Annotated in this window: 108 protein-coding genes, 2 pseudogenes and 1 riboswitch (2 of these 111 running past the window's edge); of the genes and pseudogenes, 44 read left to right on the forward strand and 66 right to left on the reverse strand. The window is 45.9% G+C overall.

Annotation, left to right across the window (positions count from 1 at the left end; all coding sequences use genetic code 11):
* The 3 genes from EWA64_RS02265 to EWA64_RS02280 form a co-directional block, all read right to left on the reverse strand.
* Positions 1-532, reverse strand: the 5' portion of a protein-coding gene (locus EWA64_RS02265) for a pentapeptide repeat-containing protein (protein WP_061893146.1). Its footprint begins 80 nt before the window's first position; only the first 532 of its 612 coding nucleotides appear in the window; the start codon lies at positions 530-532; the stop codon falls past the left edge of the window.
* Between the two features lie 144 nt (positions 533-676).
* Entirely contained in the window at positions 677-943 is a 267-nt protein-coding gene (locus EWA64_RS02270) for a hypothetical protein (RefSeq protein ID WP_061893145.1), read from the reverse strand.
* Positions 944-1,244: 301 nt separating this feature from the next.
* On the reverse strand, positions 1,245-1,466 hold the full coding sequence (locus tag EWA64_RS02280) for a VF530 family protein (protein WP_017420735.1): 222 nt from the start codon (positions 1,464-1,466) through the stop codon (positions 1,245-1,247).
* 808 nt (positions 1,467-2,274) lie between these two features.
* On the opposite strand from EWA64_RS02280, the gene EWA64_RS02290 reads away from it, so the two are divergent.
* On the forward strand, positions 2,275-2,505 hold the full coding sequence (locus EWA64_RS02290) for a PAS factor family protein (RefSeq protein ID WP_061895182.1): 231 nt from the start codon (positions 2,275-2,277) through the stop codon (positions 2,503-2,505).
* 186 nt (positions 2,506-2,691) lie between these two features.
* On the opposite strand, the gene EWA64_RS02295 is transcribed toward EWA64_RS02290, so the two are convergent.
* From EWA64_RS02295 to EWA64_RS02405, 20 genes and pseudogenes are all read right to left on the reverse strand, one after another.
* Positions 2,692-3,084, reverse strand: a complete 393-nt coding sequence (locus EWA64_RS02295) for a hypothetical protein (protein WP_061895181.1) — start codon at positions 3,082-3,084, stop codon at positions 2,692-2,694.
* Between the two features lie 145 nt (positions 3,085-3,229).
* The gene (locus EWA64_RS02300; protein WP_039465016.1) at positions 3,230-3,568 is read right to left on the reverse strand and encodes a GFA family protein; all 339 of its coding nucleotides are present in this window, start codon (positions 3,566-3,568) and stop codon (positions 3,230-3,232) included.
* Positions 3,569-3,707: 139 nt separating this feature from the next.
* A complete protein-coding gene (locus tag EWA64_RS02310; RefSeq protein ID WP_017428770.1) occupies positions 3,708-4,016 on the reverse strand; it encodes a hypothetical protein in 309 nt (102 codons plus the stop codon).
* A 164-nt stretch (positions 4,017-4,180) separates the two neighbouring features.
* A complete protein-coding gene (locus tag EWA64_RS02315) occupies positions 4,181-4,624 on the reverse strand; it encodes a hypothetical protein (protein ID WP_061893796.1) in 444 nt (147 codons plus the stop codon).
* A 33-nt stretch (positions 4,625-4,657) separates the two neighbouring features.
* Positions 4,658-4,945 (reverse strand): annotated as a pseudogene (locus EWA64_RS02320) (GNAT family N-acetyltransferase); the annotation flags it as partial.
* Between the two features lie 610 nt (positions 4,946-5,555).
* A complete protein-coding gene (locus EWA64_RS02325) occupies positions 5,556-6,011 on the reverse strand; it encodes a GNAT family N-acetyltransferase (protein WP_170320313.1) in 456 nt (151 codons plus the stop codon).
* 147 nt (positions 6,012-6,158) lie between these two features.
* Positions 6,159-6,623: a TIR domain-containing protein gene (locus EWA64_RS02330; protein WP_061893172.1), complete on the reverse strand. Its 465-nt coding sequence runs from the start codon at positions 6,621-6,623 to the stop codon at positions 6,159-6,161.
* Positions 6,624-6,821: 198 nt separating this feature from the next.
* Positions 6,822-8,011 (reverse strand): IS3 family transposase gene (locus EWA64_RS02335; protein ID WP_439655067.1). Its coding sequence is split into 2 segments (ribosomal slippage): positions 6,822-7,744 and positions 7,744-8,011, totalling 1,191 coding nucleotides; the frame shifts between segments, so codons are not numbered across the junction.
* Between the two features lie 378 nt (positions 8,012-8,389).
* Positions 8,390-9,307 carry a hypothetical protein gene (locus EWA64_RS02340; protein WP_042987905.1) on the reverse strand — a complete coding sequence of 306 codons (918 nt, stop codon included), beginning with the start codon at positions 9,305-9,307 and terminating at the stop codon, positions 8,390-8,392.
* Between the two features lie 611 nt (positions 9,308-9,918).
* Positions 9,919-10,602 (reverse strand): DUF4238 domain-containing protein, encoded by a 684-nt coding sequence (locus EWA64_RS02345; RefSeq protein ID WP_045572547.1) that lies wholly within the window; start codon positions 10,600-10,602, stop codon positions 9,919-9,921.
* A gap of 748 nt (positions 10,603-11,350) precedes the next feature.
* The gene (locus EWA64_RS02355; protein ID WP_061893076.1) at positions 11,351-11,563 is read right to left on the reverse strand and encodes a hypothetical protein; all 213 of its coding nucleotides are present in this window, start codon (positions 11,561-11,563) and stop codon (positions 11,351-11,353) included.
* Between the two features lie 139 nt (positions 11,564-11,702).
* Positions 11,703-11,966: a Txe/YoeB family addiction module toxin gene (locus EWA64_RS02360; protein ID WP_000098716.1), complete on the reverse strand. Its 264-nt coding sequence runs from the start codon at positions 11,964-11,966 to the stop codon at positions 11,703-11,705.
* Complete coding sequence (locus tag EWA64_RS02365; RefSeq protein WP_001223794.1) at positions 11,959-12,213, reverse strand: type II toxin-antitoxin system Phd/YefM family antitoxin; 255 nt, start codon at positions 12,211-12,213, stop codon at positions 11,959-11,961. Before EWA64_RS02365 ends, EWA64_RS02360 begins: the two co-directional genes overlap by 8 nt.
* 812 nt (positions 12,214-13,025) lie before the next feature.
* The gene (locus EWA64_RS02370) at positions 13,026-13,244 is read right to left on the reverse strand and encodes a hypothetical protein (protein WP_061896016.1); all 219 of its coding nucleotides are present in this window, start codon (positions 13,242-13,244) and stop codon (positions 13,026-13,028) included.
* 117 nt (positions 13,245-13,361) lie between these two features.
* Positions 13,362-13,874, reverse strand: coding sequence for a hypothetical protein (locus tag EWA64_RS02375; RefSeq protein WP_061896015.1), 513 nt, complete (start codon positions 13,872-13,874; stop codon positions 13,362-13,364).
* 135 nt (positions 13,875-14,009) lie between these two features.
* Complete coding sequence (locus EWA64_RS02380; protein WP_000400717.1) at positions 14,010-14,468, reverse strand: hypothetical protein; 459 nt, start codon at positions 14,466-14,468, stop codon at positions 14,010-14,012.
* A gap of 618 nt (positions 14,469-15,086) precedes the next feature.
* Positions 15,087-15,791 (reverse strand): hypothetical protein, encoded by a 705-nt coding sequence (locus EWA64_RS02390; RefSeq protein WP_061896014.1) that lies wholly within the window; start codon positions 15,789-15,791, stop codon positions 15,087-15,089.
* A gap of 165 nt (positions 15,792-15,956) precedes the next feature.
* Complete coding sequence (locus tag EWA64_RS02395) at positions 15,957-16,571, reverse strand: hypothetical protein (RefSeq protein WP_061896013.1); 615 nt, start codon at positions 16,569-16,571, stop codon at positions 15,957-15,959.
* A 135-nt stretch (positions 16,572-16,706) separates the two neighbouring features.
* On the reverse strand, positions 16,707-17,186 hold the full coding sequence (locus tag EWA64_RS02400; protein ID WP_061896012.1) for a GNAT family N-acetyltransferase: 480 nt from the start codon (positions 17,184-17,186) through the stop codon (positions 16,707-16,709).
* A 153-nt stretch (positions 17,187-17,339) separates the two neighbouring features.
* Complete coding sequence (locus tag EWA64_RS02405; RefSeq protein ID WP_025640084.1) at positions 17,340-17,624, reverse strand: MazG nucleotide pyrophosphohydrolase domain-containing protein; 285 nt, start codon at positions 17,622-17,624, stop codon at positions 17,340-17,342.
* 235 nt (positions 17,625-17,859) lie between these two features.
* On the opposite strand from EWA64_RS02405, the gene EWA64_RS02410 reads away from it, so the two are divergent.
* The 3 genes from EWA64_RS02410 (at position 17,860) to EWA64_RS02420 (ending at position 19,363) form a co-directional block, all read left to right on the forward strand.
* Positions 17,860-18,090 carry a PAS factor family protein gene (locus EWA64_RS02410; RefSeq protein ID WP_039465662.1) on the forward strand — a complete coding sequence of 77 codons (231 nt, stop codon included), beginning with the start codon at positions 17,860-17,862 and terminating at the stop codon, positions 18,088-18,090.
* A gap of 710 nt (positions 18,091-18,800) precedes the next feature.
* Positions 18,801-19,046, forward strand: a complete 246-nt coding sequence (locus EWA64_RS02415) for a type II toxin-antitoxin system CcdA family antitoxin (protein WP_001260801.1) — start codon at positions 18,801-18,803, stop codon at positions 19,044-19,046.
* Complete coding sequence (locus EWA64_RS02420; protein ID WP_000077449.1) at positions 19,046-19,363, forward strand: CcdB family protein; 318 nt, start codon at positions 19,046-19,048, stop codon at positions 19,361-19,363. Before EWA64_RS02415 ends, EWA64_RS02420 begins: the two co-directional genes overlap by 1 nt.
* A 122-nt stretch (positions 19,364-19,485) precedes the next feature.
* Here the strand turns inward: EWA64_RS02420 and EWA64_RS02425 are convergent, their stop codons facing one another.
* From EWA64_RS02425 to EWA64_RS02480, 11 genes and pseudogenes are all read right to left on the reverse strand, one after another.
* Entirely contained in the window at positions 19,486-19,854 is a 369-nt protein-coding gene (locus EWA64_RS02425; RefSeq protein WP_055028398.1) for a hypothetical protein, read from the reverse strand.
* Between the two features lie 278 nt (positions 19,855-20,132).
* A complete protein-coding gene (locus tag EWA64_RS02430; protein WP_061895067.1) occupies positions 20,133-20,534 on the reverse strand; it encodes a hypothetical protein in 402 nt (133 codons plus the stop codon).
* 605 nt (positions 20,535-21,139) lie between these two features.
* Positions 21,140-21,562, reverse strand: a complete 423-nt coding sequence (locus EWA64_RS02435; RefSeq protein WP_061893795.1) for a DUF4259 domain-containing protein — start codon at positions 21,560-21,562, stop codon at positions 21,140-21,142.
* Between the two features lie 142 nt (positions 21,563-21,704).
* Positions 21,705-22,229 (reverse strand): hypothetical protein, encoded by a 525-nt coding sequence (locus EWA64_RS02440; protein WP_061893455.1) that lies wholly within the window; start codon positions 22,227-22,229, stop codon positions 21,705-21,707.
* A gap of 138 nt (positions 22,230-22,367) precedes the next feature.
* Positions 22,368-22,781, reverse strand: a complete 414-nt coding sequence (locus EWA64_RS02450) for a hypothetical protein (RefSeq protein WP_061893456.1) — start codon at positions 22,779-22,781, stop codon at positions 22,368-22,370.
* 261 nt (positions 22,782-23,042) lie between these two features.
* Positions 23,043-23,162: pseudogene (locus EWA64_RS02455) on the reverse strand (DUF645 family protein); the annotation flags it as partial.
* A 325-nt stretch (positions 23,163-23,487) separates the two neighbouring features.
* Positions 23,488-24,036 (reverse strand): hypothetical protein, encoded by a 549-nt coding sequence (locus tag EWA64_RS02460; protein ID WP_061893458.1) that lies wholly within the window; start codon positions 24,034-24,036, stop codon positions 23,488-23,490.
* Between the two features lie 525 nt (positions 24,037-24,561).
* Positions 24,562-25,287: a hypothetical protein gene (locus EWA64_RS02465; protein ID WP_061893144.1), complete on the reverse strand. Its 726-nt coding sequence runs from the start codon at positions 25,285-25,287 to the stop codon at positions 24,562-24,564.
* Positions 25,288-25,436: 149 nt separating this feature from the next.
* Entirely contained in the window at positions 25,437-26,252 is an 816-nt protein-coding gene (locus EWA64_RS02470) for a hypothetical protein (RefSeq protein WP_061893143.1), read from the reverse strand.
* Positions 26,253-26,391: 139 nt separating this feature from the next.
* Positions 26,392-27,123: a hypothetical protein gene (locus tag EWA64_RS02475; RefSeq protein ID WP_170320312.1), complete on the reverse strand. Its 732-nt coding sequence runs from the start codon at positions 27,121-27,123 to the stop codon at positions 26,392-26,394.
* 1,593 nt (positions 27,124-28,716) lie between these two features.
* On the reverse strand, positions 28,717-29,235 hold the full coding sequence (locus tag EWA64_RS02480; protein WP_061896041.1) for a GNAT family N-acetyltransferase: 519 nt from the start codon (positions 29,233-29,235) through the stop codon (positions 28,717-28,719).
* A 308-nt stretch (positions 29,236-29,543) separates the two neighbouring features.
* Between EWA64_RS02480 and EWA64_RS02485 the strand changes: the two genes are divergently transcribed.
* From EWA64_RS02485 to EWA64_RS02495, 3 genes are all read left to right on the forward strand, one after another.
* Complete coding sequence (locus tag EWA64_RS02485; RefSeq protein ID WP_061896040.1) at positions 29,544-30,080, forward strand: hypothetical protein; 537 nt, start codon at positions 29,544-29,546, stop codon at positions 30,078-30,080.
* Between the two features lie 148 nt (positions 30,081-30,228).
* A complete protein-coding gene (locus EWA64_RS02490) occupies positions 30,229-30,378 on the forward strand; it encodes a hypothetical protein (RefSeq protein WP_167410637.1) in 150 nt (49 codons plus the stop codon).
* 719 nt (positions 30,379-31,097) lie between these two features.
* On the forward strand, positions 31,098-31,373 hold the full coding sequence (locus EWA64_RS02495) for a hypothetical protein (RefSeq protein WP_061896039.1): 276 nt from the start codon (positions 31,098-31,100) through the stop codon (positions 31,371-31,373).
* Positions 31,374-35,283: 3,910 nt separating this feature from the next.
* Here EWA64_RS02495 and EWA64_RS02515 read toward each other — a convergent pair.
* From EWA64_RS02515 to EWA64_RS02545, 6 genes are all read right to left on the reverse strand, one after another.
* The gene (locus tag EWA64_RS02515; RefSeq protein WP_065860316.1) at positions 35,284-35,586 is read right to left on the reverse strand and encodes a hypothetical protein; all 303 of its coding nucleotides are present in this window, start codon (positions 35,584-35,586) and stop codon (positions 35,284-35,286) included.
* A gap of 1,553 nt (positions 35,587-37,139) precedes the next feature.
* Positions 37,140-37,727: a hypothetical protein gene (locus tag EWA64_RS02520; RefSeq protein WP_244881392.1), complete on the reverse strand. Its 588-nt coding sequence runs from the start codon at positions 37,725-37,727 to the stop codon at positions 37,140-37,142.
* Between the two features lie 133 nt (positions 37,728-37,860).
* The gene (locus EWA64_RS02525) at positions 37,861-38,598 is read right to left on the reverse strand and encodes a hypothetical protein (protein WP_061893036.1); all 738 of its coding nucleotides are present in this window, start codon (positions 38,596-38,598) and stop codon (positions 37,861-37,863) included.
* Between the two features lie 613 nt (positions 38,599-39,211).
* The gene (locus tag EWA64_RS02535) at positions 39,212-39,589 is read right to left on the reverse strand and encodes a hypothetical protein (RefSeq protein WP_061893459.1); all 378 of its coding nucleotides are present in this window, start codon (positions 39,587-39,589) and stop codon (positions 39,212-39,214) included.
* A gap of 312 nt (positions 39,590-39,901) precedes the next feature.
* Complete coding sequence (locus tag EWA64_RS02540; protein ID WP_212590085.1) at positions 39,902-40,672, reverse strand: DUF2971 domain-containing protein; 771 nt, start codon at positions 40,670-40,672, stop codon at positions 39,902-39,904.
* Between the two features lie 643 nt (positions 40,673-41,315).
* On the reverse strand, positions 41,316-41,606 hold the full coding sequence (locus tag EWA64_RS02545; protein ID WP_000509889.1) for a hypothetical protein: 291 nt from the start codon (positions 41,604-41,606) through the stop codon (positions 41,316-41,318).
* Between the two features lie 398 nt (positions 41,607-42,004).
* Here EWA64_RS02545 and EWA64_RS02550 point away from each other — a divergent pair.
* Positions 42,005-43,194, forward strand: a protein-coding gene (locus EWA64_RS02550) for an IS3 family transposase (RefSeq protein ID WP_439655067.1) whose coding sequence is annotated in 2 segments (ribosomal slippage) — positions 42,005-42,272 and positions 42,272-43,194 — 1,191 coding nt in all. Because the reading frame shifts where the segments join, the coding sequence is not laid out codon by codon here.
* A gap of 159 nt (positions 43,195-43,353) precedes the next feature.
* On the opposite strand, the gene EWA64_RS02555 is transcribed toward EWA64_RS02550, so the two are convergent.
* From EWA64_RS02555 to EWA64_RS02580, 6 genes are all read right to left on the reverse strand, one after another.
* Entirely contained in the window at positions 43,354-43,485 is a 132-nt protein-coding gene (locus EWA64_RS02555; protein WP_264299425.1) for a hypothetical protein, read from the reverse strand.
* A 242-nt stretch (positions 43,486-43,727) separates the two neighbouring features.
* A complete protein-coding gene (gnd, locus tag EWA64_RS02560) occupies positions 43,728-45,176 on the reverse strand; it encodes a decarboxylating NADP(+)-dependent phosphogluconate dehydrogenase (protein ID WP_061895664.1) in 1,449 nt (482 codons plus the stop codon).
* A gap of 36 nt (positions 45,177-45,212) precedes the next feature.
* Complete coding sequence (gene pgl, locus EWA64_RS02565) at positions 45,213-45,929, reverse strand: 6-phosphogluconolactonase (protein WP_061895663.1); 717 nt, start codon at positions 45,927-45,929, stop codon at positions 45,213-45,215.
* The gene (gene zwf / locus EWA64_RS02570; RefSeq protein ID WP_061895662.1) at positions 45,926-47,428 is read right to left on the reverse strand and encodes a glucose-6-phosphate dehydrogenase; all 1,503 of its coding nucleotides are present in this window, start codon (positions 47,426-47,428) and stop codon (positions 45,926-45,928) included. The genes pgl and zwf overlap by 4 nt, the downstream gene beginning before the upstream one ends.
* Positions 47,429-47,822: 394 nt before the next feature.
* The gene (locus tag EWA64_RS02575; protein WP_061895661.1) at positions 47,823-48,509 is read right to left on the reverse strand and encodes a response regulator; all 687 of its coding nucleotides are present in this window, start codon (positions 48,507-48,509) and stop codon (positions 47,823-47,825) included.
* Complete coding sequence (locus tag EWA64_RS02580; RefSeq protein WP_061895660.1) at positions 48,506-50,125, reverse strand: ATP-binding protein; 1,620 nt, start codon at positions 50,123-50,125, stop codon at positions 48,506-48,508. Before EWA64_RS02580 ends, EWA64_RS02575 begins: the two co-directional genes overlap by 4 nt.
* A 344-nt stretch (positions 50,126-50,469) precedes the next feature.
* On the opposite strand from EWA64_RS02580, the gene EWA64_RS02585 reads away from it, so the two are divergent.
* From EWA64_RS02585 to EWA64_RS02605, 5 genes are all read left to right on the forward strand, one after another.
* Entirely contained in the window at positions 50,470-50,697 is a 228-nt protein-coding gene (locus tag EWA64_RS02585; protein WP_061895659.1) for a hypothetical protein, read from the forward strand.
* 136 nt (positions 50,698-50,833) lie between these two features.
* Positions 50,834-52,252: a TolC family protein gene (locus tag EWA64_RS02590; RefSeq protein WP_061895658.1), complete on the forward strand. Its 1,419-nt coding sequence runs from the start codon at positions 50,834-50,836 to the stop codon at positions 52,250-52,252.
* A complete protein-coding gene (locus EWA64_RS02595) occupies positions 52,249-53,223 on the forward strand; it encodes an HlyD family secretion protein (RefSeq protein ID WP_061895657.1) in 975 nt (324 codons plus the stop codon). Before EWA64_RS02590 ends, EWA64_RS02595 begins: the two co-directional genes overlap by 4 nt.
* Before the next feature lie 8 nt (positions 53,224-53,231).
* A complete protein-coding gene (locus EWA64_RS02600; protein WP_425315140.1) occupies positions 53,232-54,392 on the forward strand; it encodes an ABC transporter permease in 1,161 nt (386 codons plus the stop codon).
* Complete coding sequence (locus EWA64_RS02605) at positions 54,389-55,516, forward strand: ABC transporter permease (protein WP_061895656.1); 1,128 nt, start codon at positions 54,389-54,391, stop codon at positions 55,514-55,516. The genes EWA64_RS02600 and EWA64_RS02605 overlap by 4 nt, the downstream gene beginning before the upstream one ends.
* A 336-nt stretch (positions 55,517-55,852) precedes the next feature.
* Here the strand turns inward: EWA64_RS02605 and EWA64_RS02610 are convergent, their stop codons facing one another.
* Both EWA64_RS02610 and EWA64_RS02615 read right to left on the reverse strand, forming a co-directional pair.
* Complete coding sequence (locus EWA64_RS02610) at positions 55,853-56,590, reverse strand: hypothetical protein (RefSeq protein WP_061895655.1); 738 nt, start codon at positions 56,588-56,590, stop codon at positions 55,853-55,855.
* A gap of 30 nt (positions 56,591-56,620) precedes the next feature.
* Positions 56,621-56,779 (reverse strand): hypothetical protein, encoded by a 159-nt coding sequence (locus EWA64_RS02615; RefSeq protein WP_039429357.1) that lies wholly within the window; start codon positions 56,777-56,779, stop codon positions 56,621-56,623.
* A 330-nt stretch (positions 56,780-57,109) separates the two neighbouring features.
* Positions 57,110-57,209, forward strand: a riboswitch (glycine riboswitch).
* A gap of 135 nt (positions 57,210-57,344) precedes the next feature.
* Between EWA64_RS02615 and EWA64_RS02620 the strand changes: the two genes are divergently transcribed.
* Positions 57,345-58,721, forward strand: coding sequence for an alanine/glycine:cation symporter family protein (locus EWA64_RS02620; protein WP_061895654.1), 1,377 nt, complete (start codon positions 57,345-57,347; stop codon positions 58,719-58,721).
* 64 nt (positions 58,722-58,785) lie between these two features.
* Here the strand turns inward: EWA64_RS02620 and EWA64_RS02625 are convergent, their stop codons facing one another.
* The gene (locus tag EWA64_RS02625) at positions 58,786-59,421 is read right to left on the reverse strand and encodes a LysE family translocator (protein ID WP_061895653.1); all 636 of its coding nucleotides are present in this window, start codon (positions 59,419-59,421) and stop codon (positions 58,786-58,788) included.
* A 237-nt stretch (positions 59,422-59,658) separates the two neighbouring features.
* Between EWA64_RS02625 and EWA64_RS02630 the strand changes: the two genes are divergently transcribed.
* From EWA64_RS02630 to EWA64_RS02640, 3 genes are all read left to right on the forward strand, one after another.
* Positions 59,659-61,206 carry a carboxypeptidase M32 gene (locus EWA64_RS02630; protein WP_061895651.1) on the forward strand — a complete coding sequence of 516 codons (1,548 nt, stop codon included), beginning with the start codon at positions 59,659-59,661 and terminating at the stop codon, positions 61,204-61,206.
* Between the two features lie 416 nt (positions 61,207-61,622).
* Entirely contained in the window at positions 61,623-62,195 is a 573-nt protein-coding gene (locus tag EWA64_RS02635) for a sugar O-acetyltransferase (protein WP_061895650.1), read from the forward strand.
* Between the two features lie 235 nt (positions 62,196-62,430).
* Entirely contained in the window at positions 62,431-63,393 is a 963-nt protein-coding gene (locus EWA64_RS02640; RefSeq protein WP_061895649.1) for an integron integrase, read from the forward strand.
* Between the two features lie 65 nt (positions 63,394-63,458).
* On the opposite strand, the gene rplT is transcribed toward EWA64_RS02640, so the two are convergent.
* The 5 genes from rplT to EWA64_RS02665 form a co-directional block, all read right to left on the reverse strand.
* Complete coding sequence (gene rplT, locus EWA64_RS02645) at positions 63,459-63,812, reverse strand: 50S ribosomal protein L20 (RefSeq protein ID WP_004727974.1); 354 nt, start codon at positions 63,810-63,812, stop codon at positions 63,459-63,461.
* Between the two features lie 42 nt (positions 63,813-63,854).
* Positions 63,855-64,049 carry a 50S ribosomal protein L35 gene (rpmI, locus tag EWA64_RS02650; protein ID WP_039429413.1) on the reverse strand — a complete coding sequence of 65 codons (195 nt, stop codon included), beginning with the start codon at positions 64,047-64,049 and terminating at the stop codon, positions 63,855-63,857.
* Positions 64,050-64,154: 105 nt separating this feature from the next.
* A complete protein-coding gene (infC, locus tag EWA64_RS02655; RefSeq protein ID WP_082069785.1) occupies positions 64,155-64,706 on the reverse strand; it encodes a translation initiation factor IF-3 in 552 nt (183 codons plus the stop codon).
* 3 nt (positions 64,707-64,709) lie between these two features.
* On the reverse strand, positions 64,710-66,638 hold the full coding sequence (gene thrS / locus EWA64_RS02660; protein ID WP_061895648.1) for a threonine--tRNA ligase: 1,929 nt from the start codon (positions 66,636-66,638) through the stop codon (positions 64,710-64,712).
* Between the two features lie 206 nt (positions 66,639-66,844).
* Positions 66,845-67,588, reverse strand: a complete 744-nt coding sequence (locus tag EWA64_RS02665; protein ID WP_061895647.1) for a sporulation protein — start codon at positions 67,586-67,588, stop codon at positions 66,845-66,847.
* Between the two features lie 182 nt (positions 67,589-67,770).
* Between EWA64_RS02665 and hutC the strand changes: the two genes are divergently transcribed.
* The 6 genes from hutC (at position 67,771) to EWA64_RS02695 (ending at position 75,044) form a co-directional block, all read left to right on the forward strand.
* Positions 67,771-68,478: a histidine utilization transcriptional repressor HutC gene (gene hutC, locus EWA64_RS02670; protein WP_061895646.1), complete on the forward strand. Its 708-nt coding sequence runs from the start codon at positions 67,771-67,773 to the stop codon at positions 68,476-68,478.
* 119 nt (positions 68,479-68,597) lie between these two features.
* Positions 68,598-69,812 carry an imidazolonepropionase gene (hutI, locus tag EWA64_RS02675; protein ID WP_061895645.1) on the forward strand — a complete coding sequence of 405 codons (1,215 nt, stop codon included), beginning with the start codon at positions 68,598-68,600 and terminating at the stop codon, positions 69,810-69,812.
* A complete protein-coding gene (gene hutG, locus EWA64_RS02680) occupies positions 69,812-70,813 on the forward strand; it encodes a formimidoylglutamase (protein WP_061895644.1) in 1,002 nt (333 codons plus the stop codon). Before hutI ends, hutG begins: the two co-directional genes overlap by 1 nt.
* Before the next feature lie 103 nt (positions 70,814-70,916).
* Entirely contained in the window at positions 70,917-72,608 is a 1,692-nt protein-coding gene (gene hutU, locus EWA64_RS02685) for a urocanate hydratase (protein ID WP_061895643.1), read from the forward strand.
* Between the two features lie 11 nt (positions 72,609-72,619).
* A complete protein-coding gene (hutH, locus tag EWA64_RS02690) occupies positions 72,620-74,155 on the forward strand; it encodes a histidine ammonia-lyase (RefSeq protein WP_061895642.1) in 1,536 nt (511 codons plus the stop codon).
* Positions 74,156-74,318: 163 nt separating this feature from the next.
* Complete coding sequence (locus EWA64_RS02695; protein ID WP_061895641.1) at positions 74,319-75,044, forward strand: DUF3581 domain-containing protein; 726 nt, start codon at positions 74,319-74,321, stop codon at positions 75,042-75,044.
* A gap of 72 nt (positions 75,045-75,116) precedes the next feature.
* On the opposite strand, the gene EWA64_RS02700 is transcribed toward EWA64_RS02695, so the two are convergent.
* From EWA64_RS02700 to ydiJ, 3 genes are all read right to left on the reverse strand, one after another.
* Positions 75,117-76,709: a S1 family serine peptidase gene (locus EWA64_RS02700; protein WP_061895640.1), complete on the reverse strand. Its 1,593-nt coding sequence runs from the start codon at positions 76,707-76,709 to the stop codon at positions 75,117-75,119.
* Positions 76,710-76,863: 154 nt separating this feature from the next.
* The gene (locus EWA64_RS02705; protein WP_061895639.1) at positions 76,864-77,325 is read right to left on the reverse strand and encodes a methyltransferase family protein; all 462 of its coding nucleotides are present in this window, start codon (positions 77,323-77,325) and stop codon (positions 76,864-76,866) included.
* Between the two features lie 43 nt (positions 77,326-77,368).
* Positions 77,369-80,398 (reverse strand): D-2-hydroxyglutarate dehydrogenase YdiJ, encoded by a 3,030-nt coding sequence (gene ydiJ, locus EWA64_RS02710; protein ID WP_061895638.1) that lies wholly within the window; start codon positions 80,396-80,398, stop codon positions 77,369-77,371.
* Between the two features lie 214 nt (positions 80,399-80,612).
* Between ydiJ and EWA64_RS02715 the strand changes: the two genes are divergently transcribed.
* On the forward strand, positions 80,613-81,302 hold the full coding sequence (locus EWA64_RS02715; protein WP_061895637.1) for a DUF3334 family protein: 690 nt from the start codon (positions 80,613-80,615) through the stop codon (positions 81,300-81,302).
* 145 nt (positions 81,303-81,447) lie between these two features.
* Here the strand turns inward: EWA64_RS02715 and EWA64_RS02720 are convergent, their stop codons facing one another.
* Entirely contained in the window at positions 81,448-82,044 is a 597-nt protein-coding gene (locus EWA64_RS02720; RefSeq protein WP_061895636.1) for a response regulator transcription factor, read from the reverse strand.
* Entirely contained in the window at positions 82,034-83,776 is a 1,743-nt protein-coding gene (locus EWA64_RS02725) for a sensor histidine kinase (RefSeq protein WP_425315141.1), read from the reverse strand. The genes EWA64_RS02720 and EWA64_RS02725 overlap by 11 nt, the downstream gene beginning before the upstream one ends.
* 360 nt (positions 83,777-84,136) lie before the next feature.
* On the opposite strand from EWA64_RS02725, the gene EWA64_RS02730 reads away from it, so the two are divergent.
* The 14 genes from EWA64_RS02730 (at position 84,137) to EWA64_RS02795 (ending at position 97,789) form a co-directional block, all read left to right on the forward strand.
* Positions 84,137-85,120: a sulfurtransferase gene (locus EWA64_RS02730; protein ID WP_061895635.1), complete on the forward strand. Its 984-nt coding sequence runs from the start codon at positions 84,137-84,139 to the stop codon at positions 85,118-85,120.
* 21 nt (positions 85,121-85,141) lie between these two features.
* A complete protein-coding gene (locus tag EWA64_RS02735) occupies positions 85,142-86,938 on the forward strand; it encodes an FAD-dependent oxidoreductase (RefSeq protein ID WP_061895634.1) in 1,797 nt (598 codons plus the stop codon).
* Positions 86,935-87,705, forward strand: coding sequence for a heterodisulfide reductase-related iron-sulfur binding cluster (locus tag EWA64_RS02740; RefSeq protein ID WP_025533649.1), 771 nt, complete (start codon positions 86,935-86,937; stop codon positions 87,703-87,705). The genes EWA64_RS02735 and EWA64_RS02740 overlap by 4 nt, the downstream gene beginning before the upstream one ends.
* A 69-nt stretch (positions 87,706-87,774) precedes the next feature.
* Positions 87,775-88,452, forward strand: coding sequence for a TVP38/TMEM64 family protein (locus EWA64_RS02745; RefSeq protein ID WP_061895633.1), 678 nt, complete (start codon positions 87,775-87,777; stop codon positions 88,450-88,452).
* Between the two features lie 223 nt (positions 88,453-88,675).
* The gene (locus tag EWA64_RS02750; protein WP_061895670.1) at positions 88,676-89,839 is read left to right on the forward strand and encodes an ABC transporter substrate-binding protein; all 1,164 of its coding nucleotides are present in this window, start codon (positions 88,676-88,678) and stop codon (positions 89,837-89,839) included.
* A 6-nt stretch (positions 89,840-89,845) separates the two neighbouring features.
* The gene (locus EWA64_RS02755; protein WP_061895632.1) at positions 89,846-91,555 is read left to right on the forward strand and encodes an ABC transporter permease; all 1,710 of its coding nucleotides are present in this window, start codon (positions 89,846-89,848) and stop codon (positions 91,553-91,555) included.
* A complete protein-coding gene (locus EWA64_RS02760; protein ID WP_061895631.1) occupies positions 91,521-92,168 on the forward strand; it encodes an ATP-binding cassette domain-containing protein in 648 nt (215 codons plus the stop codon). The genes EWA64_RS02755 and EWA64_RS02760 overlap by 35 nt, the downstream gene beginning before the upstream one ends.
* Complete coding sequence (locus EWA64_RS02765; protein WP_061895630.1) at positions 92,161-92,769, forward strand: CDP-alcohol phosphatidyltransferase family protein; 609 nt, start codon at positions 92,161-92,163, stop codon at positions 92,767-92,769. The genes EWA64_RS02760 and EWA64_RS02765 overlap by 8 nt, the downstream gene beginning before the upstream one ends.
* Before the next feature lie 90 nt (positions 92,770-92,859).
* On the forward strand, positions 92,860-93,549 hold the full coding sequence (locus tag EWA64_RS02770; protein ID WP_061895629.1) for a DUF2786 domain-containing protein: 690 nt from the start codon (positions 92,860-92,862) through the stop codon (positions 93,547-93,549).
* 88 nt (positions 93,550-93,637) lie between these two features.
* Positions 93,638-94,303, forward strand: coding sequence for a YiaD family glycine zipper/OmpA-like lipoprotein (locus tag EWA64_RS02775; protein WP_061895628.1), 666 nt, complete (start codon positions 93,638-93,640; stop codon positions 94,301-94,303).
* Positions 94,304-94,399: 96 nt separating this feature from the next.
* Positions 94,400-95,395 carry a tetratricopeptide repeat protein gene (locus tag EWA64_RS02780; protein WP_061895627.1) on the forward strand — a complete coding sequence of 332 codons (996 nt, stop codon included), beginning with the start codon at positions 94,400-94,402 and terminating at the stop codon, positions 95,393-95,395.
* Between the two features lie 175 nt (positions 95,396-95,570).
* Entirely contained in the window at positions 95,571-95,753 is a 183-nt protein-coding gene (locus EWA64_RS02785; RefSeq protein ID WP_039435389.1) for a hypothetical protein, read from the forward strand.
* Positions 95,754-96,093: 340 nt separating this feature from the next.
* Positions 96,094-96,486 carry a SulA-like leucine-rich domain-containing protein gene (locus EWA64_RS02790; RefSeq protein WP_061895626.1) on the forward strand — a complete coding sequence of 131 codons (393 nt, stop codon included), beginning with the start codon at positions 96,094-96,096 and terminating at the stop codon, positions 96,484-96,486.
* Between the two features lie 199 nt (positions 96,487-96,685).
* Complete coding sequence (locus tag EWA64_RS02795; RefSeq protein ID WP_061895625.1) at positions 96,686-97,789, forward strand: phosphoribosylaminoimidazolesuccinocarboxamide synthase; 1,104 nt, start codon at positions 96,686-96,688, stop codon at positions 97,787-97,789.
* A gap of 73 nt (positions 97,790-97,862) precedes the next feature.
* On the opposite strand, the gene EWA64_RS02800 is transcribed toward EWA64_RS02795, so the two are convergent.
* The 4 genes from EWA64_RS02800 to EWA64_RS02815 form a co-directional block, all read right to left on the reverse strand.
* A complete protein-coding gene (locus EWA64_RS02800; protein WP_061895624.1) occupies positions 97,863-99,539 on the reverse strand; it encodes an alkaline phosphatase D family protein in 1,677 nt (558 codons plus the stop codon).
* A gap of 301 nt (positions 99,540-99,840) precedes the next feature.
* Entirely contained in the window at positions 99,841-100,230 is a 390-nt protein-coding gene (locus EWA64_RS02805; RefSeq protein WP_061895623.1) for a hypothetical protein, read from the reverse strand.
* 226 nt (positions 100,231-100,456) lie between these two features.
* Complete coding sequence (locus tag EWA64_RS02810) at positions 100,457-101,218, reverse strand: phospholipase A (RefSeq protein ID WP_061895622.1); 762 nt, start codon at positions 101,216-101,218, stop codon at positions 100,457-100,459.
* A 107-nt stretch (positions 101,219-101,325) separates the two neighbouring features.
* Positions 101,326-103,674, reverse strand: a complete 2,349-nt coding sequence (locus tag EWA64_RS02815; RefSeq protein WP_061895621.1) for a helicase-related protein — start codon at positions 103,672-103,674, stop codon at positions 101,326-101,328.
* A gap of 240 nt (positions 103,675-103,914) precedes the next feature.
* Here EWA64_RS02815 and EWA64_RS02820 point away from each other — a divergent pair, with 240 nt between their 5' ends.
* From EWA64_RS02820 to EWA64_RS02830, 3 genes are all read left to right on the forward strand, one after another.
* The gene (locus tag EWA64_RS02820) at positions 103,915-105,603 is read left to right on the forward strand and encodes an NAD-dependent malic enzyme (RefSeq protein WP_039443825.1); all 1,689 of its coding nucleotides are present in this window, start codon (positions 103,915-103,917) and stop codon (positions 105,601-105,603) included.
* 187 nt (positions 105,604-105,790) lie between these two features.
* Entirely contained in the window at positions 105,791-106,468 is a 678-nt protein-coding gene (locus tag EWA64_RS02825) for a SanA/YdcF family protein (protein ID WP_082796184.1), read from the forward strand.
* 215 nt (positions 106,469-106,683) lie between these two features.
* Positions 106,684-108,054 (forward strand): SLC13 family permease, encoded by a 1,371-nt coding sequence (locus EWA64_RS02830; protein WP_061895619.1) that lies wholly within the window; start codon positions 106,684-106,686, stop codon positions 108,052-108,054.
* 132 nt (positions 108,055-108,186) lie between these two features.
* On the opposite strand, the gene EWA64_RS02835 is transcribed toward EWA64_RS02830, so the two are convergent.
* Positions 108,187-109,506: a CIA30 family protein gene (locus EWA64_RS02835; protein WP_061895618.1), complete on the reverse strand. Its 1,320-nt coding sequence runs from the start codon at positions 109,504-109,506 to the stop codon at positions 108,187-108,189.
* Between the two features lie 338 nt (positions 109,507-109,844).
* Here EWA64_RS02835 and EWA64_RS02840 point away from each other — a divergent pair, with 338 nt between their 5' ends.
* The gene (locus tag EWA64_RS02840; RefSeq protein ID WP_061895617.1) at positions 109,845-110,669 is read left to right on the forward strand and encodes a DUF2797 domain-containing protein; all 825 of its coding nucleotides are present in this window, start codon (positions 109,845-109,847) and stop codon (positions 110,667-110,669) included.
* A gap of 81 nt (positions 110,670-110,750) precedes the next feature.
* Here EWA64_RS02840 and EWA64_RS02845 read toward each other — a convergent pair whose 3' ends face one another.
* Together EWA64_RS02845 and EWA64_RS02850 are read right to left on the reverse strand one after the other, a co-directional pair.
* Positions 110,751-111,986, reverse strand: a complete 1,236-nt coding sequence (locus tag EWA64_RS02845; protein ID WP_061895616.1) for a cysteine desulfurase-like protein — start codon at positions 111,984-111,986, stop codon at positions 110,751-110,753.
* Positions 111,970-112,629 (reverse strand): 2OG-Fe dioxygenase family protein, encoded by a 660-nt coding sequence (locus EWA64_RS02850; RefSeq protein ID WP_039435417.1) that lies wholly within the window; start codon positions 112,627-112,629, stop codon positions 111,970-111,972. The genes EWA64_RS02845 and EWA64_RS02850 overlap by 17 nt, the downstream gene beginning before the upstream one ends.
* A gap of 434 nt (positions 112,630-113,063) precedes the next feature.
* On the opposite strand from EWA64_RS02850, the gene trxB reads away from it, so the two are divergent.
* The gene (gene trxB, locus EWA64_RS02855; RefSeq protein WP_061895615.1) at positions 113,064-114,023 is read left to right on the forward strand and encodes a thioredoxin-disulfide reductase; all 960 of its coding nucleotides are present in this window, start codon (positions 113,064-113,066) and stop codon (positions 114,021-114,023) included.
* 107 nt (positions 114,024-114,130) lie between these two features.
* Positions 114,131-115,343 carry the 5' portion of a heme ABC transporter permease/ATP-binding protein CydD gene (gene cydD, locus EWA64_RS02860; protein ID WP_061895614.1) on the forward strand. The gene runs 575 nt beyond the window's last position, so the window shows 1,213 of its 1,788 coding nt (coding positions 1-1,213); it begins with the start codon at positions 114,131-114,133; its stop codon lies beyond the right edge, outside the window.

The following is a 115,343-nucleotide window of genomic DNA, read 5'->3' on the forward strand; positions in this document are numbered from 1 at the left end:
CACCTGCTAATTTAGCTGACTTGAAAATAGCATTAGTTAAATTTGCACCAGAGAAGTTTGCCTTATCGAGTTTTGCTCCAGTAAAATCAGCACCCTCCAAATTTGCCCCAGTAAAACGAGCAAGCATCGCTTTACTGGCTCTAAAGTTAGTTTTTTTAAGCAAGCATTTATTGAAATTAGCTTGGAATAATTCTTTTTTATGAAAGTCCTTTCCAGATAAATCTTGGCACGCAAAATTTTCAGGCTTGATTTCTTTTGCCTTTCGTTTGTCTTTTTCTTTAGGCTGTAGCTGCCCTTTTTGCAACACACTGATTCTTTTACCACGTTCAGCGACAATAGATTCAAGCTCTATGACTTGTTCGATGTGCCAATACAAAACATTAAAAGCATCAGTATCTGATTCAGATAATCGTTCTAAAATTTTACTCACTTGAAGAAAATCACCTGAAAGTGATTTACCTTTCTTTTCACTGTATAAATCAGAATAACGACTCAGTGCCTGTCTGATTTTTTGTTCTTTCGATTTGGCCATTATTTCCTCCAAAATTCTAACGCCGCATTAAGGTGTGAGCAACGCTACCACGAAACTTAACAATGACACTGTAAACACGAGACCCAACGATGGAATGAAAAGTGCCAAGCGTTGGGAATCACTCTTAAATGCTTTGTTATAAGCCTAGCCTCTGTACAAAGTGACTATGTTTTGCTCTATAAAATCGATCACATCACCTCTTCTTAAACCATCAGCTTCAATGCGAGGGTCCGGGCCAATTTCAGTGACTTCACCTTCAAACGAGTCGTCTAATACATTAATTATTCGGACTTTAACTTCAATATCTCCAGCCTTAAGCTTAGCGTGCTCACCAACTTCTATGTCACTATCCATATCAACTGGAACTGTTCCAAAGTAAGTTAATGGCCCACCAACATCATCCCATTCCATTTGTATTTCCTTACAGTTATATATTTATTCATTTAAAAACCCATTCAGGTTACAACACCCAAAACTGTAATTCCGAGATCGTACTCACTTCCGACGGAATCAAGGCTAGGGACATACTTACTGGAAGTCACTTTAAAAAGTTAGCACTAAGCTATTGTAGAAATTGGCTTATAACGCCGCGTTAAGGGGTGAATGCCGCCTAAACCAACTTTCCGCAGACCACTTTCACCACCAAAACCACCGCAAACCAAAAATGCCACGCGGCATGAATCCCTCTTAAACGCTTTGTTATGCAAATGTTCTAACGGCAAAACGTATCTATATACAAAGCCTCAACCTTGTCTCTCGCCCACTGTGTGCGACGCAAAAACTTGAGAGAAGATTTGATTGATGGATTGCTGTAAAAACAGTTAATTTGAATTTCTCTGTCTAACCCTTCCCAACCATAGTGCTCTTGTAAGCGAACAAGGATTTTCTCTAACGTTAATCCATGTAAAGGGTTGTTTGGCTGATCTTGGCTCATTGCTTTGGTCCTAATAATACCGCTTAGTTTGGACGCAGTTTACCAGAATGCTTTGGCCAGTTAGCCAATTTATTTACATCTATAGCCTAAGACATAAGCATTGAGAAATGGGCTGATTTGAATATTTGCATAACGCCGCGTTAAGGGGTGCAGGCACGCACTACAAAAGCTACCGCACAGCGACTTAATCACCAAACCCAACGCAAACTGAAAATGCCACGCGTGCCAAATCCCACTTAAACGCTTTGTTATGCTTAAGCTTCAATGGGTTACGTTTTTCTGAAAACAAGATTAACTCGACTTTGATTCAGAAACAAAAGCCAAAACGTAGAAAACCGAAATGAATCATAGTTTTAATAATCAGACTTCGGATTTTGGCAAAACTGGCTTGGAGTTAAAAAACTAAAAATGGATTTCTGATTGAGCCAGCCGCACTAACCTCGCGCTTGCCCGTGAATAGAATGAGGTAACACTCAGAATTTTCAGCGCCAAAGAATTGATGTCCGAAAAACAGCGCTCAAAACAGCCAACTTGCCGACAAACACCAAACTGAAAAGCTGAGGGAGCAAAGAAAAACCATAAACCACTGACTTTTGGTGATTAAGCATAACGCCGCGTTAAGGGGTGAGTGCCGCATAAGCCAGCTTTCCGCAGACCAATTTCACCACAAAAATCGCTGCATACCAAAAATGCCACGCGGCACGAATCCCTCTTTAACGCCTTGTTATGTGATTGTTACGTTAGCATTACTGCCGCTTGACGAGTACAATCTTATGCACCCCGTTAACTATAATAAAATGGACATCACATGAAAGCCCTGATTTATGAAACTCTTGTAAGCCTTGCAAATCAAGACCCCGAACAACATGCGAAAATTCGGCAAAATCTTTACGAGCAGTTGGATTTACCCTTTGATAAACAGCTCGCTTTGTATGCTCGAGTACTTGGACCTGCCAGTTCAGGCAAGCTGGAAACTGAACAAGCAATGAGTAACGCCGTCGAAAGTGCTATTCACTTGCTAGAAACTCCTGAGCATTGAGTCGAGTTACAAATTATAACGGCCCACAACGCCAAAGGGCCGTTTTAGTTTTCTAATCACATAACGCCCAATTAAGGTGTGAAGCACGTTAGCGCGACTCTCAATTTGAGCGCCGTAATCACTAAAATTGACCCAAACCAAAAATGCCACGCGTGCTGAATCACTCTTAAATTGTTTGTTATATCGCTACTCACCATTAGCTTGAACATTCATTAACTGCTCATTAAGTTGACGTATACGAAACTCAGCCTCCAAGGCATTGAAATTTAAAGCATCCAGGGAAGGGAAAGCTACTTTATTATCTATGAATGCCATTTTTTCTTCCTCTGAAAACTTTACTGGCGATTTTGAATCTAAGACTCGGATGGCCCATGACCGAACAGCTTTATCTTCTTTTGTCATTTCTTTTTGGTTTCCATTAGATAATATATTAATCGCTATCTTCACATATTCCGAATCGACTTTTGTTGTTTCAATTGACGTCGATACAATAGAGCTTGATATCATTAAAGCTATTGGAACCCCCAAGCCAGATACCCATGCTATTAATTTCTCGTGTTTTGACAACCCCTGATTCATTTATTTCTCCGTGCGATATAACGCTGCGTTAAGGGGCACAGGCACGCAATACAAACGTGACCGCATCACACCTTAACCACTAAACTTACCGCAAACTGAAAATGCCACGCGTGCCAAGTCCCTCTTTAACGCTTTGTTAGGCAAATTAGTACGATGCGCCATTGATATTTCTCACTGCAATACCTGACAATACTTCTGCTTCAGCCATTCGCATGTTTACGGCCAAGATTTTATCCAGACATTTGGCTGTAGTTACATAATGAGTAATGCAACCACAAACTGAACACCGATGAAATTCGACTTCTTTGTCACCCCAACAGTAGATATCTGTTGGTTTTGTCATGGTGACTTCGACTTGTTCCGGAGAAAAATACGCCCAAGAAGCAGCATAACGTCGACAAATTGAACAATTACACTCACCAACTTCTGTTGGAATTTCACTCAAAATAAGAGTTACATTTTCACAATGGCATGTCAGTTTCATCTTAAACTCCTTGGATTTGCCTAACGCTGCGTTAAGGGGTGAATGCCGCCTAAACCAAGTTTCCGCACACCACTTTCACCACCAAAACTCATTGCAAACCAAAAATGCCACGCGGCATGAATCCCTCTTAAACGCTTTGTTAGCTGGTAATTTCACTGAAAATTTCGACCCACTGTTTCGGATTAGCCGTGATAAAAACAAACGTTGAATCATTTGATAAAGTGATTCGAATTGCCTCAGTTGTGATCGGAATGATTCCACCACCCTTACCCACATCTTGAATCACTGACTTTATTTCATCACGCTTGATATGGTAGGGACCGAGGCCAAGCTGCTCGTTAAATGGGACAAAAACAACCTCTGTATCCGTCAACGACAGCTTACCGTCCGCCTTTGCCACACCTATTTGTACCGTTGCAAATGATGACTTTATTGGTTCTTTAAACATAGACAATCCTTTTTCTGATGAATATTCCACTTACCAGCTAACGCCCTGCTAAGGGGTGAGCAATGCACTACAAAAGCTACTGTACACCACCTTAATCACGAAACTCACCGCATACTGAAAATGCCACGCATTGCGAATCCCGCTTAAGCAGTTTGTTAGGCTTATTATTTGCCGTTTATCTGCTTCGCAAAATTAGCGTGGAACCTGATTAGCTCGACACCATCTATTGCTTTTATACATGCATTATTTCCCTCTGCAGTGCAGAAAGGTGGATACGCAAATAATAGTTGACCAACCTTTAAATCCAAGTCATTTGGAATGCTCAACCTTTCAATTGGGTCCTCGTCAACCCAAGCCAAAAACTGTTCCCAAGTACAACTAAATTCATCAATATCACCAGTTTCGGCATTCAATTTAACTACCAAATTATCTCGAATAAAAAACTGGTCACCAAAGCAATCCTGAGCAATAGGAAAATCACTTGCTTTAACTTCTCGATATAAGTTGTGGAAAGCCAACTCACCATCTAAAAAAGTATTAACATTTAACAATCGCTCTTGTGCATCATTAGAGCGGATTTGTAGACCGCCTGAATATAATATTTTCATAGTTTCTCGCTCTATAAGCCTAACGCCGCGTTAAGAACCTCGAATTTCAGGCAACAAGTAAATCAAATGAACATAACCGGTATCTGGCTCGGGCGAAAAAGAACGAAACTCTAACTGCCCTGCCAGTTGTCCATCCAACCAAATATGGATGTAAAACCAACCTGCTTCAGATTGCCTTTCTTGGATTCGTTCTCGATAACCAGCTATGAAATCATCAAAACCCGAGTAGGTTTCGAAGCTGCAATAGTAAGCGTCCTTTCGAGCGGCTACGCAAAAATCATAATCTTGCGCCAAATTGATCACTTTAAACTCTACTTTCATCCCTAATCCTAAAGTGAATAGCGCCTAACGCCCTGTTAAGTAGTGAGGCATGCACTACAAGAGTCTCCGCAACACTACGTAATCACTAAAACCAATGCAAACCAAAAATGCCACGCATGCCGAATCTGCTTGAACAGTTTGTTAGCTTAAATTTCAGCACCTTAAATTTAACAAACCTGAGATTAACCCGATTTGGAAAACCAACAAACCACCTGAGATTTAAAACCCGAAATGACTCAAACTTTGTGGCCTTTCATGCGATTTGGAAACCCAAAAATTTTGATAAATCACTTTCGGAAAACTCAAAGCGAAAGCAAAACTTCCAAAGCGACTTTGCGCCAAACTTGCTAACCTCGCGCAATCCCAAAATTCAATTGAGGCAACAGCTCAAAACTCGTATTGGCAAACAATGCTGAGTTGCCGAAAAAACTGAACGAATGGCCAACGGAAGAAAGAAAAGACCACAACCGATTGATTTTCATTGTTTTAAGCTAACGCCGCGTTAAGGGGCGCAGGCACACAATACAAAAGTGACCGCATAACACCTTAACCACTAAACACAACGCAAATTGAAAATGCCACGCGTGCCAAGTCCCTCTTAAACGCTTTGTTATGCCGTTACTTTTTGTTTTAACTGAACTTCTACCGCTTTTGAACCGTCGGAAAGTATGAAAAAGTCTGAATCAAAACGTTGAACCACATTAAAGCCTAGTGCCTTAAAAACTGCGACATTACCTGTTTGCTCAACACACCAAACCGAGACTGAGTTAATAGACTTAAACTGTGTAACAACGAAATCTACGAGCTTTCTAGCTACACCTTTTTGGCGAAAACTTGATGCGACTGCTAACGAGCTAAGCTGTAATTCTGAGCCAACCTGTTTAGCTTCAACTACTCCAACTAAAACCTCATCAACATGGAAACCAAAGCAACTCCACTCACTTTTAGCACTGTTTTTATTGCTAACTGCGAGCTCAGTTGGCCTGTAAACTTGACGAAGTTCATCGAAGCAACGCTCTGACAGTTCAACCACTGATTTTTCATTAGCATCAAGCTGCCTTATCATCAATTTCACCTTAGGCATAACGCCCGCTTAAGTGGTGAGCAACGCAATACGATGTTTCCGCACACCACCTTAATCACTAAAATCAACGCATAGCAAAAATGCCACGCGTTGCGAATCCGTCTTAAAGCGTTTGTTATGTAACACTTGCTAGACGTTGTAGCCACAGGCCTGTAGCTCTTTTACGACTTCAGCTTTCCAAGCTCCGTAGCTATCCATACCAACGTATACGACACCACTTATATCATTAGGTGTTTCAATGTCACCTTTAACCAATGCTGTTACATTTCTGCGTCCCAGTTTTGCCATAAGATAGCCATGTTCAAATACTACGTTCTGACGTGCTCTTAGTTTCGGCGGTACATTATTTTCATGAACACCTCTACCTTTATCACAGGCGGTATAAAGCACTAAAGCAAAGTCAGCTTCACCTGAGTAATGCTCAATTTTTTCAATGATTGTCATGCCACTGCTAGCTTGTTCATGCAGTATAATAGCTTCTAAACCAAGGCTCTCAATGTGACGAGCAATTTCCTGCTTCGCTTCGTTATCGCGTCCATGGACGATAAAAACTTTATTCTTCTTTTTCGGTTGAACTTGAAATGATGAAGTCACATTTGAAACATTTACTACCTGTTTTGGGACTTGCTGAGTTTGAGTCGTAGGAACTGCTTGGGGAGCACTTGGCGCACCTAACTCTAAGAAATTTAGTAGATCGACAAACTCCTGATCTAAAAACGAACGACGTTCTTGGTATGAACGAAACTTCGGTTGAATGAAATCCCAGAATGATGAGAGATCTCTATGTAGTGGTCAAGTAAAACTGGCCACGGGTTTATAGTTAAGCCAGTATCTTCGCTCTGACTCGTTTGGACTCAAGCCACCGTTGTAATGGTGTGGCCTGACGTTGCTGTAATACCCCAGGATATAGTGGGTGATTGCCAGCTTGGCCTCGGCAAAGTTCCGATAGCCTGTTTCCGGTATCCATTCCGTTTTCAAACTCCTGAAAAATCGCTCCATTGGGCTGTTGTCCCAGCAATTCCCGCGGCGACTCAGGCTTTGGGTTATCTGGTAACGCCACAGCAATTGCCGGAAGGAGCGACTGGTATAGTGACTGCCCTGGTCACTGTGGAACATCACGCCTTTAGGCCTGCCTCGTTGCTCAAATGCCATGTTCAACGCCTGCTTGGTCAACTCGCTGTCCGGTGAGTGCGACATCGCCCAGCCCACGGGTTTACGGGCAAATAAATCCATTACCACGGCCAAATAGGCCCAGCGAGTACCTGTCCAGACATAGGTCACATCGCCGCACCACACTTGGTTAGGTGCCACCACGTCAAACTGGCGGTTCAACCGATTCGGGATGTCGACATGCTCCTGATTGGCTTTCTTATAAGCATGCTTCGGCAATTGGCAACTGACCAATTCCAGCGTCTTCATTAACCGTCCTGCACGGTAGCGGCTTAATGCAAAACCCCGGGCAGTAGCGATATCGGCGATGGTTCTTGCCCCGGCGGAGCCATTGCTCTCACGGTGGATTTGCCGGATTGTGCTGTGTAAACGCACCGCCTTTGGGCATATCCGCTTATCCCGGCTTAACCAATACCTGTAGCTGCTGCGCTGGACATCAAACACCTTGCACAGCCAGACGACCGGGTACTTTTCCCGGTGGCTCTTGTTGAGTTTCTCGATTAGCGAGAAGTGTTCATGGAGTCCGACATCAACAGAGCTGTAGCCTTTTTTAGGACTTCCTTTTCCAATTCCAGCCGTTCAATGCGCTTCTTTAATTCGCGGATTTCAACCTGCTCTGGGGTCATGGGCGAGGCCTTGGGAGACTTGCCTGAACGCTCTTCTCGCAGTTGACTGACCCATTTGCCAATCGTGGAATAGCCCACCCCCATTGCCTGGGCGGCCTCCTTCTGGGAGTAGCCTTGATCAACCACCAGTTGAGCCGTTTCCAGACGGAACTCAGGGCTAAAATTCGGTCCTTTTTTCTTTGCCATTTCGTCACCTACTGCTGCTACGGGTGTAATCATAACAGCTCTAATCAGGTGGCCAAATTCACTATGCCACTACAGAGCCAACCGCCCTAACCTCGCGCTTACCCGAAAATTGATTGAGGCAATACTCATAGTTTTCAGCGCCAAAGAATAAGTGTCCGAAAAACAGCGCTCAAAAAAGCCAACTTGCCGACAAACACCGAACTGAAAAGCCGAGGGAACATAGAAAAACCATAAACCACTGATTTTGTTTGATTAAGCATAACGCCCAATTAAGGGGTGAGCAACGCTACCACCCAACCTAAAGCATTGTGCCATAAACACTAAACTTGCAGTAGAACCAAAAATGCCGAGCGTTGGGAATCCCTCTTAAATTGTTTGTTAGCACTTGTAGCCATATGGGTTCTCAAAACTAAAGTCGCATTTAGAATGGAGACTCAAAGACAAATCAACTGTACAGTTTTTAATAAAATGTTCTTCATAGCAATCATCCCAATCCATTGAAGCGATATGATCATAATCATCATGCTGAAACCCATCGTTATACTTATGTAATAGCGCTTGTATGTACAATGCAGCAACTCGGCAAGCATGGAATAGTAAAGCAATGAGCTTAGTTCGACTTATTTCACTACTACCCCAGTATTCTGGATTATCTAAAATAGGGAAAACTCCATGTGCCACGTGATTTCGCAGATTACGAACCAAGTGTAAACCATAGCTATTGTCAGTAGTTTCGACACCCTTCATACCAGATAGAGATGTTTGAAATATGGAATGATAGTATTCGAATGTAAGCCTGAGGTTCGAAATCGCATGCTTAAAATTTAATGGCAACGCTGTTTCTTTGAGTTGATCTACTAAAAACGCAGCTCTCAAACTCGCATCCCTAAGTTTTTTTCGTTCGTCTAGTTTGACAACCGAAGGAAACATTAAGTAATGGCTATCAACAAAACGATAAGCTTCTTCTAGTGCATTCGATACAAAAATGAACCGGGTCAAAGCTGTAGAGTATGCTGTAAAATGCTTAGAATTTGATTCATACTCGTCCGCTACAGGTCGGCAATACATAGCAGCCGTATCATCACCAAACCTCCATGAGTTTATTTCCACCACTTCAAGTTCTGCGGCTAACTTCAACCAATCACTGATCACCTTGGTTTCTACTATTCGACTTTCACCACGCCTTTTATACTCATTGTGGTTGTTTAAAAACCGACAAAATTCTGACAACTCATATAAATGATGTGGCAATTCCCTGAAAGATGAACATATTGGGCATTTTTCGCCTGATTTCATTTGTTCTCCTAAGAGTGCTAACGCCCTGTTAAGTAGTGAGGCATGCACTACGAAAGCTTCCGCAACACTACGTAATCACTAAAACCAACGCAAACCAAAAATGCCACGCATGCCGAATCTGCTTGAACAGTTTGTTAGCTTAAATTTCAGCATCTTAGATTAACCAAATCCGAGATTAACCTGATTTGGGAAGCCGGCAAACTGCCTAAGTTTTAAAACCCGAATTGACTCAAACTTTGTGGCCGTTCATTTGCTTTGAAAACCAATAATTTTTGACAACACATGTTCGCCAAACTCAAAGCGAAAGCAAAACTTCCAAAGCGACTTTGCGCCAAACTGACTGACCTCGTGCAATCTCAAAGCTCAATTGAGGCAACAGCTCGAAACTCACGTTGACAAACAATGCTGATTTGCCGAAAAACCTGAACAAATTGCCAAAGGAAGAAAGAAAAGACCACAAACAACTGATTTTTATTGTTTTAAGCTAACGCCCGCTTAAGGGGCAGCCAACGCTACTACCAACTTACCGCATAACACCGTAACCACAAAAACCAACGCATAATAAAAATGCCGCGCGTTGGCTGTCCCTCTTGAAGCGTTTGTTAGGAATATTAGCCCACAAACCTTTGAGTTGTTAATGAACCTTTTAGCCTGAATTTCGTAGCATTAAGTTCGTAACTTTCCAGAGGCAAAACTCTCCTATTGCTAAACACATACTTATACCTATTAGCATATAGTGACGAGTTAACCATTTCTGGAAAACTAATGTCTGTTTTCAAAAGTTCGGGAATCGGTGACATCAACACCAAACAATCTGGTGACAAAGAAAAGATCCGTACCAAAAAACCATTAACAGAAAGATCCATTACTGGGTTATCTGATGTTATAAAATACTCTTCACCAGAACACCTATAAACAGATAAATAGCAAAAGTATCTACGAAACTTAGATTCAATTTCGGTCAGATAATGATAATTTTTAGAATAGTCCATTTCGTCATATGACCTAAACTTTTGATTCCTCAATAAATGAAGTTCAGACCACATAAATAGCTTTTCGGCCTTATCGTTGTCTATCGGTTCACCTTTTTGTAGAGCACGTATAACTTCAATTGCTGGCTTCTCAATATTTCGATTTTGAAAGTGCTCGGTATCGTGATTCTGAAAATCAACCTCCATAGTGCATTTTTTTGCTGGTATATGACGTGGAGGTTTTGTCGCCATTTCATGAGCCCAGATGCGGCCATTATCTTCAAAGGATTTTAAGTATGCTTCTTGTACACTATGTTGCTTCATTTCAATATTCCTAACGCTGCGTTAAGGGGTGAATGCCGCATAAACCAACCTTCCGCAAGCCACCTTCACCACCAAAACTCACCGCATACTAAAAATGCCACGCGGCATGAATCCCTCTTGAACGCCTTGTTATGCTTAAGCTTCAATGGGTTACGTTTTACTAGAACCAAGATTAACTCGACTTTGATTTACAAACAAAAGCCAAAACGTAGAAAACCGAAATGAATCATAGTTTTGATAATCAGGCTCGGAATTTTGACAAATCTGGTTTGAAGTTTGAAAACCTAGAAATGGATTTCTGATTGAGCCAACCGCCCTAACCTCGCGCTTGCCCGAGAATTGATTGAGGCAATTCTCAGAGTTTTTAGCGCCAAAGAATAAGTGTCCGGAAAACAGCGCCCACTGGAGCCGACTTGCCGAAAAACTCGAAACAAACAAGCCTGGGGAACAAAGAAAAATCATAAACCACTGATTTTAAGTGATTAAGCATAACGCCGCGTTAAGGGGCGCAGGCACGCAATACAAAAGCTACCGCACAGTGCCGTAACCACTAAACCCAACGCAAACTAAAAATGCCACGCGTGCCAAGTCCCTCTTTAACGCTTTGTTATGTTTAAGCTTCAATGACTTACGTTTTACCAAAACCAAGATTAACTTAGCTTTGATTCACATACAAAAGCCAAAACCCAGAAAACTGAAACGACTCATAGATTTGAAAAACAGACTTTGAATTTCGGCAATTCAAGCCCTAAAACCTGTGATTAAAATACTGATTGAGCCAGCCGAACCAACCTCGCGCTTGCCCAAAAATTGATTGAGGCAATTCTCTGAATTTCCAGCGCCAAAGAATAATTGTCCGGAAAACCGCGCCCGCTGAATCCAACTTGCCGAGAAACACAAAACTCACAAGCCAAGGGAGCAAAGAAAAACCATAACCCACTGATTTTTGGTGATTAAACATAACGCCCGCTTAAGGGGCAGACAACGCTACTACCAACTTTCCGCATAACAACGTAATCACAACAAACAACGCATTGTAAAAATGCCGCGCGTTGGCTGTCCCTCTTGAAGCGTTTGTTAGCTGCCTTTAGTCAGTTGGTTCAATAATGGTAGCGACACGAAATAACCGTTATTGCATTATCATCAACAGCATAAACCAGTCTATTGGTATCATCGATCCGTCGAGACCAAAAACCAGATAGATTTTCCTTTAGAGGCTCTGGTTTACCAATGCCTTCAAACGGTGAACGCTTAACATCATTGATGATTTTATTGATCCGCTTGAGTGTTTTTTTGTCTTGTGTTTGCCAGTACAAGTAGTCATCCCAGGACTCATCTGTCCATGACAGTAAACGACTACTCATCAATCAGATCTCTTTGGGTAACTTTTCCCGCTTTGAACTGGGCAATGGAACGGTTTAGATGTTCAGCGTTCGCTGGAGAGCGAAGCAAATGTACGGTTTCCATTAGACTATTGTAATAATCCAGCGACATAACCACGGCATCTTCTGAATCACGTCGAGTGATAACGGTTGTATCAGCATCATTCACAACGGCATCCAAGACTGCTTTTAAACTATTCCTAGCTTCTGTAAAAGAAACGATTCTCATAGAACCTCCCACATGCACTGTTTACGGAACAAGTATAGTATTCACAACTCAACTTGTACAGCTAAAGGAACATATTCGCCAGTAGGCAGCTAACGCCGCGTTAAGGGGCGCAGGCACGCAATACAAAAGCTACCGCATAGTGCCGTAACCACTAAATCCAACGCAAACTGAAAATGCCACGCGTGCCAAGTCCCTCTTTAACGCTTTGTTATGCTTAAGCTTCAATGGCTTACGTTTAACCCAAACCAAGATTAACTCAGCTTTGATTCACAAACAAAAACCAAAACATAGAAAACAGAAATGACTCATAATTTTGAAAATCAGACTTTGAACTTTGGCTGTCAAAACTCAAAAACCTAAGATCAAATTGCTGATTGAGCCAACCGCCCTAACCTCGCGTTTGCCCGAAAATTGACTGAGGCAATTCTCCGAGTTTCCAGCGCCAAAGAATAGGTGTCCGGAAAACAGCGCCCAATAAAGCCAACTTGCCGACAAACTCGAAACCAACCAGCCGAGGGAACAAAGAAAAACCATAAGCCACTGTTTTGAAATGATTAAGCATAACGCCCGGTTAAGGGGCAGCCAACGCCATTACCAAGCTTCCGCATAACACCGTAACCACAAAAACCAACGCATAGTGAAAATGCCACGCGTTGGCTGTCCCTCTTGAACCGTTTGTTATGTTTAAGCTTCAATGACTTACGTTTTACCTAAACCAAGATTAACCCAGCATTGACTCACAAACAAAAGCCAAAACCCAGAAAACTGAAACGACTCATAGATTTGAAAAACAGACTTCGAATTTTGGCAATTCAAGCCCAAAAACTTGTGGTTAAAATACTGATTGAGCCAGCCGCCCTAACCTCGCGCTTACCCGAAAATTGATTGAGGCAATTCTCTGAACTTCCAGCGCCAAAGAATAATTGTCCGGAAAACAGCGCCCGCTGAAGCCAACTGCCGACAAAAACAAAACCAATCAGCCGAGGGAACAAAGAAAAATCATAATCCACTGATTTTTGGTGATTAAACATAACGCCGCGTTAAGGGGTGCAGGCACGCAACACAAAAGCTACCGCACAGTGCCGTAACCACCAAACCTAACGCAAACTGAAAATGCCACGCGTGCCAAATCCCTCTTAAACGCTTTGTTATGCATATTTCACACAGGTTCGCCAAAATTCCAAATCCTGAGACGTAACTTTTTCACCCCAGCCACCGTTTTGTGAAAACAATGAGAACTTGAAAGGTGTTAAAACGGGAAACTGCTCTAAACCACTAGCTGAAATGACATTTTCAAGTGCAGCCATTGATAATTCGTTTTCAGCAGCTCCCCAAAAATTACCCCATAATATATCTGTTATTCCCCCAACAATAGTTCTAAACTGGCTTTCACCAACACCATTTTGAGCAAGGGAATGTAATAAGCCCTCGGGAAATTCATCACCTAGCCCACAATTGACCAAAGTGGTTCTTTTAGATTCCCAAGGTTCGAATTCGTCTGGACCATCAACTAAAAACCAACTCCATAAATGATCCAAAAAATCTTGATTTTCTTGAAGTTTCAAGCCATGAAGAACACAAAAACGTTCAAAGATGAGCAAACCAATTGCTGCTCGTGCGTTGATAGACAATCTTTTACATTCGCTCGTGTATGAGTTCATAATTTTCTCTAATATGCATAACGCCCGCTTAAGGGGCAGACAACGCTACTACTCACTTTCCGCATAACACCATAACCACAAAAATCAACGCATAATAAAAATGCAACGCGTTGACTGTCCCTCTTGAAGCGTTTGTTATGTGTCTTTTCTTACCACTGTATGATTGAGTATGCGGCGGTTAATTTTTTGTTTCCAAGCAAGCTGCTTTTCCGAAAGACTACGTGTACGTTTTGTCTTCATCAAAAAGTGGTACTCACTTTCGTATATGTAACCTAGTCTATAAGAATGGATAATTAGATCTTCGTTGGCATTAGCATTTACATCTTTGGCTATGCGTTTGAGACCTGCAAATAAGTTACCAGTGTCAATGCCGATAAACCTGTTTACACACACATTCCCTACGTAAGTTTTATTGCCGTTTAGTTGATTTTTAATATAACAAAGCTCTTTTATCGGCTGACCACAAGGGCAACAGTCAAAGTCTTCCTGAATTTCTACACCAACAAGCAACCATTCATTCTTTGCGAGATGAAACTCACTTGAGTTGGACAAAGGTAAAATGTGCTCTTTTAACCGTTCAAAGTTATGTTCCATACCTCGATCTCCAAATACACATAACGCTGCGTTAAGGGGTGAGTGCCGCATAAACCAAGCTTCCGCAGACCACTTTCACCACCAAAACCAACCGCATACCAAAAATGCCATGCGGCATGAATCCCGCTTAAACGCCTTGTTATGCTTAAGCTTCAAAGGCTTACGATTAACTAGAACCAAGATTAACTCGACTTTGATTCAGAAACAAAAGCCAAAACGTAGAAAACCGAAATGAATCATAGTTTTGATAATTAGGCTCGGAATTTTGGCAAATCTGGTTTGAAGTTTGAAAACCTAAAAATGGATTTCTGATTGAGCCAACCGCCCTAACCTCGCGCTTGCCCGAGAATTGAATGAGGCAATTCTCTGAATTTCCAGCGCCAAAGAATTGATGTCCGAAAAACAGCGCTCAAAAAAGCCGACTTGCCGACAAACACAAAACTGAAAAGCCGAGGGAACAAAGAAAAATCATAACCCACTGACTTTACATGATTAAGCATAACGCCCAATTAAGGGGTGAGCAACGCTACCACCCAACCTAACGCATTGTGCCATAGACACTAAAATTGAAGTAGAACCCAAAATGCCAAGCGTTGGGAATCCCTCTTAAATTGATTGTTAGCAGTACTTTACTGAATTTATCAACTGTACAATTTTTTCTCGATAGTACTCGTGTGGCGCTGAACGATGTTTTGGATTATTAATACACTGCAATTTGTAAATAATATCCCCGTACATCCGACTTTGAGTAAATCCCATTAACTCTAGCAAGGCAGACGGTGATTTAAGCTTGAGAAAGCAGCTTTTTGAAAGTGCTACCTTGTCATGGAAATGTTCATGATGAAGCTCACCTATAACCCTACGAGCACTTTTATGGTTCACTTTGTTCCCGATGATCTCAAAGCAGTAGAGCGAGAGAATAACCAAATCGGTATAGTAATAATTTACATCAATGTCATCTTGATTCAATGTGACTTCTTGCAAAATTACTCCCCCACCAATACCCGCAGTCAAATTAGACCACATAGAATGCTTACGCATTTGGTGAAGCTCGGGACGCAGTACACCTTTAGCTATATCCCAAGACTTAGTGGAGGAATCAACCATTGTCGATTTGACCTGAACCTTTCTGCTTATATCTTCAGAATCAAGGACTAAGTCATAGCCATTATCATCGACATCAGTACGGTAAGCTTTGAGGTAATACCCCTTCATCGCATAGGCTAACTGTAGATCAAACAATAATTTGTTCATTAACATCGACTCACGACGAATCGAATTTTCAGGCTCGTAGAAAAAATATCTCGATTTGTCATGTTCCATACTGATTTACCACCGTGTACTGCTAACGCCCGCCTAAGGGGCTGGCAACGCATTACCACTAAACTCAAACACAACAACCGAAACCACCGCGGCTCATTGGGACTGGAAACGCCACGCGTTGACAGTCCCTCTTGAGGCGTTTGTTAGGGCGAACTGTCCGCGACCTTAGTACTTCTCTTGGTTATACAAATAACTAAGGTGACGAACTTCATTGGCGTTATTACGAATTCGATTAACTTCATTGGCTAATTGTTCGATTTCTGAAGTACAAAATTTATCTTCGAGCTTTGTTACAGCGATAACTACCCGAAATAAAACCCAAGCCGCATCTATTGCCAAATCAATAATATTTTCATCAATATGAGCATCACCAGCTTCTCTATTCCTGATTTCCCCATGCCAAGTAGGATTGCGTATAAACATCGCAGTGCCTCCCAAAGGAACAAGGTATCCATGAAATAAAGAGTGCCGATAACTCATTAAATCTTTAGCAGCTTTAGCCGCACAGTGCAGTACTGCATTTGCTTCAGAATCTAAGTCAGAACGCCCATTAGATAAAACATCTATCCAAGTGTGAGCTGACGTTTTATCTGTAGACGGGCGCTTACCTTCGATTTTTTCATTTTGTAGGCACCATACAGCTCTTTCTAAGTGAGATTCAAACATGCCCCATACAATAGCAAAAGTGCCTATCTTTTGTTGGACAAGTAATGAAATGCCAAGGCTTTGAATTTTAGCTGTAATAGCAACAGCATTTTTAGTATGAGTTGGTAACTTCAATTAAGTCTCCTAAGCCCTAACGCCGCGTTAAGGGGCGCAGGCACGCAATACAAAAGTGACCGCATCACACCTTAACCACTAAACCCAACGCAAATTGAAAATGCCACGCGTGCCAAGTCCCTCTTTAACGCTTTGTTAGGCGCGCAGCTGCAATTGGTAAAAATCGGTTTCATCGTGCTTCGGATTAGGGCGACAATATACCCAACCATTACGCTTATAGAACCTTAACGCCCTTGCGTTCGTTCTACTCACGGAAAGCACAGCTCGATTACAGCCAGCTCGTGCTAATTCTGATTCGAGGTAGACCTGAACTTGCTGACTCAAACCAGAACCGCGAACTTCAGGCAACAAGTAAACTAAATGAACATAACCGGTCTCTGGCTCGGGTGAAAAAGAACGAAACTCTAACTGCCCTACCAATTTTCCATCCAACCAGATATGGATGTAAAACCAACCTGCTCCAGATTGCCTTTCTTGAATTCGTTCTCGATAACCTGCTATGAAATCATCAAAACCCGAAAAGGTCTCGAAACTGCAATAGTAAGCATCCTTTCGAGCAGCTACGCAAAAATCATAGTCTTGCGCCAAATTGATCACTTTAAATTCTACGTTCATCCCTAATCCTAAAGTGAATAGCGCCTAACGCCTTGTTAAGGGGTGAAGCACGCAACACCGATACTACCGCATACCGCCTTAATCACTAAAACCAACGCATAGTAAAAATGCCACGCGTGCTGAATCCCTCTTGAACAATTTGTTATACGCGTCCTATCGGTTGTACTTAACTTTATTCAAAACTTCTTTTAGTTCATGCGTTTTCTCAAGGTTTACACCGTGAATATTGGCTAGAGCACAAACATAATACAAAACGTCATATAACTCTTCTGCGACTGAACCTTTGAGCTCATCTAGCGTTGGTTGCCCACTTTTGCCTTTGCGAATAGATTCCGATAATTCACCAACTTCTTCGATTAGTTTTAAAAAATAGTGTTCAGATTGCTCTGGCGCATAATCGAATTCTTTTATATGACTTTGTAACTCAGATAACTTCATAACGTCCTTTTTGTATCATTTTCCATAAAGCGTATAACGCCGCGTTAAGGGGTGAGTGCCGCACAAACCAACTTTCCGCAGGCCACTTTCACCACAAAAATCACCGCAAACTAAAAATGCCACGCGGCACGAATCCCTCTTTAACGCCTTGTTATGTGATTGTTACGTTAGCATTACTATCGCTTGACGAGTACAATCTTATGCACCCCGTAAACTATAATAAAATGGACATCACATGAAAGCCCTGATTTATGAAACTCTTGTAAGCCTTGCAAATCAAGACCCCGAACAACATGCGAAAATTCGACAAAATCTTTACGAGCAGTTGGATTTGCCCTTTGATAAACAGCTCGCTTTGTATGCTCGAGCGCTTGGACCTGCCAGTTCAGGCAAGCTAGAAACGGAACAAGCAATGAGTAACGCCGTCGAAAGTGCTATTCACTTGCTAGAAACTCCAGAGCATTGAGTCGAGCTACAAATTATAACGATCCTCAACTCCAAAGGGCCGTTTTAGTTACCTAATCACATAACGCCCTGCTAAGGGGTGAGCAATGCACTACGAAAGCTACCGCACACCGCCTTAATCACAAAACTCACCGCATGCTAAAAATGCCACGCATTGCGAATCCCGCTTAAGCAGTTTGTTAGCTTAAATTTCAGAACCTTAGATTTACTAAGCCCGAGATTAACCTGATTTAGGAAACCAACAAACCGCTTGAGTTTTAAAACCCGAATTGGCTCAAGCTTTGTGGCCTTTCATGCGATTTGAAAACCCGAAAATTTTGATAGATCACTTTCGGGAAACTCAAAGCGAAAGCAAAACTTCCAAAGCGACTTTGCGCCAAGCTTCCTAACCTCGTGCAATCCCAAAATTCAATTGAGGCAACAACCCAAAACTCGCTTTGACAACCAATGCTGATTTGCCGAAAAACCTGAACGAACTGCCAAGGGAAGAAAAAAACAGGCTGCAAACAATTGATTTTTATTGTTTTAAGCTAACGCCCGCCTAAGGGGCTGGCAACGCATTACCACAAGACCCAAACACAACAACCGAAACCACCGCGGCTCAATGGGACTGGAAACGCCACGCGTTGACAGTCCCTCTTGAGGCGTTTGTTATATGCCATTTTTACCACTATAATCAATACGCATTTAGAATACGCACGGAGTAACTGCATGAGAACCACGTTTAGTACACAAGCACCCAAAAAGGCTACCAATCTTAGCTTAAACAGTGAGTTACTTGCTGAAGCTAAACGCCTTAATATCAATCTATCCGCTACGATGGAAAAAGCCTTAGAAAAAGAAGTTTCCTCTAGATTGAAAGCTGAATGGCTAGAACAAAATGCCGAAGCCATTGAAGCTTGTAACGAACTTACTGAGAAACATGGCCTTTTTTCTGATTCATACCGAGTATTCTGATGTCTCAATTTACCCTTTACGAAAATCTCGACAAAAGTACGTCTACCGCTTATCCCTATTTTGTTGACGTACAAAGTGAGCTGCTCAATACGCTAAATACTCGATTGGTGATACCACTTACACCACTTGATTTACTAGAAAAGAAAGCACCAAGCCATTTGTGTCCAACGATCCATATTGAACAAGGTGACTTTGTCATTCTTACTCAACAAATGGCAAGCGTACCAACCAAAATCTTAGTTGAGCCCGTCGCAGACTTAAGCACTTTCAGAGATGAGATTATCGCTGCTATCGACTTTTTGATTACTGGCATATAACGCCCTGTTAAGGTGTGAGCAACGCAATACCGATGCCTCCGCACACCAACTTAATCACTAAAACCAACGCATAGTGAAAATGCCACGCGTTGCGAATCCCTCTTGAACAGTTTGTTATAAGCCTACCCAAAGATACGCGCCCAAAACCCTTTCTTTTCTTTTGGCTGAGGTTTCTGGCTTTTAGTTGGTTTAATACAATTATTAGCCTGTTTCTTTTTGTCAGAAGCAGATATTAGAATGTTAACTAAATCAAAAGTTGATTCGTAATGAATTACATCACAAACCTGCACAGTCTTTGACTCGGCAAATAGATCTTTGAAAATATCTTTCCATACGTTGTAGTATTTCGAGCACTGTTTCTCAGTGCCAAACATTTGCCCATAAGAACCACAAAGTAATGCATGGGTAATCTTCTTACGCTGTCCATTGACCGCTTTAGCTTGGGAGATTTGCCCCTCACTCAGAGCAACAAGTATTAACGAATTTTCCATGATTCCTCTTTGGCTTATAACGCCCAATTAAGGGGTGAACAACGCCTCCACCCAAACCAAAAGCATTGTGTCATAAACACTAAATTTGAAGTAGAAGCCAAAATGCCAAGCGTTGAGAATCCCTCTTAAATTGATTGTTATACCACTTGTTCTTCAGGCATTTCCGAGCTCCACCTTAAGTACAGACCTTTAACAAATTTTTGATACTCAACGATATCTTCTTCCCATAAAGGCGCAGGTCCAAATTGCTCAGGAGGAGCATGAGAAATCGCATTTCGCTAATTCGCCCATAGCAGTAACTCATCAATTTCCTGCAAAGAAATGCTGTAACCTAACTTTTGCAGAGCATCGAGCTTAGCCTTAAGCCCAAACAACTTTTTGTTATTTTTCAGAGGAAGAAGTTGATGTGCAATAACAGCCTCAATCAACCCTTGTAAACGCCAAAGAGCAAACTGCCACAAATACCGGTTATCGGTGTAGGTGTAATAAGCGACATCATCTAGTATGTCATCAGCTACATCAGGGCTTTCACTCCTGATCCTTGCTGCATTCGATTCATACTGTTCGTTTCTAGCATCGATCATTTCGCGAACCAAAGTAAGCACATGATCAAAATCTGACTCGGATATTCCATATACCCAATAATCTTCTTCAGTAAGGTGTTTTAGTTGATCACGCACTATATTCTCCCTAGTGGTATAACGCCCTGCTAAGGGGTGAGCAATGCACTGCAAGAGCTACCGCACACCACCTGAATCACAAAACCCGCCGCATGCTGAAAATGCCACGCATTGCGAATCCCTCTTAAGCAGTTTGTTAGCTTAAATTTCAGCACCTTAAGATTTACTAAACCTGAGATTAATCCGATTTAGGAAACCGGCAAACCACTTAAGTTTTAAAACCCAAATTGATTCAAACTTTGTGGCCTTTCATGCGATTTGAAAACCCGAAAATTTTGATAAATCACTTTCGGAAAACTCAAAGCGAAAGCAAAACTTCCAACGCGACTTTGCACCAAACTGGCTAACCTCACGCAAGCCCAAAACTCAATTGAGGCAACTTCTCAAGACTTGCGTTGGCAAACAATGCTGATTTGCCGAAAACCTGAACGAATGGTCAAAGGAAGAAAGAAAAAACCACAAACAACTGATTTTTAATGTTTTAAGCTAACGCCGCGTTAAGTAGTGAGCAACGCTTTCACTTAACCTAAACCATTGTGCCGTAAACACTAAATTCAAAGCAAACCGAAAACGCCGAGCGTTGCGAATCTGTCTTAAACGCTTTGTTATGCGTTTTCTAACTTGGCAATGAGATTATTTTGAATTGTTCTCCATTTTTCATTAACTCCATCCTCTTCCCAGAGTTCTTGAAGCTCAGAGTTTGAAAGTACTTTTTGAACTGCCATTAGAGCTTGTTTCGCATGCTCTGCTGTTACTTGAGGCTTACGACCAATTAGCCAACCTTGCTTACGATTAAGCCAATTTCGAGCTTCATCTGGCAACAAAGTGTGGTCGCTTGTTATCGCCGCAGCAATCACTTCTGAAGCAGCTAAAGCTTCGGAGCAAATATCTACTTCCAAGTACTCATTCTCATTTAACACCAATTGTATCGGTGACAGTAGAGTATTTAACCCTTTTGATTTCTCCAATTCCCAGATCCAGTCACTGGCACTATCATTGCCAAAATTGTCTTCACTCCATGCACCCAAACTATAACTCCTCTTTTACGCATAACGCCCAATTAAGGGGTGAGCAACGCCTACCACCCAACCTAAAGCAGTGTACCGTAACCACTAAATTTGAAGTAGAAGCAAAAATGCCAAGCGTTGGGAATCCCTCTTAAATTGTTTGTTAGCTTTCATTTTTTGATTGTTCAATTAAGTCACTTCTCCACTCTGACACTAAGTCGGAAAGTGTTTTGTAGCCATACTCTGAGTCAATAAACCCTTGAATTTCATTAATCAGAAACTCACAGTCCATTGAGAATGCAGTTAGAACACGTGTGGTGTAATTTTCAGGCCAAGTATCGCTCCACTCATCTCGATGCTTGAAGTAATTAGCTGCACAATTAACCAGCTCTATTAACGAATAACCCTGAACTTTTACACGATGAGTCTCATACGCTTTCTCTTTGGTTAATTTATTAAGCCCCAGACTAACTCGGATCTCGTTAATATCCCGCAAGCTACCAACACAATAAGCTTGCGCTGAAACAAGCAAAGAGCCATAAAGAACTTCACCGTACTCATTCATCCACAATCCATCAAACCAAGGTTCAGTGCGGTTTCTCTCGAACAACTTTGCGATACCAGCTTGGATCGTTTTCTCTACATCGACTAGCGGACCAAGGCCATAGTCAGCCTCTAAAATGTTCATATTACTCCTGAAAGCTAACGCCCAGTTAAGGGGTGAAGCACGCAATGACTAAGCCGCTGCATAGCAATTCAACACCGAAGCCACCGCATACCAAAAATGCCATGCGTGCTGAATCCCTCTTAAACTGTTTGTTATGTGTTAATCCCGTTCATTGATATAGTCAATTGCGAACTCTATATGGGCTATTAACTCTTCAACACATCTGGGGAAATAATACTCTGCATCATCAGGGTGTAAGTTGTCTTTAGGCAATAAAGTGTATTCAATTTCGTCGTTAAACAAAGGATAAAGATTATGAGTAAGGTAGTTCCGACGAACCAATATAAACGCCAAAATTTCGCTAAGCTCATCAGTAACTAATTCATGTTCTTTACAGCTCCCAACAAGCTGACCTAACATAGCTCGCTTAAGGTTGTATCCCACTTTAACACTACTCGTAAGAACAATTGATTTTAATGCCGATTCCAACTTTCCAGACATCAATAACAATCGCCCCAAACTTTCACAAAAACGCTCACTTTTGAGTAACTCATCGTAAAACTCTAAAGACATTGCTGGATTACTCCTTTACACATAACGCCCGCCTAAGGGGCTGGCAACGCATTACCACTAAACTCAAACACAACAACCGAAACCACCGCGGCTCAATGGGACTGGAAACGCTACGCGTTGACAGTCCCTCTTGAGGCGTTTGTTAGCTTCGTAGCCTATTGTTTCAAAATGACTTTTAACCACTTTTGCTTGAAATGCATTTTACGCAAAAGCATCAAGCAAACACACATCCAACGCCAAAAGCTGTGAAGTGAGCTTTCAAAACTCAAAACGATCAAAGCTAAGTTGGCCACGGTTAAGAGTCCGCGACAAAGAAAACCAGATCACAGCGATGATGCAGCCTTTTGTGAAACCAAACTTTGAGTGTTGAACATCCAACAGCGTTGAAGCATCTAGGCTTGCTAGTTTTCAGCGATTTTGAAACGACTGAATTTTCAACACGTTCGACCAAATCAGCATCAAGAAAACTCAAAAGCCAAATTGTGAAATTTGAACGCTAAAAGCGGATTTTTCAGAACGATTGAGCTTGGATTTTGATGATTCCTGCCTTTAAGAAGCTAACGCCCGCCTAAGGGGCTGACAACGCATTACCACAAAACTCAAACACAACAACCGTAACCACCGCGGCTCATTGGGACTGGAAACGCCACGCGTTGACAGTCCCTCTTGAGGCGTTTGTTAGGTGAAATTCTTAACCACGACAAAGCTACAAATATCCCGCTGCATTCTCATAAGCTTCAATTTCTATTGGTGCTTCTGAATAACCAAAAATGGCCAATTGCAGCAAATATTTCTTTGTAAACTCTTCAAGCCCTACCTCTTCCATTTGCTTAACGTGAATCAGTTCATGGGCAATTAACAGCTTGTTGCCTTTCATTTTGTTGGAAATCCAAATACCGTAACCAAACGTTGTTCCTGTAAAATATGGAGAATCGAGACCAAGCCGCTGCATTTGAAAAAGTAATGACTTATTTTCAGGCAAAGGAAGCCGCTCTGCATAGAGAACCCTGACTTTTTCGGGATTTTTAATCCCAATTTTATCTGCCATTTCTAAGTATTGAGGCAACAACGGAACACCTTGAGATAAAGCTATCTGCTCATTTGCTTTCACATACTTTAATGACAGCGGATAGTAGGCCTCCAATTGCTCAACAAGACTACTTGGCGGGTTTGCATAAGTGGCAGCTTTATCTTTGCAACCTAATACTGTACTTACCAAGATTACTAGAGCAAAAATTTTCAAAGAAAGACTCATCTATTGGACACCTTTCACCTAACGCTCTGCTAAGGGGTGAGCAATGCACTACAAAAGATACCGCACACCAACTTAATCACAAAACTCACCGCATGCTAAAAATGCCACGCATTGCGAATCCCACTTAAGCAGTTTGTTAGCTTAAATTTCAGCACCTTAGATTTACTAAGCCCGAGATTAACCTGATTTGGAAAACCAACAAACCACTTGAGTTTTGAAACCCGAATTGGCTCAAACTTTGTGACCTTTCATGCGATTTGAAAAACCGAAAATTTTGAGAAATCACTTTCAGAAAACTCAAAGCGAATGCAAAACTTCCAAAGCGACTTTGCGCCAAGCTTCCTAACCTCGTGCAATCCCAAAATTCAATTGAGGCAATGGCTCAGAACTCGCTTTGACAACCAATGCTGATTTGCCGAAAAACCTGAACGAAAGGCCAAAGGAAGAAAGAAAAGACCACAACCAATTGATTTTCATTGTTTTAAGCTAACGCCCTGCTAAGGGGTGAGCAATGCACGACAAGAGCTACTGCACACCACCTTCATCACGAAACTCACCGCATACTGAAAATGCCACGCATTGCGAATCCCTCTTAAGCAGTTTGTTAGGTTTTTGGGACTCAAAGTACTTAAGCAGTTTTTCTACACTGAATTTAAGTAATAGCCGGTCTATATCAGCGAATTCCCCTTGATGTATGACCATTTCATTTAACTGATAGCCAGAATCTAACTGGACAAGGTACTTTTGGAAATCGATTTGCTTCTTGGTGTCGCTGAAAATTTTCGCTAGCTCGGGTTCATTTATAGTAATTGAGTCTATCTGCCACTTAAAACCTGTTCGTTTGACCACAAATAGATCTGTTACATAGTCGAGGTCATTTGATAACTTTAAAAAACTACTTTCCTCAGTCTGTGACAGGTTTAAGCTAACCTTTATCCCTTGATTATTGGTAAAAGGGAACCAGTAATTTTCTTTTTTAAGATTGATGGAAAAGTTACTACCGTCAAGTAAATCAAATCTTTTCAGCAAGCTGACAGTGAAAACAAACATATCTTGATCACAGTGTGAATCGAAGTTTTGGTTGCTACCAGCAACAACCTTAATGCATTCACTTGAAAAGTCTTCATTCTTAAGCTTGATCAATAATTCACCTATAATCTCATCTGCACGACTGTTTTCACCAGCAACACTTACTATAAAGAAGAATGACACCACCACTGCTAAAGAAATAACTCCAAATACCTTGCTCATTTACAATCCTTTGAACTAAACCTAACGCCCGCTTAAGGGGCAGCCAACGCTATTACCAACTTGCCGCATAACACCGTAACCACAAAAACCAACGCATGGTAAAAATGCCACGCGTTGGCTGTCCCTCTTGAAGCGTTTGTTATAAGAATTTACCCACGGTATGGTATTTTGGACTCGATGATTTCTATATGATGTTCTGACCAGCCCCATTCTCCTTCGTGTTGGCTCCATATAAAACGAATATATTGTTCTAACGAATTAACAACCATTTTCCTATCAGGAACTGGACCAACATGAATAGCCTTGATTGAAGGTAGGAAAATTTCTTTTTCAATATAAGGGACTAAAATATTACCTTTAACACGAAACTTGATGTTTGGATCTGTTTCTCCGATAACCTCAGTATGTCTAATTTCACTTTCTTCTGCAAAACCAGAATCTTTAAAAACTGATGCTAGCTCAATCAGTTTGGGAACAAAATCAAATGCATCACCGAAAAACCGTCCATCATTTCTATGGAAAAAAGATTCTAAACCTAGCACTGCTTCCTTTGTTGCTTGCCTGGCGTTTTCCCGCTTTTCGTCACTGTCATATAAGCACTTCCTGAGGTTGAAACCTTCATTCTCAAGGTCAAGTTCTTCAAACTCAATTGCAAACATTCCATATGAACGCCACTGACTCAAGAGATCCGATTTTGAACTAAAAGAACAGATAAAAATTGGATCTTCTTCTGTCCCGTAAAGCAAATACTCATTAATTTCAGACTTTATATACTCAATGGCTCTTTTACGTTGTTCTCTAGAACTTTCCGACCAAATACCATTTTCGATTGCCTCATAAATAAAGGTAAGCCCATCAGATAGTTCTTTTGAGTCATTCAAATATCGGCTATCAGTTAACCTCAGTTTTCTAGTTTCTATAATTGATTTAACTGCGTTTAAATCAGTGTAATGAAAAATTGACACAGACTAACCTCTCCAATTCTTATAACGCCCTGTTAAGGTGTGAGCAACGCAATACCGAAGCACCCGCATACCACCTTAAACACTAAACTCAACGCATAGTAAAAAAGCCACGCGTTGCGAATCACTCTTAAACAGTTTGTTATGCCGTTTGATTATCGTTGATGGCTCGTTGCAGTGCTCCTGTAAACTCTTTGATATCACTAATTGCTTGAGTAAAGTCTTGAGCACCTATACTAATCGTACTGCCATCAATAGTTCTGCCATTTCGATGAACAATATCGTGTCTTAACTTTGTGATTTTAATTACTTTAGATATATCAATTTCGAGTTTAACCCCTAAAACTTGCTCATACATTTCTATGACATTTGGGATATTGTGATACAGGACGTCACCGACATATCGTAAAACTAGAGATTTAATGTCTAAATCTGTTTCAGCTACATCAGCTAGTTTAACGTTTTTAAGCACTTTGAATTTGCGTAATGCATTTTTTAACAACTGTTCATCCTGAGAAATGAGAGCTCGCAAGGTATCACCTAAGTATGACTCAAGCAGTGTAACCGCGTATGCATATGACATTTTTACAACAATGTTTGTATGGAGTAGGAAAGCCTTTTTTTGAGGGTTATTTAAGTTACTGTCAAACATGATTCTCAAGGCATCAAGTTCACTAACAAATATGCTGTGAATATTTGATGACCCATTATCTTTCAACCATTGCAACTCCGCCTGCCATTCAGCTTCTTCACGTAAATGCTCTTGGTAATTTGAATACTCTTCCGCTAACTCCTGATATTCGTCTGAGTCTTCATCAAGCGAGTCATCGCTGAGCCTTTCTCTGATCCACTCATCAGCTTGTAGCTCTTGCATCTCGAATAAGTAATCTTTTATCGAACTCAATTCACTTACCTCTATCACAACAATTCTAACGGCATAACGCCCTGCTAAGGGGTGAGCAATGCACTACGAAATCTACCGCACACCGACTTAATCACGAAAACCGCCGCATGCTAAAAATGCCACGCATTGCGAATCCCTCTTAAGCAGTTTGTTAGCTTAAATTTAAGCACCTTAAGATTTACTAAACCTGAGACTAACCCGATTTAGGAAACTGGCAAACCACCTGCGTTTTAAAACCCGAATTGACTCAAACTTTGTGGCCTTTCGTGCGATTTGAAAACCCGAAAATTTTGATAGATCACTTTCGGGAAACTCAAAGCAAAAGCAAAACTGCCAAAGCGACTTTGAGCCAAGCTTGCTAACCTCGCGCAATCCCAAAACTCCATTGAGGCAACGGCTAAAAACTCGCGTTGGCAAACAATGCTGATTTGCCGAGAAACCTGAACGAATTGCCAATGGAAGAAAGAAAAAACCATAAACAACTGATTTTTAATGTTTTAAGCTAACGCCCTGCTAAGGGGTGAGCAATGCACTGCAAGAGCTACCGCACACCACCTGAATCACAAAACCCGCCGCATGCTGAAAATGCCACGCATTGCGAATCCCTCTTAAGCAGTTTGTTAGCTTAAATTTCAGCACCTTAAGATTTACTAAACCTAAGATTAATCCGATTTAGGAAACCGGCAAACCACTTAAGTTTTAAAACCCAAATTGATTCAAACTTTGTGGCCTTTCATGCGATTTGAAAACCCGAAAATTTTGATAAATCACTTTCGGAAAACTCAAAGCGAAAGCAAAACTTCCAACGCGACTTTGCACCAAACTGGCTAACCTCACGCAAGCCCAAAACTCAATTGAGGCAACTTCTCAAGACTTGCGTTGGCAAACAATGCTGATTTGCCGAAAACCTGAACGAATGGTCAAAGGAAGAAAGAAAAAACCACAAACAACTGATTTCTAATGTTTTAAGCTAACGCCCTGCTAAGGGGTGAGCAATGCACGACTAAAGCTACCGCATACCAACTTAATCACAAAACCCACCGCATGCTGAAAATGCCACGCATTGCGAATCCCTCTTAAGCAGTTTGTTAGCTTAAATTTCAGCACCTTAGATCTATAAGCCCTAGATTAACCTGATTTGCAAAACTGGCAAGCAACCTAAGTTTTGAAACCCGAATATACTCAAACTTTGTGACTGTCCATTGGCTTTGAAACCCGAAAATTTTGAGAAATCACTTTCGGAAAACTCAAAGCGAAAGCAAAATTTCCAAAGCGACCTTGCACCAAACTTACCAACCTCGCGCAGCCCCAAAACTCAATTGAGGCAACAGCTCAAAACTCGCGTTGGCAAACAATGCCGATTTGCCGAGAAACCTGAACGAACTGCCGAGGGAAGAAAAAACAGGCTGCAACCAATTGATTTTTATTGTTTTAAGCTAACGCCGCGTTAAGGGGTGCAGGCACGCAATACAAAAGCTACCGCACAGAGCCTTAAACACTGAACCCAACGCATACTAAAAATGCCACGCATGCCAAATCCCTCTTAAACGCTTTGTTATACCGTTACTTACAGCTAATCCAATACCTGGCTAAAGGATTTGGAAACACCTTACCCATTACGATTTTCTCAAACTGACCACCGTTGGCTTCAATGACTTTTCTTGAGGCGTTATTATCCTCGTCAGCAGTGACTAATGCTTGGTAAATGCCTAACTCTTTGGCCTTAGGTAGAACCAGTTTTAGCATTAATTTCCCTTTACCTTCGCCACGAGATGAAGGAGCAATATCATAACCAATATGCCCTGCCTCTAAAGAGAGGAACTCATTTTCAATATTATGGCGAACTCGAATAGCACCTAGAATAGTTTTGTCTGTGTTTACTAGCCAGAAATGGCTACATGGCACATAGCCTTCAGGTAAGTTGACTCCCTTCGCTTCATCCAACAAGCGCTGAACATACCTTGGAAAATCAGATTTACCTTCATAGTAATATTCTGCATTTTCGGCATCATTTTTAGCAAAGTCATCATAGAAACTAGCAAATGCAGACTCAAACTCTAGTGATGGTACAACTAACTCCATGTTACTTTCTCCAGTAAGGTATAACGCCCAATTAAGGGGTGAACAACGCCTCCACCCAAACCAAACGCATTGTGCCATAAACACTAAATTTAAAGTAAAACCAAAAACGCCAAGCGTTGAGAATCCCTCTTAAATTGATTGTTAGAACACCAAAGCCACCAATATTTTCAACAAGTTAACTCGAGCAACCTTGTTAAAAATCAACAACAAATCAAACAAAAAGAATCAAAAAGATTTTTTGATTCATCGCAGTTGATCAGAAAAAGATTTGCCTGTAGACTTAGGAAAAATCAAGAGAGGAGAACGCTATGTCAGAATTAGCTTACTCAGTGGAAAATTACAAAAGTTTCATTGATTACATTGAAAGCAATCAACTAATTAAAGATTCAACACTTGTCAACTGGAAAGGCGCTCCACTTAACGTACTGTCTGTGCTGAGCCCTGAAGAAGGGAAAGATCTCTCACAATTCACCGTTGATGAACTAGTTGAAATGTTCAAAACAAGAAACGGGAAAGACCTATCAGAAGGCACTGTAACAACTTACAGAAGTCGTCTGAATAAAGGGTTAACTGAATTTTTTAACTATGTGCGTCTAGGCGATGGTTATGAACCACACGCAAAGCCTAGCGACATTCAGTCAAGCAAAAATGAAAAGCCTAGTGCGGCACCAACTAACAAACTGGAGCAAGTTAAAGTGAAAGAAGAAACTGTAGAGACTTACACACTGCCTTTTCCATTGCGAGCGGGAGTAATGGTTAAAATTACAGATTTACCAACTAATCTGACAGCAGAAGAAGCCGAACGTATTGCAGCGTTTGTCAAAGCTTGTGTTAATGAGAAGTAATAACAGGACTTCCTAAAGGAAGTCCTGTTAATTCGAATATAGGAATGGTTACCTGCTATCCGAACTTATTGGCGTAACTAAGATAGTAAATTCCTTTCAAAAAAGCAAGATCTACGGCTTGGTAACCGCCGTGGTGAGAGGAATTATCATGAAAGATATCCAAACTGGTGAAGCTCCATTAGGTTACAAATGGGTGAAATGTCGCTACCGCCGTAAGAAAAATAGCGAAGAGTTGTTGGACGCTAATGATTACGGTTATAAATGTTGGTGTTTTTTGGTACGTAGCTCTAACAAATAGCGACTTCATTAATCTATACCCCTGCAAGTCAGGGGTATCTTCATAACTGGTGTTCTAACGCCCTGCTAAGGGGTGAGCAATGCACTACAAAAGCTACCGCACACCAACTTAATCACAAAACTCACCGCATGCTGAAAATGCCACGCATTGCGAATCCCTCTTAAGCAGTTTGTTAGCTTAAATTTCAGCACCTTAGATTTACCAAGCCTGAGGTTGCACCGATTTGGAAAACCAACAAACCACCTGAACTTTAAAACCCGAAATGACTCAAACTTTGTGGCCGTTCATGCGCTTTGAAAACCAGTAAATTTTGAGAACTCATTTTCGGAAAACTCAAAGCGAAAGTAAAACTGCCAAAGCGACTTTGCGCCAAATTTGCTAACCTCGCGCAATCCCAAAACTCAATTGAGGCAACTGCTCGAAACTCGCGTTGGCAAACAATGCTGATTTGCCGAGAAACCTGCACGAATGGCCAGAGGAAGAAAAAACAGGCTGCAAACAATTGATTTTTATTGTTTTAAGCTAACGCCCAATTAAGCGGCTGCTAACACCACGAAACTCAAACCGGGCCACCGTAAACACCGCCGCCAACCAGAACCAAAAATGCCACAGGTTAGCAGTCCGACTTTAATTGATTGTTATGCCAACGTATGAACACTTAGCCTTTACCACCCATCAGGTTTGATGTAGCACCTGTTAACTTTTCAGAGGAAACGACAATGTTTGACAAAAACTCACCTGAATACATCTCAAATGGCGTTTACGAGATTGCGGGCATCAAGTTCTCAACCTTATGGGCATACAAGAGCACGCGAAAGTACTTCGCTTCTGTAAACACTACTTCGATCAATGCTGAACAATCCAATCAGTTAACACGCATGGGTTACCCGAGTGTTTTAGTTAAACCTGACATTGGTTCATATGACAAGATTAAGGCCTTTCCTATACAGTCGATTGAGTTCTATCTAGACCAAGTTGTTACAAACACTAAGTAACAACAAGTATGAGGTGGAAATTAGTCCACCTCGAACGAGCATAACGCCCGGTTAAGGGGCAGCCAACGCCATTACCAAGCTTCCGCATAACACTGTAACCACAAAAACCAACGCATGATAAAAATGCCGCGCGTTGGCTGTCCCTCTTGAACCGTTTGTTATGTTTAAGCTTCAATGAGTTACGTTTTACCAAAACCAAGATTAACCCAGCATTGACTCACAAACAAAAGGCAAAACCTAAAAAACTGAATTGACTCATAACTTTTGAAAAGCAGACTTGGGCTTTTAACATTTCAAGCTTTGACAAGAAACTTAAAACAGATTTCTGATTGAGCCAACCGCCCTAACCTCGCGCTTGCCTGAAAATTGATTGAGGCAACTCTCTGAACTTCTAGCGCCAAAGAATAAGTGTCCAGAAAACAGCGCCCACTGAAGCCAACTTGCCGACAAACACAAAACTCACAAGCCAAGGGAGCAAAGAAAAGATGCAACCAACTGATTTTTGGTGATTAAACATAACGCCCTGCTAAGGGGTGAGCAATGCACTGCAAAAGCTACCGCACGCCAACTCAATCACAAAACTCACCGCATGCTGAAAATGCCACGCATTGCGAATCCCGCTTAAGCAGTTTGTTAGCTTAAATTTCAGCACCTTAGATTTACTAAGCCCGAGATTAACCTGATTTGGGAAGCCGGCAAACTGCCTAAGTTTTAAAACCCGAAATGACTCAAACTTTGTGGCCGTTCACTTGCTTTGAAACCAGTAGATTTTTGAGAATTCATCTTCGGAGAACTCAAAGCGAAAGCAAAACTTCCAAAGCGACTTTGCGCCAAACTGGCTAACCTCGCGCAAGCCCAAAACTCAATTGAGGCAACAGCTCAAAAATCGCGTTGGTAAACAATGCCGATTTGCCGAGAAACCTGAACGGATTTCCAAGGGAAGAAAAAACAGGCTTAAAACAATTGATTTTCATTGTTTTAAGCTAACGCCGCGTTAAGGGGCGCAGGCACGCAATACAAAAGCTACCGCATAGTGCCGTAACCACTAAACCCAACGCAAACTGAAAATGCCACGCGTGCCAAGTCCCTCTTTAACGCTTTGTTATGCTTAAGCTTCAATGGCTTACGTTTTACCCAAACCAAGATTAACTCAGCTTTGATTCACAAACAAAAACCAAAACATAGAAAACAGAAATGACTCATAATTTTGAAAATCAGACTTTGAACTTTGGCTGTCAAAACTCAAAAACCTAAGATCAAATTGCTGATTGAGCCAACCGCCCTAACCTCGCGCTTGCCCGAAAATTGACTGAGGCAATTCTCCGAGTTTCCAGCGCCAAAGAATAGGTGTCCAGAAAACAGCGCCCAATAAAGCCAACTTGCCGACAAACTCGAAACTAACCAGCCGAGGGAGCAAAGAAAAACCATAACCCACTGTTTTAAAATGATTAAGCATAACGCTGCGTTAAGGGGTGAATGCCGCATAAACCAACCTTCCGCAAGCCACTTTCACCACCAAAACTCACTGCAAACCAAAAATGCCACGCGGCATGAATCCCGCTTAAACGCCTTGTTATGTTTAAGACTCAAAGGGTTAAGTTTTACGGTACCAAGAGCTTAACTCGACTTATCTTTGAAAACCAAAAATAGAAGCTAAAAAGCTGAATTAACTCATAATTTTGACTGTGTTGACTTTGAGTTTTAACGTGAAAAACCGAGGCTTTAACTTTGAAATCAAAATCACTTCACTCACCTCGCCTACACTCTAGATTTCAATGAGGCAACTCTCTAAACTTTTAGCGCCCACGAATCGGAGTCCAGAAAACAGCGACCACTCAAGTTCACTTGCCGACAAAGCAAGAATTAGAAAGCCAAGAAAAGATGCAAGCAACTGATTTTAATTGATTAAACATAACGCCCTGCTAAGGGGTGAGCAATGCACTACGAAAGTTACCGCACACCGCCTTAATCACAAAACCCAAAGCATGCTGAAAATGCCACGCATTGCGAATCCCTCTTAAGCAGCTTGTTAGCTTAAATTTCAGCACCTTAGACTTACCAAACCTGAGAATAAACCGATTTGGAAAACCAACAAACCACTTAAGCTTTGAAACCCGAATTGGCTCAAACTTTGTGGCCTTTCATGCGATTTGAAAACCCGAAAATTTTGATAAATCACTTTCGGAAAATTCAAAGCTAAAACAAAACCTCCAAAGCGACTTTGCACCAAACTGGCGAACCTCGCGCAGTCCCAAAACTCAATTGAGGCAACTGTTCGAAACTCACGTTGACAAACAATGTGGATTTGCCGAGGAACCAAAGCGAATGGCCGAAGGAAGAAAGAAAAACCACAAACAACTGATTTTTAATGTTTTAAGCTAACGCCGCGTTAAGGGGTGAATGCCGCATAAACCAAGCTTCCGCAGACCACTTTCACCACCAAAACCAACCGCATACCAAAAATGCCACGCGGCATGAATCCCACTTAAACGCCTTGTTATGTTTAAGGCTCAAAGGGTTAAGTTTGCGATACTAAGAGCTTAACTCGACTTACCTTTGCAAACCAAAACCAAACGCTAAAAAACTGAATTAACTCATAAGTTTGATTGTACTGATATTGAGATTTTAGCGTGAGAAACCGAAAGCTGGTGCAAAAACGTTGAAACCAAGACGCTTTATTCGAATCACAACCGCACTGAGCTTTAATGAGGCAACTCTCAGAATTTTTCACGCCCACGAATTGGAGTCCGGAAAACAGCGACCACCGAAAGCCAACTTGCCGACAAGACCAAAATTGGAAATGCGAAGGAACAAAGAAAAAATGCAACCGGCTGATTTTACGTGATTAAACATAACGCTGCGTTAAGGGGTGAATGCCGCTTAAACAAGCTTTCCGCAGACCACTTTCACCGCCAAAACTCACCGCATACCAAAAGTGCCACGCGGCATGAATCCCTCTTGAACGCCTTGTTATGTTTAAGGCTCAAAGGGTTAAGTTTTACGAAACAAAAAGCTTAACTCGACTTACCTTTACAAACCAAAACCATAGGCTAATAAACTGAATTAACTCATAAAATTGATTGGATTTACTTTGAGTTGCAATGTGAGAAAACGAAAGCTGAAGCTCTAACTTTAAAACTGAGCAAGCTGCACGCACCTCATCCAAACACTGCATTTCAATGAGGCAACTCTCTGAATTTTTTGCGCCAACGAATTGGAGTCCAGAAAACAGCGGCCACTGAAGTCAACTTGCCGACAAAACCAAAATTAGAAAACCGAGAAAGCAAAGAAAAGATGCAACCGGCTGATTTTACGTGATTAAACATAACGCCCTGCTAAGGGGTGAGCAATGCACTGCAAAAGCTACCGCACACCGCCTTAATCACAAAACTCACCGCATGCTGAAAATGCCACGCATTGCGAATCCCGCTTAAGCAGTTTGTTAGCTTAAATTTCAGCACTTTAGATTTACCAAGCCTGAGATTAAACCGATTTGGAAAACCAACAAACCACTTAAGCTTTGAAACCCGAAATAACGCAAACTTTGTGGCCTTTCATGCGATTTGAAAACCCGAAAATTTTGATAGATCACCTTCGGAAAACTCAAAGCGAAAGGAATACTACCAAAGCGACTTTGCGCCCAAACTTGCTAACCTCGTGCAATCCCAAAACTCAATTGAGGCAACTGCTCAAAACTCGCATGGGCAAACAATCTTGATTTGCCGAGAAAACTGAACGAATGACCAAAGGAAGAAAGAATAGACCACAACCAGTTGATTTTATTTGTTTTAAGCTAACGCCCTGTTAAGTAGTGAGGCATGCACCACAAGCGCTTCCGCAACACTACGTAATCACTAAAACCAACGCAAACCAAAAATGCCACGCATGCCGAATCTACTTGAACAGCTTGTTATACGCTTTTACTACTAATTATCTTATTACATGCAACAATAACATCTGAGCGATAATACTCTATCGTTTCTGCTAGTTCTGCATCGGCTTTTTCGAGAAAATCTAAAGAGCAACTAGACCTAACATGGTTTAGAGGCAAATGATCCGTCTCTGACTCAATGATACCGAATACATGAAACTCCGTACCCCAGCACTGCCCATACTTTTGACCACCAATACGCCACAGTGCAATTATATTCTCTAAGTAATTTTCATCACTCTCTAACAAATTTTTCGCTAGCTCAATCGCTTCTTTGGACACTATTTTTCACCAAGCCCTAAAACCGTATAACGCCCGCTTAAGGGGCAGCCAACGCCACGACCAACTTTCCGCATAACAACGTAACCACAAAAACCAACGCATTATAAAAATGCCACGCGTTGGCTGTCCCTCTTGAAGCGTTTGTTATGCTTAAGCTTCAATGACTTACGTTTTACCTAAACCAAGATTAACTCAGCTTTGATGCACAAACAAAACCCAAAAACCAAAAAACTGAAATGACTCATGATTTTGAAAATCAGACTTTGAACTTTGGCAGCTAAAACGAAAAAACCTAAGATCAAGTTGCTGATGGAGCCAACTGGCCTAATCTCGTGCTTGCCCGAAAATTGATTGAGGCAACGCTCTGAATTTCCAGCGCCAAAGAACAAGTGTCAGGAACACAGCGCCCACTGAAGCTAATTTGCCGACGAGCACGAAACTCACAAGCCAAGGGAACAAAGATAAACCATAAACCACTGACTTTGCGTGATTAAGCATAACGCCCTGCTAAGGGGTGAGCAATGCACTGCAAAAGCTACCGCACACCAACTTAATCACAAAACTCACCGCATACTAAAAATGCCACGCATTGCGAATCCCGCTTAAGCAGTTTGTTAGCTTAAATTTCAGCACCTTAGATTTGCCAAAACTGAGATTAACCCGATTTGGAAAACCAACAAACCACCTGAGATTTAAAACCCGAATTGACTCAAACTTTGTAGCCGTTCATTTGCTTTGAAACCAGTAAATTTTGAGAGTTCATCTTCGGAGAACTCAAAGCGAAAGCAAAACTGTCAAAGCGACTTTGAGCCAAGCTTGCTAACCTCGCGCAATCCAAAAATTCAATTGAGGCAGCAACTCAAAACTAGCGTTGGCAAACAATGTTGATTTGCCGAGAAACCGAAACGAGCTGCCAAGGGAAGAAAAAACAGGATGCAAACAATTGATTTTCATTGTTTTAAGCTAACGCCCTGCTAAGGGGTGAGCAATGCACTACTTAAGCTACCGCATACCAACTTAATCACAAAACCCACCGCATGCTGAAAATGCCACGCATTGCGAATCCCGCTTAAGCAGTTTGTTAGCTTAAATTTCAGCACCTTAAGATTTATCAAAGCTGAGATTAACCCGATTTGGGAAACCAACAAAACGCTTGAGTTTGAAAACCCGAATTGACTCAAACTTTGTGACCGTTCATTTGCTTTAAAAACCAGTAAATTCTGAAAACTCGTTTTCGCAAAACTCAAAGCGAAAGCGACACTTCCAAAGCGACTTTGCACCAAACTTGCTAACATCGGTTAAGCCCAAAAACTCAATTGAGGCAGCAACTCAAAACTCGCTTTGACAACCAATGCTGATTTGCCGAAAAACCTGAACGAATGGCCAAAGGAAGAAAGAAAAGACCACAACCAATTGATTTTAATTGTTTTAAGCTAACGCCGCGTTAAGTGGTGAGCAACGCTACCACTGCACTTAACGCATTGTACCGTAAACACTAAATTTGAAGTAGAAGCAAAAATGCCAAGCGTTGGGAATCCGTCTTAAACGCCTTGTTAGTTTTTTGTACAAGTTATCGTAATGCTATTTTCATTACCGTTGTAAACATAACTTGGTATCAACAAGGGCAGTTTAGAATAGTTATGACCCATTGACTTCTCACCCCACCTTACTGGCCTACCTGTTACATCAAAATATATTTGATTATGATAATCAATAAAGCCTGGAACTATAGGGTTAGGTAGATATGACAAGTCATATGACTCAACGTGCCAATCTTCTCGCTGTTTGATCAAACTAACGTGATGTGAATACATTGGGCTACCAGACCAAAATACAAAATACTTAGGCGTAAGTGAGCGTTCAGGATTACCTATCTGTTGGATCGGATACTTATCACTAGGCCACCAAGATGGGTACTTGTTATCAAACTCATTAATGTCTCTATTTAAAGAGTACGCCACTTCTTCAGGCGTGCGCATATATATCGAAGCGTACATTTCACCCTGATCAACCCGAACCATTTGTCCAGCTTGTAACTTTTGCAGTGGGACAGTAACAACTTCACAATGTGCAGGAATTACTGCTTCTGCATAAATTCCCCCAGAAACAAATAATAAGCTGATAAACAATGAGGACTTCATGATACCTCCTAAAAACTAACGCCCGCTTAAGGGGCAGCCAACGCTACTACAAACTTAGCGCATAACACCGTAATCACATAAATCAACGCATAGTAAAAATGCCGCGCGTTGGCTGTCCCTCTTGAAGCGTTTGTTATAAGTACGAAGCCTGATAATAACTAAATTTATCTGAGTTAACTTTAAACTTATTTTGCAATTTGCAAATAACTTCGAAAGCATAATCTATCGCATAATCAGCTTCTTCTCTTGTTGGTCTGTATGCCATTTTATGAGCAACTTTATTTCTCAGAGTACTGATTTCTTCTTTATTGAGAAGATCAATTATAGATTGAATATTACTATCAATTGGAAAGTTTGTTTTCTTCACATTACCTTTGCAAGAGTCAATAAAGCATGTTATTTCGTTAACAGAGCTCAGCTTTTCATAGTGATATAAATACGAGACAACCGTATTTGACATTTTCTTATAAGGGAAAGATTTTGTAACTTTAGTGTACTTGTGTAAAACATGATTTGAACCATCTAAATTTAATGGATCACAAAATGGCTTAATTGTTAACTGAACTTTTAAAAATAGAGAGAAAAATGATTCAATTGCTTGTGTAGATAAAACAACTGCCATCATATATTTTTTTTGTGAAAAACACCTTTCCGCTTCTTGGAGAAACAACTCAGAAGCCAAGTTGACAGTATCGTTTTTTAAACGAAAACTTTGCTTACATTCAGTATTGAGACACTCAACTTCCTTTCTCACTATAGGCTCAAAGGTGAGTAAATCCTCACGACGATTAAATACCAACTCTTTTAGGCAGAATGGGCACTTAACGAGATAGTTTTCATAATCTGAATCAATATACTCACCATACTCCACGTCTATCTCCTATTGTAAAAGTACTTATAACGCCGCGTTAAGGGGTGAATGCCGCCTAAACAAACTTTCCGCAGACCATTTTCACCACAAAAATCACCGCATACCAAAAATGCCACGCGGCATGAATCCCTCTTAAACGCCTTGTTATGTTTAAGGCTCAAAGGGTTAAGTTTGCGATACCAATAGCTTAACTCGACTTACCTTTGCAAACCAAAACCAGACACTAAAAAGCTGAATTAACTCATAATTTTGAATGTTCTGACTTTGAGTTTTAACGTGGGAAACCGAAAAGCCGGGCTTTAACTTTGAAATCAAAATCACTTCACTCACCTCGCCTACACTCTGCATTTCAATGAGGCAACTCTCTGAACTTTTAGCGCCCACGAATTGGAGTCCAGAAAACAGCGACCACCGAAAGCCAGCTTGCCGACAAGACCAAAATTAGAAAGCAAAAAAATCTGCAACCAACTGATTTTACGTGACTAAACATAACGCCCAATTAAGGGGTGAACAACGCCTCCACCCAACCTAACGCATTGTGCCATAAACACTAAATTTGAAGTAGAAGCAAAAGTGCCAAGCGTTGTGAATCCCTCTTAAATTGCTTGTTATATCACTTTGACAAGTATTTAGGTGGTTCTATCATTAACTCGCTCATAACCTTCAGTGCAGCAACTTCTTCATCAACTGTTGCAAATTCTGACATACCACGAAGTATTACATCACGCTCATGCGCGGACACTATTACAGTAGTAAATATGGCTTCCAAAATAGCGTTTGAAAATCTGTAACCACTTGAAGTTTGACTGTACTCAAACTCGTATAATTTGGCTAAGGTTAATAGTTCTTTAACTGCTGAACCTAAACGGTTTTTTACATCAAATCCATTTATAAGTGCATAGTCTTTCATTGTAAGCAGTGGCTGATCTTCTTTGTGTTTTTCTACTACAGCGCCAAAAGCTTCCCAAGTAATAAACTCTATTTTCTTCATGATTACCTCTTTATGTTAGAAGTTAGTGATTGTGATATAACGCCCGCTTAAGGGGCAGACAACGCTACTACTAACTTTCCGCGTAACGCCGTAATCACCAAAACCAACGCATGGTAAAAATGCCACGCGTTGGCTGTCCCTCTTGAAGCGTTTGTTATGTTCGTTCTATTTCGCTGAACTCTAAAGTATAAAAGTCATGATTTAAAGATGCTTTCCATTGCTCTATGTTGCAATAGTTTTGCAGATCCGCTTGGTAACTATCGATCGTACTTTGACTAACATTTAACCCATAGATTATGGAGTTAACATGACCTACTTTAAACAGATATAGACTACTAGGACATAGCTAAGCTCAACCAAATTATTGGCATATGCTTCTCGTACTATTTCATTTGATATTTTATCCAGATAAACGGTAAACCTACCATTTTCATCTTCGCTACCTATAGCAAGTAGCTTGCTTAGCACATGTTTGTTTTTTAAACGATGAACATCAGTCACAACGATTTTGTCAGCTTGATCCAACCGAAGTGTAACTCGGTGCTCTTTTTCGTAAATCCATTCATCGCTTTTCTGTTGGAAAATTTCGAATAGGATTCTATCCTCACCTTCCGCTGAAATGTTTGAATAATCAAAGTCAAAACGATCGACACGGTATCTAGGTTGTTTTCGATACATGACAGGAAGGCACTCGCCATGGAAAATTTCAAAACCGTCAAAGACGCTAGTTGAGTTAAGCCTTGGCTCATGTAAATGGGTAAACATGTTTCCGTTAAAAGCAGATTTTGCCCAGAATCCAATAACAGCACCTCTATGTTCATTGGCGTAATGCGACCACATTAATAAATTATCTTTAGCTTCAGTTAAGCTAATCACGCCAATTTTATTTTTGTTTTCCTCAACATAGGAAATTAGTTCACTCGGTGAATCAAATATTTCAAAATAAGGACAGAGATCAGACAAAGCTTCTTTGCAATAGGTAGCCTCAAAGGGATCATTTAACGCAGATAATTGAGAAGCTCTGATATATCCTTCCTTCAGAAAATACTCTGGATTCGACATATATTTATATAAAAGTTTCATTACAACTCCAATGTTAAATGACTTCGAGAACATAACGCCCGCTTAAGGGGCAGCCAACGCTACTACTAAGCTTCCGCATAACACCGTAATCACTAAAACCAACGCATAGTCAAAATGCCACGCGTTGGCTGTCCCTCTTGAAGCGTTTGTTATGTTTAAGCTTCAATAACTTACGTTTTACCTAAACCAAGATTAACTCAGCTTTGATTCACAAACAAAAGCCAAGACCTAAAAAACTGAAACGATTCATAGATTTGAAAAACAGACTTTGAATTTCGGCAATTCAAGCCCCAAAACCTGTGATCAAAATATTGATTGAGCCAGCCAAACCAACCTCGTCCTTGCCCGAAAATTGATTGAGGCAACGCTCTGAATTTCCAGCGCCAAGAACAAGTGTCCGGAAAACAGCGCCCACTGAAGCAAACTTGCCGACAAACTCGAAACTAACAAGCCGAGGGAGCAAAGAAAAGATACAACCAACTGATTTGACGTGATTAAACATAACGCCCAATTAAGGGGTGAGCAACGCTACCACCCAACCTAACGCATTGTGCCATAAACACTAAATTTGAAGTAGAAGCAAAAATGCCAAGCGTTGGGAATCCCTCTTAAATTGCTTGTTATGAGTTTAGATACGCTGGATTCACTCAATATCTAACGAATCCTTAACTTCAAGGATTAACTTAGCAATAGCTAAATCATGATCCCTCGATAGTTGTAGACCCATATACTGAGTTGACTCTGTTAGATACTTGCAGATTTCTTGTGGTGATTGACTTTTCATCACCAAGCTAAATAGTTGCGGTAAATAAGACTGGTATTCATCTCGTGCCCAACCACTATCTGATACTCCGATTGGGTCCCACTTGTAATAAAGAATCTCATCAATTCTTTTATATAATTCTAGCTGTTCTGGAGGTAATTTATGCCCCATGATTCTTTTTACCTATAACTTATAGCAGCACGACTGGATACTTTTTTAACTCATAACGCTTTCTAAACTACATAATATCCCACAACCCACCATTGAAGTGTCGCGTTTATACAAAGGCAATCATACAGAACTCAAATAAAACCATCTAGAACAACGTGTTAGTGTTGAAGGATTGCTCACATAGAAAATTAGACTGCGAAATGTTGTCTAGTTGTTGATGTTCTCGATATTGTTTGAGGAAAGCCGTCTCATAACAATGTGTACTATTCGTAGTGCTATGTGAGACTACTAAGATTGTGTTTTTATAGATTCATAACGTCAGGATGTAGTGGCATAGTGAATTTGGCCACCTGATTAGAGCTGTTATGATTACACCCGTAGCAGCAGTAGGTGACGAAATGGCAAAGAAAAAAGGACCGAATTTTAGCCCTGAGTTCCGTCTGGAAACGGCTCAACTGGTGGTTGATCAAGGCTACTCCCAGAAGGAGGCCGCCCAGGCAATGGGGGTGGGCTATTCCACGATTGGCAAATGGGTCAGTCAACTGCGAGAAGAGCGTTCAGGCAAGTCTCCCAAGGCCTCGCCCATGACCCCAGAGCAGGTTGAAATCCGCGAATTAAAGAAGCGCATTGAACGGCTGGAATTGGAAAAGGAAGTCCTAAAAAAGGCTACAGCTCTGTTGATGTCGGACTCCATGAACACTTCTCGCTAATCGAGAAACTCAACAAGAGCCACCGGGAAAAGTACCCGGTCGTCTGGCTGTGCAAGGTGTTTGATGTCCAGCGCAGCAGCTACAGGTATTGGTTAAGCCGGGATAAGCGGATATGCCCAAAGGCGGTGCGTTTACACAGCACAATCCGGCAAATCCACCGTGAGAGCAATGGCTCCGCCGGGGCAAGAACCATCGCCGATATCGCTACTGCCCGGGGTTTTGCATTAAGCCGCTACCGTGCAGGACGGTTAATGAAGACGCTGGAATTGGTCAGTTGCCAATTGCCGAAGCATGCTTATAAGAAAGCCAATCAGGAGCATGTCGACATCCCGAATCGGTTGAACCGCCAGTTTGACGTGGTGGCACCTAACCAAGTGTGGTGCGGCGATGTGACCTATGTCTGGACAGGTACTCGCTGGGCCTATTTGGCCGTGGTAATGGATTTATTTGCCCGTAAACCCGTGGGCTGGGCGATGTCGCACTCACCGGACAGCGAGTTGACCAAGCAGGCGTTGAACATGGCATTTGAGCAACGAGGCAGGCCTAAAGGCGTGATGTTCCACAGTGACCAGGGCAGTCACTATACCAGTCGCTCCTTCCGGCAATTGCTGTGGCGTTACCAGATAACCCAAAGCCTGAGTCGCCGCGGGAATTGCTGGGACAACAGCCCAATGGAGCGATTTTTCAGGAGTTTGAAAACGGAATGGATACCGGAAACAGGCTATCGGAACTTTGCCGAGGCCAAGCTGGCAATCACCCACTATATCCTGGGGTATTACAGCAACGTCAGGCCACACCATTACAACGGTGGCTTGAGTCCAAACGAGTCAGAGCGAAGATACTGGCTTAACTATAAACCCGTGGCCAGTTTTACTTGACCACTACAGGAAGACTTGGAGGGAGATGTCGCTTTAGCGCAACACTTTCCGAGAGTGTCCTGAATTTTGATGTTTTAATGGGCAAAGGCCTAGCTTGGACGCTAGGTCTTTGCCAGCAGACTGACTGCATCTATGCACTCTCTGCAATGAAACCTAGCGTTACAAGCCGCCTTCCTGCTGAGCCTGTTTGACTAATGCCTGACGTTGAGCTTCCTGATCTGATACCAATTGATTTTCTATTTCTTGTTCAACCTCTTGTGGAACAAAAACAAAGTATTTATTAATAGTCATCTTAAGAACCTCGAACTGTTAAATTCACCTTCCCGGTAGCTAATTGTTAATACCACATGAAAAATCATTGATCCCTGTGGCAGCATAAAAATAGTGGATGCCCAAAACAGCGTCATCCTCCATGGAATAAAATTTATAGGATGAGGTGAAGGGCGTAGAATTTTTGTTCAACTCTGCTTAGACACGAAAACAAAGAGATGCCACGTGGGCATCTCTTTTAGCGTATTGCAGATCTGAATGGATTATACGTCGTACGTAGTCGACGCAGTGTCACCGCCTGTACCTGTCCAGTTGGTGTGGAAGAACTCACCACGTGCACGATCAGTACGCTCATACGTGTGCGCGCCGAAGTAGTCACGTTGCGCCTGAAGAAGGTTCGCTGGCAGACGAGCAGTAGTGTAACCGTCTAGGAAGGTCAGAGCAGAAGTGGTACATGGCATCGGAATTCCCACTTCCAGAGATTTCGCTGCCACTTTACGCCATGCTGCTAGGCTACCCGTTAGGATGTTTTTGAAGTAATCGTCAGAACCCAGGAATGCTAGGTCTGGGTTCGCTTCGAACGCGTCACGGATGTTGCCCAGGAATGCAGAACGGATGATACAACCACCACGCCACATCAGCGCTACGTTACCGTAGTTCAGATCCCAGCCGTTTTCGTTTGACGCTTCACGCATCAGCATAAAGCCTTGTGCGTAAGAGATGATTTTTGATGCCAGCAGCGCTTGACGCAGTGCATCAACCCACTCTTGTTTGTCACCTTCAACCGGAGTGATGGTTTTGCCAAACAGTTTTTCCGCTTCAACACGCTGGTCTTTCAGTGCAGACAGGCAGCGCGCGAAGACAGATTCAGAGATCAGCGTCAGTGGAATGCCTAGGTCCAGAGCATTGATACCTGTCCATTTACCGGTACCTTTCTGGCCTGCAGTGTCGAGGATCTTCTCAACCAATGCTTCACCGTCTTCATCTTTGTAGCCAAGGATGTCAGCCGTGATTTCTACTAGGTAGCTATTCAGCTCAGTTTCGTTCCAGTCAGCGAACACTGCCTGCATTTCGTCAGCAGTCATGCCCAGGCCATCTTTCATGAACTGGTAAGCTTCAGTGATCAGCTGCATGTCGCCGTATTCGATACCGTTGTGAACCATTTTCACGAAGTGGCCAGCACCGTCGTTGCCAACCCAGTCACAGCAAGGCTCGCCAGCATCCGTTTTTGCCGAGATCGCTTGGAAGATAGGTTTCACTGCTGCCCAAGCTTCTGGTGCGCCACCTGGCATGATAGATGGTCCGAAACGAGCGCCTTCTTCACCGCCTGATACGCCAGTACCGATGAAGTGGATGCCTTTTTCACGCAGTGCTGCAACGCGGCGGTTAGTGTCTGGGTAGTTAGTGTTACCACCGTCGATGATGATGTCGCCTTTATCCAGTAGAGGAACCAGTTGGTCGATGAACGCATCAACCACCGCACCAGCACGAACCATTAGCATGACTTTACGTGGTGCTTCCAGTTTGTCCACCAGCTCTTGCAGCGTGTAAGCACCAACGATGTTGGTACCTTTGGCTGGGCCTTCTAGGAACTCGTCTACTTTTGCCGCAGTACGGTTGTGCGCCACTACTTTAAAACCGTGGTCATTCATGTTGAGGATAAGGTTTTGACCCATAACTGCTAGGCCAATTACACCGATATCACCTTTCATTTTTTCTCTCCAATAAATTTTACTTGGCTATCGCGATCACACGATTTTCGCCGCTGCGTCTAAATCTAAATACCATTCCGTCAGCCCCTGATGAGACTGAATCTTGGCTGCCGGATATGGAAGAATTTCTGCGGGTGAGCGGTTAATCTCATCCACGATATCTGCTTTACCAGTGCCCAAAACGAGGTAACTGATACGTTTCGCTGCCTCAATCACGCGCGCACTTTTGGATACACGGATCTGACCCGATTCAGGATGGCTTGCTAAAATGGCGAGTTTTTCTTCGTCGTAGTTTGTTTGACCAGGAAAGAGCGAAGCGGTGTGACCATCGGCGCCAACACCGAGCAAGATCCAATCAAACACGGGTGTACCATTTTCGGTCGGGATCAACGCCAGCATTTCTTTCGCGAAACGTTCCGCTTCCATTTGAGGCTCATCTTCACCACGAATACGGTGGATATTCTCGGTAGGCAAGGCTACTTGGCTAAACAAAAGCGCATTGGCTTCGCCGTAGTTGCTTTCTGCATCATCCGGCGTCACACATCGTTCATCCCCCCACCAAAAGTGCAGGTTCTGCCATTGAATCGCCGTGGCAAATGCATCGGACGCTAATAGCTTGAACAACATTTTGGGCGTACTGCCACCAGAAAGAGAAATATGAACAGGGCGGCCCATTTCGCTAAACGCTTTCATATCGTTCGCGAGGCTTTCAACGACCTGCTCTGCGGTATTAAAAATCTTATGGTTGATCATAGTTCGCAGTAATCCGTGTCAGTTAGGTTTTTGCATGGGAAGCGCCATGCGCGATCATCGCGCTGGAGCAGATCGTCCGATTCTTTTGGCCCCCAAGTGCCACAGGCGTAGCCAAACAAGGCTTGCGGATCTTGTTTGAAATCAAGGATCGGCTGGACATATTTCCAACACGCTTCCACTGCATCACTACGTGCAAACAGTGTCGCGTCGCCATTGAGCGCATCTAATAGTAGACGTTCATACGCGGTCAGCATTTGTGTTTCTTGAAGCGAGGTGTAATGGAAATTCATTTTCACTTCTTTGGCATGGAAACCGGCACCTGGCTGCTTCAAGCCAAAACTCATCTGGATGCCTTCATCGGGCTGAATACGAATGATGAGCTTGTTTTCAGGCGCATTTTGCCCAAATACAGGATGCGGCGTGCGTTTAAAGTGGATGACCACTTCTGTGACGCGCGTTGGTAGACGTTTACCGGTACGCACATAAAAAGGCACACCATTCCAACGCCAGTTGTTAATGTAAGCTTTAAGGCCAACATAAGTTTCGGTACGCGAATCTTCGGCAACACCATGCTCTTCGCGGTAACCGGGAAGGTGTTGTCCACGCACATCAGAGGCGGTGTATTGCCCTAGCACAAGGTTGTTGCGCAGATCGTGCTCATCCAACGGTTTGAGGCATTGCAGCACTTTTACCACTTCATCACGCATAGAGTCCGCGTTGATCTGCGCAGGTGGTTCCATGCCCACCATCGCCAACACTTGCAGAAGATGGTTTTGGAACATATCGCGTACCGCACCAGAACCGTCGTAGTAACCGCCACGCTCTTCAACACCGAGGAATTCTGCGCCAGTGATTTCTACGTAATCGATGAAATTGCGATTCCATAGCGGTTCAAACATCGCGTTGGAGAAACGAAACACCAGTAAATTCTGCACCGTTTCTTTGCCCAGATAATGGTCGATACGGTAGATTTGATGCTCTTGGAAACACTCGTGAATGTCTTTATCCAGTTGTTTGGCAGAGGCCAGATCGTAACCAAAAGGTTTTTCGATGATCAGTCGCTTCCAACCATCGTCTTCGTTGTTCAAGCCATGGTGAGCTAGGCTCGCTGGAATCACACTGTAAAGGCTTGGTGGCGTCGCCATGTAGAACAACGTATTGCGCTGTTCAAACTGATACTGTAGCGCCAACTCATTCAAGCGAGTCACTAACTTGGCATAATCTGCAGTATCTGAGGTATTGATTGCTTGATAATGCAAATGGTTAATGAAGGCATCCAGCGTTGCTGGCTCTGTTTTTTCCATTTCCTGAAGCGAATTCTTGAGCTTTTCGCGGTAGGACTCATCACTGTACTCTGTTCGGCTGACACCCAGAATGGCGAAGTTTTCTGGAAGCTGCTTACTTGCATAGAGGTGGTATAAGGCAGGAATCAACTTGCGGTAGGTCAAGTCACCCGAAGCACCAAAAATCACGATGCTGCTGTTTTCTGGTATTACCATCATCTTTCCCTTAAAAACGAGGTACTTATTTGTGCCTGGATACGGCTTAAAGGATGAGCCAACCCTATCAATGACACTAAAAAATTGATAGTTGATCTTGCCTATATCAGCGATAGGCAAAACCTAGAGTGTGTGGGTTGGTAATAAGAATGATTTGCCCGACACGGGGGCGTATTGTCTACGACTCTTTGACATACATCAATAGTTGAAAGTGCAATCGTTTAAATAATGACGCAATTTCAAGATAACTATTTGTATCAGAAGTGATATTTGATTTTTTACTGATTAGACCAGTTAGCGCTATTTTTTGTGGTTGCATTACGCTGTTTTTGCGCAAATTCTCGCCACAAAATAGACCACTATCAGTGCTCGCTATGGGAGTCATCGAGTCATTTTATCTCAGCACTTTTTTATAGCAGCGCTCTGGCCGCCCCACTGTACCGTAGCTGAGATCGGCTTGCAGCTCGCCCGTAGCAATCAAATATTCCAAGTAACGCCTTGCAGTGGTGCGGCTGGCCCCCATCTTCTCCCCCGCTTCATCGGCGGTATAGGTTTCTTCTTGCTGAAAGAGTGCACGTATTTTGTCGAGCGTGACACCATCTATTCCTTTGGGCAAATGGCTTGCTTTTTCCTGCGCACTGCCTGACTGTAACATCTTGTCCACCAGCCCCTGATTGAGATCCGCAGACACGTGACCAAGTTGCTCTCGCTGGGCGCGGTACTTGTTGAGCGCGGTTTCAAGGCGCACAAACATCACCGGTTTGAGCAAATAATCGACCACGCCACCACGCATCGCCGTTTGCAGCGTTTCTACATCGCGCGCGGCGGTGATCAAAATCACATCACAATGGCGATTACTACCACGGATTTGATTTAAAATATCCAGACCACTGCCATCGGGCAGATAGACATCGAGCAAAACTAAGTCCGGTTCCAACAGTGTCAACTGCAGTTGCGCTTCCGCCGACGTCGTGGCGATGGCTATCACCTCAAAGCCATTCAACTGCTGCAAATAGTTATGATGTAATTGCGCAATCGCTAGGTCATCTTCAATAATCATCACTCGGCTATTGGCACTCATTGCTGCTCTTCCTTGGGGATGTAGACGGTCATTCGCGTTCCGTATTGCTTATTTGGGCTCATTTCGATGTGGCCAGCATAACGCTGGGCTAACTGGCTGACTAAATACAGCCCGACACCGCGATTGGCTTTGGCTTTGCTTGAAACCCCTTTTTCAACCAGTTGCTGTGGTAAATAACCTTCGGGTAGTCCGCAACCTTGATCGGTCACTTCCAAGATGATTTCAGTGCCGTAATCGCTCACCGAGACTTCAATGTTCCTTCTCGATTTGGCAAACGGTTGTTGATGAGCAATACCACTCATGGTGGCGTCGAAAGCATTGTCAATCAAATTACCTAATATGGTGGTAATGTCTTCCGCGTTGACCCCGTCCGGTAGTGGCTCCAAGCGAGTGCCCTCTTCTACAATGAGTTCAAGGCCAAGTTCTCTTGCACGTTCCGTTTTACCAAGCAGCATCCCCGCGACCAAGGGATCTTTAATCGTGTCACGCAAAAATTCAATCAGACCTTGATAATGTTCCGTTTCCTGACCAATCAGTTGCTGCACCGCGTCTAGTTCACCCATTTGCACCAAACCGCTAATGGTATTGAGTTTATTGCGATGTTCATGTGTCTGAGAGCGCAGCAGATCCGCGTACTCCTTGGTTTGCGATAGCTGCTCAGTCAGTTCACTGATCTCATCACGCAGGCGAAAACTCGATACCGCACCGACAACCTTTCCATCAACCAAAACGGGCGTGCGGTTAGCGATCAAATGTTTGTGATTCAGATAGAGCTCAATATCGTGATCTTCTTGTCCGGTCTCCAGCACTCGGTAGAGATCGCTGCTTGGCAAAGAATCAGCCAGAGGGCGGTTAAGCACCGTTGTTGGATCAAGCCCTAGAATCTGCGCCGCACTGCGGTTAATCGAACGTAACACACCGTTGGCATCAATACTGAGGATCCCCTCTTTGATAGTGCTCATAGTCACATCCAACTCGCTGTACAAACGGCCAATCTCTTCTGGTTCAAAACCCAAGATCGCTTTTTGGAACTTGCGCGCAGCATAGTTGGACACCAGTGCGTTAGCGGCAACCACTAAAACCGTCATCGCGATCAAAAACCAGATAAATGGCTCAATGCGATCTTGCAATCTCTCAAGCAGATAGCCAACCGAAACGACGCCGATCACTTTTCCTTGCGCATTAAACACAGCAGCCTTGCCACGCACCGAATAGCCAAGCGAGCCTTTTGCTGTCGAGATATAAGCTTCACCCTCTTTGAGCGCCCGCTCGTTGTCGCCACCACTCATTGGCAAACCTAAGCGAGAATCAAGCGGATAGATGAGACGCAAACCTTGCTCATCGCCGACAACAATAAAAGCGGCACCAAGTGCACCAGTAAGTTCACGAAAGCGGGCTTGGTGAGTCACGTTATCGCGCTGTTCTATCAGCTCAATCACAATAGGAGAACTGGCCAAAAATCGGGCAACGCCTAAGGCTTTTTGCCCCATTTCCTCTTCTTGGGAATGTTTAAGATAGGCAAAACCAGCAGCGACAAGAATTAGCAGTTCGATCAGTCCTGACAACGTCATAATGACCAACATTCGCTGCCGAAAACTGACACTCTGCCACTTCATTTCACCCTCCAATCGCGACCTCTTCCGCGATAAGTTAACACTGAATTAACACTTAAGTGCAGAGTCACGTTCGGAAGTGTGAAACGGGAATGGAAAATGCCAATAGATTTTTGCCATGCTCTTGCGCTTGTTTTACTCGGGCTCAAAAAACATAAAAATATATAATCAACAAGTTACATATGTATTTTACTTTTAGTTGATCTGGATCATCTCACTTTTAGGAATTTTTGAGGTTTTTTTAACCAACAACACGTATACTTTCCCGAGTGTCTAGAGTAACAATCTACCTAACATAACGACAATAATAAGCACAAGGTGGTATCAATTGATAAGGAACGATCAATATGGAAAGAGATACCTTTGGAATTCGCCTTAGTAAGGCCATGCTGTCGAAGAACATGCATTCAACCTTTACACACGTCAGGGCTTACGAGAGAGACGGTCATACAGAGAGCGACCTACGCGTTCTGCTCGCCTTCCCTCAAATGAGCGGGCGCGATCTTCTGCAAACCATGCAAGGTTCCAAACAGCTTGAATGGCGAGCAGAATTCTTCTGCCCTTCATTAAAATAGTCAGCTCATCCTTCATGAGGAAGCACAGCCGACGCGCTGTGCTTTTTTATTTCCGCCGACTTAATCAAGGTTGCGCTTAACAGAAAAAGACAATTCCTATATATTAGAGTCATTGCTCTATTTCGATACGACTATCATGAAACGAACTCATCAGTTACTAATGATTGGGCTGCTTTCAAGCTCCATCTCGTTGGCTTGTCAGGCCGCGCCGATCACCTTTCAACAAGCTTGGCAGTTGCTACAAGACAACAATCACTCGCTCGCAGCACAGCGAGCCAACGTGGTCAGCCAAGAGCACATGCAAAGTGCTACTCGCAGTTTGGACTGGCCTTCGGTGAGCATCGGCGCGAATTACACTCGTCTGGATACTGATGTCACGCTCAGTGGTGAGCAGTTAATGTCCAATACCACAATGCCGGCGCTCAACGCATCGACAGGGCCAATACTGCAAGCGTTTATGCCAGTATTGAGCGGGATAGAAACCACCATCGCCGAAAAAGATCTCTTTAGCTCATCTATCCGCGCTATTTGGCCCATTTTCACCGGCGGGCGCATTAGCGCTGCACAAGCGGCAGCACAAGGCAAAACCGAAGAAGCGCGCAGTCAGCTGAAAATGGAAACGCAAGCACGCTACGAAGATCTCAGTAAGTACTACTTCTCCGTGGTACTCGCCAAAGAGGTGTTGCAAACGCGCCAAGCGGTCGAAAAAGGGTTGACTCAGCACCGCGATTTCGCCATCAAACTGGAAAAACAAGGGCAGATCGCCCATGTCGAGCGTTTACAGGCTGAAGCCTCGTTGGATAAAGCCAGAGTCGAAACGCGCAAAGCACAAAGTAATCTTGAGATCGCGCAGTCAGCGCTGAGCAAAATTTTGGCTCAGTCAAGCTTGGTCGAACCTGCCGAAGGGTTGTTTATCAACCATAACTTGCCACCTCTCTCTGCGTTCACTGAGCAGACTCTCGCCACTTATCCGGGCCTTTCTTTGTTAGACGCCAAAGAGCAGCAAGCCAGCGCGCTCATCAAAGCAGAAAAGGGCAAATACTATCCACAAGTCTATCTCTACGGCGACTACAGTCTGTATGAAGATGATTCACTCGCCAGCGAAATGAAACCGGACTGGTTGGTCGGTGTTGGGGTAAATGTCCCATTGATTGACACATCCGGGCGCAGCGAAAAAGTCAAAGCCGCCAGCAGCATGGTCTCGCAGGTACATTCACTCAAGGCACAAGCGCGAGAAGATCTGTCGGTGCTGGTTCAAAAGACCTATCTTGAAGCGCAGCAAGCGGTGGATGAAGTGATCGGTTTGGAGTCGAGTATTCGCCTTGCCAAAGAGAACCTCGATTTGCGGGAAAAAGCCTTTAATCAAGGGCTTTCGAACTCACTTGAAGTGGTCGATGCACAATTGTACTTGGCCAGTATTGAAACGCAGCAATCCGCCGCCCGCTTTCGCTATCTCATCTCACTCAATAAGCTGCTGGCTCTGAGCAGTGAAATGAATAGCTTTGCTCAATATCAAGCTAGCGCCTACGCACCCACTCAAAAGGAATCACTATGAAATCGCTCAAACCTATTCTGCTTTCTCTCTGCGCTGTGGGTGCGGTGAGCTGGATCGGATACCAGTTTTACCAAGCCTACCAACCAAAGCCGGTGCGTTTACAGGGAATTATTGAAGCGCAGCAATACAGTATCTCCTCCAAAGTGCCGGGACGCATTGACCAAGTTTTGGTCCGCAAAGGTGATACGGTGAGCAAAGGGCAATTGGTGTTTACCTTGCATAGTCCAGAGATCGAGGCAAAGCTAGAGCAAGCCAAAGCGGGAGAAAAAGCCGCGGGAGCACTGGCGCAAGAAGCGGAAAAAGGCGCTCGCGCGCAGCAAATTCAAGCAGCCAAAGATCAATGGCTTAAAGCGAAAGCCGCCGCCGATTTAATGGAGAAGACTTACCAGCGCGTCAACAATCTGTATAAAGACGGCGTGGTCGCCGAACAAAAGCGTGACGAAGCGATGACCCAATGGCAAGCCGCCAAATACACCGAAAGTGCGGCATTCCAAATGTATGAGCTCGCCAAAGAAGGCGCGCGCGATGAGACCAAACTCGCGGCGGCAGAAAAGGCGCGCATGGCGGCAGGAGCCGTTGCGGAAGTGGAAGCTTACGCGAGTGATACCCGTATTGAGAGTTGGTTTGACGGTGAAGTGTCTCAGGTTTTGCTACAAAGTGGCGAGTTAGCGCCTCAAGGCTTCCCTGTCGTGACCGTGATTGATACCCATGATGCTTGGGCCGTGCTTAACGTGAGAGAAGATTTGTTAAAACACTTTCAAAAAGGTGAGATCTTCAATGCTTATTTACCTGCTCTGGATAAAAAAGTGCAGTTTCGCGTTACCCACATTGCAGTGATGGGCGATTTTGCCACTTGGCGGGCGACCGACGCCTCACAAGGTTTCGACCTACGCACTTTTGAAGTCGAAGCTCGTCCTGTGGAGCCCATTTCTGCTCTACGCATGGGCATGAGTTTAGTTGTTGAGCTGTAATTGGCCTTATGATGAACGCTATCTACGCGCAACTGCATGTGCTGCGGCACGACAAATGGCTTTTGTCGTGCTTGACTTGGATCCCATTGCTAATTGCCTTAATGATTTGGGGCGTATTTTCTGCCGGGATCGCTCGTGATTTGCCAATTGGTATTGTAGATCAGTCACACAGCACGTTATCACGCAAACTAGTGCAAATGCTGGATGCTTCGCCCACACTCAGCACAGAGAGTGCATACTCAGACGTTACCGCCGCCAAAGACGCCCTGATTCGTGGTGAAATATACGCTTACGTGATCATCCCCGACCATTTTGATCGCGATATTTATCTCAAGCAGCCTCCGCAGATTTCGGCGTTTTACAACAGCCAATACATACTGACTGGCCGCTTAGTCAACTCTGCCATTATGCAAGCGCAAGGGCACTTTAACGCCGCATTAGAAACGGTCAAAAGCCTCAGTCATGGTAACCAAACGACTGCGAGCGCCATGGGGAGCGCCGTGACCATTACCACGCAAATCTCGCCGCTATTCAACCAAAATACCAACTACGCGCAATTCTTGGTTTCAGCGGTGGTGCCCGCAATCTGGCAAATTATGATGGTGGTGTGCACGATTTTAATTCTGGCGGCAAATTTACGAGTCTATGCGCGCTCCCCTGAAAAACTGGCGCTCTGGCTTGGTGATAACATTCTACTCACCCTTTTCCGCACTCTGAGCTGCTATCTGCCTATCTTTATGCTGCATGGTTTGGCTTTTCTGTGCTGGTTCTACTTCATCCTTGACTGGCCTTTTCACGGCCACTTTTTGCCCATTGTGATTGCGCAGCTTTTCACCGCATTAGCATGCATGATCATGGGCGCTTTCTTTTTTTCTATGACGCTTGATGCCGCCCGAGCGATGAGTTTTGCTGGCGCATTTACCGCGCCCAGTTTTGCCTTTATGGGCATTACCTTCCCGGTTACCGACATGAGCGCGCCCGCGCAGTTTTGGCGTGGATTATTACCGGTGAGTCATTACATCGAAGTACAAGTGTCTCAAGCCAGCTATGGGGCTGAGTTCTATCACGCATTGCAGCCTCTTGCGCCGATGGTGGGTTATCTGCTGCCTGCACTGCTCACTCTCCTTCTGATGAAAAAGCACCTTAACAAAGCGGAGGGAAAATCATGAGCTGGCTTGATCTACTCAAAGCGGAGTTGAAAGCGCTGCTAACCAATCCGGTAGTAACCCTGACTGTGTTCGGTGGTGTGCTGTTCTATTCGTTTCTCTATCCACTACCCTACGCGCAGCAAACGCCACGAGAACAGGCGATTTCAGTCGTCAACCTTGATATGAGCCCCACCAGCTTGAAGCTCGAACGCATGGTCGACGCGACTCCTCAAGTGAAAATCGTCCGCCGCGATGGCACGTTGGCCGAGGCAAAAGCGGCTTTTCTTGCTGGCAAGGTGAGCGGCATTTTGTTGATCCCGGAGCATTTCTACAAAGACCTATTGCTGGGTAAAAGTCCGACACTGTCGTATGCAGGCGATGCCTCCTACTTTCTGGTGTATGGCACCGTGGTGGAAGGGTTGGCGCAAACTGGTGGTACGCTGGCAGCACAGGTCAAAGTCTCGAAACTGCTGATAGATGGTGTACCGCTCGCTTTCGCGGCCAATCAGTACAGCGCGGTGAAGCTCAATCTCAAGCCAACCTTTAACCCAACCATGGGTTACGTCGACTATGTGGTGCCCGCGGTGTTTGTCCTGATCCTGCAGCAGACTTTGATCATGGCGGCAGGGCTTATCGTCGGCACACAAAAACATGGCCAAGGTTATTGGTCACATGTGCCGCGCTGGAAGTTACTCAGCGTGAGAACCGCAGTACTGGTGGCTATCTATTATCTGCTCAGCGCCTACTATTTCGGTGCCAGTTTTACTATGCATGGCATCAACACGCTGGCCAGCATCCCAACACTGCTCAGCTTGCTGTTACCGTTTCTGCTTGCCTCTTGCCTGCTTGGCTATTGGTTGGGTGATTTGCTTCCGCGCCGTGAACTGGTCACACTGGTGGTGCTTATCAGCTCCATGCCGCTGATTTTCCTTGCTGGTTTCATCTGGCCTGTCGAGATGATCCCAGCGCCGCTTCTATGGCTCGCCCAATTGAGTCCGAGTACCAGCGCGATAAAAGGCTTTCTCGCTCTCAATCAAATGGGGGCGAGCTGGCAACAAGTCAGCCTTCAGTGGAGCAGCTTGTGGGCGTTGGTGCTGTTTTGGCTTTGTGCCTGCTTGTTATTGTGGCGACGCCAACGGCTGTGATTGCTAGGGTCTGTTGACCTTTTGAGATGATTTTTGCAGCAGTTTGTGGGTTCTTTGTGCAAGGCAGAGGCTTTGAATTGTAGGGGCCTACATGATAAGCCGATAACGCAGCAAAAAGGAGCCACAAACGCTGCCCGAAGGGTTCGAGCTAGGCGCCCCCGCAAAAAGCGTTTTACTCTTTGTTGAGAGGTGTTTTGCTTAGAATGACTAGGCTACAAACCTCTCGCCGCGATTAAAACGCTTTTGTCTCGAGCAAAATTTAACCGCAAAAGGTCAACAGACCCTAAGAAGTAAACCAAACAATAAGGGCTCAATTTTGAGCCCTTATTGTTGTCGTTACAATCCCATCTCTTGGGTAATGGATTTAATCTGCTTCAAATCCATTTTGTACACTTCGATCAGTTGATCCACTTGGCTTAAGCGCGAACTGGCTTCATCTTGGTTATCGCACGCATCAGATTTCGCGTCCCAAGATTTACCGGAAAGATACACTTCACACGCTTTCTTCAGTGTTTCCAACTTCGGAACCAACACTTCTCGCTCTTTTTGCAGCGCCTCCAATTCTTGAGAAATCTCCATTTCACGGCGGAAAAGTTCTCGTGAGCGCTCAAACATATTGTTTTGCATATCGGCCTGACGGCTAAGCTTATCGTTCTCGCTTTGCGTGGTTTCAATCTGCGCTTTTTGCGATTTGATCTGCCCTTCCAAGGTGATGTTCAGTTTTTCCATTTCAGTGAGCTGATTTTGCAGCTTTTCAAGCTCCGCCTGATGCTCTTTTTGTCGCAGTGCGATTTCTGCTTCGAGCTTTTTGTCCACCTCAGAGTCCAAACTCGCTTCGCGTGATTTAACACTCGCCACCAACTGAGTTTTGTCATTTGCTAGGCTTTGGTACTGCTGCTGCAGCCCTTGATAAGTCTCTTGCCATTTTTGAGCCGTAAAGTGAGCGCCGATCAAACCGCCAAACGCCATGCCTAATACAGCAGCAATCGCAATATACACGAACGTACGTTTGTCTCGTTCCTCGATGACGACCACATCATCTTGTTCATCAGTTTGATTATTTGGCGAAGTCACAACATCTCACTCCAATCTCGATTAATAGGATTATCTAAACAGCTCTGTAGCCACCAAAACCAAGGTATAAATGGCGAAAAGACCGAGCAAGGTCACCACCACCCCTTTTTGGATTTTTTCGTTCGTGCGGTATCTCAGCAAGAAATACGCCAGCACAATTAACACTGCAATCACAATCAGCCGAATCATGACCTCTCCTTGCGTCATCAACTTATGTGACTAAACGGTAGCATTCTATGCCATTTGGCGTCCAGATTAAGTCAAGGTTCGGTAGTTTTTTCTGACGATTGAGCAATAAATATTCGATCGAAAAATATGGGGATGACATCACAAAAATATTTGGTTAGGATTCGCGTACAGATTATCTGGCATTGCCAGATAATTGTTCCGATGAAGACTACAGGAGAGTGGTAATTAACCAATTATTAACATTTGGTTAGTCATACCCGCCGAAGAAGTAAATCTTTCAGGTGCAATCATCTTTCAAGAAATTGGATAGATGATGCGAGGACTGTAGTTGGAGGAACCTCTGGAGAGAACCGTTAAATCGGTCGCCGAAGGAGCAAGCCCTGCCCATGTGCAAGGTGAAACTCTCAGGCAAAAGGACAGAGGAGTGGAAAGTAACATCCCAATGATGTGAGTATTTTGCAGATCCCGTTGTCTAGCGAAATCTCACTGCTACTTGGCTATTTAAAAGATCGCTGATCTTACCTTTCCCTCTTCTCCTTATTAGTTGTTTTATTAAGGGGAAATCATGAACGACCTGCAAACTTTGCTACAAACTATCGATAACTTTGTCTGGGGACCACCACTGCTGCTGCTGTTGGTTGGTACGGGCATCTACTTCACCTTTACTCTAGGCTTAATCCAGTTCAAACATTTACCGACCGCTTTAGCGATGGTCTTTAGTAAAGAGAAATCCACCGACAAACAGGGCGATGTGTCCAGTTTTGCTGCACTTTGTACTGCACTTTCCGCCACCATTGGTACCGGTAATATCGTTGGTGTCGCCACGGCCATTAAACTCGGTGGCCCGGGTGCGCTGTTTTGGATGTGGCTTGCTGCCCTATTCGGCATGGCAACCAAATACGCGGAATGCTTGCTGGCGGTGAAATATCGCAAAGTGGATGACAAAGGACAGATGATCGGCGGTCCTATGTACTACTTGCAATACGGTGTCGGCTCAAAAGCGTTGGCAATTTTGTTTGCTGTGTTCGCTCTTGGCGTTGCGTGTTTCGGTATCGGTACCTTCCCGCAGGTAAATGCCATCCTTGATGCGAGCGAAATTTCTCTGGGTGTGTCACGAGAAATAGCCGCGTCGGTGCTCACTCTGCTGGTAGCGTTCGTCACTTTAGGCGGCATCAAATCAATTGCAAGCGTGGCAGGCAAAGTGGTTCCTGCGATGGCGCTGTTTTATGTTCTGGCTTGTCTGAGCGTCATCATCATGAATGGCGATCAACTGCTCAGCGCGCTTGAGCTGGTGCTGACTTCAGCGTTTAGCTCAACGGCGGCAACTGGTGGCTTCCTTGGGGCGAGTATCATGTTAGCTATCCAATCGGGTATCGCGCGCGGTGTCTTCTCCAACGAATCGGGCCTAGGCAGTGCGCCTATGGCGGCCGCAGCGGCCAAAACCGACTCTTGTGTCAAGCAGGGTTTGATCTCCATGACAGGCACCTTCTTCGACACCATCGTTATCTGTACCATGACGGGGCTAGCACTCATCCTTACTGGTGCTTGGCAAAGTGATTTCTCTGGCGCGGCTATGACAACCCATGCGTTTGCCGTTGGACTCAATGCCGAAACTCTGGGGCCCATTCTGGTTTCAATCGGTCTGATGTTTTTTGCCTTTACCACCATCTTGGGCTGGAATTACTACGGCGAGCGCTGTGTGGTCTTTTTGCTCGGCACCAAGGCGGTATTACCCTACAAGGTGATTTTCTTAGCGCTGGTCGCCTCTGGTGCGTTTATGCAACTCGACATGATTTGGATTTTAGCTGACATCGTGAACGGTTTGATGGCCATTCCCAATTTGATCGGCTTGATCGCGCTGCGCCACGTGGTCATCGAAGAGACCAAGCTCTTTTTTCAGTCCGCATCGCGCAATGACGAGTTGGACACAGTAAACGCATAACCAACAGCAAAAAGCCCACGATCTCACGTGGGCTTTTTAACGTCACTTCACCCTACCGCTGGGTTCACACGGGTTTCTCAATCAGCAATTTGACACCCAGAACCACCAAAACCGTTCCTGTTGCCCCTTCCATCCATTTCATGAAGCTGGCATTTTTAAGCAAATTTTTCGCCGAGTTCAACGCCCCTGCTAGTCCGCATTGCCACACCATCGCAATCACAAAATGAATCGCCGCCATGGTCATGGATTGCAGCAGCGGAGAGCCTTCTGGGTTAACAAACTGAGGCAAAAACGCCAAGTAAAACACCGCCGTTTTCGGATTGAGCACGTTGGAAAGAAACCCTTCCCTGAGTGAACGCTTGGCACTGTATGACTGGTGAGCCATTTCCGCGACCGTCATGCCTGCACCACTTTTCATCAGCGCTCTTAAGCTACTGAGTCCCAGCCAAATAAGATAGGCGGCACCAATCATTTTGACCATCTGAAAAAGCTCGGCAGATTGTGCAAGGATGGCAGAAATGCCAATCGCAGAGAAAAGAGCGTGCACAAAAAGGCCAAAGCAGATACCCAGACTGGTCATACAGCCATCTTTAAGCCCTGCGCGACTGGTATTACGAATCACCAGTGCGGTATCCAACCCGGGAGTCAATGTCAGTATGGTGATAGCGAGCAAAAACGCTTCGAAGTTTAGAATGTCCATATTGTTGAATAAAAATGTGAAACAGGCGTTGATCAATACTCTGATTTTTTCATTTGCGCAAGCCGCTTTCACATTAGCGATAACAATCGCAACCGCTTGTATACAATCGTTCTCATTTGTGGAGAATAATAGGCTTGGTTTGGTTTACCCTTGGTTAACAAAACCAATGAAGTACAGAGGAACCCTGCACTTAAAAACAGGTGTTTACGGAAAGAACAATAAATAATGAGTAGTCACATGAACGCATTTCAACAACTGGTCGAACATTCAAAGAAAGTGTCCAGTTTTCAACATCTCTCCTCAATCATTAGCTGGGACCAAGCCGCGGTGATGCCATCAGGCGGCGCTGAAGCACGCTCCAATGCCATGGCTGAGCTCGATGTTCATATCCATTCGCTGATGACACAGCCGCACCTCGCAGATTTGTTTGACCAAGCACAAGAACTTCCGCTCTCAACAGAAGAACAAGCCGTGCTGCGCGAGATGAAACGCACTTGGCAGCAAGACAACCTGCTACCGGAAGCGCTAGTTAAAGCTCAATCGCTTGCCGGTTCAAAATGCGAGCACGCTTGGCGCAGTCAACGTAAAAACAACGATTGGGCGGGTTTTGAGAAAAACTGGGCTGAAGTGGTTAAGCTTTCCCAAGAAGAGGCGCAAATTCGTGCTGACGCCAATGGCACATCGCCCTACGATGCTATGCTCGATCTCTATGAACCCGGCACGAGCTCTGCGTCACTCGATGCGCTGTTTGCCGATGTAAAAACTTGGCTTCCTTCGCTCATCGATAACGTTATCGAAAAGCAGAAATCACGTTCAATACTTTTGCCCAATAGCCACTATCCGGCTGAAAAGCAGAAAGCACTTGGTTTAGAGGTGATGAAGCTGCTTCAATTTGACTTCGAACATGGCCGTTTGGATGAGAGCGCCCACCCATTTTGTGGTGGAGTACCGAGCGATGTGCGCATTACTACCCGTTATAACGAAAGCGAATTTGTACAGTCCTTAATGGGCATTGTTCACGAAACAGGTCATGCACGTTATGAACAAGGCTTACCTCAAGCCTTCGCAGGAACACCTGCTGGTGAAGCTCGCTCTATGGGCATCCATGAGTCTCAGTCCCTGTTTTTCGAAATGCAGCTTGGCCGCAGTGAAGTGTTTGTAGAACACTTATCGCGTCTCGCCTCAAATCATTTCCAAGGCGCGGAATTTACCAAAGACAACCTGTCAAAAATTTACACCCATGTTGAAAAAGGCTTTATTCGGGTTGATGCGGATGAGCTCACTTACCCCGCTCACGTTATTTTACGTTACGAAATCGAGCGCGATCTGATGAACGGTGCCATCAAACATACCGACGTACCTGAACTGTGGCATGAAAAAATGCAAGCTTACCTTGGCCTTTCTACTGCTGGCAATTTCACCAACGGCTGCATGCAAGACATTCACTGGACAGAACACAAATCTACAATGTCTACTGCAAAACATGACTATAAAAACGGGTGTTTACAAGACATTCACTGGTGTGATGGCAGCTTTGGCTACTTTCCAAGTTACACATTGGGCGCGATGTATGCGGCGCAGTTTATGGCAGCTATGCGCAAAACAGTTGATGTGGATGGGGTAATCCGCAGCGGCAATTTGAGTCCTATCTTCGCTTGGTTAAGTAAAAATGTCTGGAGTAAAGGAAGCTTGCTGACGACCGATGAACTGATTAAAGCAGCTACAGGTGAAGTATTAAATCCTGAGCACTTTAAAAATCATCTTAAATCTCGCTATTTGGGATAAACGAACTTAGACATTGCCATCCTCTGGAGTAGCACTCTCTCCTTCAGAGGATGGCAAATAGGCTCTACACCAGCGTTTCTATTCATTCTCAGACGATAACTTCACCATCATTCGACCACGTATAGTGGATTGCCCTTAAACAGTTCATTGGTAAACGCATCAACCTGATAAATATCTACTTCTATTTAAAATCCCTTAAAACCTTGCGCTCATCAAGGAGCACTCTACCTTTCACTCTTACGATTGAAGCCTTTAAGACACGCTTGTCATTTTTTGTACAACGCGAAACGCGTATCAGAGCAGAATATCGCCAAAGGTGGAAGGCGCGCCTTCACCAAGTTTTTCATATCCAACTAAAGTCACGTTTTGTGTTATTCCTCTATGGTTCTATTCACTTTTTTACACGGGATAAAGTAATGAAAACTGAAAAGCAAAAAATGCTCGATGGGGAACCATACGATGCGTGGGATCAAGAACTTCTACAAGCACGGCTATCCTGTCGCAAAACTTTGCACAGCTTAAACAACAGCCTCCCTCTGAGCGAAGAGTGGCGTGCGGCGATTGATGAACTACTGCCGAAGAGTCAGCAGGCTTATATTGAGCCACCCTTTCGCTGCGACTACGGCGCAAACATCAAATTGGGCAAGAATTTTTATGCGAACTTCAACTGTGTCATTCTCGATGTGGCTGAGGTCTCGATCGGTGATAACGTTTTGTTTGCTCCTAATGTGCAAATCTATACCGCAGGCCATCCTATCGACGTCAAAGGCCGAGTTGAGGACGGCATTGAGTTTGGTTTACCGATTCGCATAGGCAATAACGTTTGGCTGGGCGGCGGCGTTATCGTCTGCCCCGGGGTCACTATTGGTAACAATAGTGTTATTGGTGCGGGCAGCGTGGTCACAAAAGACATCCCCGATAATGTGGTCGCTGTCGGCAATCCGTGTCGCGTGGTCAAACAAATAACAGATAATGAGCTTAATAGTTGAGCGCATCAAGGTGTCCTCAGCCTTCCAGAGAGTTTAAGGACACCAACTCGCTCCTTGCTAAATACCTTACTGGAGCGTGTCGACATGCAGCGATTTCTGCTGCAACAAGATTGTCTGATAAGGTTTACTTTTCACAGCATCGCTTGCAACTTCATCAATTGCTCAGAAAACATCTTGCTGGTTAGGACAGGCACCAATACTGTTTATATAAACAGTCAACTGGACACTTCACGCAATGAAATCTCAGTTCTTTCTTAGCCTGCAAGAGTTTATGCATGCCAAGTACTACGCCAATAAAACCATAAAAAGCTATCTGTTCTGGATCAAACGTTATATCGTCTTTCATCAGATGCAACACCCTGCTCGCTTGAATGACGAACAAGTCGAACAGTTTCTAACGCACTTGGCGGTCAAAGAAAAAGTCGCGGCCAAAACACAAGCGCTTGCTCTTAATGCGATTCAATTTTTATACCGCGATTACTTTCGCACACCTCTAAATCAGGATTTGAAATTTAAGCGATCCTTGGTCGATAAGAAACTGCCTGTAGTGCTCACCAAAGATGAAATGCGCCGTTTTATGCAGTTCATAGACCCCAAATACAAATTGCACGTAATGCTCCTCTATGGCTCAGGATTGAGAGTCATGGAGTGTGTAAGGCTCAGAGTTCAAGATATTGATTATGACTACGGTGCGATCCGTATTTGGCAAGGTAAAGGCGGAAAAAATCGAACGGTGACACTGGCGAAAGAGCTCCACCCGCTGCTCAAAGAGCAAGAAGCACTGGCACGGCGATATTATCAGAGGGATATGATCACACCAGGTTATGCAGGCGTGTGGATGATGAACGCGCTACAGAAAAAACACCCAGGCGCTGAGTTTGAGTTCAACTGGCATTACCTGTTTCCATCAACCAAGCTTTCCATCGATCCTGAGACTGGCCTACAGCGCCGGCAACATATCAACGAAGCCGCTTTACAGCGTGCGGTACGAAGAACTGCAGCCGATGCTGGCATCACAAAGAACATCACTTGCCACACCTTACGGCACAGCTTTGCAACTCATTTACTTGAATCGGGCGCTGACATACGCACCGTGCAAGAGCAGTTAGGACACTCAGATGTCAAAACGACGCAAATCTATACTCACGTGCTCGACAGAGGCGCATCGGGCGTACTCAGCCCGTTATCTCGTTTGTAAATGAGCAAAAAGGATAAGAAAAAAGGAGAGCAAGTGCTCTCCTTTTCTTAAACCCAAACTGCTAATTAAAGAGCAGCTTTCGCTTTTTCAACTAGAACAGCAAATGCTGCTTTGTCGAATACTGCGATGTCGGCCAGGATCTTACGATCGATCTCGATAGAAGCTTTCTTAAGACCGTTGATGAAACGGCTGTAAGATAGACCATTTTGACGAGATGCTGCGTTGATACGTGCAATCCATAGTTGACGGAATTGACGTTTCTTAGCGCGACGGTCACGGTAAGCGTATTGACCAGCTTTAGTAACTGCTTGGAAAGCTACGCGGTAAACACGAGAACGTGCACCGTAGTAACCTTTAGCTTGTTTCAGAACTTTCTTATGACGTGCACGAGCTTGTACACCACGTTTTACGCGAGGCATTATGCTTCTCCTAAACTAAACGAATTAAAAACTAAAAACAAATTAAGCGTATGGCAAACAACGAACGATACCCGCAACTTCACATTTAGGAAGAATTGAGTTTGGACGCAGTTGACGCTTGTTCTTAGTAGTACGCTTAGTCAGGATGTGACGTTTGGTAGCGTGTTTGAACTTAAAACCACCAGCAGTTTTCTTGAAACGCTTAGCAGCACCTTTGTTGGTTTTCATCTTAGGCATGATGAATAACTCCGCATTGTAGTAGTTTAATAAACAACGTAATTAGGGCGAATAAAAAACCGCCGCGTTAAACGGCGGGTATTTATTACTTGCAAAAGCCGTTAATTACTTCTTTTTAGGTGCCAACACCATGATCATCTGGCGACCTTCAATCTTCGTCGGGAAAGATTCCACAACAGCGATATCTACTGTGTCTTCTTTCAGGCGATTCAGAACGTCAACACCGATCTCTTGGTGAGCCATCTCGCGGCCACGAAAGCGAATAGTTACTTTCACTTTGTTGCCTTCCTCAAGGAAACGCACCAGGTTGCGTAGTTTTACCTGGTAGTCTCCGATATCAGTTCCAGGACGGAACTTAAGTTCCTTGATCTGAATCTGTTTTTGCTTCTTCTTTTGCTCTTTAGTAGCTTTGCTCTTCTCAAAGAGGAACTTGCCATAGTCCATAACTCGACAGACTGGTGGCTCGGCGTTAGGGCTGATCTCTACGAGATCCATACCAGCTTCATCGGCTGCTGCTAATGCTTCTTGGATCGATACGATACCGACAGATTCACCGTCAGCGCCTGTTAAACGAACTTCACGAACGCCACGAATTTCACCGTTTAAACGGTGCTGGTTTTGTTTGACCGGAACTTGGCCACGTCTTCCGCCTTTAATAGTTTATTCCTCCAGATTGAGCTTACGGCTACTGATTTGGTCTTGGATGTAAGAAATGAAGTCATCCACCTTAAATTTACCTAAATCATTACCTTTACGAGTACGCACTGCGATTTCGCCAGCTTCCATTTCTTGGTCGCCGCAAACCAACATAAATGGTACGCGCTTCAAAGTGTGTTCGCGGATTTTAAAGCCAATCTTCTCATTTCTCAAGTCCGCTTTTGCTCTAATTCCACATTTTTGTAGTTTTTGAGCAACTTCCTGAACATAATCAGCCTGTTTGTCAGTGATGTTCATAATTACGGCTTGCTCTGGAGCCAGCCAAGTTGGGAAGAAACCCGCGTATTCTTCGATTAAAATACCGATGAAACGCTCAAGGGAACCCAAAATCGCACGGTGAATCATGACCGGGATAAGACGTTCGTTGTTTTCACCAACATAAGTTGCACCAAGGCGAGACGGCAGGTTAAAGTCGAGCTGCACGGTACCACATTGCCAAGCACGATCTAGGCAGTCATACAGTGTGAACTCGATTTTCGGGCCGTAAAACGCCCCTTCACCTTCTTGGATTTCGAATGGAATCTTCATCGACTCCAAAGCCAGTTTCAATGCTTCTTCTGACTGATCCCAAATTTCATCGCTACCAACACGTTGTTCTGGGCGAGTAGAGAGTTTCACGACGATGTTATCGAAACCAAAAGTTTGGTAAGTGTCATACACCATCTTGATACAGTTGGTCACTTCTTCTTGAATTTGACTTTCTGTACAGAAAATGTGCGCATCGTCTTGAGTAAAGCCACGAACACGCATGATGCCATGCAGTGCGCCAGAAGGCTCGTTACGATGACAAGAACCAAACTCTGCCATACGCAGTGGTAGATCACGGTATGATTTCAAACCTTGGTTAAAGATCTGCACATGCCCCGGGCAGTTCATCGGCTTAATCGCATACTCACGGTTTTCAGAAGAAGTCGTGAACATCGCGTCAGCGTATTTGTCCCAGTGGCCAGAACGCTCCCACAATACACGGTCCATCATCAATGGGCCTTTCACTTCTTGATAGCCATATTCGTTTAGCTTGGCGCGAATGAACACTTCCAAGTCGCGGAAAATTGACCAGCCGTTGTGATGCCAGAACACCATACCCGGTGCTTCTTGCTGCATGTGGAACAGATCAAGTTGCTTACCGATCTTACGGTGGTCGCGTTTTGCCGCTTCTTCAAGGCGAGTCAGGTGGTCTTTCAGCGCTTTCTTATCGTGGAAAGCCGTACCGTAGATACGTTGCAGCATCTTGTTATCGCTGTTGCCACGCCAGTACGCACCAGCCACATTCAACAAAGTGAAGTGTTGGCAAAAGCCCATATTCGGGACGTGCGGACCACGACACATGTCGATGTATTCTTCATGATGGTACAAACCGGGACGATCGTCACGAGAGACATTCTCGTCCAAAATTTCCATCTTGTAGGTTTCGCCGCGCGCTTCAAACGCATCACGCGCTTCCTGCCAACTGACTTTCTTCTTGATAACCTGATATTTGGTTTTCGCCAGCTCTTTCATGCGAGCTTCGATCTTTTCTAGATCGTCTTGGGTCAACGACTCATCAAGATCAATATCGTAGTAGAAGCCACTGTCGATGGTCGGACCTATCGCCATTTTTGCATTTGGATAAAGCTGCTTAAGCGCGTGCCCCAAAAGGTGCGCACAAGAGTGGCGCACAATCTCAAGACCATCCACTTCATCTTTTGTGGTGATGATTTCAAGACTGGCATCGCTTTCGATCAGATCGCACGCATCCACACGTTGACCGTTGACACGACCTGCAATGGTCGCTTTCGCAAGACCAGGACCGATCGATTGCGCAACTTCCATAGTAGAAACTGGGTTATCAAAATGACGCTGACTGCCGTCAGGAAGAGTAATAATTGGCATGTTTTTTCCTTTACAGTGGTGTTGCACACCAAGCAACACATGTTTTAAGAAATACGCTTTAGATTCATATTGGTATGAAAAACGCATTGCGAGTGTATTTGATTTGGTACGAATTTTGGTGCAATTACGGATGCACCAGCTTAAGTACTGACCTCGCATTCTAACCAATGAAGCTGAAATCGCAATGAGTTTCTTATTTGTGAAGCCTACAGATTGAGCGTCGGAGCAAGCGCTTGAGCAATTTGCGCCGCAGACGCATCTAACGGCAGAGTAAAGGAACGATATTGATCGCCAGAAAAGCTCAATGAGCGATCAATTTCCGCTAAGCAATGGACTCGTTGACCGTCCAAAATAAACGATAGTTCGATCTCTTTACTGCCGATAAAGCCGTTACTGCGAAACTCAAGCTCTTGATAACAGCCGGAACGAGAAGAAAAACTCTGTCCACGCAACTGCCCCTTTTCGACGTCCGCTTTCACCATAGTGAACCCCGCCTGAATAATGGTGTCGATGACCTTGCTAACCACGGGCAGTGGTTTGACTTCGATGAAATCTCGGTCACGGGGATCGATGGCGAAACCAATATCTAATGTCGTTTCCAGCCAAACATGGCACTGGTTTTTCAGTGCATTGACCGCGGTTATCGGAGTTTCGTCATGCAATCTCATCTCAAACGGCACTTGCTTTTCTTCATTTGCTTGGATCACGAATGGCTGAACGGCAGCCAATTTGTCCAGCGTGAACGTTTGGTAACTGACACTCTCTTCGCTCTCTACTTTGACTTCGGTATTAAGCTTGATGATGATCGCGTCGATCTGCTGTTCCACATCGCCGCCCTTAATGTGAACGTAGCCTTTGAGTGTTTCACCTTGATACACACTCATTTGGTCGAGAATCGTATCCACCTTGGCTGAACCAAGTCCCAATGACGCCTTAAGTTTTTTAAACATGAGATCCCTTTTTATGCTGATTTATTTGTACTTTGCCCCTGTTTACACAACCGCATAACGTGTCGCAAGTAAAATGGCGCAAATGAATGGTAAGAATGTGTCACAGCACAAAACGGTCATCTTGAGTTGCTTTTTATGCCTCTTTTCCGCACTATTTGTATAGTCAATTAAAAGGAACCTTTATGTCATCGCCAATCTATATGCAAATCAAACAGTTTATTGTGCAGAAAATCGACAGCGGCGTGTGGCATATCGGCTTCAAAATCCCCACGGAGCTGGCACTGACAGAGCAATTTGGCGTCAGCCGCATGACGGTTAACAAAGCAATCCGCGATTTGGTCAATGAAGGGCGACTGCAGCGTCGACCACGTTTAGGCACTTTTGTCTGCGAGCCGACGGAAAAGGCCGAGTCGCCGTTACTGGATATTCGCAATATTGCTGAGGAAGTAAGTAATCGCGGTAAAGCGTACCGCAGCAAAGTGCTTCGCCAACAAGCTTTGAAAGCGGACGATACAATTGCGATCAAATTGGGCGTGATGCTAGGCACGCAAGTGTTTTACAGTGAGATCATCCACTACGAAGACAAAGAGCCGATCCAACTTGAGCTGCGCTGGGTCAATAGCAGCTATGCACCCAATTACTTGCAGCAGGATTTCACACAGATAACGCCAAACCAATATTTATCGGAAAGCTGCCCACTCAGCGCGATGGAACACACGGTAGAGGCGATCATTCCCGATGCGCGCGTGCGCCAAGAACTCAATATGAAAGTGAGCGAACCTTGTTTGCTGCTCAACCGACGCACATGGAGCGACGACCGACTCGTCAGCACTGCCCTGCTCTATCACCCTGGTAACCGCTACAAGCTAAGTTCCAAGATTCTGCTTTGATCGCCATCTTGCCACTTCGATTCGATCACATTTTTGCAACATCCAACTTGTCATAAACACTTTTTTGACCTATTTATTTGTATATACATTTAATGCATACAATTAATCAGGATGACATCATGGATCTGCTGCTCACCAATGCTCGCCTCGTTACCATGCTTGACGGAGACATGGGTTACCACCCGACTGATCCGCTCACCATTGGTATTCAAGATGGGTTGATCACGTATGTGGGTGCGGACACTGAGCGTCATGCGAGCCAACGTATCAACCTGGAAAACCGTCTTGTCACACCCGGTCTGATTGACTGCCACACCCATCTTGTGTACGCCGGAAATCGCGCGAATGAATTTGAGATGCGGTTAAACGGGGTGCCATATCAGCACATTGCCCAGCAAGGTGGTGGAATCCTCTCTACGGTACAAGCCACACGTTTGGCGAGCATCGACACCTTGATTGAGCAAAGTCTGCCGAGATTGGATGGGCTGCTTGCCAGCGGTGTCACGTCCGTGGAAGTGAAATCTGGCTATGGGCTGACCTTGGCTGACGAGATCAAAATGCTGCGAGCCGCCAAAGAGTTACAACGTCATCGTAAAGTTAAGGTCACGACGACTCTCTTGGCCGCCCACGCCCTTCCCCCCGAATACGCAGGTAGAGCAGATGACTATATCGAGTTCATTTGCCAAGAGATCATTCCAACAGTTGCACAAGAGCAACTGGCTTCGAGTGTGGATGTGTTCTGCGAGTCGATCGGCTTTAACCTCGCGCAAACGGAGAAGGTGTTTCGCTGTGCTCTTGAGCATGGTCTGCACATCAAAGGCCACACCGAACAGTTATCTAACCTCGGTGGTAGTGCATTAACCGCCAAGTACCAAGGGCTGTCGGCCGATCATATTGAATACCTAGATGAAGCAGGCGTTGTCGCGTTAGCCGCTTCATCCACAGTCGCCACACTGCTGCCCGGCGCTTTCTATTTCCTACGTGAACAGCAACAGCCGCCGATTGATCTCTTGCGCCAGCATCAAGTGCCCATGGCAATAGCCACCGACATCAACCCAGGCACTTCCCCTTTTGCCGATTTGACCTTAATGATGAACATGGCGTGCACACTGTTCAGGCTCACGCCACAAGAGGCGCTGCGCGGCGTCACTCAACATGCGGCGCAAGCACTTGGCTATCAAGGAAAACGTGGGCAAATTGGTCTTGGGTTGGAAGCCGATTTGGCGATTTGGGATATCGATCACCCTGCTGATTTAAGTTATCAAGTCGGTGTGAAACGCCTGCATGCCCGTGTGGTTGATGGTGATTACCAACAGCACAAAGGAGTGTTGTGATGAAAAGTCCACTTAATCTTATCAACGAGTTTCATTGGCAAGGCCGACACGATGCCGAAGATGGTGCGCTGGGTAAACGCGTCCATCATGCCATTCGTCATGTCGACTATACTGCTATCGACCAACTTTCACGCGCCGTTGCCCTGCTGGGTTTCGCCTGCGATGCGGGTGTGGCGCGTAATAAGGGGCGTATCGGGGCGAAAAAATCTCCCGATTTGATCCGCCGTGCGCTAGCCAACCTGGCTTGGCACAGCGATGCGCCACTCTACGATCTCGGCACTGTAGTGTGTGAGGATGACCAACTCGAAAGCAGTCAGCAGCAATGTGCAGAAGTTATCAGTCAAGCGCTCGCCCACTGCCCGGTCATTACCCTAGGCGGCGGACATGAAGTCGCATGGGCTTCATTCCAAGGCTTAGCGGGTTATCTGCAAACTCATCAGCCACAGAGTACGCCCAAAATTGGCATCATCAACTTCGACGCACATTTCGACCTGCGCGCTTTTCACAGCCAACACGCCGAAGTTAAGCCAAGCTCAGGTACACCATTCAATCAGATCCAGCACTTTTGCCAGCAGGCGGGATGGGATTTCCACTACGCGTGCCTTGGGGTAAGCCGAGCGAGCAATACCAAAGCGCTCTTTGAACGCGCGGATCAACTCCATGTTTGGTATGTGGAAGATAAAGATCTCGCGGTACTCAATCTCGACTATCACCTGACACAACTGCAGCACTTCATCGATGGTTGTGATTACCTCTACTTAACCATCGACCTCGATGTTTTCCCGGCAGCAACCGCACCGGGCGTCAGTGCGCCAGCCGCCAGAGGCGTGAGCTATGACTACTTGGCACCGTTTCTTGAACGCATTCTCAGCCATCATTCCAAGCTGATGCTAGCAGACATCGCCGAATACAACCCAACCTATGATGTCGACAGTCAAACCGCCCGTTTGGCCGCCAGATTGTGCTGGGACATCGCCAACGCGATGAATAACAAGTTTTAGACCGAACTCGGCCTGAACAGCGCCAGCGTTCAGGCGACTTAAAACAACTACTATCAGGTCGGCCAATGAGCCTGCCAACTCGTGAAATTAAAGGAGTCTCCACATGACACAAGGACACGATCCTCGCCTTGACACCAGCAGAACCATTCGCGCCCCGCACGGTACGACTCTGCGAGCCAAATCCTGGCTCACTGAAGCGCCACTTCGCATGCTGATGAATAACCTCGACCCTGATGTCGCAGAGCACCCGCACGCGCTGGTGGTCTACGGCGGCATTGGCCGTGCCGCTCGTAACTGGCAATGTTTTGATAAAATTGTTGAAGTGCTGGAGCGCTTGGAAGAAGACCAGACGCTGGTGGTGCAATCGGGTAAACCTGTGGGCGTTTTTCCCACCCACAAAAACGCACCACGCGTTCTGATTGCCAACTCAAACTTGGTGCCGCATTGGGCGAACTGGGAGCACTTCAACGAGCTCGATAAAAAAGGTTTGATGATGTACGGCCAAATGACGGCTGGCAGTTGGATTTACATCGGCTCACAAGGCATAGTGCAAGGCACCTACGAAACCTTTGTTGCCGTGGCGAAGAAGCATTTTGCAGGTGATGCCAAAGGACGCTGGGTTTTGACGGGTGGCCTTGGTGGCATGGGCGGCGCGCAGCCTCTGGCAGCGACAATGGCTGGCTTTTCTATGATTGCGGTTGAGTGTGACGAATCACGCATCGACTACCGCCTGCGCACTGGTTACGTGGACAAAAAAGCCACATCGCTTGACGAAGCCTTAGCGATGATCAAAGAAACCGATAAACCGATTTCGGTTGGCTTGCTGGGTAACGCCGCCGACATCTTCGCTGAACTGGTAGAGCGCAACATCACCCCGGATGTGGTCACCGACCAAACTTCGGCGCACGATCCACTTAACGGTTATCTTCCGCAAGGTTGGAGCATGACACACGCCGCCGAAATGCGTCTGCAAGATGAGGCTGCGGTTGTCAAAGCAGCCAAACAGTCGATGGCGATTCAAGTTCGCGCCATGCTCGAACTGCAAGCTCGCGGCGCTGCGACGCTCGACTACGGCAACAACATTCGTCAAATGGCGCTGGAAGAAGGGGTGGAAAACGCCTTTGATTTCCCGGGCTTTGTACCCGCGTATATTCGTCCGCTCTTCTGTGAAGGGATTGGCCCGTTCCGCTGGGCAGCCCTTTCTGGTGATCCGGAAGATATTTACAAAACCGATCAGAAGGTCAAAGAACTGATCCCAGATAACCCTCATCTGCACAACTGGCTCGACATGGCACGTGAGCGCATTCAGTTCCAAGGCTTACCAGCACGGATCTGCTGGGTAGGTTTGAAAGATCGCGAACGTTTGGGTCAAGCGTTTAACGAAATGGTGAAAAATGGTGAGTTAAAAGCGCCGATCGTGATTGGTCGCGACCATCTCGACTCGGGTTCTGTCGCCAGTCCGAACCGTGAAACAGAAGGCATGATGGATGGCTCAGACGCAGTTTCTGATTGGCCACTGCTCAATGCTCTGCTGAACACGGCGGGCGGCGCGACTTGGGTTTCGCTGCATCACGGTGGCGGCGTGGGAATGGGCTTCTCACAACACTCTGGTATGGTGATCTGCTGTGATGGTAGCGATGATGCCTCTGCGCGTATTGCTCGCGTGCTGCACAATGACCCAGCGACTGGTGTGATGCGCCATGCCGATGCCGGTTACGACATCGCCAAACAATGTGCTGCCGAGCAAGGGCTTGATCTGCCAATGCTTAACGAAGAATTGCGCAAGTTGAAGTAAGGAAAATCGACATGTTTAATCTCACGCTAAACCCAGGCCACTTGAGCCTAAATGAACTGCGCAAAGTAAGCCGCTCCCCGCTCAAATTGTCCTTGGATGCATCGGCGATTCCAGCGATTGAGGAAAGCACTCAAGTCGTGGATCGCGTTATCGCGGAAAATCGCACCGTCTACGGCATCAACACTGGCTTCGGTTTACTGGCCAATACGCGTATCGCACCAGAAGATCTCGAAACACTGCAACGCAGCATTGTGCTTTCGCATGCTGCGGGGATCGGTCAGTTTATGGCGGATGAAACCGTCCGTTTGATGATGGTTTTGAAAATCAACAGCTTGGCTCGCGGCTTCTCCGGCATTCGTTTGAAAGTGATCAACATGCTGATCGATCTGGTGAATGCCGAAGTCTACCCTTGCGTGCCACAAAAAGGCTCGGTCGGCGCTTCGGGCGATCTCGCGCCGCTGGCTCACATGAGCACGGTTTTGCTCGGCGAAGGTCAAGCGCGTCATAACGGCGAAGTCATTTCAGGGTTGGAAGCGCTGAAAGTCGCTGGGCTCGAGCCAATTACGTTGGCACCCAAAGAGGGCTTGGCACTTTTGAACGGCACACAAGCGTCTACTGCCTTTGCACTGGAAGGTCTGTTTATTGCAGAAGACCTGTTTGCCTCGGCCACTGTGTGCGGTGCTATGTCGGTGGAAGCTGCGCTCGGCAGTCGTCGTCCGTTTGATCCGCGCATTCACCGCGTACGCGGTCACCGCAGCCAAATGGATGCCGCAACGGCGTATCGTCACTTACTGGAAAACAACAGCGAAATTGGCGACTCCCACAGCAACTGCGAAAAAGTGCAAGACCCATACTCGCTGCGTTGTCAGCCGCAGGTGATGGGGGCGTGTTTGCAACAGATCCGCAACTCAGCCGAGATATTGCTGGTTGAAGCGAACTCTGTATCGGATAACCCGCTGGTGTTTGCCGAAGACAATGACATCATCTCTGGTGGTAACTTCCATGCCGAACCGGTAGCAATGGCAGCGGATAACCTCGCCTTAGCGATCGCGGAGATCGGCAGTCTGTCAGAGCGGCGTATGGCGCTGCTGATCGACAGCGCGCTGTCGAAGCTTCCTCCTTTCTTGGTAGACAACGGCGGCGTGAATTCAGGTTTTATGATCGCTCAGGTCACTGCAGCCGCGCTGGCCAGTGAGAACAAAACCTTGGCCCACCCTGCGTCTGTCGACAGCTTACCGACTTCGGCAAATCAGGAAGACCACGTGTCGATGGCTACCTTTGCGGGGCGCAGACTGCGTGAAATGGGCGAAAATACGCGCGGAATTCTTGCGGTTGAGTATCTCTCCGCTGCGCAAGGGTTGGACTTCCGTGCACCGCACAAATCCTCACCACGTATTGAGCAAGCCAAACAGATGTTGCGTGAAAAAGTCGCTTTCTACGACAAAGACCGCTACTTTGCGCCAGATATCGAAAAAGCCAATGCGTTACTCGCACTGGCGGTACACAACCCACTGATGCCTGAAGCGCTATTGCCAAGCGTTATCTAAGCGAAAAAGCCGAGAGAGTTGCGATTCTCTCGGCTTTGCACCTACTTAATTCATCTTTTGCATATAAATCCGTGAGCACATCGCAATCTTGACACTGGATGGACCATTGACCTCTCAAAGTTGGCATATAATCCATGGCAGTTTAAGTTATGTCAGATGAAATATGTTTCTAGCACCTTATTTTTCAAGCAATCAAAAACAATTCCAATTTACCCGCGAACAGGCAAGCCATTTTGCCAAAAAGGTCGCCGGTGATTTCAACCCTATCCACGATGAAGACAGCAAACGCTTTTGCGTACCCGGCGATCTGCTTTTTGCCGTGCTATTGCGTAAAGAAGGCGTGAGCCAGAAAATGCGTTTCGACTTCTCTGGGATGGTTAGCGAAGGCGTTGCACTGCACATTGAAAATAAGTGTGAGAAAGAGAGCGCAGTAGTCGATGCCGCAGGCAAAGAGTATTTGCATATGCAGCGGGAAGGCCAAGTGAATCACAATCCCGAATTTATCGAGCATGTGGTCACTAACTACGTTCAATTCTCCGGAATGAACTTCCCGCACATTATGGTGCCGTTGATGGAAGAGCAGCAGATGATGATCAACTGCCAGCGCCCTTTGGTCATTTACGAGAGCATGGAAGTGGAATTTAGCCGTCTCGACCTGACCCACCCTGAAGTGGAATTTACTGGCGCAACATTTGACGTGGATGGCAAACGTGGCGTAGTCACCATGAACTTTGCGTTTAAAGAAGAAGGTGAAGTGGTTGGCCATGGCATCAAACGAATGGTCGCCAGCGGCTTGAAGCCATACGACCAAGAAGCGGTGGACGATTTAGTCAATCGTTTTCATTTGCGCAAGGAAGAGTTCTTGCAACGTTTTGCCGCGGCGGCTTAACCAAGCAAAATGATGAGAAGGGGCCATTTGGCCCCTTGCTCTTTTTGGCTAACTATTTACTGAGTTGCCCTTTTATCCACGGCGACGTAGCAAACCCGCTAACAGCGCAAGGCCGATAAAGCCGAGTGAACCGCCAGAAGATGAGCCAGATGAAGTATTGTTGCTGGTGGAGAATTTGAGATTGCTTAATGTCGCAATGTCGCTACCCTCAGTGACTTCTTCATCCTTCATGCTGACAAAACTGACTTCGTTCGAGGCTTGGTCGAGGGTTAAGGTTTGCGTCCCTATTACGTTATTGCCGCTAAAGAACGCTTTTTGCTTACCATTAACGTACACTTTCAAACCGTCATAATCCGCCTCAGAATCAACCGAATAGTTAAAACTCAGGTAACCTTTTTCTAGCCCCTTGACCACCAGCGTCGATTCTTCGCCATGGGTGATTGCTGCAGATTGAAGTTTGCCATTATTGGCAGACCATGGCTTCTCACTATTAAACACGCCACTGTTGGCCATCGAAAAGAGCGAGGCGACATCATTTGCGGCGAGAGCGATCCCGGTATAGGCCACTTCCATCTTGATCTCCGGCACCAGATTCGAATCTGATTGCATGGTCAGTTGCGCGCTCGTCGACTTAGCAGAGTTCACGCCGATTGTGCCTTTGATAACGCAGCTCTCGCCGTTGCTTAAGGGCACTGTACTACACTGGTCTTCTAAAATGGTGACACCGGAGTTGCTCTTGAGATTAAACGTCATTGTTTGAGTTGAATTGTTGCTCACCACAAAATCATGGGCAATGTCCGAAAATTCCACATAGCCTAAATCATGGTATTGGGTAAAATCGACCCCGGCCGTTCTCGACTTGACCCAAGAGAGCAAGTTGCCTACGTTGGCATACACACCGTACGCATTGGCTTGGGCGCATCCGTTCCCCCAACTCACCACCCCGACTTGAATCTTAGAGCTGTTCCCGACCGCCCAGATGGGGCCGCCGCTGTCACCCTGACAAGAGTCCTTGCCACCTTGAGCGTAGCCTGCACAGAACGCATCGTCGCCAACATTCTGGTAGCCATTACCGAGCGCGCGACAAACATCGCTGTCTACCAGCGGCACATTGACTTGGTGCAGCGCATCGGGATAATCGGGGCTACCCGTGGCATTGAGGTTCCCCCATCCAATCACTGTCAGCTCTTCACCCGGCCCGAGGGAATCAAAATAGGACTGATTGGCTAGCGTTGCCCCGCTAATGCTTGGCTTGGTTTTAAGCTGTAAAATGGCAATATCAAACCCAGAAGTCACCGTATTATACGCTTCATGAACGTAAATGCGCTCAACATCGGCGATAACACCCTGCGTACCCGCTTGAGAAAGGTCCGTTAGACCAATCGCGACTTTCAACGAACTGGCTTGCGAATGATGGACACAGTGCGCAGCGGTTATCACATAGCCATTATCGATATAGTTTCCACCACAAAATCGCCCTTTATAAACACTTTCTGCGTCAGCACGGTAGAGAACAGCCATCGTCGGCCAAGCCCCCGCTTGTGCCACTTCTCCACCGATAATGCGCTCTTCAACGTGAGTTACAGGTTTGGCAATCACAAGAGTGCTTGAGGTAAAAAGGCCAGATAGAATCAAAACATTGCTGACGACGCTTTTCTTAAGCATGTGACTTCCTTGTATTCTAATCGCCTGACAGGTAACAATTAACACGCAGATGCAAGTGACTTCACGTTCAATATATAAAGGGATACTCTATCAACGCCCAAAATACAAATATGACTACCATGACAATATAGCGACAGCTTCCAACCGCCGACCATCAAATCCAGCGTCTAACTTTTTGTTTATATTGCAAATAATCCGAACCAAACCGCTTTTCGAGCGCACGTTCTTCGGGCTCAATCTGAAAGCGATTCATATACAACACAAACAAAGGAGCAAACGCAAAAGTGATAGCATTTTGCAACCAGCAAGCATACGCGAGTAACAGCAGCAACAGCGCCAAGTACATCGGGTTGCGGCTGTAAGCAAAAATGCCACTTGCTACCACGGTTGAGGCCGTCTCTGGTTTGACTGGGTTGACTGTTGTTTTTGCCTTACGAAACTCTCTCACACCCGTAATGCCAACGACACCGGAAAGTACAAATGGCAACAAGGCAATCACCCGGGGAAACGTTACGCGAAACAAAGGCTCGGCCAGCCATAGGTCAACGGCAAACATACCAGCCAACATCAGCAAGAAAACCGCCACCGGGGGAATTTTGAGCTCTAACTTACGCATAACTTCTCCAAAAAATAACCCGGCTGAGCGCCGGGTTGAGGGATTACAGAATGCTGAGCAGCGCTTGAATCGGGTGCATCTGCTTCGTGCCTTCAAAACGTTTTACTTGGCTACGGCATGAATAGCCAGTAATCAAGCAACGTTCCTTGGGCAGCCGCTCTAAGCTTGGCTTCCAACTCAGCGCATAGATATCTTTCGACATCTGTAGTTTGTCGCTTTCATGACCAAAGGTTCCCGCCATACCGCAGCAGCCTACCGGTACCGTCTGCAGCACAGCGCCAAAGTGGCTAAAGATAGCGCCCCACTCTTTTTCCGCATTTGGCAACTTGGTTTTCTCCGTACAATGAGCAAAGAGATACCAAGGCTGGCTATCTGCGGCGGTGAGAGAAAACTCTTCTAGGCGCGGCAACAACCACTCGTGCGCGGTAAGCACTTGGAACTCGCCGCGTTTATCGGCCAGGATTTCGTTGTACTCATCACGGTAACAGAGCACCAGGGCCGGATCGACGCCAACCATAGGGATACCAAGATCGGCCACCATAGTAAGGAATTTTGCGGTATCCGCCGCCGTCGCCGCAAAACGTTTCAAGAATCCTTTAATGTGCTGCGCTTTACCATTGGGCTTAAAGGGCAACAACACTGGCGTTTTACCCAGCTTGATGGCCAAGCTGGCAAAATCTTCCACCACTTGTGCATCGTAATAGCTGGTAAAGGGATCTTGCACAATCAGCACATGATTGCCTTTTTCTTCAGAAGACAACGCATTGAGCGCCTGCAGATCAAAGCTCTTCAACGTGGTGAGTCTCTGTTTCAGCGTCGGCACAGATAGCAGCGGCGTATCGACGTAACCAACGGTTTTTTCCGTCAGGCTTTGCACCCAAGGCTGAGAAATGACACCGTTGACCAACTTGGGCGCTTTGCCCATCAGCGGCAATAAACTCTCTATGTTGGCAACTAGGTAATCTTTCGCTGGGCGCTGATAACGACTGTGGTAAATATTGAGGAATCGCGAGCGGAAACTCGGCACATCCACTTTGATCGGACATTGGCTGGCACACGCTTTACACGCTAAACAGCCGTTCATCGCTTCGTACACTTCGTGCGAAAAATCATACTCATGACGCTTATTGATCGAGTTTCTCACTCTATCCAATAAACTTTTCACCGTGGGTGAGCCGGCGACAAGCTGCTGTTCCAAATCAAGAATATCAATGCCTTGTTCCGTCAACTGGCGTAGCCATTCACGCACTAAGCCCGCACGCCCTTTAGGCGAGTGGCGACGATCGGCGGTGACTTTCATGGAAGGGCACATCGGCGAGCTGGTGTCGTAGTTAAAGCACAAACCGTTGCCGTTACATTCCATTGCCTGTTTAAAGCTGTCTCGCACCTTGACGTCAATTTGCCGATCGTAATAACCCCGTTTGGTATCGGACACTTTCACCAGAGATTCGTCACTCTCGAGCGGCGTACAGATTTTACCCCGATTCATTTTGTTATGCGGATCAAACGCCGACTTGATGCGTCTGAGCTCGGTAAACAGCTCCTCACCAAAGAACTCCGGGCCGTATTCGGAACGGAAACCTTTGCCGTGTTCACCCCACATCAAACCGCCGTACTTAGACACCAGCTTGACCACTTCATCGGATATCTGCTTCATCAGCAGCTCTTGCTGAGGGTCACACAAATCCAGCGCTGGACGTACGTGCAGCACTCCGGCATCAACGTGACCAAACATGCCATAGTCTAGCTGTTTGCTATCAAGCAGTTGGCGAAACTCAGCAATAAAGTCGGCGAGGTTCTCCGGTGGCACACAAGTATCTTCCGTAAAAGCAACGGGTTTAGCACGCCCTTTCGCGGCACCGAGTAAGCCCACCGCTTTTTTGCGCATGTTGTAAATCCGGCCAATGCTGGCCAAATCATCACACACTTGGTAGCCAATAATGCCCGCTTCGCCGTTTGCCAACATTTCATCTAAGCGAACGATCAACGCGTTTACCTGCTCGTTGACTTCTTGCGGATTTTGCCCGGCATACTCAACCATGTTGATGCCCAACATCTCTTGTCCCGGCACATCGGTGATTAAGTCGCTCACGGTATGCCAAACGATGTCCTGTTTGGCAAGGTTCAGCACTTTGGAGTCAACCGTTTCCACCGAGAGCGCCTTAGCTTCCACCATAAATGGAGCATTACGCAGCGCGGCGTCAAAACTGTTGTACTTCACGTTGACTAAAGTACGCGCTTTGGGAATTGGCGTGAGGTTGAGCGTCGCTTCTGTAATAAAAGCTAATGACCCTTCGGCACCACACAAGACACGAGTAAAATTAAACTCGCCACTCTCATCATCAATGGCGTTTTTCAGATCGTAGCCGGTAAGAAAACGGTTAAGCGGCGGAAATTTATCCACAATTTGCTGACGTTTTTCCCGGCAAACGGCTTCGGTCACTTGCAGCGCTTTGTGCGCGTATTCACCTTCTTGCGGCAAACCATGTGAGAGATCGGTTTCAAGAATAGAACCATCGGCAAATACCGCTTGCAATGAGATCACATGGTCGGAGGTTTTGCCGTATTTCAACGAGCCTTGGCCAGAAGCGTCAGTGTTGATCATTCCGCCCAGCGTCGCGCGGTTGCTGGTCGAGAGGTCAGGAGAGAAAAAATAGCCGTAGGGTTTCACTGCATCATTGAGTTGATCTTTGATCACCCCAGCCTGAACACGAACCCATCCTTCCTTTTCATTGATCTCCAGCACTTTATTCATGTGCCGCGACAAGTCGACCACAATGCCTTTGGTCAGCGACTGGCCATTGGTTCCCGTACCACCACCGCGCGGAGAGAAGGTAACCCGTTCATAAATAGGCTTTTGAATCAGTTTGCCAATCAAAGCCACATCTTGGGTAGTTCTAGGATGAACAACCGCCTGAGGAAGCTGCTGATAAACACTGTTATCTGTGGCGACCGCAAGACGGCTGGAATATTGGGATTCGATGTCGCCGCTAAAACCAGCCTGCTTGAGCTCTTTGAGAAAGCTCAGCACAACAGGATCGACATCCGATTGCGAGTTAAGTTTTGGTAACATTTGCTTCCTGCCCCTACAACACTGATCCAATCAGTTGCGGGTTAATATTTTTGAGTTTGAAAATAATCTTTGAATTTCGTCACTTTACAACATTTAAAAAGGTGATCAAATCAGAATCTCAATGCAAAAATGGAAGAGTTGCTTTCTTTTCTGCAGATTAAAACCTAAATTCATTACAAGAGATATTGTAAAGAACACACACAGAGCATTGATAATGAAAAAAAATAAAGTCGTTACGACTGAAGACATCCTGTTAAAATTGTGCCAATCCGTTTCTGGCGTATTAACTTCCGCCACCTCGTCACAAATCAACTATTCTGCCATGGTGCAGAAAATCAACAAAACCAGCTTAAAGCCAGACTTTGGTTGTTTCGTACTCTTTGATGGCGGTTTTACTGGATTAGTCGTCATCAATTTCACGGCAAAAGCGGCGTTAGAAATCTACACCAACTACATGCGCAGCATGGGTATGCCTGAGGAAGAACTGGCCGTATTACACACCTCCGACGAAGTGGGCGATGTGCTCGGTGAGCTGATGAACCAACTGGTAGGCGATTTTACCAACAAAATCCGCAAAGAGTTGCAAACCAACATCACACAAAACCAACCTAAAATGCTTTCTTTGAATAAGCAGGTTTTGCTGTCGGTGGATACTAACCTCGACCGTCCTCAAGCGCGTCGCGTTACTTTCTCCACCGAAAACAACAACATTTTCTATCTTGAGCTAGCCATGGATAAAACGGAGTTCATCCAGTTAGAAGATTTTGAAGTGGGTGAAGATGAAAACCCAGACGACATCTTAGAAATGACGCAAGCTAACATGCGCAGCAAAAAGCAAGAGAATCAAGTCGCTGACGATGACCTAGGCATAACCTCAGACTTACTCGATGAGTTGGGTCTGTAATTTCCCGTCAGCCGAGCGCAACCGTTGACTAAACAATGGACATCAATACTGGGGCAGCAATGCCTCAGTGGAGATATCTACGTAAGTGAATAACCTAGCTTGGCACCGCAGCAGCACATGCAAAAATGATTCAATTTGTCTCTTACTAAATGAGATGCGCTACCTTTCGCAGCAACTCTGCAAGATTGTCTGCTTGGAGCTTTTTCATGACATTGGAGCGATGTACCTCAATGGTTCTAAGAGAAACGCACAGCAAATCCGCCATTTGTTGATTTTTCATTCCATTCACCACCAGCGATAGCACTTCTCTTTCACGCTTAGTTAAGCTTTGCAGATCCTGTTTTGCGTCTAATGTATGACTTTTTTTTAGCGAATGCGCCATCGCTTCATCGACCGAGTTTATCAGGGCATTGCCATCGACGGGCTTTTGGAAAAAGTCTAATGCTCCCTCTTTGAGCGCATCGACAGCCATGGGAACGTCGCCATGACCAGTAAGATAAATGACACTGATAGGGCTGCTCTTTTGATTGAGGATACGATGAATTTCCTGTCCACGCATCTCGGGCATACGGCTATCAAGCAACAGACACCCCGGACGAGATAAATCGACATATTGCAGGAAATCCGCGCCAGCTGAGAAAGTGTTCACTTCATAGTCGTAACTTTCGAGCATGAATGCCATCGATTCCAGCACCGAGGTTTCATCATCAACAATATAAAGCGGACAAAGATTACGACTCATGACAGGTCTCCTGATAAGGTAAAACAATGGTCACTTGACAACCTATGGGGTCAACTGCTCGAAAATGAATACTGCCTCTATGCGCATCAATAACATCACGACAAATCGCTAATCCCAGCCCAAGACCATGTTCTTTAGTTGTATGAAAGGCTTGCTCAAGCGGCACCTCGGAGACCTTAAAGCCGATACCATTGTCAACGATATCTATAATTACCGACTGGTCACTAAAACTCACATGCAAGTCAACGAACAAACCTTCACGCATAGGGAGATGACTCAAACAGGCGTCTTTAGCGTTACTTAGCACATTGAGAATGACCTGTTGCAATCCCGTCGCATCGGCAAATACGGGCTGACTTTCACCAGAGTAAAGCACGCCTAACTGAATACCATTGCGTTGAAATTCATAATCAACTAACTTCATCGATTCTTCAATTAAGCTCGGCAAATCGATCCACTTTTTCTCAATTGGATTCCGATGAATGAGACTTCGCAATCGCTCAATGATGTCGCTTGCACATGTCACCTGTTGCTGAATTTTCTCTAAAATAGGTAACATCTCCTCTGATGTTGCCCCTCTCTCTATACGTACCTTAGCACCTTGGCTGTAGTTTTTTATCGCCGCCAAAGGTTGATTAATTTCATGCGCTAGACTACTACCTAGCTCCCCCACAATCGTAATACGCTGCGCATGTTCCAACATGCTGCTCTTACGTCGCAAGTCATTAAGCGTAGTTTTTAACTTTTCTCTGCTGCGTTTGAACGTCCACTCTAGCCAAAAGTGATAAATAGTCAGCAAAACCAGCGTGAGTAGCGCTGCGATAGCAACGGCTAGGTTTTTATGTAACCACTCTTGAACCTTTTGTGCCCAAGGCTTCTGCAAGGGATGTAAGTCCAAATGCTTATAGACTTTATCTACGTTAACATTAGGTGCAGGTAGCATCCATCCGACATTGTGGGCAGCAATAGCGGCAGGGTGATCGGCTGGCATTGCTAACAGCGTTTGCGCGACCTTTTGCCCAACATCTATCGGTGTACGTTCAGTCATGGCCATGGTCCAATTAGGGTAAAAGGGAGTACTCACAGCACAAACCGAATCAGCAGATTTTCTTTCGTTAAGCACTCGCAAATTGCGCAACTCTATTTTTCCTTCAGCCGCCATATTTTCCAGCGTACAAGCGGGAACAATAGCTACATCAATTTGGGAATCAATCACATCAAGAATCAACTGATCGGTCGGTGGGCCAGTAAAATGGATTGTTTCGAAAAACGATGAGTTGACATACCCAAGTTTGTCGAGCTCATAACGTAGAGCAAGAAAGCCACCAAACGCCTTTTCTGATACAGCGGCAACACTGGCTTTGTTGATGTCTCTTAGTGTTTTAAAAGGCGATTCTTCACGCACAATCACGACTGATGCTATCGACTTGTTCGGCATATCACTGTACGCCGTTTTCTGCGTCGCTAGCCAGTGAATGGGATACTCACGAGCAAGCTTAGTTGCCTGTCCAGGGCTGGTTAATAGGAAATCTAACTGACCGTGTAAAAACGCTTCTTCTAGTTGGTCGAAATCGTAAGTATGTAAGTTGAATTCATAGCTGGGGTTATGTTCTTGCAACCATGTCATTGTGGGCTGCCAAGATTCTTTAGCGTGAGAATGCCCTCTCAATGCCAACACGCCGACATCGAATGCTGTCCTCTCCGGCTGAATGCCTGCTTTGACTTGAGAAATACAGGTAAAACAAATAAATACAATAGAAAAAAAGCGTTTCTGAAAATAGTTCTTAATCACTAAACAAAGCACAACGACAGTGTATTGGTGGCGTATTTTATCACCGTCCCCCCTTATCACTTTGTTGCTTTAGATCAAGCCCACTTCATTATTGTGGGAAACCACAATACCACCCGATTATTGATTTGATCAGAATGCCTCACCCATAAGGGGTAGAAGCATTTCTTGTGAACCATTTGTACCTCGAGCGCCAGCACAAATCGCAAACGCTCGATGCCAGCTCCCCCTTCAAAATATTCTCACTGTCGAAACATCGAGAAATCGGCAGCAAAATATTACATTAAAATATGGAAGCAACTCATGAAAAAATCGACGATTGCGTTGGGTGTGTTAGCCGCTGTCACTGCTGTTGGCTACTCAGCTTACAATACGCTGTTCTCGGCTAAGTCGGTGACTGTGGATGGCGCTGCTCAAGAGCAGAAGTTCACACAATACGCTCACCCAGAACACTTTATCTCTGCGCATCAACTTAAATCAATGATGGACAGTGGCAAAGACGTGGTAGTGATCGGCGCGCTAAACCCTATCAAGCCAGACAGTCCTATTTTAGGGTCTTATGCTCTGTGGCGAAACGATTACTCTGCGGCGAACGGTCATTACGACTTCGACGGCATGAGCAACAGCATAGAAGAGATGGAAACGATTCTAGGAAGCTTCGGTGCGACGGCAGACAGCACAATCGTGGTTTATGCTGCTGGCTCTCATCACGATGCTGGCCGCCTTTACTGGCAAATTCATAACCTTGGTCACCAAGACGTTCGTTACCTAGACGGAGGGTTGAATGTGTGGAAGGGCGCGGGCTACCCAACGGGCTCTGCAAACCAAAGTGTTACTGCGGTTGAATACAAGGCCCCTAACCCTCGACAAGATAACAACGCTCTAGCAACGCTAGACATGGTGATTGCGGCGCAAAACAACCCTGACTGGGTGATCCTAGATACCCGTGGCAACGACGAGTTCAATGGCAAGGTTTCGATTTCTGGCGCGTACGGTCCGGGCACAATCCCAAGTAGCGTTCACATTGACTGGACTAAAGCGTTAAACGAAGACACCACTCTGAAATCCGCGCAAGAGCTGCAAGCCCTTTACGGCAACATCATCAAAGGTAAAAAAGTGATCGCTTACTGCCAATCTGGTGTCCGCTCTGCCCATACCACCATGATTCTTACTGAAGTATTAGGTGCAACAGGCGTCTACAACTACGACGGCTCATGGATTGAGTACAGCCATGCTCACTACGAGCAGAAGAATCCTGAAGTGCACGTTATCAACGGTAAGAGCTAATCAACACGGAAACCCCAGTTAATGAACAATGTAATTTTTAGCCAAAAGCTATACGACACCGCTCAAATGATTGTCGATGGCTGTATGGGTGATGCCGATCCGGCATGTCAAACCGCATGTCCAATGCACACAGACGTAAAGCAATACGTTCGCATGGCAGGCGAAGGTAACTACCAAGGTGCTTTGGAGCTGATCCGCCGCAAACTATTCCTACCTCAAACGCTTGGTCGCATCTGTGCACATCCTTGTGAGGCTTCTTGTCGCCGTAACACTGAGTTTGGTCAGCCAATCAGCGTAGCGGGCATCAAACGTTTCGTCGCAGAGAAAATGGATAGCCAAGATCACTGGGATCTCAATATTGCGCCCCTAACCAACAAGCACATCGCGATCGTTGGTGCTGGCCCTGCTGGTGCGCAAGCCGCTATTGAGCTTCGTCGTCAAGGCCACGAAGTAACGATTTACGAAAAGCTAGACGTTTACGGCGGCATGATGCGTGTGGGTATCCCTGAATACCGTCTACCACGCGATGTTATCGATTTCGAATACAGCTACTTGGCGATGCTGGGTATCAAAACTCAGTTCGGCGTTGAGATCGGCAAAGAGATCAGTTTCGACACACTGCGCAACCAGCATGATGCTGTTATTCTGGCTCACGGTGCACACGTCGGTTCGATCATCCCTCTGCCAGGTCATGACAACGATGGCGTGTTCTCTGCGGTTGAATACCTAAAAGAGATTTCTGAAACGCGCCAATTTCCACGTGCAGGTAAACGCGTAATGGTTATCGGCGGTGGTGACGTTGCCATGGACTGTGCACGCTCTTCATGGCGTATCGGTGCAAACGAGGTTTACCAGTGTTCGCTTGAGAGCCTAGAGAACCTACCTGCAAGCCAAATCGAAATCGACGAGTCGCTAGAAGAAGGTGTCGAGTTCAACGCAGGTTGGGGCCCAGTTGCTATCGAACACGAAAACGGCAAAGTAACCGGCATCACTATCAAGAAAGTCCTGTCTATCTTTGATGAGCAAGGCAACTTTGCACCTCAGTACAGCGAAGAAAGTAAAACCATCTCTGTGGATACCGTTGTTTTCGCTACGGGTCAAATCGTGGCAGATATTACTGACGGTGCACTAGAGCAAACTCGCGGCGGCCGTTACGTTGTCGATAAACAAACGTTAGCTTCTAGCCTAGAAGACGTCTTCGTAGCTGGTGACGCGTGTGGCGGTAACATCGTGATTGAAGCGATGGCATTAGGTCGCAAAGCAGCAATGAGTGTTGAGCGCTTTCTAACGACTCGCCCACTAACTGAAGACCGCGACTTCGAGCAAGAATACAGCTACTCATCTCGTCTAGACGTACCACTACCAAAAGGTACGGTAGATACCCCTCGCCTACACGGTGAATTGCGTGACGCTGAAGAGCGTAAGCAAGATTTTGCCCAAGTGGATTTAGGCTTTACTGAACAACAAATCAAACAAGAAGCATCTCGCTGTCTGCAATGTAGCTGCAAGCTATGTATGACCGAGTGCATCATGATGAACGACTTCAGTGACTGTCCAAAGACCATCTTCTCTGACTTCGTGAACAACAAGTCGATGGATCCATTGCTGGCTTACTCATGTAACGCCTGTGACCAGTGCACCATCGTGTGTCCGAAAGACTTCCCGATGAAGGAAATGTTCCTAGGCGCACGTGCTGACTTTGTTAAGGCAAACAATGGTGAATCACCAATGCCGGGTCATAAAGCGATCAATATGCACCAGAAACTGGGCTTCTCAAAAATCTTCACTATGGCAAAACGAGCGGTATCGACAAAATGAGTAATAAAGTATTTATGCCAGGATGCAGTTTGCCATCCTACTCACCAGAAGGCGTAGCGGCCATTGCGAGCTACCTAAAAGAAGTATTCCCAGAAATGGGCGCAGTACAGAAATGCTGTGGCAAACCGACCGCGGCTATCGGTCAAACCGAGAAATTCAAAGAACGCTACGGCCAGCTTCAAGCAGACTTCGACAAGCTAGATGCACAAGAAGTCATCGTGGCGTGCCAAAGCTGCTACGGCATGATCAAGAAATCTGGCGGCACTCAAAAGCCGGTTTCATTATGGAAACTGCTTCCAGAAATCGGTTTGCCAGAAGCGCTACGCGGCAAAGCAAAAAACAGTGACGTGGTATTCACCATTCACGACTCTTGCTCTACTCGCTACGAAAAAGAACTGCAAGACGGCATTCGCTGGATCTTAAACGAGCTTGGCTACAAAACCTCTGAGCCAGAACACACACGTGAAAACACGCGCTGTTGTGGTTTCGGCGGCATGGTTGTACCTGCAAACCCAGACGTGGCAACACGCGTAATCAAGCGTCGTGTTGAAGAGTTCGAGACAGACTACGTCGTGGTTTATTGCTCAGCTTGTCGTGCATCCATGATGGGTGTTGGCACGAAATCTTGGCACATTCTAGACCTGATGTTCGGCCCTGTGGTCATGCAAGGTGATGAACCGCCGGTAAACGTACTCGCTAGCCCTGTGAAAGCTTGGTTCAACCGCTACAAATCAAAAGCGGGTCTGATCAAGTGTATGTCTGTGTAGCTATGTCTATGTAACTACTTCTTTGTAGCTATATCTTTTTAATTATTAGGTTTAAGTGAAGTTGAACTTATGAAATTCGTAAAAATCGCTCTTATCGTCGCAGTTGTAGCTATTGCTCTGTTCGCGGCAAAACAAACTGGCATTCTTGAAATCATCACTGACATCAAGAGCCTACAAGATTGGATCGCCAGCTTTGGTGTATGGGGCTACGCCGTATTCATAGCAGCATTCGTGTTTGCGTGTGTTTTCCTACTACCGGGCAGCGCGTTCACCATTGTGGCAGGTATCGTATTTGGCCCTATCAAAGGCGGTATCTTAGCGCTGCTCTCTGCAACGCTTGGCGCGGTGGCGGCATTCATCGTGGCACGTTTCCTACTGCGCAACACCATTATGAAAAAGTTTGGCGATAACCCAATCTTCAAGAAAATCGATGACGGTGTAGCAGCAAATGGTACAAGCTTCTTAATTCTGACTCGTCTTGTCCCTGTATTCCCTTTCAGCCTACAGAACTACGCTTACGGTCTAACCAGCCTAAACTTAGGCACTTACGCCCTGGTTTCTCTACTGACAATGGCACCAGGCGCATTCATCTTCGCTTACATGGCGGGTGATATTGCAACAAACGGCGTGTCTGCAATGTTGCTAGTGAAGTTTGCGGTTGCGGGTCTTGTACTTTTTGGTATGTCTCTGATTCCAAAATACATCGCGAAGAAAAAAGGCATCAACATGCAAGAATTAGCGAAGTAGTCCGGTCTATAAAGCATTGAGGCTAAAAGAGTGCAGCTCTCGGGGCTGCACTTTCACCTTGACATCATTGATAGTAATTCTCTGAATCAATTAATAAATCCTATTGGGATTCACATTGATAATACCGAGAGATAGATTACTATCCTTGTGAAGGAAGGAAGCCATGCGCTCACAAACACAGCGAAGCTTCAAACAAAAACCAGAAGAAAGACACGGACTACGTATGAAAAAGCTACTCAGCACCATTGGCATTTTAGCCACCACTTTTGCAACTTCTGCTTATGCCGACTCATCGGCCTCTGATGAGTGGCAAAAAATCGAACAACAAGCCGACGGACAAACCGTCTATTTTCATGCTTGGGGCGGCAGCCAAGAGATTAACCGCTATATCCAATGGGCTGGTAAAGAGCTAAAATCTCGCTATAACGTGACGCTAAATCACGTGAAAGTCACTGATATTTCTGAAACCACCACTCGCCTCATCGCAGAAAAAGCCGCAGGCAAAAACAGCGGTGGCAGTGTTGATATGGTTTGGATCAATGGCGAGAACTTCAAATCAATGAAGGATAACCAATTGCTGTTTGGTCCTTTTGTTGAAGGTTTGCCAAGCTGGCAGTACGTTGATAAATCATTGCCAATTGATGTGGACTTTTCAGAGCCAACTGAAAGTCTGGAAGCACCTTGGGGTGTGGGGCAACTAGTATTTATCCATGATGAGAAAACTCTGCAAAACCCTCCTCGATCTTTTGCTGAAATGCTGAGTTACGCAAAAGCGTTTCCAAATCGCCTCACTTACCCTCGCCCACCAGAGTTTCATGGCACAAGCTTTATTAAAGCGCTGTTAATTGAGTTGACCAACAACGATCCCGCTTTGCAAAAACCAGTCACTGCTGAAACATTTGAGCAAATCACTCAACCGCTATGGGCTTACCTAGATGCGTTCCATAAAGTTGCTTGGCGTGGCGGCAAGCAATTCCCTGGAGGGACGGCTGAAACGCTTCAATTGCTGGATGATGGTCAGATTGATCTTGCGATTACCTTTAACCCAAACGCGGTTTTTTCTGCGCAATCGAGTGGTAATCTTGCAGAAAGCACCAAAGCGTATGCGATGGATGCAGGTGCACTCTCAAACATTCACTTCTTAGCGATTCCTTGGAATACAAACGCCAGTGCCGGTGCACAAGTTGCGATAAACTTTTTATTGAGCCCTGAAGCACAATCTCGCAAAGGTAACCTTAACATCTGGGGCGATCCTTCAGTGCTAAGCAGCCAATACCTAACAGGTTCGGCTAAAAATACTCAACAATTCAAATCTATCGCTGAGCCGCATCCAAGCTGGCAAACCGCGCTAGAAAAAGAGTGGTTGAAACGCTACGGGAATTCATAAGCACCCATGTTAAGAGCGCTGTATCTCGTCATTATCGCAGTTTGTATTTTGCCCACCATTCCGGGATTACTCGGAGTGGTGGTTTCTGCGCTCGGTTATGTTCCTCCTATCGGCTTGCACCATTTTTCTTTGGATGGCTTTAACGCTGTTTTTGATTGGGAGGGTGTTTGGACATCGATCGCGCTAACTTTTTACTCCACCATTTTCAGTAGCTATTTGGCTTGCTTAATCACATTTGCGATTCTGCAAGCCTCATGGGGAAGTCTATTCTGGCGGAAAATTGAAGCCAGCCTTTCACCACTTCTCGCTATGCCGCACGTCGCGTTTGCAATTGGCTTTGCGTTTTTATTTGCACCAACAGGTATGGGCGTTAGGGTTCTCAACCAACTATTTGGTTACGACCCAAATGCGCAAACGGTGAATGACTTAGCATTGCTGATCAAAGACCCGCATGCACTCGGTTTGGTCATCATGCTTGCGATTAAAGAAGTGCCGTTTTTATTGTTGATGAGTATTCCAATTCTTCAGCAATTGAAAGTCGATAAGATTGAAAAAGTCAGTCACTCAATGGGCTACAGTTCAGCGCAAGCGTGGTGGAAATGCGTCTTCCCACAATGGTTAGCGAAGCTGCGTTTCCCAATGCTGGCGGTATTGGCTTACAGCTTGTCGGTTGTCGATGTGGCATTGATTATTGGCCCTACCAACCCACCAACGTTTGCGGTTTTGGTATGGCAGTGGTTTAACGACCCAGATTTATCCCTGCTACCAAGAGCGGCCGCAGGCGCGGTAGTCTTATTTGCGATCGCTAGTCTTTTGATTGGATTTGCACGCTTGATGGAATGGTGTATTACCAAAGGCTTCAAACGCTGGCAGTACTCTGGTCGAAACGGGTTTCGTTTACCCGGTAAAACCCTATTTTCACTGATCGCGCTACTTGCACTTCTCATGATTCCACTCATGGTGGTATGGAGCTTTGCTCAACGCTGGCGCTTTCCAGATTTACTACCGAGCCGCTATAGCCTGCGTTTTTGGGAATACGAATGGCACAGTATTCTTGGTACGCTGGAGCAGAGCATGCTGATTGCCGTTATCAGCGCGACCGTCGCTCTAGCCCTTGCCTTGATCGCACATGAGTATCGCCTTCGTTATCGCTGGCAGGTGCCCGGTTACATCATCGCCATCCCAATGCTGATTCCTCAGCTATCCGTGCTATTCGGTATGCAAGTAGTGACGCTTTACTTAAACAGTAACGCGTATTTCTTTTGGGTATGCTGGGCGCATGTGTTCTTCGCCTTCCCATTTATTTACCTCTCACTAGACGGCCCATGGCGCAGCTTCGACAACGGCTTAACTCGCGTCGCACTAAGCCTAGGTAAGTCACCGATGCAAGCTTGGTTAAAAGTGAAACTGCCAATCCTCCTACCTGCGATTGCATTCGCATGGGCTGTCGGGATTAGCGTAAGTCTGGCGCAATACCTGCCGACATTGGTGCTAGGGGCTGGGCGCATTAGCACCATCACCACCGAAGCCGTTGCGCTATCCAGTGGTTTTGACCGACGTGTCACCGCGATTTACGCCATTTGGCAAGCACTCTTGCCGTTCTTGTTCTTCTCTTTTGCGATACTACTAAGCCGCTTACACGTGAAGTATCGCCGCTTGTCTATAAAAGGTTTACTACTGAATGAGTCTTTGTCTCGAAAACCTCGCCATCCGTAAAGCCAATGGCGACACGCTTTTCTCAGCGTTTAACATGAACGTAGAGAAAGGTGAAATTGTTACTCTGATGGGGCCAAGTGGTTGTGGTAAATCCACTTTGTTGGATGCTATTGCTGGGCACCTATCCGCCGAGTTCAACTACTCTGGTTCCATTACGCTTGATAACGAAAAGTTGGATGCCCTCCCTGCCCATAAGCGTCAGGTCGGTATTCTGTTCCAAGACGATTTGCTCTTCCCTCACTTGACGGTGTGGGAGAACCTTGCCTTTGCATTACCGAATTGCGTGAAAGGCACGGATCGAAAAACGCAAGCGATGATCGCATTGAAGCACATTTCTCTGACAAAACTGGCCGATTCATTTCCGGATCAAATATCCGGAGGTCAACGTGCTCGTATCGCTTTGACTCGTATGCTGTTGGCCAAACCGAAAGTTGCGTTACTTGATGAGCCTTACAGCAAGTTAGATAAAGATCTGCGCGTACAATTTCGCAATTGGGTAGTCGAGCAATTGCAGCAAGCGAACATCCCTACTTTGATGGTAACGCACGATGAAGACGATATTCCCAATGGTAGCCGCTGCCTAAACTGGCCGTGGGAGACAAATCATGCTTGATAGCCTTAGTATAAAGCTCATCCGCAAACCGCTGGCACTCAGTGCGACATACCTCGATAAATGTGGCATCACCGCAAACCAAACGACCGTATTTGGTTTTGTGCTTGGCTGTTTTGCTCTGCCAGCTTTGTTAGCCGAACAGTACTTGTTGGCGTTGCTGTTTATTTTACTGAACAGAATCTGTGATGGATTAGACGGAGCACTGGCGAGGATTCAAGGCATTACCGATGCGGGCGGTTTTCTCGATATCAGCTTGGATTTCCTGTTCTATTCCCTGATTCCTTTTGGATTTGTGTTAGCAAATCCAGAACAAAATGCCATTGCAGGGGCATTTTTGATTTTTTCCTTTGTCGGAACGGGAAGCAGCTTTTTGGCTTTTGCCATCATGGCAGGAAAGCAAGGCATCGATAATCCGGTGTATAAACACAAATCTCTCTACTACATGAGCGGCTTAACCGAAGGCACAGAAACCATCGGCTGTTTTGTGCTGTTTTGCCTGATGCCGCAGCACTTTTCAGTCATTGCTTACTTTTTTGGTGCGGCATGTTGGTTTACTACCTTTACCCGCATACACTCCGGATTTCATACCCTCAAACACTAGGGTTTGTTGACTCAATGGAGATTCAAATTTTGCAAAAAAAACGGTAATATGTCCGACTTTGCTGATTTGAGTTAGGTTTTGCCGTTGTCCATGGATAAACAAAAAGCACTGAAAAAGATCGCCAAGTGCCTTGAACTAGGTAACTCTGCGAACGTTAACGAAGCGGCCAATGCGATTAAAATGGCCCATAGCCTGATGATGAAATATGGGCTAGACAAAGACGATATCGAGTTCATTAAAATGGGCAAGACCCAGTCGAGTCATCTGTTGCCAGCCAACGTCAGCTCCGTTTTGCTGCGTGTGATCCGTGGAATCAATACCAAATTTGGCGTCGAAGCGGTGCTGCTTAACCATAAAGGCTTAAAGAGGCTAGAGTTTATTGGCGAAGCCGATCGCGCTATCTTTGCTGCCTTTGCCTTCGACATTATTTACCGTGAGATGAACGAAAGTACCGGACAGTTTCGCAATAGCTTCGCAGGCTCTGGCACCTCCAGTCTTGAGGTGACCAGACGAGTCAACTCCTACGTTTCCGGTTGGGTAGAAGGCGCTTTGGAAAAACTGCCCGTGATCACACCCGATGAAGAGTCGGCAAACAAAATCAACAGTTACATCGACAAAGAGTTTCAAAACATTGATCGCGAAACGTTCAAAAAGCAGTTACGCGAAGCGATGAAAAATCTCACCGCCGATTATGAAGTGGGTTTGAAAAAAGGTCGAAAAGTGTCGGTTAACCGCCCCGTTGGTGGTCAACAAGCCGCCAAACAAATAGAAAAAAGATAACCTTACACTGACAATTAAAACATTAGTTCCGTGAATAATTCTCTCCCGGAGGTAGAAGCCCGCCTCCGATTTACATGGAGAGACAACTTTGAAAAACCTTTCACTTGCCTTAGCGATTCTGCTGACCCTTAGCGGCTGTCAAGCCACTCAGCGACAAAACGCCACCACAGGCGAAGCCGAAACCAATTCCGCAACCAAAGGTGCCCTACTTGGTGCTCTCGCTGGCGCCGTTGCAGGCGCAGCCAGTGGCGATAAAGGTGACCGCGGTAAACGAGCTCTGATTGGTGCGGCTGGCGGTGCTGCCATCGGTGGCGGTGTCGGCTACTATTTTGATCAACAAGAGAAAGCACTACGTCAAGCCTTGCTCAACTCCGGGGTTCAGGTCGAGCGCGTTGGCGAAAATCAACTGCTGCTGCGTTTAGAAAATGGCATCGGTTTTAGCTCGGGTTCTTACAGCCTCGACGCTTCCATCCACAATACACTGCAAGGCGTCGCACGCGTATTAGTCGAGTACCCAGACACCAGTTTAGTGATTGATGGCTATACCGACAGCACAGGCAGCGATTCATCTAACCAAATTTTGTCTGAACGCCGCGCTGAATCTGTGCGTGCTTTCTTAATCTCGCAAAAAGTAGCGGCAGGCCGAGCGGTTGCACGCGGCAACGGCGAACGATACCCACTTTGCACCAATACTACTGCCGAAGGACGGGCCTGCAATCGACGGGTAGAAATTCAAATTCTACCTTTAAAATAGCGCGAACTGGCCAATATGAACGGCCATGTTTACTGCTGATTTCAATTCAGGTTCCGTCTATACTTTGCACTGAACCTGAATTTGAGAGGCACGACTTTGCGCTATAATCTTTTGATTCTTATCGGACTTCTTTTATCCACTTCGGTATTCGGCCAATCAGTGCAACAGTTAACCGAACAAGCCAATCAAAGAGATCCAAACGCGCAATACCAGTTGTCACTTGAGTTGGCCAAGGAAGAAGGCGAGGCGGCCAAAGCCGACGCCTTTTATTGGCTGCAACAATCGGCACAACTGGGCTATAAGCCCGCACAAATCAAGTTAGCTCAAGCCTACGAAAGCGGTATCGCCACACCAATTGATCTTAAACTTGCTGCCAATTGGTATTGGCAAGCCGCCGTACAAGGCAATCTGGACGCGCAAATCAAATTAGGGACACTGTTTGAAGAGCAAGGTTCTCTCTTTTCACAACTTGATATCGCCCAGTTCTGGTTTGGTGTAGCGGCCAAACATTCTGCCGAAGCGGAGAACGCTTACAATCGCATTCTCGAGATCAAATTCAATGCAATGCGTGCCAAACAGGTATCAGCCATTTCGCAACTGGATTCTGCGTTTGCGACCCAAGCGCAATCACTAGACACCGGGCTAGAGACTTCGGCAGCAACTACCACTCCGCCCTCACCTATCTACACCGACTGGATCTCCATCAGCGCCATTTTGTTTCTCGCGCTTTCCTTCAGTAGCGTCATGTTCTACTTTCGCCGTAAAAAAGTGTCGCGGGAAACAACGCAACAGCTTGAACTGCAAAGCGAGCTCAATAAACAACGCTATAGCAACAAGCAGCTCAAGCGACAACTGGAAAAAGTCTTTAATGAATACAAGAAGGTACAGGCCCAAGCTGGAAAGCAGAAACTCTCTCTAGCGTGTGCAATGTTTGGTTATTCGCCGAGTGCCATTCCCGATGAAAAATCCATCAAGATTCGCTTTCGCCAGTTATCCCGTCTCTACCATCCTGACGCCCGTGGCAGCGAAGAAGAAATGAAGCGCCTCAATGGTGCATTGAAGGTCCTGCTACAAAATGTTGCAAACTCGTAAACGAACCTTGTAATTCTTCGTCTCATTCGACAGCTTTACCTTGTTAATAAAGGATCGCAATCGATCTCCCTCTCATTTTCTATTAACAGATATTTAACGCAGTAACGAAATTTATGGCATAATGTGCCCCGAAAATGACACCAGCACAACGAGAAGCCTGGTGAGGAGAAGCAGCATGTTTAATATTGAAGGCACCTGCGATTGGTGCAAGAGACCAAGATTGTTGACACGTCACGACTATCTGGATGGTAAATCCAACCATTCTTGTGAAGAGTGTAACGACATCGCCAAGATTGACGTTCGTCTGTTTAATCTTGGTGAGCAGCAAATGCGCGACCGTCAGGCGAGAGCCTGCTAAAACGGGAAGTCACGCAAAAGAACGGATTCTTTAAGCACCTTACGAGGTGCTTTTCTTTTACCTACTGTTCTTGAATTACGCGATGCATCCCTGCAAACCTTACTAAGTAGTACTGTATAACCCTGTATAAACCCTCACTCTTCGCTGAGAAGTCCATCACAAAAACTCACACTCTTCCAAACACAACAAATCGCGATTAACTAAATACAAAACAATGAGTTATTTATAACCCCCAACCATCAGGCTCGCAATGCGTGGCGAAAAAGAGAGCAAATAGGTTGACGAACATCACCGGAAAAACTACTGTATGCACATACAGCATGCATATGGGAACAGTAAAATGCAGATTCAAGGTCAAACTCGTACATACTCACATTTCAATGTTCTGGCACAACCAACTCAGCCAATCAATGCCTCAGCAAAATTGTTGCAACAATTGGCCGCTTTGTCTCAGTTGAATCAATGGATTTTATTTACCTCCGAGTGCCCACGTCCGGATCTTAGCCAACTCACTGCGTCTAATATTTGCTGTAAAAATGTCATCCAGATGAAACCATCCCACTCTCTGACTGAAATTGAAATCGTGATGAAAGCGATACGCTCTGGCAATGCTGCCGCGGTTGTCGCGTCTAGCCAGATTGATTTAGTCAACCAATCTCTGCTGCAGGAGATGGCAAAGGAGTTTGGCTGTGAAGTCTTTTTCGTTGAAGGCAGAGCAACGCAGTATCATTAATAAGCCAACGTTATCCATCCTGCATTTGGCCTTCTTTATGAAGGCTTTTTAAATTGCATCAAACCAAGGCAAACGTTTGCTTTTCTTCTGGCGAGTTCAAATAGTTCTGGTATCATGCCCCGGTAATCGATGAATCTGATGGATTTTGTTGTCCGATTCGTTTCCGCATGACGTTTGAAATTATGATAGGAATGTCAAAATGAGCCTCGCTGATCAAGTACTTGCCGTCAATGACGATCTGCCCATCCGTACCGATAAACCTGTTCACAGTGGAAAAGTTCGCTCTGTCTACTGGCTTACTGAGCAAGACAGTGCCCGCCTAATCAAAGAAAAAGGCTACAACGTTGCCCCTGATGCGCCCCTTGCCATTATGGTGATCAGCGATCGAATCTCTGCTTTCGATTGTATTTGGCACGGTGAACACGGGCTCAACGGTGTACCGGGTAAAGGGGCCGCATTGAACGCCATTTCTAATCATTGGTTTAGACTGTTTAAAGACAACGGATTGGCCGATAGCCACATTCTTGATATTCCACACCCGTTTGTTTGGATTGTGCAGAAAGCCAAGCCTGTGCGTATTGAAGCCATTTGTCGCAAATACATCACAGGTTCCATGTGGCGCGCATACGAAAAAGGCGAGCGTGAGTTTTGTGGTATTCAACTACCAGAAGGGTTAGGCAAAGACAAACCTCTGGACGAACTGCTGATGACACCATCAACCAAAGGGATTTTAAAAGGAATTCCTGGCGTGCCTGAAGCCGATGATGTGAACATTACCAGACAAAATATTGCCGACAACTTTGCCGCATTTAACTTTTCCAGCGCTGACGACATTGCCACTTACGAGAAGCTGCTGAAAGAAGGTTTTGCTGTGATCAGTGATGCTCTAGCACAAGTAGGACAAATTTTTGTCGATACCAAATTCGAGTTCGGTTATGTGCAAGATGCGCAAGGCAACGAAAAGCTGATTTACATGGACGAGGTGGGCACGCCCGATTCATCACGGATTTGGGATAGCGAAGCGTATCAAGCGGGTAAAATTGTTGAAAACTCGAAAGAGGGTTTCAGACAGTTTCTGCTTAACTACTTCCCAGACCCTGATATTCTGCTCAACAAAGATCGCATGCCTGAGCGCGAAGCACTGGCTCGTGACAACACGTTGCCAGAAGAGGCTTTACTGGCGGTATCTCGCACCTACATCGGCATCGCAGAAAAAATTACCGGCCAATCAATCACTTTAAGCGAAAATCCAAAACAAGAGATTATTGATATCCTTGCGCGTGATTACGGCCTTATCGATTAAATGAATTCAATATAACAACGTCAGTGCCAACAGCCCGCCACCAAGCGGGCTGTTTTTTATTGCAGCGCTGCGTTTAACTCATGGAAATGGTTTTACCATCGTTGGTAGTAACGCGTTTTGTCTCAACGAAATAATCTTTCTGCAAAATCGTGGAGACAAAATGCCAAGTGGAATCAACTTTCTCTTGCGTCAAATCGAGGCGCATAAAGCCACGCTGCTTGAGATCTGCCCATTGCAACTCTTTCACCATTTCAGGTAGGACGTATTCCATATGACTAATGGCTAAGCTGTCCAACCCCAAATATTCCTCTAGACCGGGCGAGCTCACAGACGCGGTAGCGAACTCAACGCCAACCGGATTGCCGGAATGGTCTTTTAGTTGGCTACACCAAGCATTGTGACTGTCACCAGCGAGACTGATGAATTTCTTGTTTAAATTTCGCGCCAATCCATACAACCATTCACGCTCGTAGTAGAAACCATCCCAAGCGTCTAAGTTGTATGGCACTGAGTTGGGATCTGAACTTGGATCGTTGAGATACGCGTTGATCGTACTATTAACATTCATCAACGCCGCCTGTTTTTGTTCATCGGTTGCGGTCAATAGGCCAAACATTGCCGTCATCACCGAACTTGGCAGCTCTAGTCGGCCCATTAATACCTGCTGCCCCATCACCGACCACGTTGCGCTACTCTGCGACATTGCGGTTTGTAGCCAATCCTTCTGATGACTTCCAAGCAACGCTCTGTCTGGTTGACGCGCTTTGGTCACTAAATCGACAATTCCCTCCATTGAAGGCGTATCGAGCGAAAAATAATCGAGAGGTTCTGCACGCGCGACCACTCGCGTATCCAACATATAGAGATCAAGTAAATTACCGAAAGAGAACTGGCGATAAATAAGTACCGAAGATTCAAGATTTTCGCGCACTGGCAGCCATTCCAGCCACGCGGCAGCAGCGGCCGCGCGGCGCAGTTCGAAGCTGCCTTCACCTGCTTGGTGATTCTCAGCGCCATTCGCCCACGTATCGTTGGCAATTTCGTGATCATCCCAAACTGCAATCATCGGCATGGCCGCATGAAGCGCTTGTAAGTCTTTATCTTGACGATATTGAGCATAACGCGCCCGATAGTCTTCCAGACTTAGACACTCAGTTTCGCGGCTAGGCACACGACCGAGCTCCTGAGCATGAGTCGTAGCATAACCGTCTTTGCCATATTCATAGATGTAATCACCCAAATGCAAAATGGCATCGAACGGTTTTTGCGCGTGTTGATTAACAATTTCTCTATAGACGTTGAAATAACCCGCTGGGTAGTTGGAGCAAGAAACCACGGCCAGTGAAGCGGCCGATAATTCGCCTTGCGCCAAGGTTTTTGTTTGACCAGTTGGGCTGATAGCGCCTTCACATAAGAAGCGATAGAAATAGGGCTGACCTGCGGACAAGCCCTTAGCGTCGGCTTTGACGGTGAAATCTTTTTCGCTATCAGTGGTGATTTCACCGGAGGCCACTATGTCACTAAAATCCGCTTTCGAAGCCACTTGCCAAGTAACGCGAGCTTGACTGGATTGAGTTGTCACGCGCGTCCAAATAATCACGGCGGTTTGCAATGGGTCCCCACTGGCAACGCCATGCTCAAACGAGGCTGAACTGGTGCTATTTTCACTTTCTGAATGACATGCCATTAAGCTGGTGGCGACCACGCCTGATGACATGACTTTAATAAAGCCTCTGCGAGACAAAGACATAACTACTTCCTTTTCTTGTTGTGTTGAGACCAAAGCAGCAACGCTCTGGTCGTTCTTCCAGAAACACCTGGTCATACCAGAAAGAGAAAGTATGCATAAGTTAATGACGTTAAGATGTCAGAAAACTCATTTATTAACATTTAAATAACATTATTCCTGAGCAGATCACATGCATAATGAAACAAGGTCCCAGTTGCAGTAAAAACTCTAAATGGAAAAAGCGTTTACACGAGACAAAATAAAGCGCAGCCAGTGATAAGTCATCAAACTGGCTGCGTCTAAAAGCGGTTAATTACAGGGTCTAGCTAAAGTCTTTGAGGTGAATGGTAAAAACATCCTGCTCGTAGCAGTTAATCACACTGTCGCTACGGCTTTGAATAAAATCGATTTGTTTCGGCTCCAACGCGTAAGGCATCACCACGGTAAGCTCATCAATACCTTCCAGTTTCGCAAGGCGAAGCAGAGTCACTAAATTAGATTCATCGCTACGACGAGAAGACATCGCTTTGAGTGCCGCCTCCCAGAGACGATCTTCTGGCTTGGCAAGTTCGGCAATGCTGTCTTTCCACACCGTACTAAACACAGGCGCGAAGGTGGTCATCGCTTCTAAGAATGTCCATTTTTTGTTGCAAGAAGCTCCGAGAAAACTGGTGTAATCAAACTCAACATGCATTTTTCCATTCTTTTCCATTTTGTCCCCCGACAGACTGTCAACACAGCCTATCCACTATTAGACAATTACTTTGATATAGCAATAGGATATAAAACAATCGTCTTTTATGCCCTTATTTTAAGGGAAAAGGAAATATCAAAAGCAAATTCGTAACAATAACAGCACACATTCTGTAACCATGCGCATCTGATTGATTAATATTTCAAGCTAAAAACAAATTGCGAACCAGAAAACTAGAAAAAGCCTACCATTTGACTAACTTAAATCCGAGGCCAATGCGTGTCTGATTATGGTCATAATCTATCAGCGTTTCGCCATAGCCATGATAAGCCTGCAAGTAGAAGCCAATTATGTCATTAAAATAAAATGTGTAGCCGACTTCAACACCACCACGATCGTCGTTCCAGTTGTAAAATCCGCGAGTATTAAAAATGCCAGCGGCGCTGTAGAACTTTAGCCAAACTTCGTAGGGAGCATAATAATCTTCGATGTTGCGGTTCTCCGACGTATCACCAACAACCGACCACAAATGAACGCCCCACTCTACCGGACCTTCCAGTCGCTCCGCAGCCAAGTAGAGCCGGTCCCAACTGCGTGATAAGTCCCCCGAACGACCATTGGACTCGTGTTTGTAACCCGCTTCCAAATGATTGAAAAGCAGCAAGTTGCTTTGGTGAGCAATAAACAGTTGTGGTTTGTAATTGGTCTCACGAAACGGAGAAGAGATACTGGAGTTAGCTAACTGCCACAGCGACTTTTGCGTGTAAGAACCGACAATCGCGGTGCTTTTGCTAAAGCGATAGATAGGCACTGCCACGGACAATTGATATTTGACCTCGAAGTTTTGCAGATCTTCTAGATCGGTACCTGCGTATTCTTCTTCATTCACATCGGTAGTGTAGGTGCCGAGCGCATAGTTATCTTCGTAGCTCGAGATATTAACTAAGCTTTTGCCACTGGCAAAACAAGGCAGCGCCAAAAGAAACCATAATACGTTAAACTTCATATTCATCTTCATTTTTTTAGGCAAATGGCTGCCGTATCAAGAGGATAAGCGGCAAATGTAAACACTCATCGTTTGAGAAAGCAAATTTTATTCCCATTTACCTGTGGCTAACGCACATCGACTATACGGCTCGCTTTACGATACTGGACTTTCCAACCTGAAAAGCGCGGCAACTCCCAACGTTTCGGATCTTCTTTACGATTGCCGCCACAGTGGACCACCTGCACCAGCTTACGCGCCGGGAAATACTCCACCTGCAATTGCAGATCCGATAAGGTCAACGATAACGGATAGTGCTGTGCAAAATCGGCGTATTGCCAGTCTGGAATGCCCGCAAAAGGAAAGTCGGCGGCTTCAAACAGCGCCATCTCTTCTAGCGTATTCACCCCCAATGTCTCTAACTGCTCGGCAAACCAAACATCAAAACTCACTTCTTTACTGTGAACTGAATTATTGTCATTCAGGCCTAATGCACAAAAAAGTTTCCAATGTTCAATCTGTTGGTGACGCTGGCTGTAAAATCCGTCCAACAGTTCACCCGACTTTACCTGCGCAATAATTGCTTGGATCGCACTTTCACCTTGCGGCTGAACGAGCTTGCTGGCGACAACCCGTCCAGCGAATATTCGCTCTATCAAAACTTGCCCTTGCTCAGTCTGTAAGCGGCTTTCAGCCTGACGCCACTCCCCCAGATCGAGCTCATCAATCAAGGTTAGCGCCACGGGCATCATTACCGAAGCGAGATTGAGCGTCTGCTTAACGCCGCGACCGGGCAAAGAGTGGCTATCCAGCACTACTGCCACTTGCGCCTTGTCCCCAAAGCGGCTCTGTTTGCCCACCAGCATCTCCATCTGGCCGTTACCAAGCGCCTCCTGCCTTTTGGCGCGGCGAACAAACAGCAGCTCTGGGTGTAACGTGGCGATTGCTTTTGCCAGCGCTTCCCGCTGATAGCGCGACGCCACCTCCAGTTCTGGTAACTCAAACAGCGCACGCATCTGCTCTGCCAGCCCCATCGCCTCCGTCAGAGCTTGCTCATCGATGTTGACGCCAGGATAGCGTTTACCACGTACTAGGCCAATCAATAACGTGACATCACACAAGTTTGGTTCAGCAATATCAAGCTCTTGCGCTTGTTCGCCACCAGCGAGCTGATACAAGTTAGCGGGCACCGAGAGCGCGGCGGCAAGGTCAATCATCGCCTCTTTAAGCGCCTTGTTGGGCATGCGCGTGACAAGATCGGCGTACAGTGTGTCAATTGGCAGTGGGTTGAGTAGTCTGCCGTGATCTGTCACACGCCCGAGTTGATCGATGGCTTGCATGGTACGCAGTACTTCGCTGGCCTGAGCAAGCGATTTTTCCGGCAACGGGTCGAGAAATGGCAACTCAGCCAATTGATAGCCACAACAGGCTGCAGCGAGCATCGGCTCGGTGAGTTCCTCACGTTGCAGCTCAGGCGGCGTAGCCAGTTCCATCGGCGCATGTTCGCCAAACAGTCTGACGCAGCGACCAGCCATCACTCGACCTGCGCGCCCCGCTCGCTGCGCTGCACTCGCTTTGGAAATGGTGCTTAATACCAGCGCGGTTCGTCCGTTGCGTTGCACATTACGCCGCTCTAAGCCGGAGTCGATCACGCAGGTGATGTTAGGAATGGTCAGCGAGGTTTCAGCCACATTAGTGGCAAGAACCACTTTTCGCATTGGCTGGACCGTTAATGCTCGCTGTCTTTCTTCGTCACTCACACTAGCATGCAGTGTCACCACCATGATGTCACTGAAGGCTCTTAGCGCCTGCACCACTTGCGCTATCTCTTTTCGCCCGGGTAAAAACACTAAAATATCTTCCCCGCCTCGCATCAGTTCATTGCCGATGGTCTCAACCACGGAGCGTTCTAGAAATTTCTTCTGCGGCAGCTGCCTACTCTCTTGCGCCAGATGCTGCACTTCGACCGGAAAGCAGCGCCCATGAGAGACGATGCGCTGCGCCGCAAGATAGCTGACCAAACTATCTCCCGCCATGGTCGCCGACGTGACGATCAAACGATGCTCGCCACGCACTTTCAACATCGCGGTGAGTAGGTCCATATCCCAACGGCGTTCATGAAATTCGTCAATCAAAACAATATCAAACGATTTTAGACCGTCTTCGGCAAACCAGCGCAGCGCCACACCGGGTGTGACAAACACAATCGGCGTATTCTTTTCAAAAACCGCTTTGAGTTTTATCGCGTAGCCGACCTGTACGCCAAGTGCCGAGCCTGACTGCTGCGCTAGGTATTGCGCCAATGACGTGCAGGCGATGCGGCGCGGTTCTATCACCAACACCCGGCCATGTTCTGACGCCCACAATGGCAAACGCGTTGACTTTCCTGAGCCGGTTTCTGCCTCTACCACCAAATGAGAATGTAAAATTTTTGTTTCAAATTGTGATTTAACACTATCGATGGGCAGAGCCGTCATAACAAATTCGCCGTGTTTAATTTGGACTCGCATTATAGTCAAACAGGCAGGTAACAACAGGCTTAACGGCGGACAATTGCGTATTCCAATTGGTATCAATTGTTTTAAAAGGCGTTTTGGCTAGCGTGTAAACAATTTTGCCAACGAATGTTTTGATGTATATCAAGTCCTATTTACAACTAAACAGTGAAGCCGTTATCATTTTCGCCGTTTCCTCAAAACCCTACGTTAAGGCACCCAATGAATAACGATAAACGCCCACTTTACATCCCTTTCGCGGGCCCTGCGCTTCTCAGCACGCCACTACTCAACAAAGGAAGCGCATTTTCCAGTGAAGAACGCGTTTCTTTTAACCTTGAAGGTCTGCTTCCCGAAACGACAGAGACCATTCAGGAGCAAGTTGAACGTGCTTACATGCAGTACAAAGCATTCGAAAGCGACATGGATAAGCACATCTACTTGCGTAACATTCAAGATACCAACGAAACGCTGTTCTACCGTTTGGTACAAAATCACATCACCGAAATGATGCCGATCATTTATACACCAACGGTTGGCGCGGCATGTGAAAACTTTTCTAATATCTATCGCCGTGGCCGCGGGCTGTTTGTCTCTTACGCCAACCGCGATCGCATCGATGACCTGCTCAACAATGCGTCGAACCATAACGTCAAGGTGATTGTTGTTACCGACGGTGAGCGTATTCTGGGTTTGGGTGACCAAGGGATCGGCGGGATGGGCATTCCTATCGGAAAACTTTCTCTCTACACCGCCTGTGGCGGCATCAGCCCTGCGTATACGCTACCTATCGTGCTCGATGTCGGTACCAATAACCCACAACGTTTGGCAGACCCAATGTACATGGGCTGGCGTCATCCACGCATTACTGGCCCAGATTACGATGCATTTATTGATGAATTCATGCAGGCAGTACATCGCCGCTGGCCGGATGCGCTGATCCAGTTTGAAGATTTTGCGCAGAAAAACGCCATGCCGCTGCTTGAGCGGTACAAAAATCGCGTCTGCTGTTTCAACGATGACATCCAAGGAACCGCTGCCGTGACAGTCGGTTCACTACTGGCGGCGTGTAAAGCGGCAGGTAGCAAGTTGTCAGAGCAGCGTATTACTTTCTTGGGTGCTGGATCAGCGGGCTGCGGCATTGCAGAGGCCATTATCGCGCAGATGGTATCGGAAGGCATTTCGGATGAACAAGCGCGCTCGCAAGTATTCATGGTTGACCGTTGGGGCCTCTTGCAAGAAGGCATGCCAAACCTACTCGATTTCCAACAGCGTTTAGTGCAAAAACACGCCGTCACCGGCGAGTGGCAATCGGAAGGCAACGGATTCTCTCTGTTTGATGTGGTGATGAACGCCAAACCGACGGTGCTGATCGGTGTCTCTGGTGCCCCCGGTCTGTTTACCCAAGAGATCATCGAAGAGATGCACAAACACTGCCCGCGTCCAATCATCTTCCCGCTGTCAAACCCGACCAGCCGTGTGGAAGCAATTCCGGCTGATATTATTCGCTGGACCAAAGGTGAAGCGCTGGTGGCAACTGGCAGTCCGTTTGATCCGGTGATTCATGAAGGCAAAACCTACCCGATCGCCCAGTGCAACAATAGCTACATTTTCCCGGGTATTGGCCTTGGCGTGTTGGCGGTTAACGCGCGACGCGTCACTGACGAAATGCTGATGGAATCGAGCCGCGCGCTAGCGACCTGTTCGCCGTTGGCGATTCATGGTCGTGGCGCCCTGCTGCCACCACTGGAAGAGATCCATACGGTATCTAAACGCATCGCCTATGCGGTAGCGAAGAAGGCCATTGAACAAGGCGTCGCGTTGGAGATCGCCGACGATGCTCTGCAAGTGGCCATTGAACAGCATTTCTGGCAACCGGTCTATCGTCGTTACAAACGTACCGCGTTCTAAACCTCTCCCTTTCAGCCCTCGCATGCGAGGGCTTTTTCTTCGCCAATTTGTCGATTTTTACGAGAATAGAGCTTCATTGTCTGCTTTACTTTCCGTTATGATGTGAGTTCTCAATAACTTGGAGTGAAGAACATTGGATCATCCGCTTTCCCAAACACACGCAAAACGTCGCTGGAAAAAACTGGTGCTGCTGGTGTTTGTGTTGCTGATCCTGTTTGCCGTCGCGGTCATCGCGGTTGACCGCTGGGTCAGCTATCAAGCGAGTGAACGCATCATCACCTCTTACGACCAAGTACGGCCATTCGATGTCGCAGTGGTACTTGGCACCAGCAAATACATCGGTAAGACACTCAACAGCTATTACACACACCGAATTGAAGCTGCAATTGAGCTCTATCGCTTAGACAAGGTGCAACACTTTTTGCTCAGCGGTGACAACGCCCATCGCTCCTACAACGAACCTTGGACAATGAAACGCGATCTGCTCAAAGCGGGCGTGCCTGAAACGGCCATTCATCTCGACTATGCTGGTTTTCGTACGCTCGACTCGATTGTGCGGGCAAAAAAGATTTTTGTTACCGAAAACTTTCTCATCATCACGCAACGTTTTCACTGTGAGCGCGCACTTCTTATCGCGAATGCATACCACATTAACGCGCAGTGTCTAGCGGTTGCCGGGCCGGACAATCCATCGCAAACGTGGTCGGTGCGTATTCGCGAAGTTTTTGCGCGTAGCAAAGCACTGCTGGATCTCTACATTATTGATACTCAACCTCGTTTTCTCGGACCTCAGCAACCCATTCTGCGCGAAGCGGACGATGGAGATGCGCCCCTGTCTGACACCATCCCTGCGGCCAATGGGTAGAAATCTACACCTTTTTATTCCAACACCTCACACTTTGTTGCTATTAAGTTAAAAGTCACCAACATAGATTGCACAACTCTCGTAACATCCAAGTAACACAAGTCAGATATTCGCCTCTGCAACAACCGTTCTCACCATGCCCAGCATAGTGCTGGGCTCAAGAGCGGTTGACAAAACAACAACACGCTACAGAGGCAGAGCAAAAGGAGCACTCTATGACTGCACTCGTCGTTACTCTACGAAACTGGTTTTTCACCAGAAACAGCATGATATTTATCGCCAATATTTTGTTGTTTATCACTCTGCTGGAGACGCTACCGTTTGACCCCAAAGTGGTGATCGGTTTAAGCATTCTCACTTTCGTCGCGGTATTGTGGCTGACAGAAGCAATCCACGTCAGTATCACCGCTTTATTGGTGCCACTGCTGGCGATTTTCTCCGGTATTTTCGACACGCAAGCTGCGCTAAACAACTTTTCTAACTCGATCATTTTCCTATTTCTAGGCGGTTTTGCTCTCGCAGCAGCACTGCACAAGCAAAAACTTGATCAGGCAATTGCGGATAAAGTGTTGCTGATTGCAGGCGGCAAAATGTCAACGGCGGTATTCATGCTGTTTGGTGTCAGCGCCGGTTTGTCGATGTGGATTTCGAACACTGCCACCACCGCAATGATGTTGCCACTGGTTTTGGGCGTGATGAGCAAACTTGACCGCGAGAAAAGCCATAACACCTACCTGTTTGTGCTGCTGGGCATCGCTTACTGCGCGTCGATTGGCGGGATCGCCACCATCGTCGGTAGCCCGCCGAACGCCATCGCGGCAGCGGAAGTTGGCCTCGATTTCACTGGCTGGATGAAACTCGGCATGCCGATCACCTTCTTGCTATTGCCAATCGCACTAATCGTTCTCTACAGCATGACCAAGCCAAACCTCAAGCATTCATTTGAGCTCGACCACAAACCGGTTGAGTGGACCAATGGCAAGCTGATCACTCTAGCGATCTTCTTAGTCACGGTGACTCTGTGGATCTTCTCTAAACCGATTAACGGTATGCTCGGTGGCTTTAAAAGCTTCGATACACTGGTTGCCATCGGCGCCATCCTAGCCCTCGGCGTTTCTCGCGCGGTTGAGTGGAAAGACATCGAAAAAACCACCGATTGGGGCGTTCTAATCCTATTTGGCGGCGGTATCTGCTTGAGTAATGTACTGAAAGCAACTGGCACCAGCGTCTTCCTCGCTCAAGGGCTCAGTGCTTTCCTTGACCAAGCGGGCATGCTGCTGACTATCTTAGCGGTAGTGACTTTCGTGGTGTTCTTAACCGAATTTGCCAGTAACACCGCCAGTGCAGCGCTGCTTGTTCCTGTGTTTGCCACCATTGCGGAAGCACTAGGGATTTCGCCAGTGATTCTTTCTGCGTTGATTGCGATTTCAGCCTCCTGTGCATTTATGCTGCCAGTAGCCACGCCCCCCAATGCGATTGTGTTTGCCACCGGACACATCAAGCAGAGTGAAATGATGCGTATTGGTATGGTGCTCAACATCGCCTGCATCGCCGCGCTCACTCTTTTCGCCGCGATTTTTTGGTAATCGGTTCCACACTGCAGAGGCGCAGAGTCGTCTAGTATGACGCTTTGGCTTGCCCCTTTCCCCCGGGGCAATCTGCAGACCCTGTTAGGTGGCCAAGTGCCACCTTTTTTTGATAGGCTTTCCACTCAGCATTTATGCTGAAGCAGCGGTATTGCCGTAGTTTACTTCAACCCGATTACGCCCACGGTGCTTGGCCTGATATAAAGCTTCATCCGCACGCGCCATCACCTCGGTTACCCTCTCTGCGCCCATTTCCGCTACCCCAATGCTGCACGTCAACCGTCCACCATGTAACCAAATATGCTGTGCAACGTGACGGCGCAAGCGCTCTGCTTTTTCACTCGCTTGAGGTAAATGGAGACCCGGGCAAAACACAACAAACTCTTCACCGCCCCAGCGGACTAACCGTTCATCCCCTTCGAGCAAACTGGCGACCACCATGACAAACTCACGGAGAATGTCATCCCCCATTTGATGGCCATAGCGGTCGTTGATGTGCTTGAATTTATCGAGATCGAGATAGAGTAGCGACAACGATTCCTGCCCCCAGCGCACTTGCCGAGCGGTTTGATTAAGCCAATCACGCACTGCATGACGGTTCATCGCTCCGGTCAAGGCATCGCGATGTGCCAGTTCGGCAAACTCATAGTTTTGCGCACGTAAATCGGCGTTGAGCTTTTTCAAGTGCAATTGACGCGCACGCACCTCAAGAAAGGCTCGATTACTTTTGCGCAGCTCATTGAGGGAAAACACCAATCCAAGTAACACCCAAGAAAAGAGTAGTGTGGTCAGCAGTGTCTCTTTGGCAAGATATGCACCTTCAAATTCGATGCTTTCGACTTGCAGATGGTGATTACCCAAGGGTGCTCCCGAACCCGTCGCTAAATCGATGCGTACAATGTTGGTGAACTCTGGTCCCGATTCAGCAATCGGAATTTTGTTGTCTGACAGCCACCAGCTCATCACTTGCAAGTTAGCCAGAGGAATTTCAATCGTCTGGGCGCCTTGCGCGACGCTAAACTCCACTCCGTTGTATTTATAGCTGTACTCTTTTTCTGCTACCGAATAACTCGGATTGAAGTTGCGCAAATAAAAGCGCAGTCGAGGCTCGCCACTCTCTGGTGCATCATAGCGAAGCCGCAGTCTGACTGTATGATAGTTGGAAAGATCAAGACCCTGCGTTTTTGTCGCCGTATCGGTGTGAATGGAAATACCACAATATGGCCACGGGTAGTTTTCCAGTTTAAGTTGACATTGCAGATCAAGGGCTTGGTTTTGGGTGTGCATTTCCGACTGGCTGACTCCGCCATCGAGGCGATCATCATTGGAATAAAAAGCGAACTGATCTGGCGTGACGAGTAACACGCGTGTATCGCCTAACGCCCGATAGAGCAAAAACAGCGCGATGGTACAGATTGCCAAGGCAAACACCAGTTTAGGGATCGATTTCATCATTGCTCTCCACACAGTCCCAGACAAAAGCGTTGGAACAACAGAAGTTTTAAATGCAAACCTTTTTTTAGGTTTTTATTGTTATTCTTAATTTCGTTACATCTTATCTCAATCGCTAATGTGATATTAGTTCAGAAATGGCCAAGTCTGCATAAAAGCGCACAATTGCGACATAGTTCACGTCGCAAAATAAGCATGCAATCACATAGCATTCCAGTGGGCTCCCACTTACCTATCGGTCAAAGACAAGGCGTTTGCAAACCGAATACGGCAAAAGCTGCCCACAGCCGCTATCAGCCCTGATATACTGCGAAAAAAGCAAAACTATGAGTAATGTCATGTCAATACAAATCACTGGCACGCTGGATAAACTGCGTGCATCCCTCGACGGCGTTGTGTCGTATCGCCTCCCAGTCGGAGAAGAGGAAGTTGAACTCAACCGCCTGATTGGCCAGCCTATTAGACTCACGCATACCGGCAATATTTTTTGTAGTTCATGCGGAAAAAAAACCAAGAAAAGCTACGCACAAGGCCACTGCTATGTCTGTATGAGCAAACTGGCCAGCTGCGATATGTGCATTATGAAGCCCGAAACCTGCCACTACGCGGCGGGCACTTGTCGCGAACCTGAGTGGGCCCAGAGTCACTGCATGGTGGATCACTTCGTTTATCTTTCTAACACCTCTAGCCTCAAAGTGGGCATCACACGTCATACGCAAATTCCGACCCGTTGGATTGACCAAGGGGCGACGCAAGGCTTGCCAATATTGAAGGTAAAAACTCGTCATATTTCCGGTTTGCTTGAAGTGGAACTGGCGAAACACATCGCCGATAAAACCAACTGGCGAGCCCTTCTTAAAGGTGATGGCCAACCACTCGATCTCACCGAACAAGCCAAAGTACTGTTGCCACTGCTGGAAGAGAAAATCGCTCAGGTAAAAGCCGAGTTCGGCGAAGAGAGTGTTGAAGTCGTGCAAGACAGTTTAACCTCACTAGCGTATCCGGTTGAGCACTATCCAACCAAGATCACATCGCACAACTTTGATAAAGAGCCACAAGTGAGCGGCATTTTGCAGGGAATTAAAGGGCAATACCTGATTCTAGATACTGGCGTTATCAATATTCGCAAGTTCACATCTTACGAAGTGGAATTCGAAGGCTAGACATTGCCTAAATGACAATCGCCTCAATGATAGAAAGAGCCCGCACTTGGCGGGCTCTGCGTTCTCATGTAACTAGAGTGACTACTGATCGAGAATACTTTCCAACACGTTAAACAGCAGATCGATCTCTTCAACGGTGTTGTAGTGCATACAACCAATGCGGATCACGCCACCGCTCTCCTCTAGACCAAGCTGACGAACCAAACCCAAGGCGTAGAAGTGGCCATTCCACACACAAATGTTGTGCTCACCCAAGGTTTTGGCGATAAAACCCGGTGGATATTGCGCAAAACGTACTGCAAACGTCGGAGTACGTTTGTCACTGGCACTGTCGTTGATGCCATATAAGGTCGCACCATCTAACGCACTTAAACGCTGTAAAAAGTGCTGGCTGAGGCGCTCTTCATGCAGATTATATTGCGCGTAGCTCTGCACTAAACGCTGGCGCAGCGGCAGATGCGCTTCGCCAAACTGCGCCAGATACTCCACCGCCGCCGTCACACCCGCCAAGCCTTCAAAACTCTGGGTGCCCGTTTCAAAACGGCCAGGGCCAATATTGGTGGCGGGTTCCACTTTATAAGGTTGTAGTGATTGCAGCCAAGGCTCTGCGACAAACGCGATGCCAACGTGTGGGCCGAAGAACTTGTACGCCGAGCAAGCAAGAAAATCACAGCCAAGTGCCTGCACATCGACCAAGTGGTGCGGCAGATAATGCACCGCATCCACGTAAACCTGCGCGCCCACCGCGTGTGCTAACTCCACCACCCGCTTGACATCCACAATCGACCCCGTGGTGTTTGAGGCATAAGTAACTGCCACCAAACGTGTTTTTTCGTTGATCAATTGCTCAAGATGCGCCATGTCGAGCGTGCAGTCGGACTCGTTGACTCGCACTTGATGCACAATGGCGCCTTTATCCTGCGCAGCTTGCTGCCAGCTTGAGACATTGGAGTAGTGATCCAAGGCGGTGACAATCACTTCGTCGCCCGCCTGCCAATCACGGCTGATGGCACGGCTCAATTGGAAAGTCAGCGAAGTCATGTTCGCGCCAAACACAATGTTGTCGGCACTGGGAGCATTGAGCAATGCTTGCGCGGATTGGCGCGCCTGCGCCATGACATCCACCGTGAGCTGGCTAGAAAAATAGTGCCCGCCTAAGTTGGAGTTGTAATGACCCAGATAGCCGATCATCGCATCCAGCACCGATTGCGGCACTTGAGAGCCGCCCGGACCATCAAAGAAGGTCACTGGTTTATCATTATGGTACTGATGCAACGCGGAAAACTGTCCGCGCACTTGTTCAAGATTGAAGTTCATGCAAAGCCCCTTTGGCCGTCAACACAAACACGTCCATATACCCTTCCTGCGCATTTTCCAGAGCGCGGATCGGTTTGGCGTTGTGCCACAACTTACTGTCTGCCAGCATGGCTACTTCGCCATTTTCTAGCACTTTTCTAAAGAAAGGCTCGGCGTGGAAGTCGCTATACAGCAGAATATCACCGCCTTCGATGTTATTACGGCCGATGCCGACAATAGCGATGTGATCAAAACCATCCTGGTGCACCCCTTCCGGCGCCACTTCGGTTTGGTCGTAAATGGCGGTAATACGGATCTGATGGATCTCAATTTCTTGCCCATCACGCAGATTATTTTTATGGGCAAACAGCTGACACATTTCGCGGAAACCTTCACTGTGCAACGTATGTGATTCGATCGGTTCGAACTGCCTTGTCACATCGCCTTGAAAACGGTTGATATCCGAACTCTGCACAAAGTTATTTTTCTGCAGATCGATCAACTTTCCTTGCTTCATCTGCACCACGGAATAGCGACGCAGGCGGTACTTCCCATCAGCATGTTCCGTATGTGGCAAGGTCGCGAACGAAGGAGAGAGTTGTTCGATCGCTTGGCGGCTCAGTTGGGTTAAATGTAAAGTGTTTTCGTGCGAATGTAGCATCATTCACTCCTTTGATAGATACATTTGTTGTTATGTTTGTTAACAATAAATTCACATCCAGGATACGAACAAATATCGCCAAAGCAACGTTTAACCACAAATAATTTCAATATATTTATATATTCAACATATAACTCCGTATTAGTTTCAATTACCAGTTCAATAACCCAATCTGAGTACCTGGCCGATTCCAAAAGCAGTGAAGTTCACTAACATTGAAAATAAAACTAGTATTTTCATGATGTTAACCTCAATCCTTCGCAATAAGTGGTCTTTTATCACGCTAGCTCATCGAAAAAATAGATCGCACGCGCCAAGGCACAAACTTAGCTATAACCTATAACCAGAAATTCGTTACAGTGTGTGGCTTGCATCTTTTATTAGGCCAATATTTTCCATACAATCAGGCAAATTTATCTGCCCGATAGGGAGTCGAAATGAGCGACGTAAAACACTGTAAATTATTAATTCTTGGGTCTGGTCCTGCGGGGTACACCGCCGCGGTTTACGCAGCTCGAGCCAACTTAAACCCAGTGCTGATTACTGGGATGCAACAAGGTGGTCAGCTCACGACCACCACTGAAGTGGAAAACTGGCCGGGCGATGCAGAAGGCCTGACTGGCCCTGCTCTGATGGATCGCATGAAAGAGCATGCAGAACGCTTTGCAACTGAAATCATCTTTGATCACATTAACCAAGTTGAACTAACTTCTCGCCCATTTCGTCTTAAAGGCGACTCTGGCGAATACACTTGTGATGCGCTGATCATCTCAACGGGCGCATCAGCCAAATACCTAGGTTTAGACTCAGAAGAAGCGTTTAAAGGTCGCGGCGTTTCAGCTTGTGCTACCTGTGATGGTTTCTTCTACCGCAATCAAAAAGTTGCGGTGGTGGGAGGCGGCAATACCGCGGTTGAAGAAGCACTTTATCTGTCAAACATCGCTGCTGAAGTGCATCTTATCCACCGTCGTGATTCCTTCCGCGCAGAGAAAATCCTCATCAATCGTCTGGTGGACAAAGTGCAAAATGGCAACATCGTACTGCATACTGACCGCGTTCTGGATGAAGTGCTCGGCGATGAGATGGGTGTCACGGGCGTGCGCATCAAAAACGTTCACTCTGGCGAGTTCGAAGAAATTGACGTCATGGGCACGTTTATCGCTATCGGCCACCAGCCAAACACGCAGATTTTCCAAGATCAGCTTGAGATGAAAGATGGTTATATCGTGGTGAAATCAGGGTTAGAAGGTAACGCAACCCAAACCAGCATCGAAGGTGTGTTTGCCGCTGGCGATGTGATGGATCACAACTATCGTCAAGCCATCACCTCAGCAGGCACTGGATGTATGGCGGCGCTGGATGCAGAGCGCTACCTTGATTCGCTGAACGATAAATAACTTTTCACATTTGTGTCATAACCTTAGAGCCCGGCAGTGTTCCTGCCGGGCTTTCTTTTGTATACTTGGCCCCCTCGAAATAAAACAATTCTCATTAAGCCTTCACGATGGATAAAAAGAAACAACGCAGCTTGAACAAGTGGCTCAAGCAGCAGAGTAAACTGGCCAAGCGCTGGTTGATGATTGCTGTTGGCCTAGGCGTATTGTCGAGCGTGTTTTTGTTGGCCCAAGCCGCTTTGCTCGCCACCATTCTTCATCAGCTCATCATAGAGCAAGTCGATAAGTCGCAACTGCTACCGCAGTTTCTCAGCCTAGTGGCACTCATCGCACTGCGAGCCCTGTGTTCGTGGGGTCGCGAGATCGCGGGGTACCGTTGTGGTGAACAGATCCGCGTTTACATTCGCCAACTGATCCTCGATAAACTGCGCGAGCTTGGCCCCGCCTACATCAAGGGGAAACCTGCTGGCGCATGGGCAACCTTAGTGCTTGAGCAAGTCGAAAACATGCAGGACTTCTTCGCCCGCTATTTACCGCAAATGTCACTGGCAGTGCTGGTGCCCTTCGTCATTTTGGCGGTGGTCTTTCCTGTCAACTGGGCCGCGGGGCTGATCTTTTTGATTACCGCGCCATTGGTGCCGCTCTTTATGGCTATGGTGGGGATGAAAGCCGCTGATGCCAGTCGTAAAAACTTCAAAGCGCTGCAACGTCTCTCGGGGCATTTTTATGATCGTTTGCAAGCAATGACCACGATCCGCCTTTTTGACCGTACCCAAGCAGAAACGGAAATCATGCGAGGTGCGTCAGAAGTGTTTCGCAGCCGCACCATGGACGTGCTACGTATCGCCTTTCTCTCTTCGGCGGTGTTGGAGTTTTTCACCTCCATCTCTATCGCGTTAACTGCGGTCTACTTTGGTTTTGCCTTTATTGGCGAACTCAACTTTGGTGATTACGGCGCTGGCGTCACACTGTTCGCCGGGTTGTTTATCCTTATCCTCGCGCCGGAGTTCTATCAGCCACTGCGTGATCTCGGTACCTTCTATCACGCCAAGCAGCAGGCGGTTGGCGCAGCTGAGAGCATCGTTGACTTTCTCGAAACAGAAGCGAGCAGTGTGCGCTCTGGGGACAAAAGCGTTGACCATCGCCAAGCGATTGAGATCGTCGCGCGCGATCTTGAGGTCTTCTCACCACAAGGCGAGCGCTTAGTTGGCCCAATCAGCTTTGCCATCCACGCCAATCAAACCACGGCATTGGTGGGCCCAAGCGGCGCAGGCAAAACCAGTTTAATCAATGCAATTCTGGGCTTTTTACCGTACCAAGGTT

The sequence above is a fragment of the Vibrio cidicii genome (genome assembly GCF_009665415.1).
Lineage (GTDB): Bacteria > Pseudomonadota > Gammaproteobacteria > Enterobacterales > Vibrionaceae > Vibrio > Vibrio cidicii.

Coding starts and splice junctions, on each gene's coding strand:
- pgl (WP_061895663.1), bottom strand. CDS start 45,929: ATGATCAACCATAAGATTTTTAATACCGCAGAGCAGGTCGTTGAAAGC.
- EWA64_RS02805 (WP_061895623.1), bottom strand. CDS start 100,230: ATGGAAAAGAATGGAAAAATGCATGTTGAGTTTGATTACACCAGTTTT.
- EWA64_RS02640 (WP_061895649.1), top strand. CDS start 62,431: ATGAAATCTCAGTTCTTTCTTAGCCTGCAAGAGTTTATGCATGCCAAG.
- EWA64_RS02600 (WP_425315140.1), top strand. CDS start 53,232: ATGATGAACGCTATCTACGCGCAACTGCATGTGCTGCGGCACGACAAA.
- EWA64_RS02630 (WP_061895651.1), top strand. CDS start 59,659: ATGAACGCATTTCAACAACTGGTCGAACATTCAAAGAAAGTGTCCAGT.
- EWA64_RS02705 (WP_061895639.1), bottom strand. CDS start 77,325: ATGCGTAAGTTAGAGCTCAAAATTCCCCCGGTGGCGGTTTTCTTGCTG.
- hutH (WP_061895642.1), top strand. CDS start 72,620: ATGTTTAATCTCACGCTAAACCCAGGCCACTTGAGCCTAAATGAACTG.
- EWA64_RS02325 (WP_170320313.1), bottom strand. CDS start 6,011: ATGATAAGGCAGCTTGATGCTAATGAAAAATCAGTGGTTGAACTGTCA.
- EWA64_RS02545 (WP_000509889.1), bottom strand. CDS start 41,606: ATGGGGCATAAATTACCTCCAGAACAGCTAGAATTATATAAAAGAATT.
- EWA64_RS02845 (WP_061895616.1), bottom strand. CDS start 111,986: ATGAACTTCAATCTTGAACAAGTGCGCGGACAGTTTTCCGCGTTGCAT.
- EWA64_RS02830 (WP_061895619.1), top strand. CDS start 106,684: ATGACTGCACTCGTCGTTACTCTACGAAACTGGTTTTTCACCAGAAAC.
- hutG (WP_061895644.1), top strand. CDS start 69,812: ATGAAAAGTCCACTTAATCTTATCAACGAGTTTCATTGGCAAGGCCGA.
- EWA64_RS02745 (WP_061895633.1), top strand. CDS start 87,775: ATGAAATTCGTAAAAATCGCTCTTATCGTCGCAGTTGTAGCTATTGCT.
- EWA64_RS02480 (WP_061896041.1), bottom strand. CDS start 29,235: ATGGAGTTAGTTGTACCATCACTAGAGTTTGAGTCTGCATTTGCTAGT.
- EWA64_RS02425 (WP_055028398.1), bottom strand. CDS start 19,854: ATGGAAAATTCGTTAATACTTGTTGCTCTGAGTGAGGGGCAAATCTCC.
- EWA64_RS02475 (WP_170320312.1), bottom strand. CDS start 27,123: ATGCAAGAGCTACAAGCTGATGAGTGGATCAGAGAAAGGCTCAGCGAT.
- EWA64_RS02810 (WP_061895622.1), bottom strand. CDS start 101,218: ATGAAGTTTAACGTATTATGGTTTCTTTTGGCGCTGCCTTGTTTTGCC.
- EWA64_RS02290 (WP_061895182.1), top strand. CDS start 2,275: ATGAAAGCCCTGATTTATGAAACTCTTGTAAGCCTTGCAAATCAAGAC.
- EWA64_RS02605 (WP_061895656.1), top strand. CDS start 54,389: ATGAGCTGGCTTGATCTACTCAAAGCGGAGTTGAAAGCGCTGCTAACC.
- EWA64_RS02520 (WP_244881392.1), bottom strand. CDS start 37,727: ATGAAGTCCTCATTGTTTATCAGCTTATTATTTGTTTCTGGGGGAATT.
- EWA64_RS02625 (WP_061895653.1), bottom strand. CDS start 59,421: ATGGACATTCTAAACTTCGAAGCGTTTTTGCTCGCTATCACCATACTG.
- EWA64_RS02495 (WP_061896039.1), top strand. CDS start 31,098: ATGTTTGACAAAAACTCACCTGAATACATCTCAAATGGCGTTTACGAG.
- EWA64_RS02790 (WP_061895626.1), top strand. CDS start 96,094: ATGCAGATTCAAGGTCAAACTCGTACATACTCACATTTCAATGTTCTG.
- EWA64_RS02820 (WP_039443825.1), top strand. CDS start 103,915: ATGAATAACGATAAACGCCCACTTTACATCCCTTTCGCGGGCCCTGCG.
- EWA64_RS02360 (WP_000098716.1), bottom strand. CDS start 11,966: ATGAGTAGTCGTTTACTGTCATGGACAGATGAGTCCTGGGATGACTAC.
- EWA64_RS02750 (WP_061895670.1), top strand. CDS start 88,676: ATGAAAAAGCTACTCAGCACCATTGGCATTTTAGCCACCACTTTTGCA.
- ydiJ (WP_061895638.1), bottom strand. CDS start 80,398: ATGTTACCAAAACTTAACTCGCAATCGGATGTCGATCCTGTTGTGCTG.
- hutI (WP_061895645.1), top strand. CDS start 68,598: ATGGATCTGCTGCTCACCAATGCTCGCCTCGTTACCATGCTTGACGGA.
- EWA64_RS02620 (WP_061895654.1), top strand. CDS start 57,345: ATGAACGACCTGCAAACTTTGCTACAAACTATCGATAACTTTGTCTGG.
- EWA64_RS02840 (WP_061895617.1), top strand. CDS start 109,845: ATGTCAATACAAATCACTGGCACGCTGGATAAACTGCGTGCATCCCTC.
- EWA64_RS02365 (WP_001223794.1), bottom strand. CDS start 12,213: ATGAGAATCGTTTCTTTTACAGAAGCTAGGAATAGTTTAAAAGCAGTC.
- EWA64_RS02295 (WP_061895181.1), bottom strand. CDS start 3,084: ATGAATCAGGGGTTGTCAAAACACGAGAAATTAATAGCATGGGTATCT.
- EWA64_RS02835 (WP_061895618.1), bottom strand. CDS start 109,506: ATGAAATCGATCCCTAAACTGGTGTTTGCCTTGGCAATCTGTACCATC.
- EWA64_RS02450 (WP_061893456.1), bottom strand. CDS start 22,781: ATGTCTTTAGAGTTTTACGATGAGTTACTCAAAAGTGAGCGTTTTTGT.
- hutU (WP_061895643.1), top strand. CDS start 70,917: ATGACACAAGGACACGATCCTCGCCTTGACACCAGCAGAACCATTCGC.
- EWA64_RS02760 (WP_061895631.1), top strand. CDS start 91,521: ATGAGTCTTTGTCTCGAAAACCTCGCCATCCGTAAAGCCAATGGCGAC.
- EWA64_RS02380 (WP_000400717.1), bottom strand. CDS start 14,468: ATGGAACATAACTTTGAACGGTTAAAAGAGCACATTTTACCTTTGTCC.
- EWA64_RS02535 (WP_061893459.1), bottom strand. CDS start 39,589: ATGAAGAAAATAGAGTTTATTACTTGGGAAGCTTTTGGCGCTGTAGTA.
- EWA64_RS02540 (WP_212590085.1), bottom strand. CDS start 40,672: ATGAAACTTTTATATAAATATATGTCGAATCCAGAGTATTTTCTGAAG.
- rpmI (WP_039429413.1), bottom strand. CDS start 64,049: ATGCCTAAGATGAAAACCAACAAAGGTGCTGCTAAGCGTTTCAAGAAA.
- EWA64_RS02715 (WP_061895637.1), top strand. CDS start 80,613: ATGAAAAAAAATAAAGTCGTTACGACTGAAGACATCCTGTTAAAATTG.
- EWA64_RS02765 (WP_061895630.1), top strand. CDS start 92,161: ATGCTTGATAGCCTTAGTATAAAGCTCATCCGCAAACCGCTGGCACTC.
- EWA64_RS02465 (WP_061893144.1), bottom strand. CDS start 25,287: ATGAGCAAGGTATTTGGAGTTATTTCTTTAGCAGTGGTGGTGTCATTC.
- thrS (WP_061895648.1), bottom strand. CDS start 66,638: ATGCCAATTATTACTCTTCCTGACGGCAGTCAGCGTCATTTTGATAAC.
- EWA64_RS02785 (WP_039435389.1), top strand. CDS start 95,571: ATGTTTAATATTGAAGGCACCTGCGATTGGTGCAAGAGACCAAGATTG.
- EWA64_RS02310 (WP_017428770.1), bottom strand. CDS start 4,016: ATGTTTAAAGAACCAATAAAGTCATCATTTGCAACGGTACAAATAGGT.
- EWA64_RS02595 (WP_061895657.1), top strand. CDS start 52,249: ATGAAATCGCTCAAACCTATTCTGCTTTCTCTCTGCGCTGTGGGTGCG.
- EWA64_RS02665 (WP_061895647.1), bottom strand. CDS start 67,588: ATGTTTAAAAAACTTAAGGCGTCATTGGGACTTGGTTCAGCCAAGGTG.
- EWA64_RS02415 (WP_001260801.1), top strand. CDS start 18,801: ATGAGAACCACGTTTAGTACACAAGCACCCAAAAAGGCTACCAATCTT.
- EWA64_RS02800 (WP_061895624.1), bottom strand. CDS start 99,539: ATGTCTTTGTCTCGCAGAGGCTTTATTAAAGTCATGTCATCAGGCGTG.
- EWA64_RS02300 (WP_039465016.1), bottom strand. CDS start 3,568: ATGAAACTGACATGCCATTGTGAAAATGTAACTCTTATTTTGAGTGAA.
- EWA64_RS02720 (WP_061895636.1), bottom strand. CDS start 82,044: ATGAGTCGTAATCTTTGTCCGCTTTATATTGTTGATGATGAAACCTCG.
- EWA64_RS02730 (WP_061895635.1), top strand. CDS start 84,137: ATGAAAAAATCGACGATTGCGTTGGGTGTGTTAGCCGCTGTCACTGCT.
- EWA64_RS02635 (WP_061895650.1), top strand. CDS start 61,623: ATGAAAACTGAAAAGCAAAAAATGCTCGATGGGGAACCATACGATGCG.
- EWA64_RS02615 (WP_039429357.1), bottom strand. CDS start 56,779: ATGATTCGGCTGATTGTGATTGCAGTGTTAATTGTGCTGGCGTATTTC.
- EWA64_RS02755 (WP_061895632.1), top strand. CDS start 89,846: ATGTTAAGAGCGCTGTATCTCGTCATTATCGCAGTTTGTATTTTGCCC.
- zwf (WP_061895662.1), bottom strand. CDS start 47,428: ATGGTAATACCAGAAAACAGCAGCATCGTGATTTTTGGTGCTTCGGGT.
- EWA64_RS02580 (WP_061895660.1), bottom strand. CDS start 50,125: ATGAAGTGGCAGAGTGTCAGTTTTCGGCAGCGAATGTTGGTCATTATG.
- rplT (WP_004727974.1), bottom strand. CDS start 63,812: ATGCCTCGCGTAAAACGTGGTGTACAAGCTCGTGCACGTCATAAGAAA.
- EWA64_RS02575 (WP_061895661.1), bottom strand. CDS start 48,509: ATGAGTGCCAATAGCCGAGTGATGATTATTGAAGATGACCTAGCGATT.
- EWA64_RS02280 (WP_017420735.1), bottom strand. CDS start 1,466: ATGAGCCAAGATCAGCCAAACAACCCTTTACATGGATTAACGTTAGAG.
- EWA64_RS02740 (WP_025533649.1), top strand. CDS start 86,935: ATGAGTAATAAAGTATTTATGCCAGGATGCAGTTTGCCATCCTACTCA.
- EWA64_RS02390 (WP_061896014.1), bottom strand. CDS start 15,791: ATGGAACATGACAAATCGAGATATTTTTTCTACGAGCCTGAAAATTCG.
- EWA64_RS02555 (WP_264299425.1), bottom strand. CDS start 43,485: ATGACTATTAATAAATACTTTGTTTTTGTTCCACAAGAGGTTGAACAA.
- EWA64_RS02440 (WP_061893455.1), bottom strand. CDS start 22,229: ATGAACATTTTAGAGGCTGACTATGGCCTTGGTCCGCTAGTCGATGTA.
- EWA64_RS02485 (WP_061896040.1), top strand. CDS start 29,544: ATGTCAGAATTAGCTTACTCAGTGGAAAATTACAAAAGTTTCATTGAT.
- EWA64_RS02695 (WP_061895641.1), top strand. CDS start 74,319: ATGTTTCTAGCACCTTATTTTTCAAGCAATCAAAAACAATTCCAATTT.
- EWA64_RS02375 (WP_061896015.1), bottom strand. CDS start 13,874: ATGAACTCATACACGAGCGAATGTAAAAGATTGTCTATCAACGCACGA.
- EWA64_RS02355 (WP_061893076.1), bottom strand. CDS start 11,563: ATGTTTAATCACCAAAAATCAGTGGGTTATGGTTTTTCTTTGCTCCCT.
- trxB (WP_061895615.1), top strand. CDS start 113,064: ATGAGCGACGTAAAACACTGTAAATTATTAATTCTTGGGTCTGGTCCT.
- EWA64_RS02370 (WP_061896016.1), bottom strand. CDS start 13,244: ATGTTTAATCACCAAAAATCAGTGGATTATGATTTTTCTTTGTTCCCT.
- EWA64_RS02585 (WP_061895659.1), top strand. CDS start 50,470: ATGGAAAGAGATACCTTTGGAATTCGCCTTAGTAAGGCCATGCTGTCG.
- EWA64_RS02795 (WP_061895625.1), top strand. CDS start 96,686: ATGAGCCTCGCTGATCAAGTACTTGCCGTCAATGACGATCTGCCCATC.
- EWA64_RS02770 (WP_061895629.1), top strand. CDS start 92,860: ATGGATAAACAAAAAGCACTGAAAAAGATCGCCAAGTGCCTTGAACTA.
- EWA64_RS02345 (WP_045572547.1), bottom strand. CDS start 10,602: ATGAAGCAACATAGTGTACAAGAAGCATACTTAAAATCCTTTGAAGAT.
- EWA64_RS02315 (WP_061893796.1), bottom strand. CDS start 4,624: ATGAAAATATTATATTCAGGCGGTCTACAAATCCGCTCTAATGATGCA.
- EWA64_RS02410 (WP_039465662.1), top strand. CDS start 17,860: ATGAAAGCCCTGATTTATGAAACTCTTGTAAGCCTTGCAAATCAAGAC.
- EWA64_RS02815 (WP_061895621.1), bottom strand. CDS start 103,674: ATGACGGCTCTGCCCATCGATAGTGTTAAATCACAATTTGAAACAAAA.
- EWA64_RS02270 (WP_061893145.1), bottom strand. CDS start 943: ATGGAATGGGATGATGTTGGTGGGCCATTAACTTACTTTGGAACAGTT.
- EWA64_RS02420 (WP_000077449.1), top strand. CDS start 19,046: ATGTCTCAATTTACCCTTTACGAAAATCTCGACAAAAGTACGTCTACC.
- EWA64_RS02405 (WP_025640084.1), bottom strand. CDS start 17,624: ATGAAGTTATCTGAGTTACAAAGTCATATAAAAGAATTCGATTATGCG.
- EWA64_RS02340 (WP_042987905.1), bottom strand. CDS start 9,307: ATGAAATCAGGCGAAAAATGCCCAATATGTTCATCTTTCAGGGAATTG.
- EWA64_RS02490 (WP_167410637.1), top strand. CDS start 30,229: ATGAAAGATATCCAAACTGGTGAAGCTCCATTAGGTTACAAATGGGTG.
- EWA64_RS02735 (WP_061895634.1), top strand. CDS start 85,142: ATGAACAATGTAATTTTTAGCCAAAAGCTATACGACACCGCTCAAATG.
- gnd (WP_061895664.1), bottom strand. CDS start 45,176: ATGAAAGGTGATATCGGTGTAATTGGCCTAGCAGTTATGGGTCAAAAC.
- EWA64_RS02400 (WP_061896012.1), bottom strand. CDS start 17,186: ATGAACGTAGAATTTAAAGTGATCAATTTGGCGCAAGACTATGATTTT.
- EWA64_RS02590 (WP_061895658.1), top strand. CDS start 50,834: ATGAAACGAACTCATCAGTTACTAATGATTGGGCTGCTTTCAAGCTCC.
- EWA64_RS02700 (WP_061895640.1), bottom strand. CDS start 76,709: ATGCTTAAGAAAAGCGTCGTCAGCAATGTTTTGATTCTATCTGGCCTT.
- hutC (WP_061895646.1), top strand. CDS start 67,771: ATGTCATCGCCAATCTATATGCAAATCAAACAGTTTATTGTGCAGAAA.
- EWA64_RS02460 (WP_061893458.1), bottom strand. CDS start 24,036: ATGAGTCTTTCTTTGAAAATTTTTGCTCTAGTAATCTTGGTAAGTACA.
- EWA64_RS02850 (WP_039435417.1), bottom strand. CDS start 112,629: ATGATGCTACATTCGCACGAAAACACTTTACATTTAACCCAACTGAGC.